The following is a 115,343-nucleotide window of genomic DNA, read 5'->3' as shown; positions in this document are numbered from 1 at the left end:
TCGGAATCGAGCAGGAACTGTGAAAACTTGGTCGCCTCACCGAGGCAAATCGGCAGCATGCCGGTCGCCAGCGGGTCGAGCGCGCCGGTGTGGCCCGCACGATTGGCGTTATAGAGGCGCTTTACTTTTTGCAGGGCGTCGTTGGATGACAGGCCCTGCGGTTTGTCCAGCAACAGGACACCGTGGATATCACGGCCGCGGCGACGAGGGCGACTCATTAAGCCTCCTCGTCATCGCCTGATGCGGAACGGCGTTCGGCGTCATTCTTCACTACGTTGGTCACCAGGTTGGACATGCGCATGCCTTCAACCAGGGAGTTATCGTAAGCGAAGGTCAGCTCAGGTACTACGCGCAGGCGCATGGCTTTACCCAGCAGCGTGCGGATGTAGCCGGAAGCGTCTTCCAGAGCTTTAATGCCTTTAGGCACCAGATCTGGATCGGCGTTTTCGGTCAATACGTTCAGGAAGGTGACGTAAACTTTGGCATAGGCCAAATCACGAGAAACTTCTACACCAGAAACGGTAGCCATGCCGACACGCGGATCTTTGACTTCACGCTGCAGAATGATAGCAATCTCTTTTTGCATCTCTTGTGCCACGCGCTGACCGCGGCTGAATTCTTTTGCCATTTTGTGGATTCTCCAGACAAATCGGGGGGCACAAGGCCCCCCAGAACAGACTTAAGCAGATGTGCTGGCGTTAAGCGATGGTGCGTTGGATCTCGATGATTTCGAATACTTCGATCATGTCGCCGACGCGCACGTCGTTGTAGTTCTTAACGCCGATACCACATTCCATGCCGTTACGGACTTCGTTAACGTCATCTTTGAAGCGGCGCAGGGATTCCAGCTCGCCTTCATAGATAACCACGTTGTCGCGCAGAACGCGGATTGGGTTGTGACGTTTGATGTTCCCTTCGGTAACCATACAACCTGCAATGGCGCCGAATTTAGGTGATTTGAACACGTCACGTACGGCGGCCAGGCCGATAATCTGCTGCTTGTACTCAGGCGCCAACATACCGCTCATCGCCTGCTTCACTTCGTCGATCAGGTTATAGATCACGGAGTAATAACGCAGGTCCAGGCTTTCTGCTTCAATCACGCGGCGCGCAGAAGCGTCGGCACGGACGTTGAAGCCCAGGATGATAGCGTTGGAAGCCGCTGCCAGCGTGGCGTCGGTTTCGGTGATGCCCCCTACGCCAGAGCCAACAATCTTCACTTTCACTTCGTCGGTAGAGAGTTTCAGCAGTGATTCGCAAATCGCTTCACAAGAACCCTGTACGTCGGATTTCAGTACGATGTTCAGCTCAGAAACTTCACCGTCGGTCATGTTCGCAAACATGTTTTCCAGTTTGGATTTCTGCTGACGCGCCAGTTTAACTTCGCGGAACTTGCCTTGACGGTACAGCGCAACTTCACGCGCTTTCTTCTCGTCACGCACTACAGTCACTTCATCACCGGCAGCAGGAACGCTGGACAAGCCCAGGATCTCAACCGGAATAGAAGGACCTGCAGAGGTCACTTCGTGACCCAGTTCATCACGCATCGCACGCACGCGGCCGTATTCGAAGCCACACAGAACGATATCGCCTTTATTCAGCGTACCTTCCTGTACCAGCACGGTAGCAACCGGGCCACGACCTTTATCCAGGAAGGATTCGATAACTACGCCGCTGGCCATGCCGCTGCGTACCGCTTTCAGTTCGAGAACTTCAGAGCGCAGCAGGATAGCTTCCAGCAGTTCGTCGATACCGGTACCGGCTTTCGCAGATACGTGAACGAACTGTGCTTCGCCGCCCCACTCTTCCGGCATAACGCCGTACTGGGACAGTTCCTGTTTAACGCGGTCCGGATCGGCTTCCGGCTTGTCAATTTTGTTTACTGCAACGACCAAAGGTACCTTCGCTGCTTGCGCATGCTGGATAGCTTCGATGGTTTGCGGCATCACGCCGTCGTCGGCAGCAACTACCAGAACAACGATGTCTGTCGCCTGAGCACCACGAGCACGCATTGAAGTAAAGGCTGCGTGGCCTGGGGTATCCAGGAAGGTAATCATGCCGTTTTCGGTTTCTACGTGGTAAGCACCGATATGCTGGGTAATACCACCGGCCTCGCCTGCTGCCACCTTGGTGGAGCGGATGTAGTCCAGCAGAGAAGTTTTACCGTGGTCGACGTGGCCCATGATGGTCACAACTGGCGCACGTGGCTCAGCCGCAGCACCGGTATCACGGTCGCTCATCAGCGCTTCTTCCAGCTCGTTCTCACGACGCAGGATAACTTTGTGGCCCATCTCTTCGGCAACCAGCTGTGCGGTTTCCTGGTCGATGACCTGGTTGATGGTGGCCATTGCGCCCAGTTTCATCATCGCTTTGATGACCTGAGAGCCTTTAACCGCCATCTTGTTAGCCAGTTCGGCTACGGTGATGGTTTCGCCGATCACAACGTCACGGTTAACCACCTGAGCCGGCTTGTTGAAGCCCTGCTGCAGAGTACTTGGCTTACGCTTGCCTTTACCACCACGGGTCACGGCGCGCGCTTCTTCACGGTCTGCTTTAGACTCGGAAAGTTTGTTGCCTTTCTTCTGCTTGGTCGCTTTGCCGCCACGAGTGCGGGTGCGGCGTTCGCCTTCAACTTTAGCGTCGTTTTCGTCTTCGGCAGCACGGGCGTGCTGGGAAGTGGTTACATGATAATCGGCAGTTTCAACCGCTGCGCTGGCTTTCTCAGCAGCAGCCCATTCTTCGCCTTTCTCTTCGGCCATGCGGCGCGCTTCTTCCGCTACGCGTTTGGCGTCTTCTTCAACCTTGCGTCGTACTTCCTCTTCCGCTTTACGTTTCAGTTCAGCGGCTTCGGCTTCACGGCGTGCTTTTTCTGCCTGAGCTGGCTTGGTCATTTCGTCGGTATGTTGATTCGTCACTTTTTCTTTTTCCGCTGAATTACGCTTAGCAATCTCCGCGGCCTCACGTTTGGCTTGCTCTTCGGCTGCGCGCTTTGCTTCTGCTTCGCGTTTCGCCAGCTCTTCTGCTGCGCGCTGTGCCTGCTCTTCCGCTTCACGCTGTGCCTGCTCTGCCGCTTCAGCCTGTTGGGCTTCTGGCGTATCGCGATTTACATAAGTGCGTTTCTTGCGGACCTCGATTTGCACCGATTTACTTTTACCGCCGGTGCTCGGAATATTCAAGGTGCTGCGCGTTTTGCGCTGCAACGTGAGCTTACCCGGCGCGCTACCGTGTTCACGGTTCAGGTGCGCCAGTAAGGCTTCTTTCTCATGTTGGGTTACAGAGTCTGTCTCAGACTTGTTAATCCCTGCATCAGCAAACTGCTGTACCAGGCGATCAACTGGAGTCTGAATCTCTGCTGCCAGTGATTTTACGGTTACATCTGTCGTCATGCTGTTCCTTCCTGCTACAGTTTATTACGCGTTGTCGCCAAACCAACAGATATTACGTGCGGCCATAATCAGCTCGCCGGCTTGCTCATCGCTAAGCCCTTCAATATCAGCCAGATCGTCAACACCCTGCTCGGCAAGATCTTCCAGCGTACAAACCCCACGCGCGGCCAGTTTAAAGGCCATGCTGCGCTCAAGACCCGGCAGGTTGAGCAAATCGTCAGCAGGTTTTTGGTCGCCCAGGCTTTCTTCTTGTGCCAGGGCCAGCGTGGTCAATGCAGCTTTGGCGCGATCGCGCAACGCTTCAACCATATCTTCATCCAGACCGTCGATTTCCAGCAACTCTTTGATTGGCACGTAAGCCAACTCTTCCAGAGTAGAGAAGCCTTCTTCAACCAGTACGGTGGCGAAATCTTCGTCAATATCAAGATGTTTGGTGAAGGTATCAATGGCGGCATGAGCTTCGGCCTGGTGCTTGGCCTGCAGATCGTCCGCCGTCATCACGTTCAGTTCCCAACGGTCATCGTCACGATGCTGTTTTAACAACTGGGATGCCAAACGCACGTTTTGGCCATTACGGCCGATCGCCTGTGCCAGATTGCTGGCTTCAACGGCGATATCCATAGTGCAATTATCTTCATCAACCACGATTGAGGCAACGTCTGCCGGCGCCATGGCGTTGATGACGAACTGCGCAGGGTTATCATCCCACAGGATGATGTCGATACGTTCACCGCCGAGCTCGCTCGAAACAGCCTGAACGCGCGCACCGCGCATACCTACGCAAGCGCCGACCGGGTCGATGCGTTTGTCGTTGGTTTTCACTGCAATTTTTGCACGGGAGCCAGGATCGCGGGCTGCCGCTTTAATTTCGATCACTTCTTCGCCGATTTCCGGTACTTCGATGCGGAACAGTTCTTTCAGCATCTCAGCGCTGGAGCGGCTGACGAACAGCTGCGCGCCACGGGCTTCAGGACGAACGGCGTACAGGATACCGCGGATACGGTCGCCCGGACGGAAGTTTTCGCGTGGCAGCATGTCTTCACGGCCAATGACCGCTTCAGCGTTGCTACCCAGATCCAGCGCAATGCTGTCACGGTTAACTTTCTTCACCACGCCGGTGACGATTTCACCTTCGTGCTGGCGGAAGGCGTCAACAACCATAGCGCGTTCGGCTTCACGTACTTTCTGTACGATAACCTGTTTCGCGGTTTGAGTGGTGATACGGTCGAAGGTCACAGATTCAATCTGATCTTCGATGTAACCGCCCAGCTCAATACCTGGCTCTTCATACTGTGCAGCTTCCAGCGTGATTTCACGCGTTGGCTGAGTCACTTCATCTACAGCGACCCAACGGCGGAAGGTGTCGAAATCGCCAGTTTTGCGGTCAATGCTGACGCGAACTTCGATTTCCTGCTCGTATTTTTTCTTGGTGGCGGTGGCTAATGCGGTTTCCAGCGCTTCGAAAATCTTCTCACGCGGAAGGGATTTTTCATTGGAAACAGCTTCAACAACAGCCAGAATCTCTTTATTCATCCTAGTTGCCTCATCCAAACTTTAAAAGTGGGGTACCAGGTTCGCTTTCTGGATATTGCTCAGCGCGAACACTTCATCTTTCCCTTCCACAGCAACCGTGATCATCTCGCCATCGACAGACTTGATAATGCCCTGCCATTTGCGACGGTTCTGTACGGCCATGCGCAAGACCAGGCTGACTTCGTCACCGAGGAAACGAGTATAGTGCTCGGCGGTGAACATCGGGCGATCAAGGCCAGGAGAGGAGACTTCCAAGTTGTAAGCGACTGTGATTGGCTCTTCAACGTCCAATACAGCGCTGACCTGGTGGCTGACATCAGCACAATCGTCAACATTGATGCCGTTTTCACTATCAATATAGATACGGAGCGTCGATTGGCGCGCACGAATAAATTCGATGCCTACAAGTTCAAAGCCCAACGCTTCTACCGGTGCCGAAAGCATCTCTGTTAATTTTTGCTCTAATGTGGACAAGCCCACCCCCAAGACATAAAAAAAGGGCCTAATAGCCCAGTGATTCTGTTGCCAAATAACAAAAAACCCCGAAAATTCGGGGCTTTATGCAACTGGACCCTGTTTGCCGCTAAGCGGCTTCGGTGCAACTTTCTAGCAAGTGTCATTTTCAAATGTTGATCGAGAAAAGCGGAATTCAATCGAAAAGTGTATTTGAAAATAAACACTTAAAGGAAAGTGGTTGCGGGGGCCGGATTTGAACCGACGACCTTCGGGTTATGAGCCCGACGAGCTACCAGGCTGCTCCACCCCGCGTCCGAAAACGTGGCAAATATTACGCCGATAATCGCAAAATAGCAAGTTATCTCTGGGATTTGGTACCGAGGATGGGACTCGAACCCACAAGCCCGTTAGGGCACTACCACCTCAAGGTAGCGTGTCTACCAATTCCACCACCTCGGTACTGATTCTTACTGCTAACGGCTGTTATTTATATCGAGGTAACAACAACCGTTTTCAAACTCTGTTACTGCTTGCGCTTACTGTGGGATATCGCTGCTCGGCTTGGTTGGTGCTGCCGGCGCGGTAGTCTGCTCAGATTTCACTGGCTGACCCAGGTTTTCCCACTCGCTGCCCTTCTTGGTCTGGTTGGTGCTCAGATTGCCAAGGATCAGACTGATGACGAAGAACAACGTCGCCAGCACAGCCGTCATGCGGGTCATGAAGTTGCCGGAACCACTCGAACCGAACAATGTGCCAGATGCACCTGCTCCGAATGAGGCTCCCATATCAGCGCCTTTACCTTGCTGCAGCATAATCAGAGCTACCAGCCCGATTGAGATCAGCAGGAAAATTACCAGAAGAGCTTCGTACATAGTTGTACCCGTATCCTTGCGGCTTCACCGCGTGCCAAATGCTTCACACCCCATAGGCTTCTTTTCTATCAAGAAGTCGCAGGCGTTATATCAAACTGCCCACTGAAGCGGGTGTGAATACTAACCAAAGGTGCCAAACCACGCAAGGGCAATTTGCAGCCACCGGCGCGTTTGCGGAAAAAAACACCAATAAAATTCGCAGGCTGTGATTTTAGGGGGCAACTGCCGCCCCCGAACTCATCAATGGCCAATTAACCAGCGGATTTCACCGCATCGGCGATGCGATGTGCCAACGCCGTCACCTGCTGCTCATCTTCACCTTCCACCATCACGCGGATCAGCGGTTCGGTACCGGATTTGCGCAGCAGAACGCGGCCGCGACCGGCCAATTCCACCTCAACCTGCTCGGTGATTTTGCGCACTTCTTCGGATTCCAGCGGGTTATGCTCGCCGGCAAAGCGCACGTTAACCAGAATTTGCGGCAACAATTTCATGCCGCTGCACAGGTCGTGCAGGCTCATACTGTTACGAACAATCGCAGTCAGCACCTGCAGGCCAGCAACGATACCGTCACCCGTGGTGGTTTTGTCCAGCAGGATCACGTGGCCGGAGTTTTCCGCACCGATACGCCACCCCAGTTCCTGCAGCTTCTCCAGTACATAGCGGTCGCCGACTTTCGCACGTGCAAATGGGATACCCAACTGCTTGAGCGCCAATTCCAGACCCATGTTGCTCATCAGCGTGCCAACCGCACCACCGCGCAACTGGCCCTGACGCAGCCCTTCACGAGCGATGATATACAGGATTTGGTCGCCATCGACCTTGTTGCCAAGGTGATCAACCATCATCACGCGGTCACCGTCACCGTCAAATGCCAGGCCGACATGGGCTTTTTCCTTCAGTACACGTTCCTGAAGTTGACGAACATCAGTCGCGCCACACTTTTCATTGATATTCATGCCGTCCGGCTCAACGCCGATGGCAATCACCGTGGCGCCCAACTCACGCAGCACGCTTGGCGCAATGTGATAGGTGGCACCGTTGGCGCAGTCCACCACGATTTTCAGGCCCTTCAGGCTCAGTTCACTCGGGAAGGTGCCCTTGCAGAATTCGATATAGCGGCCGGCAGCGTCGATGATTCGGCTGGCTTTACCCAGTTCTGAAGATTCCACACAGGTCAGCGGTTTTTCCATTTCGGCTTCAATGGCTTCTTCAACATGGTCCGGCAGCTTGGCCCCGTCAATAGAGAAGAACTTGATGCCGTTGTCGTAAAATGGGTTATGTGATGCCGAGATCACAATACCGGCTTCAGCACGGAAGGTACGCGTCAAATACGCGACCGCCGGCGTCGGCATTGGGCCGGTAAACGAGGCTGACAGCCCCGCAGCGGCCAACCCGGCTTCCAACGCTGACTCCAGCATGTAGCCGGAGATACGGGTATCTTTACCGATAATGATTTTACGAGAACCGTGACGTGCCAGTACCTTACCCGCCGCCCAGCCAAGTTTCAGAACGAATTCTGGGGTAATAGGACTATCACCGACCTTGCCACGAATGCCGTCGGTACCAAAATATTTGCGCTCGCTCATGTCTCTATCATCCCTTAGCTGAAAGTGTTGCCTCGACGACACGCATCGCCTCGACGGTTTCTTTAACGTCATGCACTCTGACAATCTGTGCGCCCTGCATGGCGGCGATCACCGCACAGGCCACGCTGCCGATAACCCGCTGATCGGGGGGCACGTTCAGCAGTTGTCCAATCATCGACTTACGCGACATCCCCACCAACAACGGCAGGCCGAAGTGATGAAACTCTGACAATCTGGCCAGAAGCTGATAATTGTGCGCTAAATTCTTACCGAAACCGAATCCTGGGTCGAGCAGCAATTTCTGATTTGTAATCCCGGCGGCATTACAGCGTTCAATATGTCGCTGGAAAAAGGCGTTAACATCACCAATAAGGTCATCATAGTGCGGCGCCTGCTGCATGGTGCGCGGTTCGCCCTGCATGTGCATCAGACACACCGGTAGCCCGCTTTCCGCGGCGGCAGCCAGTGCGCCGGGCTCCTGCAGCGAGCGAACGTCATTGATCAAATGCGCCCCGGCCTGAGCCGACTCGCGGATCACACCGGCTTTCGAGGTATCCACCGAAATAAAAACTTCAAAACGCCGGGCAATGGCTTCCACCACAGGCACTACGCGTGCGATCTCTTCGTCTTCACTAACCTCTGCCGCTCCCGGTCTGGTCGACTCGCCACCCACATCAATCATGGTCGCACCGGCCGAAATCAGTGCATGGGCATGCAATAACGCCTGATTTAGAGTGTTGTGCTGGCCGCCGTCAGAAAAAGAATCCGGGGTTACGTTGAGGATCCCCATCACCCGCGGATGGGAAAGATCGAAAGTCGTGTCTCGCACGGTTAACTGCATTACTAATCCACCTTACTGTTGCCTGGTTCACTGCCCGCCGGACAATAAAAAACCCCGGCATGCCGGGGTTCGATGTTATTACACAGCTAAAGTTACTTGTCTAGCTGTTCAGACATGGTATTGCCTGGGTTTGGCGTACGCGGCTCATCTACCGGCGTAGGGGCTTTCGGCGTGCCACCATTGTCGGAGTTGCTGCCTTTGCTCGCATCGTCCCAACCCGCTGGCGGACGCACGTCTTTGCGGTTCATCAGATCGTCGATCTGAGGCGCATCGATGGTTTCATACTTCATCAGTGCATCCTTCATTGAATGCAGGATGTCCATGTTTTCCATCAGCAACGCACGCGCACGGATGTAGTTGCGTTCGATCAGGGATTTAACTTCCTGGTCGATGATGCGCGCGGTTTCGTCCGACATGTGTTTCGCCTTGGCCACGGAACGGCCCAGGAACACTTCGCCCTCTTCTTCCGCATACAGCAATGGCCCCAGCTTCTCGGAGAAGCCCCATTGGGTCACCATGTTGCGGGCAATAGAGGTCGCCACTTTAATGTCGTTCGACGCACCGGTAGAGACTTTCTCTGGCCCGTAGATAATCTCTTCAGCCAGACGACCACCGTACAGAGTAGAGATTTGGCTCTCCAGCTTCTGACGGCTGGCGCTGATTGCATCGCCTTCCGGCAGGAAGAAGGTGACACCCAACGCGCGGCCACGAGGAATAATGGTTACCTTGTGTACCGGATCGTGCTCAGGAACCAGACGGCCGATAATGGCGTGGCCTGCTTCGTGATACGCGGTCGACTCTTTCTGCGCTTCGGTCATCACCATGGAGCGACGTTCCGCACCCATCATGATCTTGTCTTTGGCTTTTTCGAACTCAACCATAGACACAACGCGTTTGTTGCCACGGGCAGCAAACAGTGCCGCTTCGTTGACCAGGTTAGCCAGGTCAGCACCGGAGAAGCCCGGTGTACCACGTGCCAATACTGAAGCATCAACATCCGGCGCCAAAGGCACGCGACGGGAGTGCACTTTCAGGATCTGCTCACGACCACGTACGTCTGGCAGACCGACAACAACCTGACGGTCGAAACGGCCTGGACGCAGCAATGCCGGGTCAAGCACGTCCGGACGGTTGGTCGCAGCGATAACGATAATGCCTTCGTTGCCTTCAAAGCCGTCCATCTCAACCAGCATCTGGTTCAGCGTTTGCTCACGTTCATCGTGACCGCCACCCAGACCGGCGCCACGCTGGCGACCGACGGCGTCGATTTCATCGATAAAGATGATGCACGGTGCCGCTTTCTTGGCCTGTTCGAACATGTCACGCACACGAGAAGCACCAACACCCACGAACATTTCCACGAAGTCGGAACCGGAAATGGTGAAGAACGGCACTTTTGCCTCGCCGGCGATAGCTTTCGCCAACAGCGTTTTACCGGTCCCTGGAGGGCCAACCATCAGCACGCCTTTAGGGATCTTGCCGCCCAACTTCTGGAAACGGCTCGGCTCACGCAGGTATTCCACCAGTTCGCTTACTTCTTCTTTTGCTTCGTCGCAACCAGCAACGTCGGCAAAAGTGGTTTTGATCTGGTCTTCCGTCAGCATGCGGGCCTTGCTCTTGCCGAAGGACATCGCGCCCTTGCCGCCGCCGCCCTGCATTTGCCGCATAAAGAAGATCCAAACCCCGATCAGCAACAGCATTGGGAACCACGAAATAAAGATAGAAGCCAGCAAGCTCGGCTCTTCAGGCGGTTCACCAACAACTTTCACATTCTTGGTTAACAACGTATCCAGCAATTTCGGATCGTTGACAGGGATGTAGGTCGTGTATTTGTTACTGTCTTTCTTGGTAACGTTAATTTCACGTCCGTTGATTCGCGCTTCGCGAACCTGGTCCTGGGTCAGCTCGGACATGAAGGTAGAGTAATCCACCCTACGGCCATTCGACTCGCTGGGCCCAAAGCTCTGGAATACAGACATCAACACTACCGCGATGACTAACCAGAGAATTAGGTTTTTCGCCATGTCACTCAAGGGATTAACCTCATATTACAACTGTGTTAACAAACAGCGTTAGGGTACTACAGCTTGCGCCCTGTCGCTACAATGTACACTTCGCGCGAACGTGCGCGGGAAGCGTCTGGCTTACGAATCTTAACCTTCGTAAACAGGGAGCGAATTTCCCGTAGGTACTCGTCAAAACCATCTCCCTGGAACACCTTCACCAGGAAACTTCCGCCTGGTGCGAGTACATCACGACACATTCCCAGTGCTAATTCCACCAGGTACATCGATCTTGGAATATCGACGGCCGGAGTGCCACTCATATTCGGGGCCATGTCAGACATAACCACCTGAACCTTGCTTTCACCTACACGTTCCAACAGAGCCTTGAGCACCAGTTCATCACGAAAATCGCCCTGAAGGAAATCGACGCCAACGATAGGATCCATTGGCAAAATATCACAGGCGATGATGCGGCCGGAACCGCCGATCTGGGTCACGACATATTGCGACCAACCACCCGGTGCCGCACCTAAGTCCACTACGGTCATGCCGGGTTTAAACAGTTTGTCACTCTGCTGTATTTCATCAAGTTTAAACCAGGCGCGCGAACGCAGCCCTTTTTTCTGCGCCTGTTGAACATATTTATCGCTAAAGTGTTCTTGTAACCAGCGACTGGAGCTAGCAGAACGCTTTTTATTAGCCATCTCGTTTTCCAACTATCATAAAAAGAGTCTTAATGTCAGGTTCGCAGCTCACGTAGACTCACACCGGTGAAGACCGATTTGGTGATATACATGAGATGGCGGTAGAATGTACCGTTTTCAATCCCAACTTAAGCAAAAAAGACAATGAATCTGAATAATAAACAAAAACAGCACCTGAAAGGCCTGGCGCATCCGTTAAAACCGGTTGTCATGCTGGGTAATAACGGTCTCACCGAAGGGGTGCTGGCTGAAATTGAACAGGCTCTGGAGCATCATGAGCTGATCAAGGTAAAAATCGCTGCTGAAGATCGCGAAACCAAAACCCTGATCGCCGACGCTATCGTGCGTGAAACGGGTGCCTGCAACGTGCAAGTCATCGGCAGTACGCTTATTCTTTACCGCCCTTCTAAAGAGCGCAAGATCAGTCTACCGCGTTAATAAGCATTGGGTTAACGAAAAGGTGCCATGCACCTGATTCAGATAAAAGGCCGCGTGCGGCCTTTTTCCTTTCTTTACAAAACCCTGGCGATTTTCTGAACGAATGCAGAGCGATCAGAGATAATCAACCTTCAAGATCTCATAATCGACATCGCCACCCGGGGTTTTTATCACTACCACGTCATCAACTTCTTTACCGATCAAACCGCGAGCCATCGGCGAATTCACCGAAATCAGATTTTTCTTGAAATCGGCCTCGTCGTCGCCAACGATGCGGTAGGTCACTTCTTCTTCGCTATCGAGGTTCATCACCGATACGGTGGAGCCAAAAATCACGCGGCCATTGTTTGGCATCTTGGTGATATCGATCACCTGCGCGTTGGACAACTTGGCTTCAATTTCCTGGATACGCCCTTCGCAGAAACCCTGCTGCTCGCGAGCCGCGTGGTACTCTGCGTTTTCTTTCAAATCGCCGTGTTCACGGGCGTCAGCGATATCCGCAATGATTTTCGGACGGCGCACGCCTTTCAAATATTCGAGTTCTTCGCGCAGTTTTTCAGCGCCAAACAAGGTCATCGGAATCTGTTTCATAAGCTAAATACCTCTAAATCTTTCCTGTTCAAATAACCGTCATCCTGACGTGTTCGAATGAAAAAACGGTGGCTATATGCCCCCCGCCTCCAGGCGACAAACAAAAGAAGCCTGACTCGGAACAGTTGCCCAAGTCAGGATCGATTTTGCATTTTGATACGCATTTTAGCCTAGAGTTCCTTGAGGGTCATCGTTTACTTTTTCCCTGAATGCACCGTAGTATGACGGCACGTTATCCAGCTGTTATCCCGAGATTATGCGTTTTTCACGAATTGTCAGTGCATTGGCTTGCGCATTTGTTCTAAATGCGAATGCGGCCCCGGTTGAAGATTACACACAATATTTGCCTGATGGGGCCAACCTTGCCCTGGTAGTTCAGAAGATCGGCGCAGACGCACCGACCATCGATTATCACTCTCAGCAAATGGCGTTGCCGGCCAGTACCCAGAAAGTGCTGACCGCGCTGGCTGCATTATTGCAGCTAGGCCCCGACTATCGCTTCACCACCACGCTGGAAAGCCAGGGTGATATCAGTGACGGCGTGCTACGCGGCAACCTGATTGCCCGCTTCAGCGGCGATCCGACCTTTAAGCGCCAGAGCCTGCGCAACATGGTGGCGATCCTGAAAAAGCAGGGTGTACGCCAGATCACCGGCGATGTGCTGGTCGATACTTCGGTATTCGCCAGCCATGACAAAGCCCCAGGCTGGCCGTGGAACGACCTGACCCAGTGCTTCAGCGCACCACCGGCGGCAGCGATAGTCGATCGCAACTGCTTCTCGGTTTCGCTGTACAGTGCACCAAAACCGGGTGATATGGCCTTTATTCGCGTAGCCTCGTACTACCCGGTCAATATGTTCAGCCAGGTGCGCACGCTGGCCAAAGGCTCCACAGACGCCCAATATTGCGAGCTGGATGTGGTGCCGGGCGAGTTGAATCGCTTTACCCTGACCGGCTGTCTGACCCAACGCAGCGATCCGCTGCCGCTGGCCTTCGCCATTCAGGATGGTGCCAGCTATGCCGGGGCGATTTTGAAAGATGAGCTGACGCAGGCCGGCATTCAGATCGACGGCCACCTGAAGCGTCAGACCCAACCTGGACTGAAGGGAACGGTGATCGCACAGGCTCAATCAGCGCCGCTGCACGAGTTGCTGAAGATCATGCTGAAGAAATCGGACAACATGATCGCCGATACCGTCTTCCGCACTATCGGTCATGAACGTTTTGGCGTACCGGGCACCTGGCGTGCCGGTGCCGATGCCGTGCGTCAGGTACTTCGTCAGAAAGCCGGTGTCGATTTGGGCAACAGCATCGTGGTGGACGGCTCAGGCCTGTCACGCCATAACCTGTTGGCCCCGGCAACCATGATGCAGGCGTTGCAGTACATCGCGCAGCATGACAGTGAGCTGAACTTTATTTCAATGCTGCCGCTGTCTGGCTATGACGGTACCTTACGTTACCGTGGTGGCCTGCATGAAGCCGGTGTCGACGGGAAGGTTTCCGCTAAAACCGGGGCGCTGCAAGGCGTGTACAACCTGGCCGGGTTTATCACTACCGCTAGCGGTCAACGTTTGGCATTCGTACAGTATCTGTCGGGTTATGCCGTACCGCCGGAAGATCAGAAACAGCGCCGCGCTCCACTGGTGCGTTTCGAAAGCCGTCTGTACCGGGATATTTATCAGAATAACTGAGGGTTACGATGAAACTGCTGATTGTTGAAGACGATGAGCTGCTGCAGCAAGGCCTGGCCCTGGCATTAGCTGGGGAGGGCTATGCCTGCGACTGCGCCGCTACGGCGGCGGAGGCCAATGCTCTGCTCCTCACCAGTCAGTACAGCATGATTATCCTCGATCTGGGCCTGCCTGACATGGACGGCGCCAGCCTGCTTCGGCAGTGGCGCCGTCAGCAAGTCGAGTTGCCGGTGCTGATCCTGACCGCTCGCGACGCGCTTGAAGACCGTGTTGATGGGCTGGATGCCGGTGCCGACGATTACCTGGTGAAACCCTTCGCGTTAGTTGAACTGCAGGCGCGAGTACGCGCGCTGATCCGTCGCTATCAGGGTCACAGTGACAATCTCATGCAGTTGGATGACCTCCAACTCAATCTCTCCAGCCAGCAGGTTTATGTTCAACAGCAGCCGGTGGAAGTCACCCCGAAAGAGTTCGCCATCCTGTCACGTCTGATGATGCGCGCCGGACAAACGGTCAATCGTGAGCTGCTGCAGCAGGATCTCTATACCTGGCAGGACGATTTGGGCTCCAACACGCTGGAAGTGCATATCCATAACCTGCGCCGCAAATTGGGTAAAGATCGCATCCGCACCGTTCGTGGTATCGGCTATCGCCTGGAGTCCTCATCATGATCAGCATGCGCCGTCGTCTGTTGTTGATGCTGGCGCTGATCCTTTTGGTCACCCAGCTTATCAGTGCCTTTTGGTTGTGGCATGAAAGCCAGGAGCAAATCAGCTTCCTGGTGGATGAAACCCTGTCGGCCAAGGTCCGCACCGAGCGTGTCGATACGGAAATCGCCGAAGCGATAGCCTCGTTGCTCGCCCCTTCACTGATCATGATGATCGTGACGCTGCTCGCCTCATTTTGGGCCATCAGCTGGATTATCCGCCCCCTCAATCAGTTGCAACAACGGCTGGAAAAGCGTTCTGCCGATAACCTGACGCCACTGCCGCTCAACAGCGACAGCCTCGAGATAATGGCAGTCACCACTACGCTCAACCAATTGTTCTCGCGGTTGGATAACACCATCCAGCAGGAACGGCTGTTTACTGCCGACGCCGCCCATGAGCTACGCACGCCTCTGGCAGGGATCCGCCTGCACCTGGAATTAATGGAAAAACAGGGGGTTCCACAAAGTGGGCCACTGATTAAGCGCATTGATCAACTGATGCACACCGTCGAACAATTGCTGATGCTTGCACGCGCCGGGCAAGATTTTGCCAGTGGCCATTATCAACGCTTCGATTGGGTGAGCGACGTGATCCAACCGCTGCGGGAAGAGCTCGAGGAGTTGGCCGCACAACGCGGGCAAAACTTGCAATGGCAGCTTCCGGCCGCTGCCCCGGTGCATGGTGACCCGGTACTGTTACGTCTGCTGCTGCGTAATCTGGTGGAAAATGCCCATAGGTATAGCCCTGAGGGCAGCAGGATCCAGGTAGAACTTTCTGCGCAGGAACACGGTTACCGACTACAGGTGATCGATGAAGGTCCGGGCGTCAAAGAGAAAATAGCGGGTGAACTCACTCAGGCCTTCCGCCGTATGGATCAACGCTATGGTGGCAGTGGGTTGGGATTGAATATCGTCACTCGCATTGTGCAGTTGCATCAGGGGCGTTTAACACTGGAAAACCGTCAGGATACCAGCGGGCTCAAGGCACAATGCTGGCTACCGGAAAACGTCCTGAAATAAAAAAAGGGCCCAGTGTTAACTGAGCCCCTCTGTTCACAAGATTACTTCTGGTAAACGATTTCGACGCCTTCGTCGTCCTCTTCATCCCAGTCGTCATCCCAGTCGTCATCCGCTTCAGCTTCCACCTCAGCGATCTGTTCACGGTGGTAATCATCCCACATGAACTCGACTTTCTCCGGCGCGCTTTCTTCAATGGCCATGGCTTTCGGTTGGGTATTGATAAACTTCATCACGTCCCAGCACAGCGCGTTGACGCCTTCGCGATTAACGGCGGAGATCATGTAGTACTTGCCTTCCCAGCCCATGCCCTCTGCAATCGCCTTGGCACGTTCGGCAGCTTCTTCTTCACCAATCACATCAATCTTGTTGAAAACCAGCCAGCGTGGCTTCTGCGACAGATTTTCGCTGTACTGATTCAACTCGTTGATGATGACTTTGGCATTTTCTACCGGATCAGATTCATCGATCGGGGCGATATCCACCAGGTGCAACAGCACGCGGCAACGCTCCAGATGCTTCAGGAAGCGAATACCCAGGCCTGCGCCGTCGGAGGCACCTTCGATCAGCCCCGGGATATCGGCAACCACGAAGCTTTGCTCGTGATCCATACGTACCACACCCAGGCTTGGCACCAGAGTGGTAAACGGATAGTCAGCGACTTTCGGCTTGGCAGCAGACACTGCGCGGATAAAGGTCGACTTGCCGGCGTTCGGCAGGCCTAACATACCCACATCCGCCAGCAGCAACAGCTCCAGCAAGAGGTCACGGGCTTCACCGGCGGTGCCCAGAGTTTTCTGGCGCGGAGCACGGTTAACGGATGATTTAAAACGGGTGTTGCCCAAACCGTGCCAACCGCCCTTCGCCACCATCAGACGCTGCTCATGACGGGTCATGTCGCCGAGGATCTCGCCGGTGCCCTGATCCTGCACGCGGGTACCGACCGGAACCTTGATGGTAATATCTTTGCCACGCTTACCGGTACAGTCACGGCTCTGACCGTTCTGGCCACGTTCGGCGCGGAAAGATTTCTCAAAGCGGTAGTCGATCAGCGTGTTGAGGTTTTCGTCCGCCAACAGATAGACGTCGCCGCCATCGCCGCCGTCACCACCATCAGGCCCGCCGTTCGGGATATATTTTTCGCGACGGAAGCTGACGCAACCATTACCACCGTCACCTGCAACGACCAAGATCGCTGCTTCATCTACAAACTTCATTTACCGTCTCCGTAAATCATTCACCGGGCTGCTTCAAAGGAGCAACCAGGCGGGGTTCTGCCCGTCGCGGCCACCAACGGTGACCAATTGCGGAAAACATGGCGCCCGCTACCACCACGAAAGCACCGACATAGCCGACAACATTTAAGGTCGGGGCGGCGAATACGTGTGGCCAGGCCAGCGCCAATAAATCTGAAAAAAGCAGGGTAAACAGCGGTGTCAGCGTCACTAACGCACTCACCTGTGCCGCCTGCCAGCGCGCCATTGCTTCAGCCAGCGCACCATAACCAATCAGCGTGTTGGCACCACAGAACAGCAAACAGGCCAATTGCCAGCCGCTGAGCTGAAAAATCCCCTCCGGCCTGGCCAGAGGAAATAACGCCACTGCACATAAAGTGTACAACATTACCAGTATTTGCGGCGAGGCCAATCGACGCAGCAACACTTTCTGCGCAACGCCATAAGTGACCCAGACCATTGCCGCACACACACCCAGCAACACCCCAAGGGTGTAATCTGTCAGGCGGGTGAAAATCTCAACCAGGCTGACGTTGAAAAACAACAGCAACCCGCAGATCAGCATCAGCGCGCCAATCACCTGAGTGATACGCATCCGCTCTTTTAAAATCAGCACGCTGGCAAACATCATGCCGACCGGCGATAACTGGCCGATCACCTGTGATGCTGTCGGGCTGAGATACTGCAGCGAAGAGCTGAAGAAAATAAAATTCCCCAGCAGGCCTGCGGTGGCGATGACCAGCATCAACAACCAGCGCGGTTGACGGAACAGGGTCACCGGCGGCAACTTGCCGCGCACGGCCAAAATAAGCCCCAACCCAAGTGCAGCCATGGTAAATCGATACCAAACGATGGTAAACGGATCCATCACTACCAGCACTTCTTTCATCGCAATCGGCAATGCACCCCAGCAAACTGCCGTAGTCACCGCCAGAGAAATGCCAATTCCGACCTGCTGTTTTGTTTCCATCTTACCTTTGCCAGCGCTGACGGGCCGATGCATAAGCAGCCCATAAATGTAAAAAGCCCCGCAACGAATTGCGGGGCTTACATCTATTTAGTAAGGCTCGAAAAATTATTCAGCTTCGATGCTGATAAATTTACGATTGCTCGGGCCTTTAACTTCGAATTTGACTTTACCGTCTTTCAAAGCAAACAGAGTGTGGTCTTTGCCGCAACCCACGTTGGTACCAGCGTGGAATTTAGTGCCGCGCTGACGAACGATGATGCTGCCTGCCAGTACTGCTTCGCCGCCAAAGCGTTTTACGCCCAGACGTTTAGCTTCTGAATCGCGACCGTTACGAGTCGAGCCGCCAGCCTTTTTGTGTGCCATTAATCTGCTCCCCTAACTTAAGCGCTGATGCCGGTGATTTTAACGTCAGTGAACCACTGACGGTGGCCCTGCTGCTTACGATGGTGCTTACGACGACGAAACTTAACGATCTTAATTTTCTCGCCACGACCGTGAGCAACGACTTCAGCTTTGATCTTACCGCCATCGACGTAAGGAACGCCGATTTTGATATCTTCGCCATTAGCGATCATCAGAATCTGGTCAAACTCAACTGCTTCACCAGTTGCGATGTCCAGCTTTTCCAAGCGAATGGTTTGACCTTCGCTTACTCGGTGTTGTTTACCACCACTTTGGAAAACCGCGTACATATAAAACTCCGCTTTCCGCGTGCCCAACTGTTTAGTACAGAGCGCGCTATAAATATTCACAATAGGGCGCGAATTCTACGCAATAATCCAGCGTATGACAAGAGCAGAATAAGACCAGAAGCAGAAAAAAGAAGAAAAAAAGCACAGTTTCTTTCATGGCGTTTATCTGAGCCGTTTTTCAAGTACAATCAGGGGGACAGTTACCGCCATGTACCGATGTGAGCAGCGATCTCAACGCGGTGAAGAGAAACACAGCTGAAAAAAATACAATGAACCTAGAGCAAATTACCGAGTTAACCGCGCAAGATATGGCGGCCGTGAACGCAACAATTCTCGAACAGCTGAATTCCGATGTCACGCTCATCAATCAGCTTGGCTATTACATTATCAGTGGTGGCGGTAAACGCATCCGCCCGATGATCGCCGTTCTGGCGGCGCGGGCGCTGCATTATCAGGGTGATAAACACATTACCGTTGCCGCGCTGATCGAATTCATTCACACCGCTACCCTACTGCATGATGACGTGGTGGATGAATCAGATATGCGCCGCGGCAAGGCCACCGCCAATGCCGCCTTCGGCAATGCCGCCAGCGTCCTGGTCGGCGACTTCATCTATACGCGTGCTTTCCAGATGATGACCAGTCTGGAATCGCTGCGCGTGCTGGCACTGATGTCTGAGGCGGTCAATGTGATTGCCGAAGGTGAAGTTCTGCAGTTAATGAACGTCAACGATCCGGACATTACCGAAGAAAGCTACATGCGGGTTATCTACAGTAAAACCGCACGTCTGTTTGAAGCGGCGGCGCAGTCTTCGGCGATCCTGTCAGACGCAAGCGTTGCAGAAGAAAAAGCACTGCAGGATTACGGTCGCTATCTCGGCACCGCTTTCCAGTTGATCGACGATCTGCTCGATTACAGCGCCGACGGCAGTACCCTGGGTAAAAATACCGGTGACGATCTCAATGAAGGGAAGCCGACATTACCGCTACTACACGCCATGCATAACAGCGAAGGCGAGCAGAAAGCCATGATCCGCGGGGCGATTGAACAGGGTAACGGCCGCCATCTGCTGGAACCGGTGTTGCAAGCCATGCAGCAATGCGGCTCGCTGGAATATACCCGTCAACGGGCTGAGGAAGAGGCTGACAAGGCCATTGCCGCGTTGCAGGTTTTGCCGGAATCGCCACATCGCTCCGCGCTGGAAGGATTGGCGCACCTTGCGGTCCAACGCGATTTTTAAGAAACCATAAGCCTATTATTGTTTCCACAGACCCGCACTGCGGGTCTGATCATTTCTCTGCTGAAATACGCGCCAGCAAGCTACCGATCCCTTCCCGCACCAGGAACGCCAATACCTTCTCACGCTCACTCTCTGTCAGGTGGTAGTAGTACTCAATCCACACGGCCAGCGGATCCTTGCGTTCTGCCTGATAGCTCGCAGGTTCTTCTTTTAATACCAGTAAATTACGCGTGCCCGCAGGCAAGCTGTCAATATGGTATTCCAGCGCTTTCCCCTGCACACCTTTACGCCGACGGCTGATCCAGCCTTCACGACGTGCCATCAAATTTATTCCCTGTGGTGAGGAGGGTAATCCTGCCACGCCTGTCAATTCCTTGGCGGCAAACCACTCTTTTTTCATAGCCATGTTCTCTGGGCAAAGTCGGCAAATATCTTTTTTTGGGAAATTTATGGGATATTTTTTAAGAAATTTAGTGGTATCCTAGTTTCCGTATAAGCGCTTCATGTTGTTCAAACGATTAATCTTGACCTGTTAGTTATACCACTAACAGAACTTTCGCTAATCAAAAAAGGAATGCAAACATGAACTCAAGGAACAAGGACTGGCATCCGGCGGATATCATTGCGGCTTTACGTAAGAAGGGAACAACACTGGCGGCGGTTTCGCGCAAAGCGGGGCTTAGCTCGTCAACGCTGGCGAACGCGCTGTCGCGCCCCTGGCCAAAAGGGGAATGGTTAATTGCCGAGGCACTTAATATCCATCCTGCGGAGATCTGGCCAAGCCGTTATTTCGACCCCTATACCCATAACCTGCTGGATCGAAAAGCCCGCATCCGCACATAGCTACAGGCATAAAAAAACCGCCGGTACGCTGTCCGGCGGCCTATGCATACTCATGCACCACTGAATGATCAGTTATTGATAAACTTTTCGCCCAGTTCGATATCTTTGTGCAGAACATCCAGCATATCTTCCAGCGCTTTCTGCTCGAATGCGCTCAGAGTACCGATGTCTTTGCGTTCTTCAACGCCGTTCTTACCCAGCACCAGAGGCTGTGCGAAGAAGCGGGCATATTTGCCATCGCCTTCCACATAAGCACACTCCACCACGCCTTTTTCGCCCTGCAGCGCACGAACCAGAGACAAGCCGAAACGCGCCGCCGCCTGGCCCATTGACAGAGTTGCAGACCCGCCACCGGCTTTAGCTTCAACCACTTCGGTCCCCGCATTCTGAATGCGCTTGGTCAGATCAGCGACTTCCTGGTCAGTGAAGCTTACGCCCGGGATCTGTGACAGCAGCGGCAAGATAGTCACGCCAGAGTGGCCACCGATAACCGGTACGTTCAACTCTTCCGGCTGCTTGCCTTTCAGCTCGGCCACGAAGGTGTTGGAACGGATAATGTCCAGCGAGGTCACGCCAAACAGTTTGTTTTTGTCATACACGCCGGCTTTCTTCAGCACTTCTGCTGCGATAGCCACGGTGGTGTTAACCGGGTTGGTAATAATGCCGATGCAGGCTTTCGGGCAGGTTGTTGCCACTTGCTGGATCAGATTACGCACAATGCCCGCGTTCACGTTGAACAGGTCTGAACGATCCATGCCAGGCTTACGTGCAACACCGGCAGAGATCAGTACCACGTCTGCACCGTGCAGAGCTGGAGTAGCGTCTTCGCCACTGAAGCCTTTGATTTTAACTGCGGTTGGGATGTGGCTTAAGTCGACGGCAACGCCTGGGGTAACGGGGGCAATGTCGTAGAGAGAGAGTTCAGAACCTGAAGGAAGCTGGGTTTTGAGTAGAAGGGCGAGGGCCTGGCCGATACCGCCAGCAGCACCGAGAACTGCAACTTTCATCCTATACTCCTTTATTATCTTAAATATATAAAGCGCCGTGAATATGTTGGGTACGGACCTTAAATTATTACACCTTTAAAAACAATCTCTTAACAGTCCGTTTGAGAGCTGGTGCAATAAAGCGGCCGATATCGAGCGCATATCTTAGATTAAATCGCTTACTCATGAAGGGCATAGCGCACACTAATCAAAAATACTGCGAGGTTATTCACGAGCAAGTTAACCGGCGGTTACATTACACCCTTACATAACATCAGAACAACATCATTTTAATAACATTTTCTTTACCACCACGGACGGATCCTTCGGTCATGGAAAGGGCATATTCATGGGATACAGATTTTGTTAAAATGTCGCCCTTTCCCCATTGTCCGGCCATTATTATTTTTTCCGGACGTCCTTTTATTGCATAAAAATTCATTTATATGCATAATAATCACTTCTATTGTCAACATTCCACGGTGCAAAATGCGTAATCCCGCAAAGCAGGAAGATCTGATCAAAGCGTTTAAAGCGTTATTGAAAGAAGAAAAATTCAGTTCTCAAGGCGAGATCGTTTTGGCGCTGCAAGAAGAAGGCTTCGAAAACATCAACCAATCCAAAGTATCGCGCATGCTGACCAAGTTCGGCGCGGTGCGGACGCGTAATGCCAAAATGGAAATGGTGTATTGCCTTCCAGCCGAGCTCGGCGTGCCTACCACGACCAGCCCGCTGAAGAACCTGGTGCTGGACGTCGATCATAACGATGCCGTAGTGGTGATCCACACCAGCCCCGGCGCCGCGCAGTTAATTGCCCGCCTGCTGGACTCGCTGGGTAAATCAGAAGGTATTCTCGGCACCATCGCCGGTGACGACACTATTTTCGTTACCCCGGCCAGCAGCTTTAGCGCTCGTCAATTATACGAAGCCATCCTGTCGCTGTTCGAACAAGAGTTATGATGCAGTGCGCTAACAAAATGCGGCTACCGGTCGCGTTTTGTTAGCGCTTCTTTAACCCTATCCTTACCCTTCCCTCATTCCTTGCCACGTTTAAAACCAGAATCTCGTCGTGCTGCAGCACATTTCAATGACATTGGTCCGTAACCAGTGATAGCTACTGTGATCTTCCGCACTTTTGGTCAAAAGCACTTACCTTATTGAAATTACATAAATTTAACATTGAAAGATCGTTTTATAAGCGTTTTTTATTCCATCTGGTTATTAAAAATAAGGAACGCCATAATAAAGTTTCACAAGGAACTGTTAGCTAACTATTAATTTTTAGCGTTACTAGATGTATACTCATTTCCGTGACGTAAATCACAGTTCATCGGAACTGATAAAAGAATACGAAAAGGTGAGAACATGAAAATTAAAGCTACCATCGCAACCATGAGCGTTCTATCCATGCTTTCTTTCGGCGCATTTGCAGCACAATCTGTTGATGCAAATCAGGCTGCAAATATGCAGTCTGCAGGCACTATCACCGTCAGCGGTGTTGCCGGGGCACCTTCAGACATCCGTCAGGCACTGTCTGAAAAAGCCGATGCCAAAGGGGCAACCGCTTACCGTGTGATTGAAGCGCGCAACGAAGGCAACTTCCACGCTACCGCAGAAATTTACAAATAAGTACAAGGCGTTACCCGGCAACGGGCAATAAAACTCTGGAACCCAGTACCCCGATAACGGCCTTCAAGTATAAAAACGCTGAAAAAGCCCTTCCAGGCGGTTATCACAACAGGACTTAATATCATGAGCATGAAAACTACCCTCGCCGCACTTAGCCTGCTGTCAGTCGTTTCCTTCGGGGCTTCTGCCGCTACGTTAATCACTAACGACCAGGCGACCAATCTTCAGTCTGTCGGTACCATTACCGCCAGCGGCATTACCGGCGCACCTTCCGATATTCGTCAGGCGCTGTCTGACAAGGCCGACAAACAAGGTGCTAAAGCCTACCGCGTGATCGAAGCCTACGAAAATGGCAACTGGCACGCGACTGCCGAAATCTACAAATAACAATTCAGAGGGCGTGCTTACCGAACTGATTACCCTCGTCACTGCCACTGCCGAGTTCTGTCGTAAGCATTGATTCTCTGAAGAAATTCGTCGTCCTATCCGACGGACCCCGTTGCCCTCGCTCGCGAGGGCTTTTTTATGGGTGTAAAAAAGGGCCGTTACCGGCCCTTGGATTGCTGACAAAGCAGGAAATCAATAGGTGGCTTTTGGCTCCGGCTTATTGGCCAACGCCTCCAGCAGCCGATCGTGAATCCCCCCAAAGCCGCCGTTACTCATCACCAGAATATGGTCGCCCGGCAGGGCTGTTTTCACAATCATGTCCACCAGCGTATCCAGATCGGCGCTCCAGTGAGCCGGCTGTACGCAGGCTTCCGCCACTTCCGCTACCTGCCAGGGGATATGGTGCGGCTGGAACAGGAAGACTTCATCGGCACGCCCCAGCGACGGAGCCAGATCGTTCTTGCTGATGCCCATTTTCATGGTGTTGGAGCGTGGTTCGAGCACCGCCAGAATGCGGGCTGTGCCGCCCACCTTGCTACGCAACGCGGCCAGGGTCGCCAGAATTGCCGTTGGATGATGGGCAAAATCGTCATATACCGTCACGCCATTGGCTTCACCACGCAACTCCAGACGACGGCGGGCATTGATAAAGTCGCCGAGCGCGCGACAGGCATCCTCAGGCAACACGCCAACATGACGCGTGGCGGCAATGGCCATCAAACCGTTATGCATGTTGTGTTCACCGACCAGCGCCCACTTGACTTCGCCCACCTGCTCACCATTAAGGAATACCGCATAATGGCTGGCGTCCGGCGTCAGCTTCTGTGCACGCCATGCGCCTTCTTCCCCAACCAGCTCCTGCTCACTCCAGCAGCCCATCGCCATCACCTGTTTCAGGTGGCTGTCGTTGTCAGGCAAAATAATTTTGCCCTTGCCGGGCACCAAACGCACCAGATGGTGGAACTGTTTCTGGATCGCTTTCAGATCGTCGAAGATGTCGGCGTGATCAAACTCCAGATTATTCAGGATCAGCGTACGCGGGCTGTAATGCACAAACTTGGAACGCTTGTCGAAGAACGCGCAGTCATATTCATCGGCTTCGATGACAAAGAACGGGCTGCCACCCAGGCGGGCAGAAACGTCAAAGTTGCCCGGCACGCCACCGATAACAAAACCCGGTTGGTAGCCGCAGGCTTCCAGGATCCAGGTTGCCATGCCGGCGGTGGTGGTCTTGCCGTGGGTCCCGGCAACGGCCAGTACCCAGCGATCGCGCAGCACATAATCATGCAGCCACTGTGGGCCGGAAACGTAAGGGATACCCTGCTCCAGTACTGCTTCAACACACGGGTTACCGCGCGTCATGGCGTTACCGATGATCACCAGATCCGGCGCGGGATCCAATTGAGCCGGATCGTAACCCTGGATCAGTTCGATCCCTTCTTTCTCCAACAGCGTGCTCATCGGCGGATAGACATTAGCGTCAGAGCCGGTCACCTCATGCCCTAGCGAACGAGCCAGCACCGCCAGCCCGCCCATAAAGGTGCCACAGATCCCAAGAATGTGAATGCGCATAGTTTTCTCATAGAGTACGTCGAATGTTGGCACATTCTAACGCTCAGAATCGTCCAGAAGAAATGGATTTGCCTATGAATAGCGTTCATCTTTGGGCTACACTGCTCGCGAATACGTTGGCGGTTTGTTAACAAACCGCTACCCATCCGTAGATTCAGGGATTGTGTCATGAAAACGTTAGGCGAATTTATCGTCGAGAAACAGCACGACTTCTCTCACGCCACCGGCGAGCTGACAGCGTTACTTTCTGCAATTAAACTGGGCGCCAAAATCATCCACCGCGATATCAACAAAGCGGGCCTGGTTGATATTCTCGGCACCAGCGGCGTTTCCAACGTACAGGGTGAAGTCCAGATGAAACTGGACCTGTATGCCAATGAAAAGCTGAAAGCGGCATTGAAAGCACGTGGTGAAGTTGCGGGTATCGCTTCTGAAGAAGAAGATGAAATCGTGATATTCGACGGCGAGCGGGCTGAGAATGCCAAGTACGTGGTGCTGATGGATCCGTTGGATGGTTCGTCCAACATTGATGTCAACGTCTCGGTCGGTACGATTTTCTCTATCTATCGTCGCATTACCCCGGTCGGCATTCCTGTGACCGAAGAAGACTTCCTGCAGCCAGGCAGCGCTCAGGTCGCCGCCGGCTATGTAGTTTATGGTTCATCCACCATGCTGGTGTACACCACCGGTTATGGCGTGCATGCCTTTACCTACGATCCTTCTCTGGGTGTGTTCTGCCTTTCCCACGAGAAAGTCCGCTTCCCGGCTACCGGCAATATGTATTCCATCAACGAAGGTAACTACATCAAGTTCCCGCGCGGTGTGAAAAAATACATCAAATATTGTCAGGAACAGGACGAAGCCACTCAGCGCCCTTATACCTCACGCTACATCGGTTCGCTGGTTGCCGACTTCCACCGCAACCTGCTCAAAGGCGGCATCTATATTTATCCAAGCACCGCCAGCCACCCGCAAGGCAAGCTGCGCCTGCTGTATGAATGCAACCCGATGGCGTTCCTGGCGGAACAGGCAGGCGGTAAAGCCAGCGACGGTAAAAACCGTATTCTGGACATTACTCCGGTGAAACTGCACCAGCGTGCACCGTTCTTCGTCGGCACCAAATCCATGGTGGAAGACGCCGAGCGCTTTATCGCCGAGAACCCGGACGAATAACAGGTTCTGTGCGGGGGGCGTCTGTCGCCCCCCTGCATTATAGTTTGAACGCCGCCATACTCTGGGCCAGCAACTGGGCCTGATCCTCCAGCGAGCGCGTTGCCGCCGCAGACTCCTCGACCAGGGCCGCATTTTGCTGCGCCACCTGATCCATCTGCGCCACCGCCAGATTGACCTGTTCAATGCCGCTGCTTTGCTCACGCGTAGCCGCAGAAATTTCCCGCATCAGCGCCGTCACACGCCCTACCTCACCGGTAATGCCATTCATGGTTTTCGCCGCGGACTCGGCCATCTGCTCGCCTTCCTGCACCCGGTTCTGCGACGCTTCGATCAACCCTTTGATCTCCTTGGCCGACTGAGCGCTACGCTGAGCCAGGCTGCGTACCTCACCCGCCACCACGGCAAAGCCACGTCCCTGCTCACCCGCGCGTGCCGCTTCTACCGCCGCATTCAGCGCCAGAATATTGGTCTGGAAGGAAATACCGTCCATCACGCTGATAATATCGGCGATACGCCGTGAGCTATCGGTAATGGCCTGCATCTTGTCCATCACCTGGCTAACCACCTCACTGCCCTGATTGGCAATATCGGAGACGCTGAGCGCCAGCTGATTGGCCTGCTCGCAATTCTCGGCGTTCATTTTCACCGTCGAGGTCAGCTGTTCCATGCTGGCGGCGGTTTCCTCCAGCGAAGCGGCCGACTCTTCGGTGCGCTGCGCCAGATGCAGGTTGCCGGCGGCCAGCTCGCGTGAACCGGTGTCAATCTGGCTGCTGGCATCACGAACCTTGCTGACCGAACTGACCAGCGCCTGCTGCATCCGCTGCATCGCACGTATCAGACGACCCATTTCGGTTTCCCCTTCGCCGGTGATGTCGTGCGTCAGGTCACCCCCGGCGATATGTTCCAGTTGGGCGATAGATTCATCCAGTGGCCGCAGGATAATCACCCGCAACGCAAACCAGGCCAATACCGCCAGCAACACGCTGAGCAGGCCGGCGATCAGGATCAGGGTAATCTTGGTGCTGGCGTTACTTTCCGCTTCATTCACCCGCTGCTGGCCAATCTTCATGGCAAAGCTGCGGAAATCACTGAGGTCTTTTTCGAAAGCGATGCTCAGGGCGGAAATTTTGGTTTCCTGGATGTCGTAATAGTCATCAACTTTGCCGGCCTTGATGGCGTCGGCCATCGGTCTGACGCCCTGTTCCAGATAGGCACGGTAGCTATTTTGCAGGCGAGTGGACAGTTCGCGCCCGCGTTCGGTCACGGTGCCGACGCTGACAAAGCGCGCCATTTCCTGTTTGGACTGAGCAAGGTAGTCATAAATGCGCCCCACAGTGGCGTCGGACACCTCGATCTGGCCGATTTCACGCTGGCGCACCGCCAGTGAGGCGGCCGTTCTGGCGCGTAGCGTCAGGTTGGAGCTACTGGCCAGCGACCCCAGTTCTTCCCCTAAAATCTGGTTCAGGGTGTGTAACGATCGCGACCCTTCGTTAATGGCGTTGACGCCGATGGTGCTGACCATAATCAACAACAGCGTCATCAGGCTCAGCAAGGCAATCAGCCCGGCCTTGACCGTAATCTTTTTTAACATGAGTTCTTCCCGGCTTCAGAAATAGTGAGTTCTAACGTAGAGGAGGTAAAACGCGGAGTCAGACTTCGCCGACTCATTATTATTTGATGAAGTTATCGGCAACCGCGGGGAAAACTTAACGTCGTTGGAGGATTAATCTGGAAATTCAGTGGATGACTGTCTGCCGGGGCTTGGGTGATGAAAAGGGCAGGAAATCGCAAAAGAGTCCGCTATAATAGCCGCCACTCCATTTCTGGTTTGATTAAAGGAAACCGACATGAGCTTGCTTAACGTCCCTGCTGGCAAAGACCTGCCAGAAGACATCTACGTAGTTATCGAAATCCCGGCCAATGCCGATCCGATCAAATATGAAATCGACAAGGACACCGGCGCGCTGTTTGTTGACCGTTTCATGTCCACCGCGATGTTCTATCCGTGCAACTACGGTTACATCAACCACACCCTGTCTCTGGACGGTGACCCGGTTGACGTGCTGGTACCAACGCCATACCCGCTGCAGCCTGGCTCAGTGATCCGCTGCCGTCCGGTAGGCGTACTGAAGATGACCGACGAAGCCGGTGAAGATGCGAAACTGGTTGCCGTTCCGCACAGCAAACTGAGCAAAGAGTACGATCACATCAAAGATGTGAACGACCTGCCAGAACTGCTGAAAGCACAGATCTCTCATTTCTTCGAGCACTACAAAGATCTAGAGAAAGGCAAATGGGTGAAAGTGGAAGGCTGGGCAGACGCTGCCGCTGCCAAAGCTGAAATCGTTGCCTCTTTCGAACGTGCTGCCAAGAAGTAATTCCTGGCCGCCGTCCGATAAAAAAACACCGCTCAGTGAGCGGTGTTTTTTTTACTTTTCGTCGAGACGCCTCAGCCAGTCACCGCTGTTAATCCGCGGAAAACCGTCCACACTGTGTTTATACAGGTAGATCCACGCACTTCCATAAGGCGTCTGAATCAGCTCGCGCTTATAGTCCTTAGTGTTGCTTTTCAGTTCGTCCAGCTCAGCCAAAATCGATGAGTTGATACGGTACACCTCACAATGTACCGAGCCCTCTCCAGGGATCGCCGCCGGGTAATGGCCCAGATTATAAATCTGATAGCCTTCGAGCTCATGCTCGCCTAACCATTGGGCGTTAGTCATCCAATGGCTGTTTCCCTGTTTGCGTCGTAAACTGCCGTAGACAATTATTCGCATCGCTAAAACTCAAACTGATAGAGCAAATCTAATGCCTGGTCGAGACCAGACACCGCTTCAAGATACAATTTAGGCATCAGGCGGTAACGCAACGTCAGTGTGGCCAATGAGTCGAAAATGCCCACCCCATATTTTACTTGTAAGCCTGGGAGAACATAACCGCTGACGACAACCTGGGAACTGTCGCCAACCCCCTGAGTATCCAGGGCCAAGTTGCTTACGCCAAATGCCTCGCCGATTTTACCCACAAGTTGACCACTTTGTGCAACCCCCATCCCAATTAACATTGAGGTCATTGCGTTGCCATCGGCACCGGAACTGCCTAAACCCTGGCCACGCAGCAGATAAGACAGCGCTTCCTGCTGAGATTTGGTCGGATCCGAGAACACTTCCAGCTTCGGTGCATCCGCCAACCCGGTGACGCGTACCCCAGCGGTAACGCCATCTTCGGTCGAGTCCGGATTACGGATCGCCTCAAGATTGAGCAACGGCTGGTCCGGCGGCCCCGAGAACATCAACTGGCCCTTGCGGACAATCAAATCCTGACCATAAGCATGGAAGCGACCGGAAGGGATGTCAATCTGACCGTTCAGGCCCAGGCCGTTCTTATCCTGCACCACTTTCAGATCGCCCTTCAACCGCGCTTTCAGGCCAAAGGCATCCAGCCGCACATCGTTGCCAACGTGGATCATCAGGTTGCTGTTGATCGGGATCCCTGCGGTTTTCGGCTTTATCGGTTTAAGTTGATCATCCAGCATCACTTCGTCGGAAGAGACGCCGACCGCGCTTTCCGGCAGCTCTTGTACCGTAATACGCGCCCACGGAATGTCTACCGAACCGTTGAGTGAGAACAGCTGCGGCGTGGCTTCAAACACCAGATCCGGTGAAACATCGATGCGGATCATCGGCGGCACCGTCACCCGCAATTTATCGCCCTTGGCGGCAATGCGGGCACGCCAGGCATTGATATCACGCCAATCCGCATCACCGGACAGATTAAGCTGACCGTGGGTGGTGCTGACAAGTCCTTCCAGCGTTGAGGTCATGCCGTCGAAGTTCATCACCAGACGACCGTTGGTCATGTCGAACGGCATCCAGTGACCGTCAATATCGACCTTGTCCAACGCCATGCGACCATAAACCAAAGGTTTCTGAGCACTACCGCCCAGACGCAGGTTGGCATTCAGCATACCCGCCGCTTTTTCCCCCTGCATCAACGCCGGGTTAATCATCGCCAGTGAAATATTGGTAATGTTGACGTTACCGCTGATATTGCGGCGCACCTGAGGATCGACAACCTGTATGTTACCGTCAAACTGGCCGTTATTGGTCAGCTTGATCAACCAGTCGGCCTGCGCACGGCCATTGGTCAGCCCGGCGTTAAGGTTTAGCTTGTCGAAGGCGATCGGCAGCGCATTACCCTGCACCTGCTGTACCACCTTCACCCCATTGCCCACCAGTGAGACTTTCGCCTCCGGCAGCGCACCGCCCGGTTTCCAGCTAACGTCCGCCCGCCCGGTGAACACGCCGCTCAGCGCCGTCTCGGGCCCGAGGAAAGGCTTGATCATCGCCAGATCAAAGCGGTTCAGCACCACGCTGGCCTGTCCGCTCTGCCCGGCCTCAATGGTCTTCGGCACGCAGAGTTCGGCATTCGGGTTCTGCCAGCAGTGCGGCCCGATACTGATTTTCTGCGCGGTATTCAGGTAATCGAGCGCGATGGCGCGACTTAACCGCCATTCGCCCACCGGGGTATCGAAGCGAGTATTATTCAGGTTGCCGCGCCAGCGTTGCTGTTGACGATCGAAACTGCCCTGCAGCGCCAACTGACCAGAGACCGGTTTGCCGTCAATTTTCAGCTGCAGCTGATGCTGTTTCTCACTGCCTTTGGCATCCAGTGTCAGCAGGTTGATGTCCAACGCATCTTGCTTCAACTGTTCGACGCGTACCGCCAGTTGTCCCTGGATCTGGTCGCTGGAACGCACGTCGCCGTCAATTTTCACCCGGTTGATATGCAGCGCCTGCCACTGCAGGCCAGATGCCGTCAGGTCTGCCAGTAACTGAGGCGCCTGCAGGTTGCCGCGCAGTTTAAGCAGGCCTTTCGCCGTACCGCCCAGTCCAGGCAAAGCACCGTCGAGGCGCGGGGCGTCGATATTCGCATCCAGATTCCAACTCTTTTCATCCAGTTGGCCTTTGACGTTCAGTTGGTTGCGTCCCAGGGTCAGATCGATACCCGGAATTTTCCACTGCCCGGCAGCGTTGCCGCTGAGCGTACCGCGCGCGGTGACCTTGTTTTGCTTCACGTTACCGTCGAGCTGCAGCACCGGCACCTGTAATTGCCAACTGCCACCATGCAAACTGCCGCGAGTGGTGATCTTGCCGTCCAGCTTCGCCGGCCACTCCGGCCACTGTTTGGCGGTATTGATGCCGCTCAGCGTCAGCTGTGAATTCCAGCTGATGGCCTTGCTCCAGTCCACCAGCGCTGTCAGGTCGGTATTACCCTGCAAGGCCGCCAACCGCAGGCGTTCCAGCTTGAACTGCTCAACGTTGCCTTTGCCGTCCAGCGTCAGCACCGCCGGGGGCAAGTCCTGGCCTTTGATATTGGCGCGGGTCGACAACGCATAGTCGGTTGCCTTGCCATTGAAACGCAGGCGGAAATCGTTGATCTGGTATTGTGACTCACCGCTTAACGGCCATTTCAGCTGTTTGCTTTGCAGCGTCAACGCCAGCGGTAAACCGACTTCGGCCAGTTGGGTTTGCAGATCAAGCTGCGCGCCGACCGGGCCGGACAGGTTGAGCGCTACCTTGAGTTCTTCACGCAGCCCGCCGCCAATGTTCAGCTTAACCTTTTCGCCTTTCAATGGATCGATGTTCAACGTGCTGTTGGCCACCATTTCCACCGGCCAATTACCGGTCAGCGTAGCTTGCCCCTGAGCCGACAGCGTACCCTGCGGAGATTTCACATCGAAATTGTCCAGTTGGATATGCTGATCCAGAGTACTGGCCTGCAGCTGCAGGCTGGTGATCAGCACGTCGGTATCACCAGTCAGTCGCAGCTGTTCACCGCTGATCTCCTTGACGGTGATATCCAGCGGCAGGCGAATATCCGGCAGATCCGGCAGCAGCGGCTTGGCAAACAGTTCTTTCAGGGTTTCGCCCAGCGGCTTCTCTTCCGGCTGAGGAGCCGGTTTCGCGCTCTGATTGGCTTTTTCCTCAACCTTTTTCGCCACCTCAACCACCGGTTGCACTGCCTCCGGCAGTGGGTTCTGCGGCGTTTTCGGCAGGGCTATCAACAAACCGCTGATTTTGGTTGGCAGCAGAGTCAGTGCACGTTCCTGCCACTGTGCACCGGTACGGAACTCGCCAAGAGAGATGGCCGTATCGTCGACGCTGACCTTAACGTTGTTCAGCGCCAGCATGCGCAAAGTGATGGGGTACGGCGTGCTCAGGTTGGTAGTGGGCTCGCTGGTTTCTGCCACCGGTGCGGACGGCGTCATTTCTTTGGTTTTCACCACTACGTCCACGTCCTGCGCAGTCAGGGCGTTGACGCACAGCGAACTGTTTTTAAAACAGGCCAGATCGAGCGACAGGTGGAACTGCCCGGCATTTACCGTCACACCCGGCATCTGGTATTTCACGCCTTTCAGCGTCAGGTCACGCCAGCCGCCGGTGACGCTGGCAATATCCAGCCCCGGCACCCAGCGTGCCGCACTGTTGATAACCAAATGCAGACCACTGGTGGTCCCGAGCAGGTATGCCACACCGCCGATCAGCAACAGCAGGACGATCAGGAAACCCAGGCAAATCTTTTTTATCAGGCTCATAGTTCAGGCCCCAAGCCAATATAGAACTGCACCCCGTGGGTGTCTTTATCCCCAACCGGGGCAGCGATATCGAGCTTCACCGGGCCAACCGGTGACTGCCAGCGCACGCCGAAGCCGGCACCGGTCTTAAAGTCGCTCTGCGTGATATCGTTCACCGCTTCGCCTGAATCGACAAACACCGCGCCCCACCATTTACCGGTCACGTTGTATTGATACTCCAGCGAGCCGGTCAGCATTTTGGAAGCACCGGTCAGCTTACCGTCGTCGTCGCGGGGTGAAATACCCTTGTACTTGTAGCCACGAATGCTGCGATCGCCACCGGCGAAGAATCGCAGGTCCGGCGGCACTCTTTCAAAGTCGTTGGTTTCAATCCAGCCCACCTGCCCACGCGCGACAAAACGGTGCTTGTCGGCCAGGGTGCGGATCCAGACGTTCTGCGCCTGCATCAGCGCAAAGTCCACGTCAGATCCCCAGGTACTGTCGGACACATCAATAGAATAGCGCTGACTGTCACCCCAGGTGGGCATCAGGCCACCGCGTGAACGGGTGCGGTTAACGCTAACGCCGGGATACAGCAGCATGGTGGTGTTGGTGACGTTACCCTGAGTAAAGTGGTCAAGACGCCAGGTCAGGTTGAGTGCCCGCTGCCAGCCACTGGAGAGATCCCAGTTACGGGAAACCACCGCTTTCGAAGTAACAGACTTGGTGTCGTTGAGATCGACGTTTTTGAAACCGCCCTGCAGCAGGTAGTACTGCTCCAGTGGATTCTTCAATAACGGGATTTTATAGGTCAAATCGAGCTGCTGTTCCGGGGCCGAAACGCTGGCGCTGGTTTCCAGGCTGTGACCACGGTCGTTAAGCCAGGGCTTTTTCCAGGTGCCTTTGATTCTGGGACCGACGTCGGTGGAATAACCGACCCCGGTTTCGATAGTGTTACGCGTGCGCGGCGAGACCAACGCATCTAACGGCAAAATCTTGTTCTCTTTGGCATCTTGGAAATCAGGGGACACCACCACCGAGTTAAACCAGTTAGTGGCGGACAAACGGCGGTTCAGCTCGGCCAGGTCTTCCGAACTGTAATAATCCCCCTGATGAAAGGGCACCAGATTTTGCAGATAGTCTTCACGAATTTGCGAGCCGGTGAATTTCACCTGGCCGAAGCGGTAACGCTGCCCACTGTTAAAGTCGATGTCCCAATAGGCCTTGTGCAGATCTTCGGCCACGCCGAGCTGGCTTTTGGTCATATCGGCATCGAAATAGCCCTTACGCAGCGCCAGGCCGGTCAGCGAACCTTTAAAACTGTCGTATTTGCCGTGATTGAGGATCTCGCCTATCGTGGGCTTGCCTTTTTTGACTAACGACAGATAGTCCTCATCGGTTTTCGCACCGCCTTCCAGCACGATATTGGCACCGGCAATTCGTACCGGTTCGCCGGGGTTAACCTTGGCGTGCAACACCGGACGAGCCAGCCCTGGCCGGTCATCCAGCGTAAAGTCTATGGTCGGCTGATAATAGCCGAGTGCTCGCAGCCCCTGGCGGACCGCTTCATCTACACGTGCGCGAAAACGGCCATCCGTACTGACCTCTTCCGGCGTGATGGACGACAAACGCACCCGGACGTTCTTTTCCAGTTCCCCACTAAGTCCTTCAACCTGCAGCCGCACATTCGCCGAATAGGCCGCAGGCGTGGCGAGCAGCGCGCACAAAAAGCACAGGGCACGGTATCGTGGCACGTGTTCTCCTTAATTTATTTTACTTTCCTGTAATAACACTCGCTCTGGGGCCAGGGCCTACTCCGCGCTATCAGGACGGCGGCCCTTTTCAGCATTATTCCAGACGCTGCATGTTACGGTTTTACTACCGTAGTAAACTGGCGCATTCTTATCTTTTGGCGTTCTAAATACTGCGTTAAGCTGATACATAATCTCAACATTTAGCTTATTGTGCGCAAAGATGCGGTTAGATACAACTTAACTGCCGTCTCTTGGGCCAATTCTTACTGTGACAACAGGAGTCAACCGTGGTGCCATTTTTTGATAAAACACAAACCGTCGACCAGGCAAACGCATTGCCTGGCCGCACCAATCCCATGCCGGTTGCCACGCTTAACGTGGTCACCGATCACTCAATGACCCAGGTGCCGGACGGCATGCAGGTAGCGATCTTCGCGATGGGATGTTTCTGGGGAGTGGAACGCCTGTTCTGGCAGCAGCAAGGGGTTTATAGCACCGCAGCAGGCTACAGCGGTGGCTATACGCCAAACCCGACCTACCGCGAAGTGTGCAGCGGCCAAACTGGCCACACTGAAGTAGTACGCGTGGTATTCGATCCGAAAATCATCAGCTATAAGCAGTTGCTGCAGGTATTTTGGGAGAACCACGACCCGGCGCAAGGCATGCGTCAGGGCGGCGACGTCGGTACCCAGTACCGCTCGGCGATTTATACGCTGACGCCAGAGCAGCAGACCGAAGCGGAAAGCAGCCTGCAGCGTTTCCAACAGGCGATGAACCAGGCCGGCGATAAACGCGCCATCACCACCGAAGTCGCACCGGCACTGCCATTTTACTATGCCGAGGACGACCACCAGCAGTACCTGTATAAGAATCCTGAAGGATACTGTGGTCTGGGTGGCATAGGTGTTTGTTTACCCCCACAGGGCTAAGCCGCAGGTTGGCGGTAATTTTTTAACCACTGGCGGCCCCGGTAGGGCTGCTGCTATACTGTGCGGGCCGCAGATGCGGCCTGATAGCCTCCTTTCTGGTTGTTATCGCTACTTTTTTTACAATGTACTACCCTTCCTCAAGAGCGCCGTCATCCCGTCGGCACGTATGGATAGATTATGTTAAACAGTATTTTACTGATTCTTTTTCTGATCGCAGTGAGTGCGTTCTTCTCACTGTCGGAAATATCTCTGGCCGCGTCACGCAAGATTAAACTGAAAATGATGGCTGACGAAGGTAACGTCAATGCCGCCAAAGTCCTCAAACTGCAGGAAACCCCGGGGCTGTATTTTACCGTGGTGCAGATTGGCCTGAACGCCGTAGCCATTCTCGGCGGTATCGTCGGCGATGCAGCCTTTTCTCCTACCTTCCAACCGTTGTTCGATCGCTTTCTGTCACCTGAACTGGCAGAGCAGGCCAGCTTCGTCTGTTCATTCGTGCTGGTCACCAGCCTGTTTATCCTGTTTGCAGATTTGACCCCGAAGCGCATCGGTATGATTGCACCAGAGACGTTTGCCGTCCGGATCATCAACCCGATGCGTTTCTCGATCATGATTTTCCGGCCGCTGGTGTGGTTCTTCAACGGCATGGCAAACCTGATCTTCCGCCTGTTCAAACTGCCGATGGTGCGCAAAGACGACATCACCTCCGACGATATCTATGCGGTGGTTGAAGCCGGTGCCCTGGCGGGCGTGCTGCGCAAACAGGAACATGAGCTGATCGAAAACGTCTTCGAACTGGAGTCTCGCACCGTACCTTCGTCGATGACCTCACGTGAAAGCGTGGTTTACTTCGACCTGCGTGAGACCGAAGAAAGCATTATCGAGAAGGTCTCGACCCATCCGCACTCCAAATTCCTGGTGTGTGATGGCAATATCGATCAAGTCGTCGGCTACGTAGACTCCAAAGACCTGTTGAATCGCGTGCTGGGCAATCAGAGCCTGGTGCTGAGCAGCGGCGTGCAGATCCGCTCGGCGCTGATCGTGCCGGATACCCTGACGCTGTCCGAAGCGCTGGAAAGCTTTAAAACCGCCGGTGAAGACTTTGCGGTTATTCTCAATGAATATGCGTTGGTCGTGGGTATCATCACACTCAATGACGTGATGACCACGCTGATGGGCGATCTGGTAGGCCAGGGTCAGGAAGAGCAGATCGTGGCGCGTGATGAAAGCTCGTGGCTGATTGAGGGCGGTACGCCGATTGAAGATGTAATGCGCGTACTGCACATTGATGAGTTCCCGCAGGCGGGCAACTACGAAACCATCGGCGGCTTTATGATGTATATGCTGCGCAAGATCCCGAAACGGACCGACTTCGTCAAATACGCCGGTTATAAGTTTGAAGTGGTGGATATCGACAGCTACAAGATTGACCAGCTGTTGGTAACCCGGCTGAGCGACAAACCGGCATCGGTACTGCCGAAGGCGCCGGAAGAAACCTCCGCGGCCTGATCTCAAGCGGTAAAAACGTCAGCGGCCCCAAACGGGGCCGCAATTATTTTAGCTTTTGCAGGTGCTCTAACTATTACCCTATGAATTTCGAGTTGCAGCTAGGCGGCCAGCTCACTCATCCCCAGGCGCTTACTAAAGTTAAGTAACTGGGGTGGGTGAGTGCAGGTAACAACGCTGCGGCTTGAAAGGCGACGGGTAATCTATCAACCCATCTCGGTCTGCAATAACAACACCTGACGGTTAACCTCTGACATCACGCTGAAGTGACGCCGGTCGCGAATTTTCGGCAGCAGAATTTTCCCTTCATCGAATTCGAACGCGCCCACATCTTTGATATACAGCCGGCCACGAAACAGGGTCTTAACGTACTTCGCCACTTTCAACGGATTATAACGCTGGAAGATTCTCATTCTATTACTTTCCTCCGTTTGGTCCATGCGCTCAGCGAGCCGCCAAGGTGGCAGCCTCTAAAGTAAGAACGCAACTTGATTGCCATGTAGTAGACCTAGTAAAGACCATAACGTTCATTTCCGCCCGGAGATCTTCACTGGATTTACACTTTTTGACAGAATTGTATATGATTATATATAACTTTTTCAGTATATCCCTTCAAAAACCGGGTATTAGCGGTCAGAAGGAAGAACTGAGATCCGGCTAACAGGACAGACCTCCGATCACCACCTATGCTTTAGGCTTCGGGTGCTGTCGGCACCATTCCCCCTTCAAGGAGAAGGCATGAAAAAAAGTCACATGCTCATTGCATCCCTGCTGTTTGCACCCCTTTTTGCCTCTGCGCATAACTTCCAACTCCAGCAACGCGTAGCGCCAATTGGCGTCAGCGATAAAGGGGAGTTGAACTACGCTAATGATAAGTTTAGCTATCAAAACTGGAATAGCGCGCAGCTCAGTGGAAAAGTGCGAGTCATCCAGCATATTGCCGGCCGCAGCTCAGCCAAAGACATGAACGACCCACTGATTGAAGCGATTAAGAAAGCCAAGCTACCGCACGATCGTTACCAAACGACGACAATAGTGAATACCGATGATGCTCTGCTCGGCACGGCGATGTTTGTCCGCAGCAGTATTGAAGACAGCAAGAAAGAGTTCCCCTGGTCGCAGTTTGTGGTCGACAGCAACGGCAACGTGCTCAAAGCCTGGGATTTGCAGCCGAAGGGGTCAGCCATTGTGGTGCTGGATAAGCAAGGCAGGATCCAGTTTGCCAAAGACGGCGCTCTGACGCCGGAAGAGGTGCAGCAGGTCATGAGCCAACTGCACCAACTCCTGGCAAACTGATTTAGAACAGCGAAACCCGGAAACCGGGGTTGAGGAAAGACTCTCGCGGCGTATAGAGCAGCGGCCTGCCCTGCCAGTCGTGGATCTGCGCTCCGGCCGCCACCGCGACCGCGTGTCCGGCGGCGGTATCCCAAATATTGGTCGGCCCAAAACGTGGGTAAAGCTGCGCTTTACCTTCTGCCACCAGGCAGAACTTCAGCGAGGAACCGACGGATACGGTCTGATGCTCACCTAACTGATTCAGGTAATCCTTCAACTCTTCGTCACTGTGCGAGCGACTAACCACCACCAACGGCGGATTGGCATTACTGACGCCAATCGCCTGGCGTTGGCCCTTTTCTTCTTTCCAGGCTTTGCCGCGTTCGGCCAGGTACAACACGTCGATCGCCGGGGCGTAAACCACGCCCATTACCGCCTGCCCATCTTCAATCAACGCGATATTTACCGTGAATTCGCCGTTACGATTGAGGAATTCCTTGGTGCCATCCAGCGGATCGACCAGCCAGTAACGCGTCCAGTTCTGTCGCACTTCCCAGCTCGGTGGATCTTCCTCTGACAGTAAAGGGATTTCCGGCGTTAGCGCCGCCAGGCCACGTTGGATAATATGGTGCGCCGCCAGATCGGCCGCCGTCACCGGGGAATCATCTTTTTTCTGTGCGACATCAAGCGGTTGTTTACCGTCATATACCGCCATGATCGCTGCGCCCGCCTCGCGGGACAGTTGGCAAATTTGCTCTAACATCATTCACCTCAGATATGCAGTTCCATGGGTCATTTCCCCTTTCTCATTGCTAGCAGCCTAGTTTTTTTTGCATCGAATATCCATCACAACGATTTAACCCGCGGTAATTGCTCAAGTCTTTACCGTCACAACTGTGACATTTACTGCCCTGTCTCGGTTGATTTTCTGCCACACTTCACAGTTTGGTGAGACAACCAATGTTAATTACATGTTCCTCTGCGATAAAACTCGAAAAATGGAATGGAGAAAACTAAAAATGAAGAAGCGTCCGCTGACGTTGTCTGCCCTCGCTATGCTGGTGTGCGCCTCGGCGCAGGCGGCAACGGTCGATCTGCGCGTGCTGGAAACGACCGACCTGCACAGCAACATGATGGACTTCGATTACTACAAGGATAAACCGACCGATAAATTCGGTCTGGTCCGTACCGCCAGCCTGATTGAACAAGCCCGCCAGCAGGCAGCCAATACGGTGCTGGTGGACAACGGCGACATTATTCAGGGCAGCCCGCTCGGCGATTATATGGCGGCCAAGGGCCTGAAACCCGGTGATGTGCACCCGGTGTATAAGGCGATGAATACCCTGAATTATGTGGTCGGCAATATCGGCAACCATGAGTTCAACTACGGGCTCGACTACCTGAAGAACGCCATTGCCGGTGCCAAATTCCCGTATATCAACGCCAACGTGATCGACGCTAAAACGCAGAAACCCCTGTTCACTCCTTACATTATCGTCGATACGCCGGTAAAAGACCGTGACGGCAAAGAACATAGTTTGCGCATCGGTTATATCGGCTTTGTGCCGCCGCAAATCCTGGTTTGGGACAAAGCCAATCTGCAGGGCAAGGTCACCGTCAACGACATCACCGAAACGGCTAAACGCTACGTGCCGGAAATGCGCAAACAGGGCGCCGATCTGGTGGTGGCTATCCCACACTCCGGCCTGTCCAGCGAGCCGTACAAGGCCATGGCAGAAAACTCGGTGTACTATCTCAGCCAGGTACCGGGCATCGACGCCATCATGTTCGGCCATGCTCACGCCGTGTTCCCAAGCAAAGACTTCGCCAATATCAAAGGGGCTGACATCGCACAGGGTACGCTAAACGGCATTCCGGCAGTGATGCCGGGCCAGTGGGGCGATCATCTCGGCGTGGTCGATCTGCAATTGAATAACGACAGCGGTAGCTGGAAAGTCACAGCGGCCAAGGCACAAGCTCGGCCGATTTACGACAAAGAGAACAAAAAGTCGCTAGCGGCGGAAGACGCCAACCTGCTGAAGGTACTGGCAGAAGATCACAAAGGCACGCGAGACTTTGTCAGCAAGCCCGTCGGCAAGGCCGACGACAACATGTACAGCTATCTGGCGCTGGTTCAGGATGATCCGACGGTGCAGATCGTCAATAACGCGCAAAAGGCCTACGTCGAGCACTATATTCAGGGCGATCCGGATTTGGCTGACCTGCCGGTGCTGTCAGCGGCGGCACCGTTCAAGGTGGGCGGACGCAAAAACGATCCGGCCAGTTTCGTCGAAGTGGAAAAAGGCCAACTCACCTTTCGGAACGCTTCAGACCTCTACCTTTATCCCAACACGCTGGTGGTGGTAAAAGCCAGCGGCAAAGAAGTGAAGGAATGGCTGGAATGTTCCGCCGGGCAGTTCAACCAGATCGACGTCAACAGCAGCAAACCACAGGGCCTGATCAACTGGGACGGTTTCCGCACTTATAACTTTGATGTGATTGACGGGGTTAATTATCAGGTCGACGTCAGCCAGCCGGCGCGTTACGACGGCGAATGCCAGCTAATTAACGACAAGGCGGAGCGCATCAAGGATCTGACGTTCAAAGGCAAACCGATCGATCCGAAAGCCACCTTCCTGGTTGCCACCAATAACTACCGCGCCTACGGCGGCAAGTTTGCCGGTACCGGCGATCAACACATTGCCTTCGCCTCACCGGATGAGAACCGTTCGGTGCTGGCGGCTTATATCAGCGCTGAGACCAAACAACACGGCGCGGTGAAGCCACAGGTGGATAATAACTGGCGCCTGGCCACATTCAGCAGCCCGCAGCCGTTGGATATCCGCTTCGAAACCTCACCGAGTGACAAAGCCACTGCGTTTATCAAAGCGCACGCCCAGTACCCGATGAAAGCTGAAGGAACAGACAGCATCGGCTTTGCGGTTTATCAGATTGATTTGCAGAAGAAATAAACAATAAGGGCGCCGTTAAGGCGCCCTTGAAAAACTCTGCGGTGACTTACAGAATTTCCAGCAGTTCTACGTCAAACACCAGCGCGCTGAATGGCGGGATGGATGCGCCTGCACCACGCTCGCCGTAGGCCAGGTCGTGTGGGATGTACAGCTGCCATTTGGAGCCGACCGGCATCAGAGTCAGCGCTTCGATCCAGCCTGGGATCACGCCGCTGACCGGGAATTCTGCCGGCTGGCCGCGCTCTACGGAGCTGTCGAACACGTCGCCGTTAATCAGACGACCGGTGTAATGCACACGCACGCGATCCTGACGGGACGGGATTGGGCCATCGCCCTGCTCCAGCACGGAGAACTGCAGACCGGATTCGGTCAGCGTCACTTCGTCACGCTTGGCGTTGTCTTCCAGGAATTTCTGACCTTCAACGGCCATCGCCTGCTGACGATCGCGACGTACAGCATCGGCACGTTCGTGAATTTCACGCAGCGCACGGTGAACCACGTCTACCGGAACCGCCGGGGCATTCCCTTCCAGCGCGTCACGCAAACCTGCCAGCAAAGCTTCCGGTTGTAAACCTTCCAGACCGGACTCTTGCAACTGCTGGCCGACCTGTAAACCAATCCCGTAACTCGCTTGAGCTTCAACGCTGTCAAAAGAAGGGGTTGTCATGGGGTTTTCCTTTAGTCTTTAAAAAGTCGAAAGCGCAGCATAACAGCGCCGTAAAGCCGGGTAAAATCTTGTGTGGAGAATGATGACTTTTGTCGTAGAAAAAGAAACAATAACCTCCTGTTAACGCCCGCTCCCGCGCCCCAGGCGAAAAGCCTGCCGCAACAGGCATGGGTTTGCTGCTGCCTTTCACTTCAATCAGTTAGCGGACTATACTGAAACAAGAGCATCGGGACGTCGGTACAGACTTTTGTACCCTGATATTTTACGCCGTTGAAGAGAGGTCACCATGGGCAGAATCTCGCCCAGGAGAAGGAAAACCACCCGTGTCTACCAGCCATTGCTGCGCACCTGGCTGAACTTCAGCCAGCGCCTGAAACCAGGCTCCGCGCCAGAGGCGGTAGAAGATCCGGATTCAGAACAACCACCGGGAAACGGTATGGGGCAAAGTATCAAAGCATTGCTGCTGAAGATCTGGCACCTGCCGGACGGTTTCAATTGGATGGAGCCATTACCCTATTTTCACCGCCGCTGGACCCTGATTTTCGGCATCATCCTGCTGCTGGCGTTGCTATGGCCTTATTCCTCACAGAACAGCGGGCAACCTTTCCCGGTTACCCAGCAGGATAACAGCGTGCCATTGCGGGCCGATCTGCAAAACGATGCTCAGCAACAGCACGCTGCCGAACCTGAACCGGCGGGCAACTGGCAACGCTTCCAGATCCAGCCGGGACAGACGCTGGCGCAGCTGTTCCGCGACAACAGCCTGCCGGTGAACGAAGTCTTCGCCATGGCGCAGGTGGAAGGTAATGACAAGCCGCTCAGTAACATGAAAGCCGGCCAGGAAGTGCGGATTGAACGTGATACTAACGGCGTGATCACCGCGCTCTCGGTCACCGCCGCTGATAATACGCAGGTGTTGTTCCGCCGCCAGGCCGACGGCAGCTATCGCCGCGAGCGTTAATCCGCTAACTGCTCCAACAGAAAGTCGCGCAGCACGACGCCCTGGTTGTGCTGTGCGTCTTTACTGCCATAAAGCAGGGTCAGGGGCTGACCTTGCCGTAATAATGCCACCAACGGCTGCCAGGCATCATTTTCCGCCAGTTGCCATCGATAGCGGCTTTCAAACTCTTCCCACTGCTCAAGGTGCTGATGAAACCACTGCCGCAGTGCGTTATCCGGCGCCACCTGCTTTAACCACTGCACGCCCTGCAGCCTTTCCTTGCTGACGCCTCGCGGCCACAGTCGATCAATCAGATAGCAGTTCACCGGCACCGGGCCAGTAAAGTCATACACACGCTGTAAGTTAATCTCTGCCATTTGCCGCTGCTCCTCACTCAAGGTGATAACAGGGTAACGCGATTTAGCGGACGCAGAAAAGCAAAACGCCAGCACGAGGCTGGCGTTTTAACTTGGCGAGCAGCAGCGATTAAGCTTCTGCTACCACAACTACATTCAGCTGTGCGAATACGTCGCTGTGTACCTGGAACTGAACTTCGTGTTCACCAGTGGTACGCAGAACGCCATTCGGCAGACGAACTTCGCTCTTGGCAACTTCAACGCCTGCCGCAGTAACTGCGTCAGCGATGTCGCGGGTGCCGATAGAGCCGAACAGTTTACCTTCGTCGCCTGATTTAGACGCGATGGTGACTGAACCCAGTTCGTTGATCTTGGTTGCGCGAGCTTCAGCAGCAGTCAGAATTTCAGCCAGTTTGGCTTCCAGTTCTGCACGGCGAACTTCGAAGAACTCTACGTTTTTCTTGGTAGCAGGAACAGCTTTGCCCTGTGGTACCAGGAAGTTACGGGCGTAGCCCGCTTTAACGTTAACTTGATCACCCAGGCTGCCCAGGTTTGCTACTTTATCAAGCAGAATAACTTGCATTACCTTATCCTCTTAAAGTCGTTAATAGACGGCGGCCGATTACTGATGACGATCAGTGTATGGCAGCAGGGACAGGTAGCGAGCGCGCTTGATGCAGCGAGCCAGCTGACGCTGGTATTTTGCACGAGTACCGGTAATACGGCTCGGGACAATTTTACCGCTTTCGGTAATGTAGTTTTTCAACGTTGCGATATCTTTGTAATCGATCTCAACAACGCCTTCCGCTGTGAAACGGCAGAACTTGCGACGACGGAAATAACGTGCCATTAGGCTAGTCTCCAGAATCTATCAATTCAATCTGCTCGGCATGCAACACCATTTTGTTCAGTCCATTGCGCCCTTGATGGCTGCTAATGAAACCGGAAACGGTGAGAGGCGTGCCGACCGTTATACTTTGAGTAATGGCCTGATGGGCCTTGCCGCTGATAATCACCGGCATACGACACCAGGCTTGCCGGGTAAAACCGGCTTCCACTTGCACTGAACGGTGCTCAAGCACGAACTGGCAATGTGGAATACCTGACGGGCTCACTTTACGCGTCGGCGTCTTGCACACGGTGCCAGACAACGTCAGCCGATTAGCCGTCACGGTAAATTACTCTTCAGAATCCCCAGCATCAGCATCATCTGCGGTTTCGTTAGCGAAGTCTTCGCGGCGATCGCCACGACGTTCGTCTTTCGCTTTAACCATCGGAGATGCTTCAGTTACCGCGTGCTTAACGCGCATAACCATGCTACGGATAACGGCGTCGTTGAAGCGGAAGTTTGTTTCCAGCTCATCGATCGCTTCCTGCGGAGCTTCAACGTTCAGCAGAACGTAGTGGGCTTTGTGCAGTTTGTTGATCGGGTAAGCCAGTTGACGGCGGCCCCAGTCTTCCAGACGGTGAATCTGACCAGCAGCGTTAGTGATGGTAGCACTGTAACGCTCGATCATGCCCGGAACCTGTTCGCTTTGGTCAGGGTGGACCATAAAAACGATTTCGTAATGACGCATCGAATTGCTCCTTACGGATTATTCAGCCTCCTGTCAGGGTCAACCGCGGCCCATGGAAGCAAGGAACGTGTATGTGTGTGCGGCTGAAAAAATGACGCGTAATCATACTTGCGCAGGCTGAAAAACTCAAGGGTCGAAGGGGGCTTATTATCGGTAATGCGAAGCGGATGCGTAAATAGCACGATTTGCTGTCAGTAAAACCTATGTACACAAATCCATCAGTTCAAAAAATCTCTCAATAAAATCATCACTGACGCGTGAATTTCATTCATTTTTTTTGAAAGAGGCTATCAAAATGACGGCCTTTTTAATCCTGCCGGAAGGTCTAAAATTGTAGTTATCCGCCGCAGACAGCGCGACGAAAAAGATTTGAGGTTATTCAATACATATAAATAACTTTTTGCTGCACTGGCACCCGCTGTCAGGCCGTTGAAGCAAACAGTTAAGAGAGGTACTTATGAAACACATCACCATCGCTACCGCCATTGCTTTACTGTTTTCTGCCAACGTCATGGCTGCGACAGAAATCACCTCACACCAGGCAGATCAACGTCAGAGCGTTGGATTCGTCACGCTAAACCAGAATGTGGTCTCCCCGGATGACGCCACCAGCCAGGTGAGCAAGATAGCCGACCAGCGCGGTGCTACCGCCTATCGGATCATTGCCCTGCATGAGCCTGAAAACAACAGCACCATCCACGTCAGCGCCGAACTGTATCGCTAAGTGAAAATGCAGTACCAGGGAAGCAACTCGCGCCTAAAACAGTAAATCAAACTGCGAAAGTCACTATCAGCCCCCTGCCTGCAGGGGGCTTTTTTTACAGCGTTCTCGCAAAGAAATCAGCGGTGGCACTGAGCGCCTGTGGCGTAATGCGGTGCTTGACTCCCGGCTCAGTGAGTAACGTCAATTGCCGGTCCCAGCCACTCTGGCGCAGCTCGGTCGCCAGCCGCAGGCTTTCCGCCGCCGGCACCAGGTCATCTGCCTCACCGTGCCAAAGCAGCAACGGGCGATCGGCAATTTTCTCCAACTGCTGCTCCAGGCCGTAATCCGCCAGCATGGCAATCCGCGCATCAAAATCCTCGCTCGACAAAGGATTGCCCCGTTCATCCAGCGGCGGGAACAGCGTTTGTGCCAGCGAGGTGTAGTAACCGGCCCCCATCAGGCTGGCCGCCGCTTTCACCCACGGATAGCGGGCAAAGCCGCCCAATGTCGTCATGCCGCCCATTGACGCGCCCCCCACGCCGATGCGCCCCTCGGCAATCAGACCGAGCTGTTCAAAGTGCGCCTTCAGCGCCGGTAACTCGTCAATATTGCCTCGAAGGATCTCCCAAAAGCTGGCCAACCGCTTTGCTTCATTGCCATCAAAACGTTCGCCGTGCAGATCGGCATCCGGGAGTACTACACGAAACCCTGCCCGGGCTAATGCGTAGGCAAAGTACGCATACACTTCTTTCGACGAGGTATAGCCATGGTAGAAAAATACCGTCGGCAATGGTTGGTGATATTGCCCCGCAGGCACTGCGTGGATCACCGCAGTATCTCCTACCCGCTCGTCATAGATTTCAATCATCCGTTTTTCTCCGCGTCGCTGTTTGCCTTCATAATGGCAAACTTGAGCTTAATAGCATTAGTCCAATCTGTTCCAATTTATAATGGGTTACACTCAAATCATGCCATCCGCTCTGTCGAGGTCCCTATGAAACTTTCCCACCTGCTGCTGCCCCTGACACTGGTCACGTTGCTTAGTGCCTGTGGCATGATGACCACGACGCCGAAAGCCCCGCCGGCACCCACTGGCCAGGCGCAAGAGATAACCCGGGCACAAACCGGCAGTCTGGTGAAAATGGGCACCACCAGCGCCCTGGTCCGCGGCAGTCCGATGGATGTGGAAGCGGAAATTCAGAAGAAAGCCAACGCCAGCGGCGCACGCTATTACATGATCATGATGAACAGTGAAACCGTGGTGCCCGGCCAGTGGTATTCGCAGGCGATCCTGTACCGGTAAACTCTGGAGTTTTAATAAGATTTACATTGGCTTTGCACAGACTGAAGTTGGCTGTTGCACACTGGCGGTCAGCGCGCCGCAGCCTGCGGGCGTGAGTCCAGGATCCAACCAAGGGGAACGCCATGACACGCTCCGCCGCACTCACCGCCCTCCTGCTTTCGATGGGGTTACTCAGCACCAGCGCCCAGTCCGCTGAATTGGCCCCCGCAGACCGCGTTACGCCCCTCAGCGAAATTGCACAAATCACTCTGAATAATCTGTCCGGCTCACCTCAGGATGTAGAACAATTGATTGCCCGCAAGGCAGATGAGCATGGGGCGAGTTATTACCGGATCTTGCGGATGGAAGAACAGGCGCATCAGCCCGGCTGGCGCGCCTTTGCAATACTCTATCTTTAGTAGGTCATGCAGGCCGCATTCAGTATGCCGCCACTGATTGACACGCCCCCCAGGAAAATCCCGGCGGCGACGTGATTGGACTCAATCTTGTCGCTGATGCGCGGCATATAGATTTTCACCGCCGTAAACAGCAGCAGTTGTACCACCAACGCCACCACGCCCCATAGCAGGTAATCCAGCAGGCTGACCGAATTGATCGCCGCGCTGGCCAGCGGGATGACATACCCCAGGCAGGCGCCGACGAATCCAAAAGCGGCTGACTGATTGTCGGCCTTGATCAACGCCCATTCGTCATGCGGCGTAATGCGGGTATAGACAAACAAGAACACCAGAACCATGGCAAAGCCACTGAAGAAATAAGAGGCGAATGCCGCCAACGCGCTGAGAATATCCATGTCATGTTTCCTGGTCAGAGGTCAGTATCCCTTACGGGCCAAGTGCTGAATTAAAAAGCTTTTCCCGCTGCAGCGCCACTGTTTTCCCTAGCCTCCCATCGCTCGGGCAAACAACGTCTCGCACAGACGGTCTGGTAATGTTCGCTCACCACGGGTATCGAGCATCATTTGGCACCAGGCTTCCGCTAACGGCGGTGAACTGTAGCGCAGAAGCTGCGCCGCAGCGAACAGATTGAATAACGCGCCGGTGACTGCCCGTCCCTGCTCCTCCTGGGGCTTGCGCATCAACTGGAGCAACTGCCGCCACTGGCGATCAAAGTGGCGGTTCTGTCCCCTGACCTCACCAAATTCAAGCTCCAGGGCCTCCTGTACCACCGGCAGCTTTCCCCAGGCCCGCATCACGTCCAGACACATGATATTGCCGGAACCTTCCCAAATGCTGTTCACCGGCATTTCACGGTACAGCCGCGGCAGTTCACTCTCTTCGCAGTAGCCGATGCCGCCCAGCGCCTCCATCGCTTCACCGATAAAAGGAATCCCCTGTCGGCAGACTTCAAACTTCGCCGCCGGAGTTACTACCCGACACAGCGCCTGCTCCAGTGGTGCCCCGGTCCCCGTGCTGTCATAGGCACGCGCCAGACGCATCAAGGCCGCCGTTTGTCCCTCCAGCCGCAGCGCCATCCGTGCCAACACCTGACGCATCATCGGTTGTTCGATCAAGGGTTTGCCGAATGCCTGCCGTTGCAGAGCGTGGTACAACGCCACCGATAGACCACGTCGCATCAATCCGTGGCTGCCCAACGCACAGTCAAAGCGCGTCAGGCCGCCCATTTTCAGGATATGCCGCACGCCATCCCCTTCCTCGCCCACCAGCCAGACGCTGGCGTCCTGAAACTCAACCTCACCGCTGGCGTTGGAACGATTGCCCAGTTTATCCTTCAGCCGCTCCAGGCGTATGGCATTACGGGTGCCATCCGGCAAAATGCGCGGCAGGAAGAAGCACGACAGCCCTCCTTCGGCCTGTGCCAGCACCAGATGCGCATCGCTTTGCGGCACCGAGAAGAACCATTTATGCCCCACCAGTCGGTATGCCTCCCCCGGGCCACGGGCAGCCAGCGGGGTTGCCGTGGTGGTATTACTCAACACGTCGGAACCGCCCTGCTTTTCGGTCATGCCCATGCCAATCAGCAAGCCGCGCTTTTGTCCGCCGGGCAGCACATGCGCATCGTAACGATCGGATAACAGCGGCGTTAACCAGGATTGGAATTCTGCCGGCAGAGAACGTTGCAGCAGTGGGATAGCGCCAAAGGTCATGGTCACCGGGCACAAGGTGCCGGCTTCGACCTGAGCATGCAGCACAAAACGCGCGGCGCGCGCCACAAACGAGCCAATGCGGGCATCTTCCTGCCACGGCAGGTTATGCACACGGTTGGCGATCAAGCCTTGCATTAAAATATGCCAGGCGGGATGGAAACGGACGTCGTCCAACCGCTGGCCGGTGGCATCATAACGCAGCAGCTCCGGCGGGTTGGCATTGGCCAATCGCCCCAGCTCCAGCGATTCCTGGGTACCCAATTGCTGCCCCAACGAGGCCAGCACTTCCACATCCCAACCGGCCTGCTCGCGCTGTATCGCCTCATGCAGTGGCGTATCGGACAGGAAAAGATTGCTGTTCCCCAGCGGCTTCGGCTGATTAAAAACGGTGTGTGTATTCCAGACCATCGGCTTGCTCCCTGATAAAAGCGTCAGGAGTAAGTATGGTCGTCAGGGGGATTTCTGCCGCAGGTGAGATCACAAGGTGGGAATTGAGAAAATAACAAGGGCGCAAAATTCTGCGCCCTTACCAGTAAATCAACTGCGCTGACGTACTGCTTCAAACAGGCAAATGCCGGTGGCGACTGAAACGTTCAGTGAAGACACCGTCCCGGCCATTGGGATGCTGATCAGTTCGTCACAGTGCTCACGAGTCAGACGACGCATACCTTCACCTTCTGCCCCCATCACCAGCGCCATTGGGCCAGTCATTTTGCTCTGGAACAAAGTGTGATCGGCTTCGCCGGCCGTGCCGACGACCCAGACGTTCATTTCCTGCAACAAACGCAGGGTGCGCGCCAGGTTGGTGACGCGAATCAACGGAACGTTTTCCGCCGCGCCGCAGGCCACTTTCTTGGCAGTCGCATTCAACTGGGCAGAGCGATCGCGCGGGACGATCACCGCATGTACACCGGCCGCATCGGCACTGCGAAGGCAGGCGCCGAGGTTGTGCGGGTCGGTCACGCCGTCCAACACCAACAGGAATGGTGTATCCACGCTTTCCAGCAGCGCCGGCAAATCGTTTTCCTGATACTGACGCCCTTCGCGCACCCGGGCGATAATCCCCTGATGCACCGCGCCCTCGACCTTCTCATCCAGCCACTGGCGGTTAGCCACCTGGATAACAATGCCGGTCGCTTCCAGCTCCGCGATCAGCGGCTGCAAGCGGCGATCGTCACGCCCTTTGAGGATAAACACTTCAAGGAAGCGTTGCGGATCGTTATCTAACAGGGCCTTGACGGCATGAATACCGTAAATAATTTCGCTCATGATGCTCTTTTAACTGTGCGGCTGGCGTATGCCAGCCGGTGATAATGACGTGTGGCAGCTTAAGCCTGCTCAGCACCTTTCTTCTTGCCGGCGCGTTTGGCCTTGGTCGCCGACGCTATTTTCCGGGTTTTGTCGGACACTTTCTTGGCTTTCGCCTTTTTGTCTTTCTTCACCTTGTCAGCGGGTTTGGCTTCGTCTTTACGGAAGGCGCTGTCAGGCTCAAAATTGGCGGGCGCTTTGCCACCACGACGTTTGCGTGGCGCAGAAGTGCGGCCTGCGCCAGCCCCACCACGCAGGGTGCGTTGGCCACCATTCTTGGCTCGATCGCGTTCGGTTTTGCCTTCACCACGCGGTTTGCGAGTGCTGGAGACCAGAGCGAAGTCGATTTTACGCTCGTCCATATGCACCGCTTCAACGCGGATCTCCACCGTATCACCCAGGCGATAAACCACGCCGGAGGATTCGCCAATCAGACGCTGACCGATATTATCGTAGCGATAATAGTCATTATCCAGCGATGATACGTGCACCAGACCGTCGATAAACAGATCGTTCAGGCGGACGAAGAAACCAAAGCCGGTCACGCTGGCAATAATACCGCTGAACACTTCCCCGACGTGATCCTGCATAAAGTCGCATTTCAGCCAGTCGGCAACGTTACGCGTCGCTTCATCAGCACGGCGCTCGGCCATCGAACAGTGCTCGCCCAGCTGCAGCATTTCTTCAAACTCGCTGTGCCAGCCACCGGTCGGCGTCCAGCGCTCTTTCGGCTCACCGTGCTCTTTAGCCAACTGATATTTGATCGCGCGGTGCATCGCCAGATCCGGATAACGACGGATCGGTGAGGTGAAGTGGCCGTAAGAAGCCAGCGCCAGACCAAAGTGGCCCCGGTTTTCCGGATCGTAGACCGCCTGTTTCATGGAACGCAGCAGCATGGTTTGCAGCATTTCATGGTCAGGACGTTCGGACACTTCATCCATCAAGGTGGCGTAGTCCTTCGGCTGCGGCTTGTTACCGCCGCCCAGCGTCAGACCCAGCTCGCCCAACACGCTGCGCAAGGCAGTAATATGATCGTCACTTGGACGGTCATGCACGCGGAACAGCGCCGGCTCGTTATTCTTCTCAACGAAGCGTGCCGCGGCAACGTTCGCCATGATCATGCACTCTTCGATCAGTTTGTGGGCGTCGTTACGCACCGTTGGCTCAACACGTTCAATACGGCGTTCGGCGTTGAAGATAAACTTGGCTTCTTCGGTTTCGAAAGCAATACCGCCACGTTCGGCGCGCGCCTGATCCAACACCTTGTACATGGTGTGCAGCTCTTCCAGGTGCTTGACCAGCGGGTGATAATGCTCACGCAGCTCCTGATCGCCCTGCAAGATGTGCCAGACTTTGTTGTAGGTTAAACGGGCATGAGAGCTCATTACCGCTTCATAGAATTTGGCCGTCGACAGACGCCCCTGGGCGGAGATAGTCATCTCGCACACCATACAGAGGCGGTCAACCTGCGGATTAAGCGAACACAGGCCGTTGGACAGTACTTCCGGCAGCATCGGGATAACCTCCGAAGGGAAGTACACCGAGGTAGCACGGTTGCGCGCTTCGTCATCCAGCGCAGTACGCGGACGCACATAGTAACTGACGTCGGCAATAGCTACCCACAGGCGCCAACCGCCGCCGCGTTTTTTCTCACAGTAAACCGCGTCATCGAAATCGCGCGCATCTTCGCCGTCAATAGTCACCAAAGGCAACTGGCGCAGATCGACACGGCCTTTCTTGGCGGCTTCCGGTACCTGTTCGCTGAGATCGGCAACCTGCTTTTCCACCTGTGGCGGCCAAACATGCGGGATCTCATGGGTGCGCAGAGCGATATCCACCGCCATGCTGGTTCCCATTTTATCGCCGAGGATCTCAACGATCTTGCCCACTGCCTTGGTACGGCGGGTCGGACGCTGGGTCAGCTCAACCACCACCATAAAGCCCATGCGCGCGCCGCTGGCGGCTTCGGCCGGGATCAGGATATCGAAGCTCAGGCGGCTGTCGTCCGGCACCACAAAGCCGGTACCGGCATCCATAAAGAAACGACCGACGATTTGGCTGGTTTTCGGTACCAGCACACGGACGATACGCGCTTCACGGCGGCCCTTGCGATCTGCAGCCATTGCCTGTGCCAGCACCACATCACCGTGGATTGCCATTTTCATCTGCTCGGCTGACAGATACAGGTCGTCTTTACTGCCTTCAATACGCAGGAAACCAAAGCCATCACGGTGGCCGATAACGGTACCGCGCAGCAAATCAAGACGTTCCGGCAGCGCATAGCACTGGCGGCGGGTAAATATTAACTGACCGTCGCGTTCCATCGCACGCAGACGGCGACGCAACGCTTCTAACGGCTCTTCACCGGTTAAATTCAGCTCTTTGGCCAGCTCTTCGCGGCTGGCCGGCGTTTCTCTTTTCGCCAGATGGGCCAGAATGAATTCACGGCTCGGGATTGGGGATTCATATTTTTCTGCTTCTCGTTCCAGGAATGGATCTTGTGACATTGCGGTTCCTCCGTTGTCATCAGCAGGGTGCCGCTGAGCCTTGTCTTCTCAGCGACGCTTTATTCGACAAGCAATAGCTTGTAGAGCGATGGATTGTCTTCGACCATATCGGCCAACGTGTGGCTGTCCAGCTCTTCAAGGAAATTCTGTACGCCCTGTTGCAGCACCTGTTTCAGGCGGCACGCAGGGGTTATGTGGCAGAAATTACTGTTGCAGTTAACCAGTGAAAGCGGCTCTAACGCCCTGACTACATCGCCGAGGCGAATGGTTTCGGCCGGTTTGCCTAAACGGATGCCGCCGTTCTTACCGCGCACGGCGGTCACAAACCCAACCCGGCTTAACTGATTGATGATCTTTACCATATGGTTTCTGGACACGCCGTAGACCTCGGTAACTTCCGAGATACTGGTCATTTTGTCCGGCGGCAGCGAGGCCATGTAGATCAACGCCCGCAGGCCGTAATCAGTAAAACTTGTTAACTGCACATCTACCTCTGGGTATCATTTTACCCGTCTGATACGCCGATTTTCGGCATTATTCAAAAGATTACTTATTGGATAATAAACCAGCCAGAGAGTTCGCCGCTAATTATTTAGCGCATCTCGGACTCTGGACAGGTTAAAGAAAGGATTTTTTGAAGTGAAATCGCAACCGGGGAGAATAATGATAAAAACAAACCGGGACAATGCCCGGTTTGTTCTACTGCAGCAAGGCCAGATTATGCGTCGAACGGGTCGCGCAGGATCATGGTTTCGCTACGGTCTGGACCTGTAGAGATAATGTCTACCGGCACGCCAGTCAGCTCTTCAATGCGCTTGATGTAGTTCAGCGCCGCCTGTGGCAGTTTGCTGTGCTCTTTCACGCCAAAAGTGGTGTCGCTCCAGCCCGGCATGGTTTCGTAGATTGGCTCAATACCTTCCCAACCTTCAGCCGCCAGCGGAGTGGTGGTCATTTCGCGGCCGTCAGGCATGCGGTAACCCACGCAGATCTTCACTTCTTTCAAGCCGTCCAACACGTCCAGCTTGGTCAGGCAGAAGCCAGACAGGGAGTTGATCTGTACAGAACGGCGAACGGCTACCGCGTCCAGCCAGCCGGTACGACGACGACGGCCGGTAGTGGCGCCGAACTCGTTACCCTGCTTGCACAGGAATTCACCGGTTTCATCGAACAGTTCAGTTGGGAACGGACCTGCACCCACACGGGTAGAGTAGGCTTTAACAATGCCCAGTACGTAATCCACGTAACGCGGACCAATACCTGAACCGGTAGCAACGCCGCCAGCAGTGGTATTGGAAGAGGTCACATACGGATAGGTACCGTGGTCGATATCCAGCAGGGTGCCCTGTGCGCCTTCGAACATGATCAGGTCGCCACGCTTGCGCGCGCCGTCCAGCAGTTCGGAAACGTCAACAACCATGGCAGTCAGGATGTCGGCGATAGACAGCACATAATCCAGAGTTGCCTGGTAATCAACGGCTTCAACTTTGTAGTAGTTGACCAACTGGAAGTTATGATAATCAACGATTTCCTTCAGCTTAACGGCGAAGGTTTCTTTATTGAACAAGTCGCTAACGCGCAGACCGCGACGAGCCACTTTATCTTCATAAGCCGGGCCGATACCGCGACCGGTAGTACCGATAGCTTTCGCGCCGCGTGCTTTCTCGCGCGCGTTATCCAGCGCAACGTGATAAGGCAGGATCAGCGGACAGGCTTCGGAAAGTAACAGACGTTCGCGTACCGGGATGCCGCGCGCTTCGAGTTCACCCATTTCTTTCATCAATGCGTCTGGAGCCAGAACCACACCGTTGCCGATGATGCTGGTCACGTTTGCACGCAGAATGCCTGAAGGAATCAAATGAAGGACGGTTTTTTCACCGTTAATAACCAGAGTGTGGCCAGCGTTATGGCCCCCTTGGTAGCGCACTACATATTGAGCCCGTTCGGTCAGCAGGTCTACGACCTTGCCCTTACCTTCGTCACCCCATTGAGTGCCCAGTACGACGACGTTCTTACCCATTTTAAAAATCACCGGTTGCTTAAAAATGGATTCTACCACCGTAATTCGCGAGTTTCAGCACTTTTAGCATAGGGTTGCATATTTTTTAGGCTAAACTTTAAACCCCTGCGTGCGTACGCAACATGTAGTAGATCACACAGCCTGCAACCACTATTCCACCGCCAAATCGACGCAGTGTCGCGTCAGGAAACTGGGTCATCGCCAGTATCATTTTGCGCCAGGCCTGCGGGAACAGCATCGGGCCCAAGCCTTCCAGCACCAAAACCAGCCCAAGCGCCAGCCAGATCGTTGAATTCATCAGTGACTCCCAAAAAGAAAGGGCCCGCGTTTAAACGGGCCCTCTATCATTAACCGATCGTGGTTACTTGCGTACGGAATCAGGCGACTTCATGTAGCGGAAGAAATCGCTGTCCGGGCTCAGTACCATCACGTCCTGGTTATTGCTGCTGAAGCTGGTTTCATAAGCACGCAGGCTACGGATAAAGGCGTAGAAGTCTGGATCCTGGCTGAATGCGTTAGCAAACAGTTTGGCCGCTTCGGCATTACCTTCACCACGAGTGATACGCGCTGTACGTTCGGCTTCCGCCAGGGTACGAGTCACTTCGTAGTCTGCGGTAGCGCGCAGCTTCTCAGCCTCTTCCTGACCCTGTGAACGGTGGCGACGGGCTACCGCTTCACGCTCGGCGCGCATACGCTGGTAGATTGCATCAGACACTTCTGCCGGCAAGTTGATCTGCTTGATACGCACGTCGATCACTTCGATACCCAACGCCGCCATGCTGTTCGGGTTAACCTTCGGCAGTTTGCCGGTGGTTTCCTTTTCAACACGCGCCGCTGCAGAAGCAATAGCGTCATCGGCTTCGGTGGTCGCCACTTCCTGGTCATCACCCACGGTACCGGTGTTCAGCGCGTCACGCACGTCGGACATCAGTTTGCCACGCGAGTCGGTCACGATGTCTTTAACATCCAGACGACCAATTTCGGAACGCAGACGGTCACTGAACTTACGTTTCAGCAACACTTCGGCCTGTGAAACATCACCGCCGCCGGTTGCCAGGTAGTAACGGCTGAAATCGCTGATACGCCATTTCAGGTATGAGTCGACGATCAGGTCTTTCTTCTCGCTGGTAACAAAGCGGTCAGCCTGGTTGTCCATGGTCTGGATACGCGCATCCAGCGTTTTCACTGATTCAATGAACGGGATCTTGAAGTGCAGGCCCGGCGCATAAACCAGCGGCTTGTTGTCGCTGTCACGCAGTACCTTGCCGAAACGCAGCACGATGCCGCGCTGACCTTCCTGAACCACGAACAAAGAGGCATACAACGCCACCAGCACCGCGAGGATAATTACTATAAAAGACTTACGCATTGATTATTCTCTCCCTACGCGAGTGGTGTCGTCACGCTGCGCATTCGCCCGGCGCTGGTCCATGACCGAGCCGTTGCTGGTGCGCTGGCTGCTGGAGCTGGCGCCGCTGTTGGCAGACGGAGCGGGGTTGAGACGAATCAGGCTGGTGTCTTTATTGCCTTCAGCCGCCGCGCCGGTTTGGCCACGCAGCATTTGATCCAGCGGTAACACCATAAGATTGTTGCCTTTGTCATTCACCAACACCTTACGAGTGTGGCTCAGGACTTTTTCCATGGTTTCGATATACAGACGCTCGCGGGTGATTTGCGGTGCAGACTTGTATTCCGGCAACAGCTTGGCAAAGCCCGCAACCTCACCCTGTGCTTCCAGGACGGTACGGTCTTTATAGGCTTTGGCATCTTCCAACAAACGCTGTGCCTGACCATTGGCGCGTGGCTGAACTTCGTTGGCGTAAGCTTCTGCCTCACGGATGTACTGCTGCTCGTTCTCACGTGCGGCAATCGCATCATCAAATGCGGCTTTCACCTCTTCCGGCGGACGAGCGGCCTGGAAGTTGACGTCCAGCAGCGTGATGCCCATGTGGTACGGACGAATAGTCTCTTCCAGTACGCGTTGGGTATCGCTACGCACGATAGTACGGCCTTCGGTCAAGATCTTGTCCATGGTGTACTTGCCGATAACGCCACGCAGGGCGCTGTCAGTAGCCTGGCTCAGGCTGTCGTCGGCGTTGGTCACGCTGAACAGATAGGCTTCCGGGTTGGTCACGCGGTACTGCACGTTCATTTCTACGCGCACCACGTTCTCATCGGAGGTCAGCATCACGCCAGAAGCGGCCAGTTCACGCACCGACTCCACGTTGACCGGACGTACTTCATCGATGAAGGTCGGCTTCCAGTTCAGACCCGGTTGCACCAGGTGGCTGAACTTGCCGAAACGAGTCACGACACCGCGCTCGGCTTCCTTGATGGTGTAGAAACCGCTGGCGGCCCAAATCACCACCACCGCAACCGCAGCGATACCGATAATACGACCGCTAAGGCCCGGTCCCGAAGAGCCAGTACCGCCGTCGTTATTGTTGTTGGAGCCTTTGCCCCCGCCCAAGCCGCTCAGTTTTTTGCTCAGCTTGCGGAAGATATCGTCCAAATCAGGTGGCCCTTGATCGCGACCGCCTTTGTTATTACCGCCAGAGTTGCCGCCATTGTTATTGCTGCTCCCCCACGGGTCGCGGTCCTGTCCGTTATTACCGGGCTGATTCCACGCCATGTTTTAGCTCCATATTCTGTGATTGGGTACTTCAGGCTTACGCGAAGCTCAAATGTAACAGGATATGATCATACTATAAAGTTAATCAGATCCAGTTCCTGTTTGCAGAGGCGACGCCATTCGACGATGGGCATACGAACCACCACGCCAATGCTGCCGTCTTCTTCGTTCCACTCTTTTTCAATTGCCTGAAGCTGGTAAAAACGGCTACGAAGACGGCCTGCCTCTGGCGGTAAGCGCAGCTCATAATGCGCGATTTCCCCCGATAAGCGCTCCGTCAACGCCTGATACAGCAACGGGATACCTTCACCGCTGGCGGCGGACAGCCACACCCGGATCGGTAAGTTTTCATCGTTGCGGTCGATACGCGGAACAAAATCATCCAGCATATCTATTTTGTTCATCACTAACAGTGTAGGGATCTCATCCGAGTCGATCTCTGCCAGCACGGTATTTACCGCTTCAATGTTCTCATCGACACGGGTATCCGCGGCGTCGATTACATGTAACAGCAAAGATGCCTGACGCGTTTCTTGCAGCGTTGCCTTAAAGGCGGCCACCAGATCGTGCGGCAGGTGCCGGATAAAACCTACGGTATCCGCCAACACGGTATCGCCCACATCGGCCACGTCGATACGCCGCAGGGTAGGATCCAGGGTGGCAAATAGCTGGTCGGCCGCATACACATCGGCAGACGTTATTCGATTAAACAGGGTAGATTTACCGGCGTTGGTGTATCCCACCAGCGATACGGTTGGCACTTCAGCACGGGTACGCGCACGTCGGCCCTGTTCACGCTGCTTAGCTACCCGCTCCAGGCGGCGTAGAATCAGGCTAATGCGATCGCGTAACAGACGACGGTCGGTCTCTAATTGGGTTTCCCCCGGCCCGCGCAGGCCAATCCCCCCTTTTTGGCGCTCAAGGTGCGTCCAGCCACGAACTAAACGCGTGGCAATATGACGCAACTGCGCCAGCTCTACCTGCAGCTTACCTTCATGGGTACGGGCACGCTGGGCAAAGATGTCTAGAATCAACCCGGTGCGATCGATCACCCGGCATTCGCACAGGCGTTCAAGGTTTCTCTCTTGCGCCGCGGAAAGGGAGTGATCAAACAGGACAACAGATGCGCCACTGGCTTTTACCGCATCTGCAATTTCTTCGGCCTTTCCTTCACCGACAAAGTACTTGGGATGTGGGGCTTTGCGGCTACCAGTCACCACTTGCAAAGCTTCGACACCCGCTGAGGACACCAGGGATTCGAACTCACTGAGATCTTCGGTATCTTTGTCTTGCGAGAAATAGATATGAACCAGGACGGCCTGCTCACCGGCTTCATAACGGTCAAACAAGCGTGCAACCTCTCAAACGGGAATCCGTGAGTTTGGGGGACATAAACAGCCCACGGCTGCTTATGCTCCCCGTCATGGTTGACTCGCAACGCGCTTTATTCAGCGTCATCGCTTTCCTGCTGCGGCTGTTGCGGCGCAGACGGGTTGTTACCATGGTGATAGTTACTGGTGCCGCCGCTCGGAGTATTGCTATGGTGCGATACCGGGCGTGACGGGACAACGGTAGAGATAGCGTGCTTATAAACCATCTGGCTCACCGTGTTTTTCAACAGGATGACAAACTGGTCAAAAGACTCAATCTGGCCTTGCAGCTTAATACCATTCACCAAATAAATAGAAACCGGAACACGTTCACGACGCAATGCGTTCAGGAACGGATCTTGCAAAGATTGCCCCTTAGCCATTCTATCTTTTCCTTATTTGCTTGTTGTTTTTAACTAAGAACCTGTCGGCTCTAAAATAAACGACCTAAAAAATTTGCGCGCTGAATACTCATCAATTGTACACAATCACTCAACCTATGCACTAACAACCTGTATTACCGAGTCCAAAGCCTCTCCCGGCTTCTCGCTGTCCAGCCAATGTACCGAGTCCCAGCCTCGTAACCAGGTCATTTGGCGCTTGGCCAATTGACGCGTTGCGCAAATACCACGATAAACCATCTCATCGTAACTAATCTCGCAAGACAAATATGACCACATCTGGCGATAACCGACACAGCGAATGGAAGGCAAATCCGTATGCAAATCACCCCGTGCAAAAAGTGCACGCGCTTCCGTCTCAAAACCTGCCGCCAACATTTGATGGTACCGCAGCTCTATGCGTTGATGGATCAACTCACGGCTGGTCGGCGCTATCGCAAATTGGTGCACATGATACGGCAACGATTCACCCGAAATTTTAGTCAGTTCCGTTAAAGTTTTACCCGAAATAAAAAAAACTTCCAGTGCTCTGGACAGTCTCTGCGGATCATTCGGATGAATTCTCAATGCCGCAACCGGGTCAATCTCTTGCAACTGACGGTGTAAAACGTCCCAACCCTGCTCCGCCGCCTGCTGTTCGATGCGTTCGCGCACCGCCGGATCGGCAGGTGGCAACGGCGATAATCCTTCCAGCAACGCTTTGAAATAAAGCATGGTGCCCCCCACCAGCAGCGGGATACGCCCGGCGGCGGTAATGGCGGCCATCTCTTTCAGTGCGTCGGCGCGAAAGTCCGCTGCGGAGTAGACTTCGGCAGGGTCACGAATATCAATCAGCCGATGCGGTGCCTGCGCCAGTTCTTCAGCGCTCGGTTTGGCCGTGCCGATATCCATGCCGCGATAAATCAGCGCAGAATCCACGCTGATCAATTCCACAGGCAGGTGTTCACGCAGCGCGATCGCCAATGCGGTTTTGCCCGAGGCGGTCGGCCCCATGATAAAAATAGCCGGGGGACGTGGTGTCATTTCAGTTTCAATCATGCCTAAGTGCTGTCAGTGCAGCCTGTAAATCAACAGGTTGTAAAAGTCCGCTGGGTGGTGATTTGACCAGCTGCGGGCAAAGTCGTTCAACGTCGGTCAGCAATTGTATCGCTTGCGAGGTGTTCCACTGTTCATGCTCGCTACCTAAATGGCGGGCAAACCAGGTGGCCAATACCGCGGGCGACATCTCCTGATGCTCGGCCAGATAGCCTAACAGCTCGGGTATCAGTTTTTGTAAATTTTGTTGGCGTAATGGTAAAGGTACTGCGCGCAGCGTCACACGCCCGTGATCAACTTGCAGATCCAGACCCATGGTTACCAATAGCGGCTGATGATGTACGCAGGCAGCCGCCTCTTGTTTGTTCAACGTCAGCTTGATCGGGATCAGCAGCGGCTGTGGCCGCAGGCCTTCTTGCGAAGGATTGAGTTGCGCCTGACGTAACCAGCGTTCGGCCACCGACAGGTTAAGCAACATCAACTGCTGCCGGTTTTCAATCAGTGCGTAACATGGCGGGTGGATCATCAGCACACGACCGAAACTGTGCTGACTACCGGCCAGTGGCGTTTCCTGCCCGATTTTTACCGGTGGAAACAGCGGTTGCTTCGGTGCTTCTTGCCGTGGCTCAGCCACTGGCGTGGCCTGTAACAGCTTGCCGTACAGTTCGCCTTCTCGCTTCTGATAATCACTGCCCGAATGATAGGCCGGTTGCGGTGCACGTTCACGCGCGACGGCAGGCTCGGTCGATGGGGTTTCGCGGCGCGGTGCAGGCTGAGAAAAATGGTTGCCGCCAGCGGCGACACGATTTTCCGGCTGCCAGACCGGCACCGGTTGCTGCTCGGTTTCATCGGTCAACGGCAACGGCGCATTGCCGACCTGCTGCAACACGGTGGTTACCGCCTGATAGATAAAGTCGTGCACCAGCCGAGCCTGATGGAAACGCACCTCGTGCTTGGCTGGGTGAACATTCACATCCACCTGATGCGGGTCAACCTCGAGATACAGCACATAGGCAGGCTGCTGGTCGTCTTTCAGTTGATCCTGATAGGCCTGGCGGATGGCGTGATTGATCAAACGATCGCGCATCATGCGGCTGTTGACGTAGCAATACTGCATTTCGCCCAGTTGCCGGGCACCGGCGGGATCGGCTACCCAGCCGCGAATGGTCAGGTCACCGTGCTGCCAGGAGATATTCAGCGCATGCTGCAAAAAGGCCGGGCCGCAAATACTGCCCAGGCGGCGCTCATACTGGCTCTCGTCCTTCGCTGCGCGATATTGGCGCATCAGCTTGCCATTGTGACTAAGGTTGATTGCCACATCGAAACGCGCCAGTGCAATGCGTCGCACCACTTCATCGATATGACCGAATTCGGTTTTCTCGGTGCGCATAAATTTGCGCCGCGCCGGGGTGTTGTAGAACAGATCCAGCACTTCCAGCGTGCTGCCTATCGGGTGTGCCGCCGGCTTGACCGTCACCGCCTGATCGCGACCTTCGGCATAAGCCTGCCAGGCTTCGTTTTGCTCTGCGGTGCGTGAGGTGAGGGTCAAGCGAGAAACCGAGCTGATGCTGGCCAGCGCCTCACCGCGAAAACCGAGGCTGACAATGGCTTCCAAATCGTCGAGCGTGCTGATTTTACTGGTGGCATGACGGGCCAACGCCAGAGCCAGGTCGTCCTTGCCAATACCACTGCCGTTATCACGGATGCGGATCAGCTTGGCGCCACCGCGCTCGATATCAATATCAATGCGCGTCGCCCCGGCATCCAGACTGTTTTCCACCAGTTCCTTGACCACAGACGCGGGCCGCTCGACCACTTCACCGGCGGCAATCTGGTTGGCAAGCTGGGGCGGTAACACCTGGATGGGCATGCTGACTCCTGTATTGTGGGCGCTAGGCCTGCGGAATGGTCAGCGTCCGATCCAGCGGCGCGACGTCCGACTTCAGTTTATTCACGCGTTTCAGGTCGCTGACGCTGACACCATAACGGCTGGCAATAGATGTCAAAGTATCACCGCGGGCCACTTTATGCTTCGACGGCTTCTTCACGCTGGGTTTCGCCTTGGCGACCGTGCTGACAGTAGCGGCGGATTTACCCGCCGGTACCTTGAGGCGCTGGCCGACCCATACGCCATCCTTCTTCAGCTTGTTCAGGTCACGCAACGCCGCCATGGTCGTGCCATAGCTGTCGGCAATGCCGGAGAGCGTTTCCGCCCGCTTCACTACGTGAATCTGCGTTTTACCGCTAACTCGGCTGCTGCCGGCCGAACTGACGATCGGTGCAGGCTGACTGACGTCTGGTGTTGAGGAGTTAACCGCCGCTGCGACGTCCAGCGGTCGGTTTTCCACCTTTGGGTCGGCTTGTAGCGGATGCGCCAGGAAATAACTACGCAGGCCGTTGTGGATCGCCCTGGCAATTTTTTCCTGATACGCGCTACTGCCGAGCAGCCGCTCCTCCGTGCTATTACTGATAAATCCTGTTTCCACCAGCAATGATGGAATATCCGGCGAACGCAGCACGCCAAGGCTGGCGTGTTCCGGACGACGTTTATGCAATGAACCGACGCTCTGCAACTGCTGCAAGACTTTGACCGCCACATCGTAACCTACACGTTGCGAGTGACCGAACTGCAGATCCAGCACTGCCTGGCTCAGGTAAGGATCCGCCTGGCTGTTGGCCAGCAAATCACCCGCACCGCCCAGCAATTCCGACTGTTTCTCATGCTGTTCCAGCCAGCCCGCCATTTCACTGTTGGCACGGCGGTTGGACAGAACCCAAACCGAGGCCCCATTGGCACTGCGGTTTGGCGCCGCATCAGCGTGAATGGAGATCAGCACGTTGGCGCCCTGCTTGCGCGCTACGTCGGAACGCCCCATCACCGAGATGAAGTAATCGCCATTGCGTGTTAAGACCGGTTTGAACTGAGGATCGGCATCCAGCAACGCCTGCAGGCGACGAGCAATGGCAATGGTGACATTCTTCTCTTTCAGACCGTTCGGCCCGATAGCGCCCGGATCCTGTCCGCCGTGACCGGCGTCAATGGCTACCACCACCCGATCGCCGGAACCTGCGGAAACGCGGCTGCTGCGCGGCGTAATTTCCGATGCGGTCCCCGCAACTACGGTTGTCTTGTTGCTGAACGGATTCGAACCGCTTGGTGCTTTACGCACCGGTGCAGGTTCATCAGGCTCACTCACCACGACCGGCGCTTTACGCGTTGGCTGGCTCACGACCACCGGCGCAGGCACCGATACCGGAGCTTTACGCACTATATTGGTATTTGCGCTGCCCTCGGCGGCAATGGTAAACACCACGGTATAGATACTGCCGCTTTGGCGTGTGGCCACCCGGGTCTTCGAGCGCTGGGTCAGGTCAAACACCAGCCGCACGCTCTGGGCGTCTTTCGGCGTACTGGAGCGGATGCTTTTCACCAGGTTTTGACCGCTAAAATTCAGCGGCAGACCACCGACCTTGCCTTTCTGGTTAACGTCCAGGACCACGCGGTCCGGGCCATGCAGTGGGAAAAAGGCATAATCCGGCGGGCCGTTGAAACTCACCGAGACGGTGGCTTCGCGTTGGGCATTGGTGACTTTAATATCAGACAGCGACGATGCGGCCAGCGCACTGGCCGCACCCAAAGGCCCCAATACGGCGATCAGGGCGATTACGAATAGTTTTCTCAACGCATACGTCATTGCGGCGTCATTCCTGTGGCCCGTGAATACGGTCTAAAAGCTGGCTGCCGTAGGCGGAAACCGCCTGAATTTTTGCTTCTCGCCCCTGATCCTGATAGCTGAGATGCAGCTCCAGATCCGGCTCCGGCAATACGCCCGTGCCCTGCTGTGGCCATTCCACCAGGCAAATAGCATCCTGCGCAAAATAATCGCGAATGCCCATAAATTCGAGTTCTTCCGGATCGGCCAGGCGGTACAGATCAAAATGGTATACCGCCAGCGGCTGCAGCGCATAAGGCTCAACCAGCGTGTAGGTGGGGCTTTTAACGTTGCCCTGATGACCCAATGCCTGCAGGAAACCACGGCTGAAGGTGGTTTTACCGGCGCCCAGGTCACCGTAAAGGTAAATTACGCTGGCACGATCGCACGCCTTAGCCAAGACGGCACCCAGTGCGACAGTTGCTGCCTCATCCGGCAGAGGTAAAACGAGTTCTTTCATTCGATAGTTTCTATTTATGCCAACTCAGGATTAACGTAATAAGGAATTTCCGGCAGTAAGTCGCTTGCCAGCATCCCCCTGATTCCTTGTCTTGCCGCCACGCGATCGGCGGCTGCGCCATGGGCCACACATCCGGCACAGGCTGCATCATACAGCGAGAGCTTTTGCCCCAGCAAACCGCCGATGATACCCGACAGAACATCGCCCATTCCGCCGGAGGCCATGCCGGCATTGCCGACGTCGGCGATCGCCATCTGGCCGTACTGGTCGGCGATCAGCGTACCTGCACCTTTCAGCACGGCTACGCCACCGTATTGCGCCACCAGATTACGCACTGCAAGTAAGCGATCACTCTCAATCTCGGCGGTACGGCACCCCAGCAGGCGTGCCGCTTCCCCAGGATGCGGGGTAATCACACGATTCTGACGCTTCTCGGGATTTAATGCCAGCAAGTTCAACGCATCCGCGTCCCATAACGCCGGTTTATCACTGGCTTGCAATACTTTCAGCGCATTCCTACCCCATTCGCCCTGGCCCAGTCCCGGCCCCACTACCAGGACATCTGCCCAGTCGAGCGCCTGCTGCAATGCCTCGTCACTCAAAGGCTGTACCATCAGTTCGGGTCTGGCGGTCAATAACGGCCCCACATGTTCAATGTGAGTAAGTACTCGCACCAACCCGGCGCCGCTGCGTAGTGCCGCCTCTGCCGCCATGCGTATCGCCCCGCCAAAACCATGATCGCCGCCAACCACCAACAAACGCCCTTGTTCACCTTTATGCGAGCAGGGACGACGCGGTTTCAGCCACAGAGGCAGGGACTCGACAGTAAGCCGCTGAATCTGTGCCGGTTGCTTCGCCAGCCAACCCGATAATCCTAGCGTACTCTGGTGAAGTTGCCCGACCCAATCACGGGCCTGACCGGTCAACAAGCCCGGTTTGAGGGCAATAAACGTCATGGTGTGCGTAGCGCGGATCGCCACGCCAGGCACAGCACCGCTTTCAGCCAGCAAGCCCGAGGGAATATCGAGTGCGATAACCGGTGCGCAGTTGCGATTAGCGGCTTCAATCAGCGCATCGTATGGCGCACGCGGTGCACTACTCAGCCCGGTACCAAGCAGGCCGTCGATTATCAGATCAATATCTTCCGGCCAACGACTGTCAGCCGGATGAATTTCCCCCCCGGCGTCCAACCAGGCCTGTCGCGCTTCTTCAGCCTCTGGCGGCAGTGGGCGTGTGCCTTCGCAGGCGATCAGACTGACCTTAACGCCGGCCGCCGCTGCCAGCCGAGCGACCACATAACCGTCACCGCCATTGTTGCCATGGCCGCACAGCACCAGCCAGTGGTGAGCGGCCGGATATTGGTCGCATGCCAGGGTGTAAGCTGCCTCACCGGCACGTTGCATCAGTTGGTAGAGTGAAATGCCTTGCGAGGCAGCGGCGCTGGCTTCAGCCCGTCGGATCCAGTCTGCAGACCAGACAGAGTGTGATAAACTGTCGGAGTATTGTTTTTCACTGTGGCCCGTCATGACTCACCCCCTCGATCTCAATCAACTCGCCCAACATATCAAGCAATGGGGCCAATCGCTAGGATTCCAGCAGGTAGGCATCTGCGACACCGATCTCAGCGCGGAAGAGCCCAAATTGCAGGCCTGGCTGGACAAACAATATCACGGCGAAATGGAGTGGATGGCGCGCCACGGCATGCTGCGCGCCCGGCCTCATGAGCTACTGCCCGGCACGCTGCGGGTGATCAGCGTGCGCATGAACTACCTGCCGGCCAAAGCGGCCTTTGCCAGCACGCTGCAGAACCCCGAATTGGGCTATGTCAGCCGCTATGCGTTGGGGCGTGATTATCACAAACTGCTGCGCCAACGGCTGAAAAAGCTCGGCGATCAGATCCAGGCCTACTGCGGCGAGCTGAATTTCCGCCCTTTTGTCGACTCCGCGCCGGTGATGGAACGCGCATTGGCCTCCAAGGCCGGGATTGGCTGGGTTGGTAAACACTCACTTATTCTCAATCGCGAAGCCGGTTCCTGGTTCTTTCTCGGCGAACTGCTGATCGATCTGCCCTTGCCGGTAGATGAACCGCAGCAGGAACAATGCGGCCGATGCGTCGCCTGTATCACCACTTGCCCGACCGGAGCCATCGTCGCACCCTATACCGTGGACGCCCGGCGCTGTATCTCCTATCTCACCATCGAGCTGGAAGGTGCCATTCCTGAAGAATTTCGGCCATTGTTGGGCAACCGTATCTACGGCTGTGATGATTGCCAGCTTATTTGCCCCTGGAACCGTTTTTCGCAGCTCACTGACGAAGATGATTTCAGCCCGCGTGCTGCACTGCATGCACCGCAACTGATTGAACTGTTCGGTTGGGCGGAAGAGAAATTCCTGCGAATCACCGAAGGTTCTGCCATCCGGCGCATCGGCCATTTGCGTTGGTTGCGTAATATTGCCGTGGCACTGGGTAATGCCCCCTATCAGGATGCCATAGTGATGGCGCTGCGCTCCCGGCTGGAACAGGACGCTATGCTGGATGAACATATCCACTGGGCACTGAAGCAGCAATTGGGGCGGCGTGAGGAGCAAGGGATAGAAGTGCAGACAATGCAGAAAAAACGATTGATACGGGCTGTGGAAAAAGGATTACCGAGGGATGCCTAAAACCTTCTGTTCAGGTCCAATAGTCACTCTGTGGATTTGTGCATAAAAATAAAAATGCTTTGTCTTTCAACTGCAACAAAAAGAGCAAGTGATCGGCATAACGTTTTCCGATAAATAAATATCTTTGTAAATCAAATAGATAAATATTTCATTTGTGTGGCGTTGATTTTTTGAGCTGAGGGTATTATGTACGGTGCCTGTGGATAAGTCTGTTCACAACATTTCGACAGGGTATGTACAACGAGACAAGAAGCCGCGCCGGTAAAGGCGTTGGACTAAGTTAAACCGAAGATAAAATTGGAGCGGGAAACGAGACTCGAACTCGCGACCCCGACCTTGGCAAGGTCGTGCTCTACCAACTGAGCTATTCCCGCATTGAGATGCTTTGGGCATCCGGCCATCAAACAACAACATGGCCTTTGAATTTTTTTGGAGCGGGAAACGAGACTCGAACTCGCGACCCCGACCTTGGCAAGGTCGTGCTCTACCAACTGAGCTATTCCCGCGTCGCATGGGCACTACCTGATACTTTTTTTATTCATCACGCTACCTAAGCAGCATTGTTGAATTTGGAGCGGGAAACGAGACTCGAACTCGCGACCCCGACCTTGGCAAGGTCGTGCTCTACCAACTGAGCTATTCCCGCCCGGCGTAACGATGTCGGAACTAAACGAAATTCTTCATCGGTACGGGGTGCGCATTATACGAGAAATCCTTTCTGCCGCAAGCCCCTGAAAGCAAAAAAACGCGTTTTTTGTTTGTTTGCCGATTAAAGCGCCAAACTGGTTAATTAAGCGGCGGAATTGGCCGCTTGTACTAATCAGGCCCCTGTTCTGGGGCCGTGCAACCGTTATAACTGGATGAAATGTTCACGGTAATAGGCCAGTTCGCCCACCGACTCGCGGATATCATCCATCGCCTGGTGGGTGCCCTGCTTTTTGAAACCACTGAGGATTTGCGGTTTCCAACGGCGCGCCAGCTCTTTCAAAGTGCTGACATCCAGATAGCGGTAATGGAAGTAGGCTTCCAGTTCCGGCATATAGCGGAACAGGAAGCGGCGGTCCTGGCCCACACTGTTGCCGCAGATCGGTGATTTACCCGCAGGCACCCACTGTTGCAGGAAGGCAATAGTGGCCAACTCGGCGGCATGGTCGTCGAACTGACTGGCCTTCACCCTTTCCACCAGCCCGCTGCCGGTATGAGTCCGCACGTTCCAGTCATCCATCAGGCCAAGCTGCTCATCGGATTGATGTACGGCGATCACTGGCCCTTCCGCGAGGATATTCAGATTGGCGTCGGTGACCAGGGTAGCGATCTCGATAATGCGATCGCGTTCTGGATCCAACCCGGTCATCTCCAGATCGATCCAAATCAGGTTATTTTCGTTTCCTGTCATGATATTTCCTGCGTAAAAGCCAAAAGATAAACAAACTATAGGCAAGGCGGCGAGCGACGCTGGCTGTTTGCCAACGGAAGTCCGCGGCACGTGGCGGCTAACAACGGTTATTTAATATAAAATAGCGTGTATCATAGTCTTTTTGGTCGCCATGAGCGATAAAGCGGATTCAAGTGAGGCGCAGTGAGCAAGAACAAACTGTCCAAAGGTCAAGAACGCCGCGTGCAGGCGAACCATCAACGTCGCCTGAAGCGCACTGACAACAAACCGGAACTGGATGATTCCCAACTGGGTGAGCCGCAGGACGGCATCGTCATCAGCCGTTTCGGCATGCACGCCGACGTTGAAGCAGCGGATGGCACTCAGCACCGCTGTAATATCCGCCGTACGTTACGTTCGCTGGTGACAGGCGATCGTGTGGTATGGCGTCCTGGCGTCGGCACCCATGCAGGGGTGAAAGGTATCGTAGAAGCCGTGCATGAACGCACTTCCGTACTGAACCGCCCCGACATCTATGACGGCGTGAAACCCATCGCCGCCAATATCGATCAGATCGTCATCGTTTCCGCGATCCTGCCAGAGCTGTCGCTGAATATGATCGACCGCTACCTGGTGGCCTGTGAAACGCTGGAAGTCGAACCGTTGATCGTACTGAACAAAATCGATTTGCTGGATGCCGAAGCACGCAAGACCGTAGACGGGATGATGGATATCTACCGCCATATCGGTTACCGAGTGCTTGAGGTCTCCAGCCAGACGCGTGAAGGCATGGAGGCATTTGAACAGGCGCTGGTCGATCGTATCAGTATCTTTGCCGGCCAGTCCGGGGTGGGTAAATCCAGCCTGCTGAACGCCCTGCTGCCACCGAGCGATAAGCAAATTCTGGTAAATCAGGTTTCCGATGTCTCAGGCCTCGGGCAACATACCACCACCGCCGCGCGGCTGTACCATTTCCAGCACGGCGGCGATGTGATCGATTCACCGGGTGTGCGTGAGTTTGGTCTGTGGCATCTGGAGCCGGAACAAGTGACTCAAGCCTATGTCGAATTCCGTGACTATTTGGGCGGTTGCAAATTCCGCGACTGCCGTCACGATACTGACCCAGGCTGCGCCATCCGCGGGGCGATGGAGAAAGGCGATATCGCCAAAGAGCGTTTTGAAAACTACCATCGCATTCTGGAAAGCATGGCCTCAGTGAAGGTTCGCAAGAACTTCACCGACGCCGCAGGCTGATAATACCGGGTGGCATTGACTGTGGCGGAGCCACGGTTACAATGCGCGCCCTTTACCCCGATTCACGAGGTTAATGTGCTGGATAGCATCAAAATTAAATTGCAGTATTGGTTACCCAAGCTGGCGCTGACGCGCCTGGCCGGCTGGGGCGCAGATAAACAAGCCGGCTGGCTGACCCAGTTGGTGGTGAAGACCTTCGCCCGCTATTACCGCGTGGATATGCAGGAAGCACAAAATCCTGACCTGACCTCTTATGCGACCTTCAACGATTTCTTTGTTCGCCCCCTGCGTGACGGCGCACGTCCGATCGTCGAAGGTACCCACTGGCTGGCGCTGCCTGCCGATGGCGCGATAAGCCAACTCGGCCCGATCAACGACGACCAGATTTTCCAGGCTAAAGGCCATTACTACAGCCTGGAGGCGCTGCTGGCCGGCAACTACATACTGGCCGAGCCGTTCCGCAACGGCCTGTTCGCCACCACTTACCTGGCACCTCGTGATTATCACCGTGTGCATATGCCATGCGATGGCGTACTGCGCGAAATGATTTATGTTCCGGGCGACCTGTTTTCTGTTAACCCGCTGACCGCGGCCAACGTGCCAAACCTGTTTGCCCGTAATGAGCGTGTGATCTGCGTATTCGATACCGCTATCGGGCCTATGGTGCAGATCCTGGTGGGTGCCACCATCGTCGGCAGCATCGAAACCGTCTGGGCCGGCACCGTTACGCCACCGCGCGAAGGCGTCATCAAGCGCTGGACCTATCCGGCAGAAGGGAGTGAAGGCGCTATCGCACTGGAGAAAGGGGCAGAAATGGGCCGCTTCAAGCTCGGCTCGACGGTCATCAACCTGTTTACCCCAGGCAGCGTGCAGTTTGCCCCGCAGTTGAACAACGGCACCGTGACCCGTATGGGCGAAGCCTTCGCAGAAATCCCGGCTGCCTCTGCCGCCGCTGAAACAACGCAGATCTAAGGGAATTGATACTGTGCGCCTGATTATCACGCTATTGCTCGGTTGTTTACTGTCTCAACCGGTGCTGGCCGCCACGGTGCCTACCGAAACACAGCTCAAACAAGAGCTGAAGCAGGCGGAAGGCAACAAGAACGCGCCTAATCAGGCGGAAACCACTGAGGCGCTGCAAAGCGCTCTCAACTGGTTATCGGAGCGCAAAGAATCGCTGACGCGCGTTGAACAATATCAACGTGTGATCGACGATTTCCCAAAGATGACGCAGGAACTGCGCCGTCAACTGGTGATTGAAGACAGTAAGATCCTGCCGAATGGCGATAACCTGCCGGCCAGCGATCTGGAGCAGCAGATCCTGCAGACCAGCAGCCTGCTGCTGGAACAGGCCCGGCTGTTGCAGCAAGAACAGGAACGCACGCGGGAAATCAGCGACTCCCTCGGCCAGTTGCCACAGCAGCAAACCGATGCTCGCCGGGCGCTGACCGAAGTGCAGCGCCGCCTGCAGGCACAGCCCGCCAACCCGACCACGCCACATGCTCAGGCCGCGCTGGCGTTATTACAAACCGAGGCCGCTGCGCGCAAAGCCAAGGTCGATGAACTCGAGCTGGCGCAGTTGTCAGCCAACAATCGCCAGGAACTGGCGCGGATGCGCGCTGAGGTCTACAAAAAGCGCCACGAGAAAGTCGACATCCAGCTGCAGGCGCTGCGCAATAACCTCAATGCCCAGCGGCAACGTGAAGCCGAACTGGCACTGGAAAAAACCGAGCAGTTGGCCGAACAGAACGGCGACCTGCCAAAAAGCATCAGCCAGCAGCTACAGATCAACCGTGAGCTTTCCGCCGCGTTGAACAATCAGGCCCAGCGCATGGATCTGATCTCATCCCAACAACGCCAGGCCGCCGCGCAAACGCTGCAGGTGCGCCAGGCATTAAGCACCATCATCGAACAGGCCCAATGGCTTGGCTCCTCGTCCGCGCTGGGGGAAACCCTGCGTGCCCAGGTGGCTACGCTGCCGGAAATGCCCAAGCCGCAGCAGTTGGACGGCGATATGGCCCAACTGCGCGTACAGCGGCTGCAGTTTGAAAGCCAACTGGAGAAGCTGCCACAGCGGGAGTTTAAACGCGACGACGGCAGTGAACTGACCAGCGCGGAACGGCGTATCGTCGACGCCCAGTTGCGTACCCAGCGCGAACTGCTCAATTCACTGCTTTCCGGCTGCGATACCCAAATCCTCGAGCTGACCAAGCTGAAAGTGGCCAACACCCAGCTGATTGAGGCGCTGAACGAAATCCGGGACGCCACCCACCGCTATCTGTTCTGGGTGCCGGACATTAATCCGATCAATCTGTCCTACCCGATTAACGTGGCGCACGATCTCACTCTGTTGCTGTCACTCGATACGCTGTCACAACTCGGCGGCGCCTTTATGATGATGGTGACCAGCAAGGAAACGCTGATCCCGATTTTCGGCGCCCTGCTGCTGGTGATTTTCAGCATCAGCTCCCGCAAGCATTACCACGCCTTCCTGACACGGGCCAGCAGCCGGGTCGGTAAAGTCACCCAGGACGAGTTCTTTCTGACGGTACGCACCGTGTTCTGGTCGATTCTGGTGGCGCTGCCGCTGCCGGTGTTGTGGGCGGCACTCGGTTTTGGCCTGCAAAGTGCCTGGAACTATCCGGTGGCCGAAGCCATCGGCAAGGGCGTCACCGCCACGCTGCCGATCTTGTGGGTGTGTATGATCTGCGCCGCCTTTGCCCATCCACAGGGGCTGTTTATCGTGCATTTCCGCTGGCCGGCGAAGCAGGTTTCACGCGCCATGCGTTACTACAAAATGTCGATCTGGCTGATCGTGCCGCTGATCATGGCGCTGATTACCTTCGACAGCCTGAAAGAGCGCGAATTTGCCAACACCCTCGGCCGGCTGTGCTTTATCTTGCTGTGTCTGGCATTGGCCCTGGTGACCAACAGTCTGAAACGTGCCGGCATCCCGCTGTATCTGGATAAGAAAGGCTCCGGCGAGAACATGGTCAACACCGCGCTGTGGGGGCTGCTGCTGTCGGCACCGGTGCTGGCGGCGCTGGCCTCGGCCGTTGGCTATCTGACCACTTCACAGGCGCTGCTGGCGCGTCTGGAAACCTCGGTCGCCATCTGGTTCTTCCTGCTGGTGATTTACCATATTATCCGTCGCTGGATGCTGATCCAGCGCCGCCGCATTGCCTTTGACCGTGCCAAGCAGCGCCGCGCCGATATCCTGGCCCAGCGTGCACGCGGTGAAGAAGAAACTTCACATGCCCCTAACAGTACCGAAGGCTCGACGGATCTCGATGATTCCGAGATCGATCTTGATACCATAAGCGCCCAGTCGTTAAGGTTGGTGCGTTCGATCCTTACCATGATCGCCCTGGTGTCGGTGATCGTACTGTGGTCAGAGATCCATTCCGCCTTTAGCTTCCTGGAAAATATCACCCTGTGGAATGTCAGCTCGACGGTTAACGGGGTTGATACCGCGCATCCGATCACTCTGGGCGCGGTATTGATCGCCATTCTGGTGCTGATCGTTACCATGCAGTTGGTACGTAACCTGCCGGCACTGCTGGAACTGGCGGTGTTGCAACACCTGGATCTGACACCAGGTACCGGCTATGCCATCACCACCATCACCAAGTATCTGCTGCTGCTGTTCGGTGCGCTGCTCAGCTTCTCGTGGATTGGTATTGAATGGTCGAAACTGCAGTGGGTCGTGACCGCGCTCAGCGTGGGGTTGGGCTTTGGTATGCAGGAGATCTTCTCCAACTTTATCTCCGGCCTGATCATTTTGTTCGAAAAACCGATCCGCATTGGCGATACCGTGACGATCCGCAATCTGACCGGCAGCGTCACCAAGATCAACACCCGCGCCACCACCATTTCGGACTGGGACCGCAAAGAGATCATTGTGCCGAACAAGGCGTTCATCACCGAGCAATTCATTAACTGGTCACTGTCCGACAACGTGACCCGTGTGGTGCTGACCGTACCTGCACCGGCGGATGCCAACAGTGAAGAAGTGACCAAGATCCTGACCAACGCTGCCGAGCGCTGCTCGCTGGTGCTGGATAACCCGGTGCCAGAGGTGTATTTGGTCGATCTGCAGCAAGGTATCCAAATCTTTGAGATGCGTATCTATGCCGCCGAAATGGGCCACCGTATGCCGCTGCGTCATGAAATCCATCAGTTGATTCTGGCCGGCTACCGCGAGCACGGTATTACACTGCCATACCCACCATTCCAGGTGCGCAGTGAGACATTATCGCGCCTGACCAGCAACGGCCGCACTCCGCCGTCCACACCGGCACCGAACACCAAACGCGACTCGGGCGGACTGTAAGCGCAGAATGCAAAAAGGGTTCGGCGATGGCCGAACCCTTTTCTTATGGTGATAATGCCGAGTAGAGAGTTAGGCTCGATCGACCGGGAAGGAAATCACCTCACTCAGACTCTCGGCGCCCAACGCCAGCATCACCAAGCGGTCAACCCCTAACGCCACGCCTGAGCATTCAGGCATACCGTGCTGCAAAGCATCCAGCAGGTTGTTATCAATCGGATGCTGTGGCAAACCACGTTCCGCGCGCTTGCGGTTGTCCTGAGCAAAACGCTGCCCTTGTTCGCGACTGTCAGTCAGTTCACGGAAGCCATTCGCCAGCTCAATGCCTTTGAAGTAGACCTCGAAACGCTCCGCCACCCGGTGATCCTCGGTACTGATCTCCGCCAACGACGCCTGGCTGGCCGGGAAGTGATAAACGAACGCCGGTTTGTCACGGCCAATGTGCGGCTCCACGCCGACGGTGAACAGCAACTGCAACAGCGTATCGCGATCTTCTTCCGTATCGGCAATGTTGCTCAGATCCAGCTTGGCCGACGCTTCACGCAGTTGTGCTTTCTCTGCTGAAAGTGGATCGATATCCAGATGGCGCAGGAAAGCCTGCTGATAGGACAACGTTTCCGCGCTGTCGCAATCCAGCACCTGCTGCAGCAGATCGTCCACCTCATTCATCAGCCGGTACATGTCGTAGTGCGGGCGGTACCACTCCAGCATGGTGAATTCCGGGTTGTGGTGACGGCCGGCTTCTTCATTACGGAAGCTACGCCCCATTTGATAGATCGGGCCGCTACCCGCCGCCAGCAACCGCTTCATGTGGTATTCCGGGCTGGTCATCATGTACAGCGTCAGGCCATCCGCTGCGCCGGGCCCGACGAAACGCGTCTGGAACGGGAACAGGTGGATATCGGTGACCGTCGCCTGGCTCATGGTTGGCGTCTCAACTTCCAATACGCCACGATCGGCGAAGAAACGCCGGATCTCAGTCAGGATCGCTGCGCGCTTCAACAAATTGGCGATGGGTGCACTTGGCTGCCAGCTTGCCGTTTCGCTCATGGTAATTACTCCGAAATCAAACAGGGGATGCAGTCTACTCGTATCCCGGCATGCAAACAAATTCTTAACAGGCCCAGGACTTTTAACCGCGACATTACCTGATAAATAGTTAGTAATAAGGTTAATAAAAGGTGAATAAACGTTAAATCCTGCCTGCGGTAAATTATCCTCCCGGCCGGCGGTTAAAAGGCAAAACAATCGATCACATCAAATTTCTTCTACTTAACTTTAGGTATAGTTAATTCCACATTATTGGTGGGAGATATCTATCCTTAGTATTAATGCAACGACAATAAACTCAGTTAGTTAGCACCCGAAGTTTTTTTATAAATATTAAGCATAGATATTTAATTTGCCGTTCTTAACAAGAATATTGGAGGAATGCAGTGCAAACCTTTAACGCCGATCTTGCCATTATTGGGGCCGGGGGTGCTGGTTTACGTGCAGCAATAGCCGCAGCGGAAGCCAACCCCCAACTGAAAATCGCGCTAATCTCAAAAGTCTACCCGATGCGCAGCCATACGGTGGCCGCTGAAGGGGGCTCCGCCGCCGTCACTCAGGATCACGATAGCTTCGACTACCACTTCAACGACACCGTTGCCGGTGGCGATTGGCTGTGTGAACAGGACGTGGTCGACCATTTCGTCCACAACTGCCCGCGCGAAATGACCCAGCTTGAACAGTGGGGTTGTCCATGGAGCCGTAAAGAGGACGGGTCAGTCAACGTGCGTCGCTTCGGCGGCATGAAGATTGAACGCACCTGGTTTGCCGCCGACAAGACCGGCTTCCACATGCTGCACACCCTGTTCCAGACCTCGCTCAAATACCCGCAAATCCAGCGTTTCGATGAACACTTTGTGCTGGATATTCTGGTGGATGACGGCCAGGCCCGTGGCCTGGTGGCGATGAACATGATGGAAGGCACCCGCGTGCAGATCCGTGCCAATGCGGTGGTCATGGCTACCGGCGGTGCCGGGCGCGTGTACCGCTACAACACCAACGGCGGTATCGTCACCGGTGATGGCATGGGCATGGCATTCCACCATGGCGTACCCCTGCGTGATATGGAGTTCGTCCAATATCACCCTACCGGCCTGCCGGGCTCCGGTATCCTGATGACCGAAGGCTGCCGTGGTGAAGGCGGTATTCTGGTCAACAAAGACGGTTACCGCTACCTGCAGGACTACGGCATGGGGCCGGAAACCCCGCTGGGCGAGCCCAAGAACAAATACATGGAACTGGGCCCACGCGACAAGGTTTCGCAGGCTTTCTGGCATGAGTGGCGTGCCGGCCGTACCGTTCCTACCCCACGCGGTGACGTGGTTTATCTCGACCTGCGCCACCTGGGGGAGAAGAAACTGCTGGAACGCCTGCCGTTCATCTGTGAACTGGCCAAGGCCTACGTCGGCGTCGACCCGGTGAAAGAACCGATCCCGGTGCGTCCAACTGCGCACTACACCATGGGCGGCATTGAAACCGATCAAAACTGTGAAACCCGTATTAAAGGGCTGTTTGCCGTCGGTGAATGTTCCTCCGTCGGCCTGCACGGCGCCAACCGTCTGGGTTCCAATTCGCTGGCGGAACTGGTGGTTTTCGGCCGGGTGGCCGGTGAGCAAGCCGCTCGCCGCGCGCTGGAAACCGGCCCGGCTAACGGCAGCGCTCTGGATGCACAGGGGCGCGACGTCGAAACCCGCTTGAGCAACCTGATGAAACAGGAAGGCAACGAGAACTGGGCCAAAATCCGCGACGAGATGGGCATGTCGATGGAAGAAGGCTGCGGTATCTACCGTACCCCTGAACTGATGCAGAAAACCGTCGATAAACTGGCCGAGCTGAAAGAACGCTTCAAGCGCGTCAAAATTACCGACAGCTCCAGCGTGTTCAATACCGATCTGCTGTACACCATCGAGCTGGGTTACGGGCTGGACGTGGCCGAGTGCATGGCGCACTCCGCCCTCAACCGTAAAGAATCCCGCGGTGCCCACCAGCGTCTGGACGAAGGCTGTACCGAACGTGACGACGTGAACTTCCTCAAACATACGCTGGCGTTCCATAACCCGAACGGCGCACCACGCCTGGAATACAGCGACGTGAAGATCACCAAACTGCCACCGGCCAAACGTGTGTACGGCGCTGAAGCCGAAGCGCAGGATAAAAAGGACAAGGAGCAGGCAAATGGCTGAGATGAACACCCTGAAAATCGAGGTCATGCGCTATAACCCGGAACGCGACTCTGAGCCGCATTTCGAGACCTTCGCGGTGCCTTATGATGAGCAAACCTCGTTGCTCGACGCCCTGGGCTACATCAAGGATAACCTGGCGCCCGATCTTTCCTACCGCTGGTCATGCCGTATGGCGATCTGCGGCTCGTGCGGCATGATGGTCAACCGGGTACCAAAGCTGGCCTGTAAAACTTTCCTGCGCGAGTACACCGGCGGCATGAAGGTAGAAGCACTGGGCAATTTCCCGATCGAGCGCGATCTGGTGGTCGATATGACCCACTTTATCGAAAGTCTGGAGGCGATTAAGCCTTACATCATCGGCAATAACCGCAAACCGGAAGATGGCCCTAACGTGCAGACTCCGGCGCAGATGGCCAAGTATCACCAGTTCTCGGGCTGTATTAACTGCGGCCTGTGTTATGCCGCTTGCCCGCAGTTCGGCCTGAACCCAGAGTTTATCGGCCCGGCGGCGATCACCCTGGCACACCGCTATAACCTGGATAACCGCGACCACGGTCAGAAACAGCGTATGGCGCAGCTCAACGGTGAAAACGGCGTCTGGAGCTGTACCTTTGTCGGCTACTGCTCTGAAGTTTGTCCGAAGCACGTCGACCCGGCCGCTGCCATCCAGCAGGGCAAGGTGGAAAGTGCCAAAGACTTCATGATCGCCATGCTGAAGCCGCAATAAGGGAGATAAACAGCAATGACAACACAACGTAAGCCCTATGTGCGCACCATGACGCCGACCTGGTGGCAAAAGCTCGGCTTCTACCGTTTCTATATGCTGCGCGAAAGCACCTCGGTGCCGGCAGTCTGGTTCAGTATTGTGCTGATCTACGGCGTCTTTGCGCTAAAAGGCGGGGTAGATAGCTGGGCGGGTTTCGTCGGTTTTCTGCAAAACCCACTGGTGCTGCTGATTAACGTCGTCGCACTGCTGGCCGCACTGCTGCATACCAAGACCTGGTTCGATTTGGCGCCGAAAGCCGCCAACATTGTGGTCAACAGCGAGAAAATGGGGCCGGGGCCAATAGTGAAAACGCTGTGGGCGGTGACAGTGATAGCCAGCGTGGTCATCCTGGCCGTGGCTTTGGTGTAATCCGGAGGAAACATGATAAATCAAGCACCTAAACGCTCAGACGAACCGGTTTTCTGGGGATTATTCGGCGCTGGCGGCATGTGGGGAGCCATCATCGCCCCCGCCATAGTGCTGCTGGTTGGCATTCTACTGCCATTGGGGTTATTCCCAGGCGATGCACTGGGCTATGACCGCGTACTGGCCTTCTGCCAGAGCCTGATTGGCCGCCTGTTCCTGCTGCTGATGATTATCCTGCCGCTGTGGTGCGGTCTGCACCGTATCCACCATGCGATGCACGATTTGAAAATCCATGTGCCGGCCGGCAAATGGGTTTTCTACGGTTTGGCTGCCATCCTCAGCGTAGTGACCGTGATCGGCGTAGTCACCCTGTAACCCCTTCGGCGGCCACTTCGGTTGGTCGCCAGTTCTGCCTTTGGGCTACACTGTTTAACTCAATCAGGTAAACAGGAGTCGCCCATGCATTTCTGGTCAAAACTTTGTGTGATGCTTTCCGCCGTGCTCTCTGTCGCTTGTAGCGTTTCCCCGCCGAAGGACGTCAAAGTAGTGAGTCATTTCGACAGCCAGCGCTATCTTGGCACCTGGTACGAAATCGCTCGCCTTGACCACCGCTTCGAACGAGGCCTGGTACAGGTCACTGCCAATTACAGCCCGCGGGAAGATGGCGGCCTGAAAGTGATTAACCGTGGCTTTAATCCGCAAAAACAACAGTGGCAGGAAAGCACCGGCAAAGCCTATTTTATCGGCTCACCGCAGGTGGCCGCGCTAAAAGTGTCGTTCTTTGGGCCTTTCTATGGTGGGTATAACGTGATTGAGTTGGATGCAGATTACCGCTACGCGCTGGTCTGTGGCCCGAACCGGGATTACTTGTGGATCCTGTCGCGAACGCCAGAGCTGGACGCTGCCACTCGCGACAGGTTATTACAAACCGCGAAGAACAACGGCTTTGATATCGATAAGCTGATTTGGGTAAAACAGTCTCAGAATCAGTGACTGCTGAACTTCAGCCCCAATATGCCGACTACAATCAGGCACAGGCTGAGAATACGCGCGATATTGGTTGATTCGCCCAGTAACACCATCCCCATAATCGCTGCACCTACCGCACCAATACCGGTCCATACCGCGTAGGCCGTGCCGGCGGGCAGCGTTTTCATGGCATGCGCCAGCAACAGCATACTGACTACCATGGCGGCAATAGTGATAAGGCTGGGGGTCAGGCGGGTAAAGCCGTGGGTGTATTTCAAACCGATAGCCCACACCACTTCAAGCAAACCGGCAATAAGCAGAATAATCCAAGCCATGAAACAGGCTCCATTACTATGGGGTCGTCCCCGAATACAGATGCGTAAACAGGTCGTCCCGTTTAGCGTTGTGATATGCCCGGAGATTATACCTGCAGCCTGGGAGGATAACAGCACAAAGGTGCCTGCCGGAAAAGGCTCAGCAGAGAAAGCGGTATCCCACGACGATGCCCTTTGGCGGCCGTTCGCGGAATACCGCAGAAATCAGCAAGGTGGGTTATTGCGCGCTACGCTGGATGGCCTTACCACCAGCCTGAATATCTTCGCCCACGCCTTGAGTGGTATTGCATGCGGTCAATGAGGCCAAGAACATCAAAGAGAAAATCGCGATAATACTTTTCTTCAGCATATGAAAGCCCTTATTTGTCAGTGATGAAAAAGTACGGCTTTCTAAGCTTAGTAAATATCAGCGAGAGTTGCTGTTTAGAATGGTCTTATTTCGCACTAACACATTAGTGCATTTGATACTTATTAACTGGCCGTACGCGAGATAGCGCCGCCAAGGTGCTGAACGTCTTCACCGAATCCGCGGAAAGTATTACATCCGCTAAGGGACATCAGTAACAACAGGGAGATAACGGCCAACAGAGTTTTCTTCATTATGCAGAGTCTGCCAACAATATGCGGGAAGGGATAAAACAAAGGAGCCACGCTGGGCTCCTTTGTATTGAAGCTTATTTTACGCGTGATACGTATTCGCCAGAGCGGGTGTCAACGCGGACAACTTCGCCAATCTGTACGAACAATGGAACCTTGACCACGGCGCCGGTGCTCAGGGTCGCAGGCTTGCCGCCGGTACCGGCAGTATCGCCTTTCAGGCCTGGATCGGTATCAGTGATTTCAGCTTCGATGAAGTTCGGTGGCTGAACCGCGATAGGACGACCGTCCCACAGGGTAACGATACATTCTGCGTTATCTTGCAGCCATTTTGCCGCGTCAGATACGGTTTTTTCTTCAACACCGTGCTGCTCGAAAGTCTCAGGGTGCATGAAGTGGTAGAACTCACCGTCGTTGTACAGGTAGTTCATGTTGGTATCTACAACGTCTGCACCTTCGCAAGAGTCGGTAGATTTAAAGGTTTTCTCTACACGGCTGCCGGTCAGCAGGCGACGCATTTTAACGCGCGCAAACGCCTGGCCCTTGCCCGGCTTAACGAACTCACTGGATTCGATAGCGTAAGGCTCGCCCTCGAACATGATTTTAAGACCCGGACGGAAATCGTTGCTAGAATAAGTCGCCATGATGGCCCTCTGAATATTTGAACTGGTAGCTTAGCCAAAAAAATGGCACACATTATAACCCAAAATACGGCATATAGAGAAGATTGGTTGCATCAACTCGCCGATGTTATTACCGATCCCGATGAATTACTGCAGCTTTTATCACTGAATACGCATCCGGAATTGCCGCAGGGCCGTGAAGCACGCAAGTTGTTTGCGCTGCGCGTCCCCCGCTCTTTCGTAGCCCGCATGCAGCCTGGCGATGCCAATGACCCACTGCTGCGCCAGGTACTGACTGCCAGCGAAGAATTCATCAATGCACCTGGCTTCACCACCGATCCGCTGGATGAACAGCGTAGCGTAGTGCCGGGGCTGCTGCATAAATACCGAAATCGTGCTTTGCTGCTGGTTAAGGGCGGCTGTGCGGTCAACTGCCGCTACTGCTTCCGCCGCCATTTTCCGTATCAGGACAACCAGGGCAATAAGGCCAACTGGCGTCAGGCGTTGGATTATATCCGCCAACACCCGGAACTCGATGAGATTATTTTCTCGGGTGGCGATCCGCTGATGGCAAAAGACCACGAGCTGGACTGGCTAATCAGTGAACTGGAAGCCATTGAGCATCTAAAACGTCTGCGTATTCACACCCGCTTGCCGGTCGTGATCCCAGCGCGAATTACGCCGGAGCTGTGCCAACGGCTGTCGGCATCTCGCCTGCAGGTACTGATGGTCACGCACATCAACCATGCCAATGAAATTGACCGCGAACTGCAGGCCAGCATGGCGCAATTGCGTTTGGCTGGCGTCACCTTGCTCAATCAAAGCGTGCTGCTGCGCGGTATCAATGACGATGCCGATACGCTGGCGGCACTGAGCAACGCGTTGTTTGACGCAGGCATTCTGCCTTACTACATCCACGTACTGGATAAGGTGCAGGGGGCCGCACACTTTATGGTGAGCGACGAAGAAGCCCGTACCATCATGCAGGCGTTGCTGGGCAAGATCTCCGGGTATATGGTGCCACGCTTGACCCGTGAGGTCGGTGGTAAACCAAGCAAGACCCCTCTCGATCTGCATCTGATGCAAGACTGAGTACGGGTATATTGCAGATACAAAAAGAGGCATGCCTCGGCATGCCTCTTTTTTATGTTACGCGTTGTTCATTAGGCCGTTACGGGCACTTATAAACCTGACCGGCCATTTTGCTGTCCAGCGGGGCAAAGCTTGAAAGCAGGTTCTGACTTGGACTGGTGGCACCGTAAATGACATTGCCGCCCATCGCCGCTGCCTTGTTACGCAGATCGTTTGCCGCGCCGCGCATGGAGCTGCCTTCACCACCGTTACCGGACAACCAGTTGCTCTGGGTGCCAGTCACTTCACCCACCAGCTGGCATTCCGCAGCCGGTTTGGTGTCGGTAAATTTAACCTGCTGACCTGCGGCGGACAGTTCATTGGTGCTGCTGCAACCTGCCAGCAGCACGGCTGCCGAAAGACCCAGTAAGGCTTTAATCCGCATCTTGTTCCCCATATGATATTGAGAATTCCGCAAAAGCTTATCAGAAAGCGATGCCATCTCTTAAGCATCCGTTGCCACTGGTGCCTGGCCAACGTCTTGAGCGACGGCTAATGAACAGTCAGTTTACCAGCTAAATCAGCCTGGTCTGCAAAAATATCATCAAATACCGTGCCGCTAAGCACGCAAATCCCCACCGCCAGCTGTTTATCACCTGTCCGGCCAAGTATAGCTTCCGTTATTAGATCATCCCAGCGACGAAATTTTCAGGGTAAATAAATATCCAAGACCTTAAAAAACCTTATATTCATCGAATTTGAGACTGCCCTATCTCAATTTTGTGCCACCTTGACGCCAAAGATCCATTTTCTTTTTCATTCTGTTTTATGGACTCATCGTCGAGAGATATTTTTAATATGAACAGACAAAAAAACAAAGGCTTACTTCTACTTACCGGCAGCGTGATGCTGACGCTCAGCGGCGCGGCCTGCGCTGAAGGCGGAACTGCGGAAAAGGGCATGGGGCAATTCAATGTTGAATGCCTATTGTCCCATACCCTGGCGGATGACCCGATGATGGCATTTGGCCGCCCAGGGGAATCCATGGTGCACGACTTCTTTGGTAACAAAGAGTCCAATGCCTACAGTACGGTAGATTCGCTGATGGCCAAGCCGGATAACACCTGTACATCGGCCGCAGACGGCACCTCATACTGGGCACCGCAGCTGTTGGATACCACCAACGGTGAAATCATTAAACCTGACCATATGAAAACCTATTACCGAAATGCCGATACCCGCTACCCGGTTGTCGCCTTCCCCAGAGGCCTGCAGTTAATGGTCGGGCAACATGAAAGCAGCAGTGCCAAACAGGGGGTTCTTTATTTTTGCAAAACGGATAATGGCGGTCATTACACTCCGGATCCACTCGAAACTTGCCCAACCTATGGTGATGGCCGCACCCAATTTAACCTGGCGTTTTCCTTCCCTAACTGCTGGGACGGTAAAAACCTGGCCCCCCCACATCATGGGCCGCGCAATGCGGTATATGATGTAGATGGCGTCTGCCCATCCGACTACCCGGTTAAAATCCCGCTGCTGCAGATGAACATTGCCTACGTGATCCCTAACGGCACCAAATTATCCACCCTGCGGCTGTCGATGAACCCCACCATTACCGGCGGTCGTATCGAGCCAAAATGGGGCAGTCTGTATACCGCCCACGCCGACTTTTTTAATGGCTGGCGGGAAGATACCCTCAAATATGCGGTCAACTACTGTCTGAATCGTGGTGTCTTGTGTGATAAAAGGCTACCGAGTGTCTTTGAACCCGCGATCGCCGATAGTTATACCCGCGGTGGCGAGTATGCCAATGCCAACTACGGCAGCGAACCCGGCATGCTGGCACAAAATGGAACGAGCAGCCCACAGGAACAGCGTCAGACCGCCTATTTCAAATTTAATCTGCCCGACAAAAAAGAACTGGACGGGGTGCCTTATAACGGTATTTTCCTGCGTTTCCACAGCGCCAATACCCTCAGTGGCTCGAGCCACATGCTCCATTTCTTTGAAACCAGCGCCAACTGGGATGAAGAGACACTGACCCAACATAATGCCCCGGTCTGCGGCGGGAGACAGGTCACACGAGCCTGGGTCGCCTCAAGTGGCAACTATCGCAACTCAGATGATATCAGCAGCGCCGTTAAAGCCGCCTGGGCCAGAGGTGCCCGTGAGATCTCCTTCTGTGTCACCACGGATTACGGTATCGAGACCGTTTTTGGCACCCACGAAAGCGAAAACCCGGCATTCCTGTTCTTCAATAGCCAGCAAAAAGCCACCGCTCCCGCAGAAGACTGAATCTACAAACCATAAAAAAACCCCGGCCAATTGGCCGGGGTTCTTAGCACACAAACGTGTGGGGGATGATTACATCATGCCGCCCATGCCGCCCATGCCACCCATGCCGCCAGCGCCACCTAAATCAGGTGCATCGCCTTTTGGCAGGTCGGTCACCATGCATTCGGTGGTGATCATCAGGCCAGCCACAGAAGCCGCGTACTGCAGAGCAGAACGGGTCACTTTGGTTGGATCCAGGATACCCATCGCGATCATGTCGCCGTATTCTTCAGTTGCTGCGTTGTAACCGTAGTTACCTTCGCCCGCTTTCACGGTGTTGGCAACAACAGATGGCTCTTCGCCGCAGTTCAGAACGATCTGACGCAGTGGTGATTCCATTGCGCGCAGCGCAACTTTGATACCCACGTTCTGATCTTCGTTCACGCCACGCAGTTCGCTCAGCTTGGACGCTGCACGGATCAGTGCAACACCACCACCAGCCACTACGCCTTCTTCTACTGCAGCACGGGTTGCGTGCAGAGCATCTTCAACGCGAGCTTTCTTCTCTTTCATTTCAACTTCGGTAGCAGCACCGACTTTGATTACTGCAACGCCGCCAGCCAGTTTAGCTACGCGCTCTTGCAGTTTTTCACGGTCGTAATCAGAAGTAGCTTCTTCGATCTGCTGACGAATTTGGGACACACGGCCCTGAATCGCAGGTTCGTCACCATTACCATCGATGATGATAGTGGTGTCTTTGTTGATAACGATACGTTTAGCCGTACCCAGATCTTCCAGGGTAGTTTTTTCCAGCTCCAGGCCGATCTCTTCAGAGATAACGGTACCGCCAGTCAGGGTAGCGATGTCCTGCAGCATGGCTTTACGACGGTCGCCGAAACCAGGTGCTTTAACCGCAGCCACTTTCACGATGCCGCGCATGGTGTTAACCACCAGGGTAGCCAGCGCTTCGCCTTCAACATCTTCAGCAATGATCAGCAGTGGTTTGCCGGCTTTCGCCACGGCTTCCAGTACTGGCAGCATTTCACGGATGTTGGAGATTTTTTTGTCAGCCAGCAGGATGAACGGGCTTTCCAGCTCGATAGAACCGGTTTCTGGTTTGTTGATGAAGTACGGAGACAGGTAACCGCGGTCGAACTGCATCCCTTCAACAACGTCCAGCTCGTCTTGCAGGCCAGTGCCTTCTTCAACGGTGATAACGCCTTCTTTGCCCACTTTTTCCATCGCTTCTGCAATCAGTTTACCCACGGTTTCGTCGGAGTTTGCAGAGATGGTACCAACCTGAGCGATAGCTTTGGAGTCGGAGCAAGGTACGGACAGTTTTTTCAGTTCTTCAACAGCGGCGATAACCGCTTTGTCGATACCGCGCTTCAGATCCATCGGGTTCATGCCGGCAGCTACTGCTTTCAGGCCTTCGGTGATGATGGATTGAGCCAGTACGGTTGCAGTGGTGGTACCGTCGCCCGCAGCGTCGTTCGCTTTAGAGGCAACTTCTTTCACCATCTGCGCACCCATGTTTTCGAACTTGTCTTCCAGTTCGATCTCACGAGCAACAGATACGCCATCTTTAGTGATGGTAGGAGCGCCGAAGGATTTATCCAGCACTACGTTACGGCCTTTCGGGCCCAGGGTCACTTTTACTGCATCAGCGAGAACATTCACACCGCGGAGCATTTTCACGCGAGCGTCATTGCCGAATTTTACGTCTTTAGCTGCCATTGGTATTTCCCTTCAACTCGTTCAGTTCAGAAGATAAAGCGTTATTACGCTTCAACAATTGCCAGAATGTCGCTTTCGGACATGATCAACACTTCTTCATTGTCGATCTTCTCTGCTTTCACGCCGTAACCGTCGTTGAAAATAACGATATCGCCAACTTTCACATCCAGTGGTTGGACGTTACCGTTTTCCAGCACACGGCCTTTACCCACTGCCACTACTTCACCACGAGTAGATTTACCCGCTGCAGAGCCAGTCAGAACGATGCCGCCAGCAGATTTTGATTCAACTTCTTTGCGCTTGACGATAACGCGGTCATGCAATGGACGAATACTCATTGAACGCTCTCCTGTAAGAAGGTCTCTATCAGATTTAGGGTTGTCACCGGATTATGATTACCGGCCTCGTGGGATTTGAAATGGGGGCATTCCATCCCCCTTCAAGGGGTCAGCCAAAAAAATTTTCGCTTTTGGCGGCAATACTGAGCTACGGATGCAAAAAACGCGGCCTGGGCCGCGTTTCTTTATCTGTCGTTAGGTTTGTCGCGGTCGTCAGGCTGGTGATCCAGGGTGTAACGATCGTCGTTTTTACGTTGAAACTCACCGTCGAAGGTGTTGCCGTTGGCAGCATCGCCACCCGTTCCCCAACCGCCAGGACGGTAGACGGAAAGATGCGGCATCAGCTTCAGCGTCAGCGACTTCTGCACCGGCGGCAACAGCAGCAACAGGCCAAGGAAGTCGGTAAAGAAACCTGGCACCAGCAGCAAGAAACCCGCCAATACCAGTGAAACGCTCTTCACCATTTCCGCCGCCGGGCTTTCACCCGCGGCCAGCTTCTGTTGCATCTGCAGGAAAGTTTTCATGCCCTGATTGCGCACCAGCGAAATGCCGACGCAGGAGGTAAATACCACCAACAGCAGGGTGATCGCCACGCCCATGACGGCGGCGACCTTGATAAATAGCGATATCTCTATGTAAGCCAATAAAAATATCAGCAGTAACGGTAACCAGCGCACCTGGTTCTCCTCTGGCAGATCTACGTTGCCGCAAAGTGGCGACAACGCGAAAAAGGGGCCGGTAAACGGCCGACCTAAATACAATGGGGTCAGCCTAGGGGCATTTCAACCAAAGGCCCTTTTTTATTGCTAAAGTTAGTAAACGTGAATGAGATCACAGAACGGGAAACACGTGATTTTAGAAGGCTCAGAAGGTGATCTGGATTCAGTCATTTATTACTAACCAGCATATGATCTGGGCAGCAACGGGCACGGTGGTTAATCGTTTCACGCCTGAAGCCTTCGGCAACATAATTTGGTTACCTGACAATTAATTAATTCGGCAGCAATTCAAAGAAGGTTCACATGTCAAATAACATTCGTATCGAAGAAGACCTGTTAGGAACACGTGAAGTCCCCGCAGAAGCCTATTACGGTGTTCACACTCTGCGTGCGATTGAAAATTTTTATATCAGTAATAGCAAAATCAGTGACGTGCCCGAGTTTGTCCGTGGCATGGTGATGGTAAAAAAAGCCGCTGCGCTGGCGAATAAAGAACTAAAAACCATCCCACGCAAAATCGCCGATGTCATCATCCAGGCCTGTGATGAAGTGCTGGATAAAGGCAAATGCATGGACCAGTTCCCGGTGGACGTGTTCCAGGGCGGTGCAGGCACTTCGCTGAACATGAACACCAACGAAGTGCTGGCAAATATCGGTCTGGAGCTGATGGGTCATCAGAAAGGCGAATACCAATATCTGAACCCTAACGATCACCTCAATAAATGCCAGTCCACCAACGACGCCTACCCTACCGGCTTCCGTATTGCGGTTTACGCTTCCAACCAAAAGCTGATCGATGCCATCAACCAACTGCGCGAAGGCTTTGACCACAAGGCCAAAGAGTTCGAAACCATCCTGAAAATGGGTCGTACCCAGTTGCAGGATGCGGTGCCTATGACACTGGGCCAGGAATTCCATGCATTCAGCGTGCTGCTGAAAGAAGAAACCCGCAACCTGCATCGCACCGCCGAGCTGCTGCTGGAAGTGAACCTGGGCGCCACCGCTATCGGTACTGCCCTGAACACGCCAGAAGGCTACTCGCAGCTGGCGGTACAGAAACTGGCCGAAGTCAGCAACCTGCCGGTCGTGCCGGCCGAAGATTTGATCGAAGCCACCTCCGACTGCGGCGCCTACGTCATGGTGCACAGCGCACTGAAACGTTTGGCGGTCAAACTTTCCAAGATCTGTAACGACCTGCGCCTGCTGTCTTCAGGCCCGCGCGCCGGTCTGAACGAGATCAACCTGCCGGAACTGCAGGCGGGTTCTTCCATCATGCCAGCCAAGGTCAACCCGGTGATCCCGGAAGTGGTCAATCAGGTGTGTTTCAAGGTGATTGGCAACGATACTTGCGTTACCATGGCGGCCGAAGCAGGCCAGCTGCAGTTGAACGTGATGGAGCCGGTGATTGGCCAGGCGATGTTTGAGTCAATCCATATCCTGACCAACGCCTGCTATAACCTGTTGGAAAAATGCATTAACGGCATCACCGCGAACAAAGAAGTGTGTGAACACTACGTGTTCAACTCCATCGGTATCGTCACCTATCTGAACCCGTTCATTGGCCACCACAATGGTGACATCGTCGGGAAGATCTGTGCTGAAACCGGCAAGAGTGTACGCGAAGTAGTGCTGGAACGCGGTCTGCTGACCGAAGCCGAGCTGGATGATATCTTCTCCGTGGAGAACCTGATGCATCCTGCCTATAAAGCCAAACGCTATACGGATGAAAATGAACAATAACAGATACACCCGGTAGCCCAAAAAGGCACGCTAAGTCCCCTGGATAGCGTGCCTTTTTACTTTCCATCGCCCACAAAATTTTAACTTTTTATTTTCAAATAATCTTATTTTAAGGAGTAGACACTATGTTAGCCGTAGAATTGGTTATCGTTCTGCTGGCCATTTTTTTAGGGGCCAGATTGGGCGGTATCGGAATTGGATTTGCAGGAGGGCTGGGGGTGCTGGTCCTGGCGCTGATTGGCGTGAAGCCGGGCAGCATTCCGTTCGACGTGATCTCCATCATCATGGCGGTGATTGCCGCGATCTCAGCGATGCAGGTCGCCGGCGGCATGGACTATCTGGTCCAGCAAACGGAAAAACTGCTGCGCAAGAACCCTAAACACATCACCATTCTGGCACCGATCGTCACCTATTTTCTGACTATCTTCGCCGGTACTGGCAACATTTCGCTTTCCGCACTGCCCGTGATTGCCGAAGTGGCGAAAGAACAGGGCATCAAGCCTTGCCGCCCGCTGTCTACCGCCGTGGTATCCGCCCAGATTGCCATCACCGCCTCGCCGATTTCCGCCGCGGTGGTCTACATGTCCTCAGTGATGGAAGGTCACGGCGTCAGCTATCTGCACCTGCTGATGGTGGTCATGCCTTCTACCTTCTGCGCCGTGGTCCTGATGTCGCTGTTGGTGAGCTGGATGTTCGACTCCAAACTGTCTGACGATCCGGTTTACCAGAAACGCCTTGAAGAAGGCCTGGTCACCCTGCGCGGCAACAAGACTGTGGAAATCAAACCCCGCGCCAAAGTCTCGGTGCTGTTATTCCTGCTGGGGGTGCTGTGCGTGGTGGCCTACGCCATCATCAACAGCCCGGGTCTGGGCCTGGTGGCAAAACCCTTGATGAACACCACCAACGCGATTTTGATCATCATGCTGAGCGTCGCCACCCTGACCACCCTGCTGTGCAAAGTCGATACCGATATGGTACTCAACTCCAGCACCTTTAAGGCCGGTATGAGCGCCTGTATCTGTATTTTGGGCGTGGCCTGGCTGGGCGACACCTTTGTACAGGCCAATATCGACTGGATCAAAGAGACTGCGGGTACCGTGATCCAATCACATCCGTGGCTGCTGGCGGTGATCTTCTTCTTCTGCTCGGCGCTGCTATATTCTCAGGCCGCAACCGCCAAGGCGCTGATGCCAATGGCGCTGGCGCTGAACGTCTCGCCATTGACCGCCGTCGCGTCCTTTGCCGCCGTCTCCGGCCTGTTCATCCTGCCGACCTACCCTACGCTGGTCGCCGCGGTACAGATGGATGACACCGGCACCACGCGCATCGGGCGTTTTGTGTTTAACCATCCGTTCTTTATTCCCGGCACCATCGGGGTGGTATTGGCGGTGCTGTTCGGCTTCCTGCTGGGCAGCGTGATGCTGTAATGCTTTCGCCGGGGCTGCGGCCCCGGTTTCCCTACCCCGCCCCATTGGCGATAAACTCGCCTTCTAGCCGACCGCCCTTCAAGGTATAGTGCCCACTGATAATCTCGATGAGAGGGCTGAAGATGTCTGATTGCGAAGCTGTCGTCATACTCTGCACCGCACCCGATGAAGCCACGGCTCAAGACCTGGCGGCCCGGGTTTTGGGGGAAAAGCTGGCGGCCTGCGTCACGCTGCTGCCCGGCGCATCATCGTTATACTACTGGGAAGGGAAACTGGAACAGGAGTACGAAGTGCAAATGCTGTTTAAAAGCGAACGCCGCCATCAAGATGCCCTGCTCAACTACCTGAAACAACATCACCCGTATCAGACGCCCGAGCTGCTGGTGCTGCCGGTGATGGCTGGAGATAAAGACTACCTGTTATGGATCAACGCCTCATTAAATTGATATTCCTGCTATGCGGCCTGTTTTTTTTGCCACAGGCGGCTCAGGCATCGCTGTTCGCCCCTAACGGCGGCAATCAATTCGTGCCGGTCGATCAGGCTTTTGCCTTCGATTTTAAGCAGCAGGACCACCAGCTGACGCTGAACTGGCAAATTCGCCCCGGTTATTACCTCTATCGCCAGCAAATCAAACTGGTGCCGCAGCAGGCAAAGTTAGGCTCCTTTGAGCTGCCGGCCGGGCTGAGTCACAAAGATGAGTTCTTCGGCGAAGTCTCTATTTTCAAACAACAGCTGAATCTGCCAATCCCACTGCAGCAGGCCACCAGCGGCGCCAGCCTGAGCGTGACTTATCAGGGCTGCGCCGAAGCAGGTTTCTGCTATCCGCCGGAAACGCGGGTGATCCCGCTGGATGCAGTAAGTGCCACAACCGCACTGCCAGTCAGCGCCCCCGAAGAACCGGTGCCGGCCAGCCTGCCATTCTCCCCGCTATGGGCACTGCTGATTGGCATTGGTATTGCTTTCACCCCCTGCGTATTGCCGATGTATCCGCTGATTTCCGGCATCATTCTTGGACGTGAAAAGCCGCACAGCAGCGGGCGTATACTGGCACTGGCGGTGGTTTATGTGCAGGGCATGGCGCTGACCTACACCTTGCTGGGTTTGGTGGTTGCCGCCGCCGGCTTGCAATTCCAGGCAGCGCTGCAACATCCGTATGTGCTCATCGGCCTGTCGGTGCTGTTTATCGCCCTGGCGCTGTCGATGTTCGGTCTGTATTCGCTGCAGTTACCTTCTTCGCTGCAAACCCGCCTGGCGGGCTGGAGCAACACTCAACAAGGCGGTTCGCTGCCTGGTGTGTTCCTGATGGGCGCACTGGCCGGCCTTATTTGCTCCCCTTGCACCACCGCGCCGCTTAGCGCCATCCTGTTGTACATTGCCCAAAGCGGCAATATGTGGGCCGGCGGCGGCACCTTGTATCTGTATGCGCTGGGGATGGGCATCCCGCTGGTGCTGGTGACCCTGTTCGGTAACCGTCTGTTGCCACGCAGTGGCCCATGGATGCAGTATGTCAAAGAGGCTTTCGGCTTTGTGATCCTGGCGCTGCCGGTATTTCTGCTGGAGCGAGTGATTGGTGATGTGTGGGGACTACGGTTGTGGAGCCTGCTCGGCCTGACGTTCTTCGGCTGGGCCTTCGCGCTGAGCCTGAAGACCTCCCGCGGCTGGGTACGGGCATTGCAATTACTGTTGCTGGCGGCTGCCGTCATTGCTGCGCGACCGCTGCAAGACTGGGCTTTTGGCACCAGCAGCGCACAGCAGGCAACGGTACAGCACCTGAACTTCACACGTGTCAGTAATGTCGATCAACTCAATGCCGCTCTACAGCAGGCACAGGGGAGGCCGGTGATGCTTGATCTGTACGCCGACTGGTGCGTCGCCTGTAAGGAATTCGAGAAGTATACCTTCAGCGATGCACGCGTTCAGGCAGCGCTTGCCAACACGGTGCTGCTGCAGGCGGATGTCACGGCCAACAATAGCGAGCAGGTTGCGCTCCTTAAGCACCTGAAAGTCCTGGGATTGCCTACTATTTTGTTCTTTAACGGCACGGGGCAAGAGTTAACCAGCCAACGGGTTACCGGATTTATGGATGCAGTGGCATTCAACGCGCATTTGCAGAAAACGGTGCAATAAATAACACTGAGGATCGGAACCGAATTTGGAGGAAGCACAAGTGCAACGTGAACACGTCCTTGATACGGCACTGGGGCTGTTGGAACAACAGGGCCTGGCGACCACCACATTGGAAATGCTGGCGGAGAAACTCGATGTACAGCCGGGCGACCTGAAACGGTTCTGGCCGGATCGTGAAGCGCTGCTGTATGACTGCCTGCGCTATCATGGTCAGCAAATTGACACCTGGCGTCGCCAGTTGCTGCTGGACGAAAACCTGAGCCCGCAACAAAAGCTGCTGGCGCGCTATGACGTTTTGGAAGAATACGTCAAACACGACCGCTATCCCGGCTGTTTGTTTATCGCTGCCTGCAGCTTCTTTCCTGAAGTGGATCACCCGATCCACCAACTGGCTGAGCAACAGAAGCTGACGTCACTGGATCTGACGCGCGATTTACTGCGTGAAATGGATGCCGACGACGCCGATATGGTGGCACAACAGATGGAGCTGATTCAGGAGGGTTGCCTGAGCAAACTGCTGGTAAAACGTCAGCTACAGGACGTTTCCGTGGCCAAGCGGCTGGCAGAAGACATCTTGCAGGTAGCTCAGTGCCGCAGAAACGGGGCATTAAGCTAATTCAGTGTGCGACGGTATAGCGCCGTCGCAGAATTTAGGCCAACCCGGCGCAATTTTTGCGCCCTTTGACCGAAAAGCCAGCAACCAGACGCGTTTTACCTAATTTCATTCATAAAGCCGTTGACTGCCTTCGGCCAATACGGTTTAATGCTGCGCGTTGCCCGGATAGCTCAGTCGGTAGAGCAGGGGATTGAAAATCCCCGTGTCCTTGGTTCGATTCCGAGTCCGGGCACCATATTTAGAAGAACCCGCCTATGGCGGGTTTTTTGCTTTCAGGGATAGGACTCTTCATCGAACAGGTTCGATTATTCGGCCAAAGACCTCACCCTGCGGGCCAACGCTAAAGCGTTGTTCAACTCGGCGTAAACGCCGGTTGTCCGAGTCCGGGCACCCTATTTAGAAGAACCCGCCTATGGCGGGTTTTTTGCTTTCTGCCAGATGCGCGTCACTTATCGGCGTCCGGGATTGCCGGCGTCGCGCGCAATTGCACACGCAGCGTGAATCGAACCAGCGGTACGGTCAGCGCCGTCGTCACCAGCGCGAACACCACGAGGATCGTATAGACCTTTGGCGGAAGGATCTGCATCTGCAGACCGATTGACAGGACGATGAGCTCCATCAAGCCGCGCGTATTCATCAGCGAGCTCACCAACATCGCATCGCGTGGCTCAAGCCCGGTGGCACGCGCGCCCAGATAACTGCCGCCGAACTTGCCGATGAATCCGCCCGCGAGGAATACGCCGAACCACATCCACGATGCCGCGTCGTCGATCGTGCCTATTGACGCATGCAGCCCCGCATACGCGAAAAACACCGGCATCAGCACCAGCCTGACAAAACCTTCGACGTTCTCCCGCCACTCATTTGCAATACCGGGCACGCGCCGCACGAACAGCGCCGCCGCAAGTGCGCCAAATGCGCTATGAAATCCGATGAGCGACGTCGCGAGTGCCGACGCCATGACGAAACATAACAACACGGCCAAGCGGTCGCGCGCCGCATGCGCAGTCGATGCGAGCCGCACAAGCATCGGTCGAACCACGAAGCGCACCAGGAACGCGCACAACACCAGATACGCGAGCAGGCTGACGAGCATGCGCGCAAATGCCCAACCAGGCCCGCTCGATAGCGAAGCAATAGTTGCAAGCAGTATCCATCCGAGCGCATCCGTCAGCATCGCGGCAGACATGGCGTGCCGTGCGCCCACCATGGCGTTGAGCCCCAGGTCGTCGACGATGCGCGCCATCACCGGTACCGCTGATATCGCAAGCGCGACACCGCAGAAGAGTATATAGGGCAGCGCCGGCGCATCGCTGGCGAGCATGTCTTTCGAGACAGTGGCGACGATCATGCCGATCGCGGCCGGTACGACGAGCCCACCCACGGCGATCGCGACGGGCATATGCCAACGCCTGTCGCGCAGCGTCTCGCCCAACTCCATATGCAGACCCACCTGAAACATCAGCAGTATCAGGCCGACTTCACCGACTTGCCCCATCGCCGACAGCCTGTGTGGGCCGAACAACCCATCGTAAAAATTCGGTGCGATCACGCCCAACAGCGAAGGACCCAACAGCAAACCGGCTGCGATCTCGCCGACGACCGCGCACTGGCCGAGCCGTTCGGCAATGCGGCCGCAGACGTTGCAGAGCGCGATCACCAGCACCAGTTGCAACAGCCAGACAGTCACGAATGCCTCGGAAAAAGCGGCACCGACTTACGCATCACCGCTCACTCGCAACGCGGTCGACCCAGCCCCGGTAGAACGCACGGTACTTGAGCACGAGCTTATCGTACTTGCTGTACGCGCCGCCGCCGTCCGGCTTCATCCCGTTCCAGATTTTAACGTCGAACTTTGCCGCCTGTCGGGTCTGCAGCCCGAACAGCACGTAGTCGGTCGCGCGGCGCAAGACGCCCCCCACCTTCTTGATCGAGATGAGCATGTGCATGACATTCTTGCCGTCGCTCACCGGCGTCACACACTGGAGCAGCTTGTATTTGAAGTCTCCGTCCAGGGAGACGGTCATGACGCACCCGCCGGGGTAGCCATCGAAGTGCAGGTTCATCTGCGACATATTCAGGCCGAGCACACGTGCCAGCATGCCGGAGGCCCCGAAATACCGGTCCACGGTGAAGTCGATCCCGGCACCGAACCACGCGCCCGCCTGTGCCAGAGACTCAACCTCCGGCCACGGGTGCCAATCATCGAACAGCTTGAGTTCGAAGGCCGAGATCGGGAGCTCGTGCACGGGGGACGCGTGTTGCGCGTCGTAGAAGTTCTCTACGATCCGCAAGACAGCCGTCGTCGTATCGAATGCGAAGTGCAGGTGCATAAAGTCGCCGTTGTCGACGTCGGCTGCGGCGATTTCGGGCAGCGGGTGCAGCGGCTCTGAGGAGCCGTACCAGACCCACACGTAGCCGTATCGCTCGGCGGTGACCCACGTCGGCTGGCGCACCGAGCGCGGCACGGGCTCCAGCCGGCGCACCGTCTGGTTGTGACCGGGGATATGAACGCACTGGCCCTGCTCGTCGTACCGCCAGTGATGAAACGGGCACTGGATGCACCCGTCCTTGACCTGCCCGTCGGCCAGGTTCGCGCCGAGGTGCGAGCAGTGGCGATCCATCACCACGGCCTGCCCCGTCGCGCCACGCCACGCCACGCACGGACGGCCGAAGAGCATCAACTCCGTCGGCTTATCCTTGAGGTCGTCCGAACGCATCGCGACGTACCAACTCGCGGCCACGCTCGTGGTCGCGTCGTACAGCCTCGAAGGATGCTCCTCGACGCTCGTTTGAACCCATTGAATGTCGCTCATCATTTTTGTGTCCTCGACGGCCGATTACTTCTTACGAGTCAAGCTGATACGGGTCGTAATGTACGCCTTGAGCAGCGCGAACATCGGGTTGTAGTCGAAGTACTTTTTCACCTCTGCCGGCGCGCTGGTTTGTGTCCAGTGCATCAGCTTCATCGCCGGCAGTAGACTGTACTTCGAGTTGTTGAGCTGCGGCTTGTCCCCGGTGATGCAGTACCCGAAACCGAACATCTGCTTGGCGAAGTCTCGTTCGTCGATGAGGGCGTGGATCCGCGCCGCGGCCTCCCCGGTCGGTTTGAGCCCGGCGCTTACCGCCTCGATCTCGGCTTTGGCGTCGTTGAACAACTGGTAGTACCCCTCCATGTCTGCGCACAGGTACCCGAGGTACGGGGGGTCGTTGTCGAGATGATCGAGGTCACCCTCGTCGCGCGAAGCACGGAACCTCGCGTGGGCTTGCACGAGCCGGAACTGCCCGAGGATCGTGCCGACTGCCCACAGCCTGTGGAACGCGTCCCACAAGCGGAAGTCGGTGAACGCCGTGTAGCAGCAGCTGACGAAGTCGTCGTTGTGGTCCAAAAGCTTTTGCTGCAGGCGTTCGATGTACTCGAAGCGATCAGGGGAAAAGTCATCGTCGCGCAGCGCCTTGATGAGGCGCGCCGCGAGCGCGTGGATGGTCACCGCAGTGTTCTCGAGCCCCCGGGAGAAGAGCGGATCGATAAACCCGTTCGCGTGCAGCATCAGGCAGTAGCGATCGCCGATGCAGGTGGTCGACGAGAACTGCAGGCGGTCGGTCTTGACCCAGTCACGCACCGGCATAGCGTCGCGGAATTGCGCCCCGATGCTCGGGAACCGCGCGAGGAACTCGTCGAACTCTTGCTGCGCGGAGATGTCCGTTTTCGGGTAGACACGCGGATCAAGCTGCAGGCCGACGCTCACCAGGTTGTTGGTCGACCGTGGGTGGTTGTTGAACGGGATCACCCAGAGCCAGCCGCCCTCGAACATGTGGTGCAAGGTCCCCTCGTGCCAGCGCCAGCGCTGCCCCTTGACCTTGAAAATATCGTCGAACGGCTTGACCCCGAGCATGTGCGTGTAGAGGCTGCGCGAGTGCGTCTTGAAGCGACACGGCTCTTCGCGGAGATTGAACTTGGTCGCGAGCGGCGCGCGCGGGCCCCCACAGTCGATCATGTACCGCCCGGTGAACCGTTCGCCCTCGGCGGTGGTCACCGCGACGCCGTCTTTATCGGCGTGGTATTCGGTCACTTTAGTCTTCTGGTGGACCGTGCAGCCGTATTTAATGGCGGCTTGCAACAGGTAGGCGTCGACGTCTTGCCGGTAATAATGGCTCTCCGGTCCCCAGGGCAACTCGGGGATGACGCACTGTGTGAACTCCTTCGGGTCGTGCTCCTGGCCGGGTTTGTGGAACACGAAGCCGAAGTTGCGCTTAATGCCCGTGCTCGACGAGACGTAACGCTGCGTCGAGTAGAACGACGTAATGTGGTCGAGCTCCGGAATGCCGTAGCGATCGGCGATGATACGGTTCATTAGAGACGTCTCGGGAATCGACGATTCGCCGATGGTGAACCGCGGGTGCGACGACTCCTCGATGATCAGCACGCGAAACTGCTGTTTGGCCAGGATAGCCCCCATCTGGGTGCCGGACATGCCCGAGCCGAGGATGATCACGTCGAAGTGGTTGTTATCGCGCCCGTTCGCTGGGCTGTTCTGAGTCATGAGGGCAAATCTCCTTAATGAGATGGAACAGATGGCCGTACGCGTCAGAACTCGTTGAGAGCGGTGCGAATGCGGGAGCGCGCGGCAAGCGTGAGCGTGACCAGATCGCCGAGCATGCTGGGCGCGTACCCTCCACTGCCGATTGCCGGGCCGCTTCGCCCGGCTTCGTACACCCGCTCCGCCAATTGAACATGAGGTGCCCGGAAGCGCAGCAGGATCACGAAGATCCGGTTGAGGGCCGCCAGCCCGGCCCGCACGGGTTCGCCCTGCGCACCTACTCGCGCCTCGCCGATCGCACGGTCGACGAGCGACGGCTTCCCGGCGAACCGAGCGTAGACCGCCCTGTACGCGGGAAGTACATAGGGCAGGTACGTCTCTTTGAATTCTTGATAAGCCTGGTGGTCCGATTGCGAGCCCCACAGGACGTGATCCAGCACGAAGAGGGGCATTTCTACGGCACCGGGGCCAAGGTAGCTCTGGCCCCCGACGCGGATCGGTTCATAGAAGGGGCGGAGCTCATCGTAGAAGACCTGCGGCGAGATGAAGCGGTACGCGTAGACAATCGATTCGACCATTTTTTGCAGATAGGCTGCCAGGTCGTCGCACCCTTGCGCGAACGCGGGCGACCTCAAGGGGACGTCGTGCAGCTCGACGGTCACCGTGATGGCCGCCTCGAGGGCCGCCATCGAGATGCGCACGCTCTCGAGCAGGTGCGCTTCGTCGCTGAGCCCGGTGTAGCTCCGTTGCGCGTCGGCCGCCGCGGGGTTCCAGACTGTCACATGCAGGAGCGTCTCACGCGGCGGCAGGTCGGTCATCCGCGCCAGATCGAGCAGCACCGGCTCGAGCCCGGGCACCATGTCCACGGGCTCGTGTCCGTGCCGCTTGAGCGACCCCAGGAAGAACCCAATGTCCCGCATCGCGGCGGCGGCTTCAACGAAGCCCCAACCGGAAGGCACGCCGCGCACCGGGAGGAACTCACACAACAGACCGACGATACCGGGCACGTCCTTGTTACGGTTCAGGCCCGGCAGTTGCAAAACGAGCGAGCGAGCCTGCAGCGGATCGCAGGCTGCCACGGCAGCGTGCGTGGCGGCGAATACGCATGCCCGGTCCAGGGCGCGCTCCACTACCGGCTCTCCGGCGACGCGGGCGTCGGCCCGGGTCGAGACAGCCCCGCTCCGCGCTCGCGCAGCGACCGCAGGTAGTCATAGTTCGTCGGCAGGCTCGCCCGCAGACGTTCGGCCTCACGCTGAATACGGGCGAACATCACCTCGGCCTTTTCGATCGACTCCGGTCGCAATTGCAAGAGCGGCAGCGACCGGTCGGGCAGCATGCCCAGGCCGGCAAAGATGCAGTAGTAGTTTCCGTTCAACCAGAAGTTCTTGAATTCGAAGTCGAAGGTCTCATAGTAGGTGGAATCGTCGAACGACGTGGTGGTCAACGGCAGCCCCGCCTTGTAGCGTTCAACCTTCTCTTTGATGGAGTCGGAGAGCCGCAGGTCGTGCCGGTTCGCAAGCCAGAACGGCGTGTCTTCACGTGACGAAGTGAAATAGTGCGCTTGGACAAAGTCTCGGCAGTCGTCGAACATGTAGGTGATCTCGGCGTTGAACGCGTCGGCCAACCGCGGATCGAACGAGGTGTCGGGGAAGTGCTTCACGAGTTGGTACAGCGCCGCGTAGATGAAGTAGATCCCCGTCGATTCCAGGGGCTCCAAAAAGCACGACGCCAGCCCGATAGAGACGCAGTTGTTGACCCACGACCGCTTGTTACGCCCGACCCGGAACTTGATCTGATTGAGCGGCTGATTGTCCGAGAGGCCCCAGAGGTTGAGAAAGTCGGTGGTGGCCTGGTCGCGGGAGGTGAACTTGCTCGAGAAGACGTAGCCACTGCCGAACCGACCCAGCATCGGAATCTTCCAGGTCCACCCCGAGTTCATGGCGATCGAGGAGGTATAGGGTTCGACCCCCACTTGCTCGTCGTCGTTGGGTACGGCAGTGGCGACCGCGCTGTCGCACAACAAGTAGTCGGACATGTCAATGAAGGGCTCTTTCAGAGCCTGGTTGATCAACAGCCCCCGCATGCCTGAGCAGTCGATGAACAGATCCGCCTCCAGCTTCCGGCCCTCTTTGGTGAACAGGCTGGAGATGAAGCCGTTCTCGTTCAGGTTAACCTCCACGACTTCGTCGACCACTCGGTTCACCCCGCGATCGACGGCCCAGCGCTTCAAGAAATCGGCCACCAAGTGCGCGTCGAAGTGCCACGCGTGGGACATCTGACGGGTGCCGTCATGCAGGCACGGTGCCAGATTGCCATCGAGCGCCCCAGGCTGCGGGTAGCAGGCGTACGCCATCGACTGCTGAAAACCCTGTTCGCGCTTGCGCAGCCAGTAGTGGGTAAGCGGCACACCGTCGCAGCTCGGCACATTGCCGAACAAATGGTAGAAGTAATCGTTGTGCGAGCGGTCGGGAGACGTTCTCCAATTCACGAACTTGATGCCGGCCTTGAACGCGCCGTTCACCTGAGGCATCCACTCCTGTTCCGGTATCCCGAGGAAGTCGAAGAACACCTTCTGCAAACTCGGGATGGTCGCCTCGCCCACACCGATCCGGGGGATCGTCGCAGATTCGATGAGCGTAATGTTCGCCTGCTGCTGGAGCGCCCGGACGAGATAAGAAGCGGACATCCAGCCCGCAGTGCCGCCGCCCACGATGACGATATTCTTGATCGGTTTGCTCATGACACTCTCCCATAGGAAGTAGTGGAGATGTTAAATTAGGTTCTAATTCAGACTAGAATCTAATTTAAAAAGTGCAAATTCCGTTTTAGAATTAACTCAGTGATATATCCTCACGCGAACCACCCCCTCACAACCCTAATTCACCACTACCTCATCACCGGTTATAAATATTATTTTCAACCAGTTAGAATTACGGGAAAAGCAGGAAAAACAAGATCACCTCATTGTTCACAATAATAAAATCAAGCCTTGTAACGCCCCGACCACCCACAAACAACTCACGCACAACACACTATTTTTACTGTATTTTTACAATAAAAAAGCAACGTATCTTATCCAAAATTTCATGTTCTATGTTTTCAATCACCGCCAGTTAAGATTTTTCACATTCCTTAAATAAACACCCTATCAATTGGATATTAATGGATCCTGAATTGTTAGCACGCTTACAATATTATGAATTAAACACCCAGCTAGTTATAGGTGGTGCATTATCAACTTGCCAGCCAACAAAAATAATCGATACCGATGCATACGTTACTTATGTATAAAAACATCCGTAGAATAATATTATTTGCACAATCAAGCATTCAGTCTAAAAACAATTATCCATCTAATTTTCATACGAATACTCAACGATATTCGGAAATTTTTTCTGCCTCAAAAACCCATCCATTGGCATATCGTCGAGGGCAGTCTGGTGAGCTATAACCGTTGGGGTTCAGCTTCGCCCCGCCATCGCCGTCAACTAAAGTACTTAACAATCAACATAGCGCCAGAAGCCAACAAGATCACATTGATGAGCTTGAGGAATTGCTCACGCGACATTTTCAGCGTGAAGTAACGGCCCAACGTAATCCCCACCAGCATGCCCGGCACCAGCGCTAGCGCCAACAGTAATAAATCAACGTCCAGATAAACACCAGCCACAGCAAAAATGACCACCCGAGTCAGGGTACTCATGCCAATCAACGTGGTTTGGGTGATGCGGAAAGCTTCTTTTTTCTCGATCCGGCCGCTGAGATAGATGGCATAAATAAAGCCGCCGCTGCCAAATAGTGCGCTGAATATCCCCCCAACCAAACCAAAAGGCACCGCCGCCCTGGGTGAAAATTGCCGAGCGGGCTTTAAACCACTGAGTGAATAGAGCGCGTAGAACACTACAAAAATCCCCAGCGCCAGCAACAGAATTTCGGGTCGAGTCTTCAGCAGGATCGCCGCCCCCAACAGGCTGCCGATAATCATCAATGGGACCAGCCTTCTTAATTCAGGCCATTGAGCGTTCCGCCCGTCGCGACTGACGTTAACAATAGCCGCGCACATATCCAGCAGGGCCAGCAACGGGACGATTTTTGCCACCGGCATATAAAGCGCCATTATCGGACTGGCGACTAACGCAGAACCAAAACCGGCGATGCCGAAGATCACATAAGCCACTAATAGCGTGGCTGCCAGTACCAGATAACCGGAGAGCGTTAAGGTTTCTTGCATATTAGCTGTTCCCAATCCATGAACATTATTGAGCCGAACGGCAAAACCTGCTGCTTTAGCCCGGCAGAATTTAGTCCATGGCGGCGTTTTTGACCACCTGACCGTTGATGTTACTATAGGCAGATCACAATAGAGCGCGACGACGTTTAAGGACGATATTTGAGTATGGGAAGCACATTCGCTGTATGGCGGCTGATTGCCGTGTGCGTAATCAGTTTGGGATTACTGGGGTGCGGCTCCGGAAAGAAATCGAACAGCTATGACCGTGATTATGATCGGTTGGCCAGAGGCAGCTATAACGGCAACACCTATACCGTCAAACGTGGCGATACTCTGTTCTATATTGCCTGGATCACCAACAGTGAAGTCAGCGAGTTGGCGCGGCGCAATAAAATCCCCAAACCCTACAACCTCGAGATTGGCCAAAAGCTGGCGTTAAATAACGCGACGGCAAAGAAAGGCAAGACCCGCAAAACACAGTCAACCAGCCAGATTGCAGCCGTTGCACCGCCGATCCGCAGCAGTATCAAATGCTGGCGCTGGCCAACCCAGGGCAACATTATCAGCAAGTATTCGACGGCCGACGGGGGCAATAAAGGCATCGATATCGCCGGTAACCGCGGGCAACCAGTATTTGCCGCAGCCAAAGGACGGGTGGTGTATGTCGGTAACCAACTGCGGGGTTATGGCAATCTGATTATGATCAAACACAATGATGAGTACATCAGTGCCTATGCCCACAACAATACCCTGTTGGTTCGCAATGCCCAGGAAGTGAAAGCCGGACAGAAAATTGCCACCATGGGCAGCACAGGTACCGACAAGGTGATGCTGCACTTCCAGATCCGTTATCGTGCCACCGCATTGGATCCGCTGCGCTTCCTGCCGGCTCAGGGTTCTGCACCTTCCTGCTGATCCTGAGGTAGATGATAAAAAAACCCGTCTGATAACGGGTTTTTTATCATCTCGATCTCGCCCAAAAGCGATTAAGAGTCTGTTATCTGCCTGGCCTTACCGGAGAAGAATTCTTTCTCGAAGGCCAACGCCTTTTTACTGTCGAACTGGTGTTCCCATTTTGCTACCACCAGCACCGCCAGCGCATTGCCCACCACGTTGAGTGCGGTCCGCGCCATATCCAGAATTCGATCTACGCCGGCGATAAACGCCAGACCCTCTAACGGGATCCCCACGCTTCCCAACGTCGCCAACAGCACCACAAAGGAAACCCCCGGCACGCCGGCAATCCCCTTGGAGGTAAGCATCAGCGTCACCACCAGCACAATCTCCTGGCCCAGAGACAGCTCAATCCCATACAGCTGTGCAATAAAGATGGCGGCAATGCTCTGATACAGCGTTGAACCGTCCAGATTGAAGGAGTAACCGGTCGGTACCACAAAGCTGGTGATCGCCTTCGGCGCGCCGTAAGCCTCCATCTTTTCAATGATACGCGGCAACACCGTTTCCGAACTGGCGGTGGAAAAGGCCAGGATCAGTTCATCCTTCAGGATACGGATCAGCGTCCAGATACGCAGGTTACAGAAACGGGCGACCGCCCCCAGTACCACCAATGCAAAGAAGACAATCGCGAAGTACACCAGCAGTACCAGTTTGGCCAGGGGTAACAACGAGGCGAAGCCAAAGTTGGCCACCGTCACTGCAATCAGACCAAACACCCCAATCGGCGCATAACGCATAATCATATGCGTAACTTTAAACATGCTTTCGGAAACCGCTTTAAACACCTTCAGCAATGGCTCTTTGGTTTCTTTTGGCAGTGACGACAGACCCAGGCCAAACAGCACCGAGAAGAAGATAATCGGCAGCATGTCGCCTTTCGCCATCGAGGCGAAGATATTTGACGGGATCAACGACAGAATGGTGGCAACCAGGCTGTGCGAGCCACTTTGCACCTGCTCGGTGGTTTTTTCATACTGCGAGATATCCACCGCAGTCAGCGTCGACATGTCGATGCCATGACCGGGTTGAAAAACATTGGCCAACGTCAGACCCACCACGATAGCGATAGTGGTGATCACCTCGAAGTAAATAATGGTTTTCAACCCGAGCCGGCCTAACTTTTTCGCATCCCCGACCCCGGCAATACCCACCACCAGCGTAGAAATAACGATCGGCACCACAATCATCTTAATCAGGCGGATAAATATATCACCGGCCGGGCTTAGAATATTACTGACTAACCACTCTCGTGATTCAGTTTGATTATGGAGCACCGCCCCAACAATAATGCCCAACGCCAATGCCATCATAATTTGCCAGGCAAGACTGATTTTTACACTCTTCATACCCAAAAAGTCCTCAAAGACTCTTTTCGGCACATTTATAATAACGCGCCGAAAAGAATACTTAATCATTTAATACAGGCTTATGTTAATAACCAGGAGGCGATCACCTGCCCTCAGTGTGCCGCTGTCTAAATCTGTACCATTTGGACCGCATGCTCTGCAAGCCTTGTTTTAGCTGGTTTTTATGTTAATCACGGCCCATTCGGAATCTGATTTCCAATCTTAACAGGCATAATTTACTGTTATTAAAAGCATAATTTTATGTGAGACACATCACAAAACCACCCGAGGCCAGACGTTTTAAGCCAAATGAAAGTGCGTTAACTTTCGCTAATCCTGCATATTTAGTCCGATGGTAATGTAAATATTATGTTGCACGTGGGTTTTTAAAATGAAAAATAATGATAGTGACAGCCTAATGCAGCAACATTCTATTTAATTAAAAAAATGCCCAGGAGCTTTACTTATAGCAATGCAGCCAAACTATATTCCTAAATAGTTTAACAACGATTTAATGCGGTTTTTTAATTAGCTATTATCTTTAAAAGTACCTTCATGTACCGAATTGGTTATTCTTTTTAGTTCTTTAGATAGCGTTTTCTGACTAAAACTTCCTATCTAACCGTTTTCTCCCGCCAAGCTGGCAGATGCCCCACACAAATGAGGCAGAACTATTACAAATCAATATCTTCGTTGCGTGATCTGCCGCCCAAAAAAGAAACAAAGAATCGGAGCAAACTATACTTAACCTTCAGTTGACATATCATTAACAACTTCAAGGAGAAAAGCCATGAGCCAAGTGCATAAACACGCTATTCCTTCTGCAATTGCAGAACACGCCCTGATTAATCCGACGCAATATCAACAATATTATCAACAATCTGTGCAAGACCCAGAAACGTTCTGGGGTGAGCAGGGAAAAATCCTCGACTGGATAAAACCTTATACCCGGGTAAAAAACACCTCATTCGATCCGGGCCATATCAGCATTCGCTGGTTTGAAGACGGCACCCTGAACCTGGCAGCCAACTGCCTCGATCGCCACCTGGCCGAACGCGGCGACCAAACCGCCATTATCTGGGAAGGTGACGATCCCACCCAGTCAAAACAGGTGACCTATAAACAGCTGCACCATGATGTCTGCCAATTCGCCAACGTACTGAAAAAACTGGGCGTCAAGAAAGGCGACGTCGTGGCTATCTATATGCCAATGGTGCCGGAAGCCGCGGTCGCCATGCTGGCCTGCGCCCGCATCGGGGCCGTACATTCGGTGATCTTTGGCGGTTTCTCGCCGGAAGCCGTGGCCGGGCGCATTATCGACTCCAACTCCAAACTGGTTATCACCGCCGACGAAGGCCTGCGTGCCGGGCGCGCTGTTCCGCTGAAGAAAAATGTCGATGACGCGCTGAAAAACCCAGGCGTGAAAAGCGTCACCAACGTCGTCGTGTTCCAGCGTACCGGCAAACCGGGTTACTGGCAGGAAGGCCGCGATCTGTGGTGGCATGAACTGACCCAGGGTGTTTCCGCCGACTGTCCACCGGAAGAGATGAATGCGGAAGACCCGCTGTTTATCCTTTATACCTCCGGCTCAACCGGTAAACCCAAGGGCGTGTTGCACACCACCGGCGGTTATCTGGTGTATGCCGCCATGACCTTTAAATATGTCTTCGATTACCACGACGGTGACGTGTACTGGTGTACCGCCGACGTCGGTTGGGTCACCGGCCACAGCTATCTGCTGTACGGCCCATTGGCCTGCGGTGCCATTACCCTGATGTTTGAAGGGGTGCCTAACTACCCTGGCGTTAACCGTCTGTCACAGGTGATAGACAAACACCAGGTCAATATCCTGTATACCGCCCCTACCGCCATTCGTGCCCTGATGGCCGAAGGTGACAAAGCTATCGAAGGCACCCAACGCGACTCACTGCGCATCATGGGGTCGGTCGGCGAGCCGATCAACCCGGAAGCCTGGGAGTGGTATTACAATAAAATCGGCAACGGCAAATGCCCGATCGTCGACACCTGGTGGCAGACCGAAACCGGCGGCTTTATGATCACCCCACTGCCCGGTGCCACCGAGTTGAAAGCCGGTTCCGCGACGCGACCGTTCTTTGGTGTTCAACCGGCGCTGGTCGATAATATCGGCACTGTGCAGGAGGGCGCCTGTGAAGGCAACCTGGTGATCACCGACTCCTGGCCAGGCCAGGCTCGCACGCTGTTCGGCGACCACGATCGTTTCGAACAAACCTACTTCTCCACCTTTAAAGGCATGTATTTCAGCGGTGATGGCGCACGCCGTGACGAAGACGGCTATTACTGGATCACTGGCCGTGTCGATGACGTACTTAACGTGTCTGGCCACCGTCTGGGGACCGCCGAGATCGAGTCGGCCCTAGTCTCCCACCCGAAAATTGCCGAAGCGGCGGTGGTCGGTATTCCACATAACATCAAGGGCCAGGCGATTTACGCCTATATCACGCTGAATCACGGTGAAGAACCGACGCCTGAGCTATATACCGAAGTACGTAACTGGGTACGTAAAGAAATAGGACCGATCGCCACGCCGGACGTGCTGCACTGGACAGACTCTCTGCCAAAAACGCGCTCCGGCAAGATCATGCGCCGCATCCTGCGCAAAATTGCCGCCGGTGATACCAGCAATTTGGGTGATACCTCAACGCTGGCGGATCCGGCCGTAGTCGACAAGCTGTTGGAAGAAAAACAATCAATGAAAGTTCCGTCGTAATTTCCGCCGCCTCAGGCCGATCCGCGGGAAAATAACCCGGTGATCGGCGTCAAGCGCGGCGTACTCTATCAATACCTACTGGAGATGCTCTGATGAATGACACCATTTATCAAGGGATTGAGGAAAACCCGCGCTTTATAGAACTGGTGCGAAAACGTAGCCGATTCGCCTGGCTGCTTTCACTGATTACACTGGCGCTGTACGTCAGCTTTATTTTATTGATCGCTTTCGATCCACAGTGGCTGGGCACACCGATCGCTGAAGGATCGACCATTACCCGCGGGATCCCGGTAGGTGTCGGCCTGATCGTGATCTCTTTCGTGTTGACCGGGATCTACGTCTTCCGTGCCAACGGCGAGTTCGATCGCCTGACTGCAGAAATTTTGCGTGAGGTGAAGAAATGAAGCCTTTATTGTCTGTCGCCGCCCTGCTGATGCTGCCGGGCCTGGCTTTTGCCGATGCCATTAGTGGCGAAGTACATCGCCAGCCGTTGAACATTCAGGCGATCGTGATGTTCGTGCTGTTTGTCGGCGCCACGCTGTACATCACTTACTGGGCTTCCAAACGGACTCGTTCACGCCAGGACTACTACACCGCCGGCGGCAAAATCACTGGCCTGCAGAACGGTCTGGCGATTGCCGGCGACTTTATGTCAGCCGCTTCTTTCCTGGGTATTTCCGCACTGGTGTATACCTCCGGTTATGACGGACTGATTTATTCAATCGGCTTCCTGATAGGTTGGCCGATCATTTTGTTCCTGATTGCGGAACGCCTGCGCAACCTTGGCCGTTATACCTTTGCCGATGTGGCCTCTTACCGCCTGAAGCAAAAACCCATCCGCACGCTCTCGGCCTGCGGTTCACTGGTGGTGGTCGCGCTGTATCTGATTGCACAGATGGTGGGGGCCGGTAAGCTCATTCAGTTGTTGTTCGGTCTCAACTACCATGTGGCGGTGATCCTGGTCGGGATCCTGATGGTGTTGTACGTCTTGTTCGGCGGCATGCTGGCAACCACCTGGGTACAGATTATCAAAGCGGTGCTGTTACTGGCCGGTGCCAGCTTTATGGCGCTGATGGTGATGAGGTCGGTCAATTTTGACTTCAATACCCTGTTTGCCGAAGCCGTGAAGGTACATCCGAAAGGCATAGCTATCATGAGCCCGGGCGGCCTGGTCTCTGACCCTATTTCTGCGCTTTCGCTGGGGTTGGCACTGATGTTTGGTACCGCCGGCCTGCCGCATATTCTGATGCGTTTCTTTACCGTCAGCGACGCCAAAGAAGCCCGCAAAAGTGTGTTCTATGCCACCGGTTTTATCGGTTACTTCTATATCCTGACCTTTATTATCGGCTTCGGCGCAATTTTGTTAGTCGGCCCTAATCCGGCGTTCAAAGACGCTACCGGAGCGCTGTTGGGTGGCACCAATATGGCAGCGGTGCATTTGGCCAACGCCGTCGGCGGTAACTTCTTCCTGGGCTTTATCTCGGCGGTCGCCTTCGCCACTATTCTGGCGGTGGTTGCCGGCCTGACGCTGGCAGGGGCTTCTGCGGTATCTCACGATTTGTACGCCAGCGTGATTAAAAATGGTAAGGCAACTGAACGCGATGAACTGCGGGTGTCCAAAATTACCGTGGTGATCCTGGGCGTCGTGGCAATTGCGCTGGGGATTTTGTTTGAGAAACAGAACATCGCCTTTATGGTCGGGCTGGCGTTCTCTATCGCTGCCAGTTGTAACTTCCCGATTATCATTCTTTCGATGTACTGGTCACGCCTGACCACTCGCGGCGCCATGATTGGAGGTTGGTTAGGCCTGCTGACGGCGGTGATCCTGATGATCCTTGGCCCGACGATTTGGGTGCAAATCCTTGGGCATGAAAAAGCCATTTACCCTTATGAATATCCGGCGTTGTTCTCAATGCTGGTCGCCTTTGTCGGCACCTGGCTGTTCTCGGTTACCGACAGTTCATTGGCCGGGCAGCAGGAGCGTGAACGCTTCCGTGCCCAGTTTGTTCGTTCGCAAACCGGGCTGGGAATTTCCCAGGGCAGCTCGCATTAAAAATAAATCAGTGGGTTCAGCATGCTGAACCCACTGTTACTGCACCTAAGCCAATAGGTTCTTCACTGCCGCTGGCATTATTCTTTTTCCATCAAGCCAATGGCGGCAATACCTCGCTTAATCGCCTCATTGCGCATATACAGCCGCCAAATGATGCCAGTACGATAGTTTTCAAGCATAACGATGCTAATCCCTTTCTCCAATCCGTTAACCGAAGAGGCATACCAATACGGCGTAACATCCAGGTTATACCCACTGTTAAATCCATACTTACCCCAGGTATAGGGGTGATTTCTGTAATAGTTTTGCATCGCGGCCAGTGATTCTTTTGGCGTAAATACCACCGCACCTACCGCGCCGGAGAGCACCATGGTGCCATCGGTATTAGCCGCAGTTGCCGGTGGCGCACCAAAGTTGCCATGATAGTCGCCATCCGGCCCCTGGCCCGCAGATAAGCCCCATGAATCAGGACCAAAGGTCTTGAAGCTGTCCTGTTCATCAATGCTGTATTGGCGACTGATTTGCGAATTGAGTACCGCGTCGTTAAACCAGTCATCGCCCACCTTATCAACCTTGCCGCGGAAATCGATCCAGGCATTTGAGAACTGATTGGTAAAACTGGAGCCAAAGTACGTATCAAATACCGGTTTACTGCCGCGATAAGAACGCTTGTCACGACCGATGCTGTAGAACATATCACCGCTAACCGGATGCGTCGGCGAACCCGCCGCCAGCACATACATACTGGCCTGCTCAACCGGACCCGCCCATAGATATCTCTCATTGAACCCGCCGCCATTTTCCGGTTTCCAGGCCATATAAAACCGATTGGTTTTCGCATCACGGAACCATGGCCACTCAACCTTGTGATAAATCTGGTCGGCCATTTGTTTTATTTCGCCACCGAAGTATTCCCCGGCAACAATCACCCCATTCAGCGCCAGCGTAGTATCAATGGTCGAAAGCTCAGAAGTCCAGACGCGTTTCGCGGTCAGCTTATCCAGGAAGTGGTAGAAGAAGCCTTTATGCTGCTCAGCATTGTTCAGCAGCATATTCAGCGTCCCCAGAGTGCGGGCAGCACCTTGTTCTCTGGTGATCCAACCGTTATCAACACCCACCGTAATTGCCGACAGGGCGAAACCAACCTGCGCCACATTGCAAACCTGCAATTTACTGGAATCGTTGACCAGACCGTAGCCTGGGCTGGCAGGATCGCTATTTGCCCTCTCCCAGAAGAAATCGAAACTTTTTCTGGCTTCCAGCTCAATCAGTGCTGCATCGCCTATCTCTCGAACCGGCGGCTTTTCAGTATCAAAAATTTGCAGCTCGTAGATGGAAGGTAAGTCACTCGCCGCGCTAATATTCAGCCGAACTTGCGATGCTCTAACGCGCGGGAAATAAAGTTTGGCATTCTGGCCGAGGGTCGTTCCCTGATAAACCGATAACCACTGCCCATTTTGCAAGACTTCAAGGGTGAAGGCGCTAACCCGAGATTCATACTCCTTGATCTGCACCAGATCGAAATTAATCTCATCCCCAAAATCCACAACAAGCCATGCTGGAAGCGGAACGTTATGAGAAGCCCAGCGGCTCCCGGCATCACCATCAATGGTTTTATCGGCCGTATACTGTGGCTGCTTAAACCATATGCTGCTGGCACTGGCCTTGGCGTCAATATCCCACAGCAGGTTATAGCTTGGTCGCACCTCAAACTGGTGTTTCACTCCTTTGATGCCATGCGGATAACGTTCCTGGATATAAAGTTGGGAATGTTCCAGCAATGGCGGTAACTCAAGCTTGAAACGCCCATCATCAGCCACCAAACCGCTCATCGATGCCCCATTGTCAGTGGTGACCTCAAGCGTACTGCCCGGCGTTGCCGCACCCAGTAACCAACGGCTCTTGTCGGTGAACCCCTGATTATCCAAGCTGAAAGCCGCGACCACCGTCACGTCACAATAGGCAGAATAGGCACCATCAGCACTGGTGACCGTAATTTTCGTCAGGCCAGGATGAAGCGCTTTAACAGCGCATGACGTTTCATTGACTTGCAGGTCGGCGACATTTTTATCCGCATTTTCCCAGTTCAACTTGCCTGGGCTCACCGCCTTAATCGCGGCAACCAAGGTAAACTCTTGACCGACTTCCAGCGTAACTCTCTCCTGGTTCAGCGTGATACCTGAGGGATCCTCTTGCGACAGTGTCTGTTCTGTCAATTTCGGCAGGATCTCACGCCCTTGCGGGGTGGCAAGCATCGCATCCTTGATATGGAGCCCTTGCTGGGGCGAATGCCTGCGCGTCTTGAAGGTAAATAATGTCTGCCCGGCGGGCAAAGGCTGTTCAGCGATAAACACCAAACGCAAGGTTTCTGCGGTAATCTCCTGGCGCAATAAGGTAATACCAGCCAACTGAGGAGTAACCTGTTCCAGCAGAGTATTGTTCAACTCAATGGTCACATCACCGGCACAGAGATCTTTGCCGCTATTTTTCAGTGCCAACTGATAGCTACCCACGCTGTGAGAAGGCGTACTCACCACTTTGGTCATCACCCATTCAGGCAGGCTGGTATCTGATAGCTGCTCCTGTGCCACGAACATATTGCGTAACCCAGCCTCATTGCGGGCGTAGGGAATATTCAAAGCATGGAATACCATCCCTGCAATATCTTTGGTCGAGCCCCCCGACACAATTTTCTCACCTACGGGTTCTCTGGCAACGGTTCGGCCATTCGCCGAGATAAAGATGGTGCGTGCCATGGCAGAGTTCTGTCCGTGACCAAAGTTCTGAGTTTGGCGTCCATCGGCTTGCTCAGTGCCGCCACCGTGATCGGGTGAGACAATCACCAGGGTGTCTTCACGTAACCCCTGTCGATCCAACTCGGCTAGCAAGGGGGCTATTTGTCTATCCGCAGCGGTCAATGCCTGATAGTACTTAGGACCATAATAACCATTAACATGCCCTGCCAGGTCGATATTGCTCAGATGAACCATCATAAAGGCGGTATCTTTCAACTTACCGCTGGCGATATAAGCTACGGCCTTGTTCACTATGGCCTCGTCATAATCTTTGACGCACTCCACCCCGAGAGAGGGTTCAATCAGACTATTGGCAATGGCATCCCAGGAAACGTAAGCCGCAAGCCGGCGGTTTGGCATCGCCTGGCGCAGCCGTTTAAACAAGGTAGGGTAGCTACTGTTCTCCGGGTAATAACTCTCGGCCGCAACGCCATTGGTTACCCCGTGCTTTTGGGTTTCCACGCCAGTCAGTATTGCCCCCCAGTTTGGCCCCGAATCGGATGGCATCACTGATTGGGCCGTGTAAGTCACCGCTCCTTGCTCGATCATTTGTCGTAAACACGGAATCTGCAGTCGGTCACCGACCGTTTCTTTTGTCGCCGTTACTGAAGGCCAATAAGGCGCCTGGGTACTCACACTGGCACCAGCACCATCCATGCCAATAAACAACACGCGTTTATAGGGCATAAAAGCAAGTTGCTGCGCAATGTGTGCCTGTTGCTCAATCGGTGCACCAATAATATCAGCCAAGGTGATTACACCATCTCGGTTACGATCAAGGGAAGACGCCGCATTAATAGCCACACGATGCGTTGCCGTATCCAGCGAACCAATCTGATATAAGCGACCATTTTCATAAAACTGGCTGTTTAACAAAGAGAATTCGCCAGCACCTGACGCCGCTGTGGTTTTAAAGCGTAACTCCCCCATTTTTGTTTTTTGCCAGTCGAGGGGAGCAATGTTATTGAAGGTCTGGCCGCCATAGCCGGTGATTTTCAAGACTCCGTCCGCCGCACCCTGCACCGAGATATCTCTACCGATAGCTTCAATAAATGCAAATGATGACGGGTCGTAATGAAGCTCGCTGACAAACTCATCAATCACATTAATCATATTTTCGGTACGTAAATGTAAGTTCAGCGAGAACGCAGAGTCTGGAACCGTTTGTTGTGCACCGACAAGCTTCAGACTACCGTTAAATTTCTCTGTTAGCGGTTTTACGACCAGATCGCGGTATTCCTCATAGAATGCCAACGCCTCTTGCGCACTGACAGCCCGATTGATAATCCTCAATTCATCAATCTGTGTTTTATCGCTTAGGCGATATTGCCCTTTAGCATCTGCGCCGATAGAGATATCCAATGCGGTTGTCGTATCACCCGAAGAGCGAATATCAATCTGTTGTTGCAATACACCGTCTTTATAAAAATAAGCATTGCCGGTACGATCGTGGCTCACCGTGATCTGGTGCCACCGGCCATCTGCCATATGGATCGGACGTTCTGTGCCAAGATCATAGCGGCCCGCATTGCTACCCTTCCAGTTCCAGCTCAGCGTATTTTCATGGATCCCCACCTGCCAGCCTGGGTTACCACCACTGTTCCAGTCTTTATTCGCAATAATCGTTTGTTCTTGATTCACCGCAGGGGTGTTGATCCAAAAACACAGGCTGAAATCACCGGCTAAATCATTTTGTAATTCTGCATTGGGAACGGTGATGAAAGTTTTACCGTCGAACGAAAATGCGCTGCCTGCAAAACTGGCAGCGTACGTCTCTTTGCCATGAGCTACTGCGTGGTATTCTTTATCTGTGCTTTCATTCAAAGAACCATCGAACGAGTAGTGAAGGGTTTTAAGCGTTGGAACAAGCTGTTGGTAATAGGTTTCATATTCCCGTTGAACTTGCTGAGGGGGGATAATATTGTTGGATATCTGAACACGGTCGAGTAAAGCATTTTCCAGGCTATACTTACCCAGTCCGTCGGCACCGATATTAAAGTCCAGATGAGTATTGGTGTGACCACGACCCGCGATAGAAACCCGTTTTTGCTCCTTGCCATCCAGATAAAAAATCGCGTCTCCACGTCTATCCTGTGTAATGGCAATATGGTGCCATTTAAAGTCAGCGACTGGAATATCACTTACGTCTAGCCGGCTGCCATAGGCTCCTTTCCAGTTCCAATGCAGGTTCTTGCCACTAATGCCGATGACCCAACCGATGTTGGCGCCAACACTCCAATCTTTGTTCGAAAATATAACGCCTTCATACTGCGCATTCGTCTTAATCCAGAATGAAACACTGAAGTCACCGTCTAACGCCGGTAACAAATCACTTTGTGGCAGGGTAATATAGGACTTGGCCAGCCTGAGCGCTTGCCCATCAAAGCCGCGAACGAAGCTAATATTCCCGGTTGCAATTCCATCACTACCGGTACCTGAACTATCTTTCAGGTCCCCTTCAAAATTCATTAATAGTGCCAATGGCTTCTGTAACTTGTCTTTTAAATCATGAAATTTTTGTCTGATTACTTCATGAGATAATACCTTATCATAGATTTCAAACTCATCCAGATGGCAGCCATTCAAAGGATATTGACCTAAAGCATCAGCACCAATGACCGTTGCATAGCCACTATCAATATCACCTGCATTGGAAATATCAATGGCATAAACTTGCTCTCCATCCTTATAGAATGTAGCATCGCCCCTGCGTTCAAAAGTGACCGCAATATGGTGCCACTGATTATCAGCAACCTTGATGTTTTGTTCAGCACCGATATCCTGGCGTGACCTGGATTCGTCTTTCCAGTTGCAGACCAAATAGTCTTTATTCACCCCAATCAACCAACCAATATTCGAACCATTCCGCCAGTCTTTATTAGATATAATAACTCCATCATTAGCGGTACCGGTTTTAATCCAGAATGACAGGCTAAAATCACGCGAGTCAGAAAAAAGAAAACTATCTTTCACCAAAGAAATAGTGCCACTTTCAAAATAACCGTCCTGCCCAATATTATTTTTAGTCAGAAAAACATTATCTGAAACTTTATCAATATTGCTATTTCCCGATATATCTTTAATTTCCGTGTTGAAGTCTATTTTTGCCAATAAGGAACTTACTTCCCCAGTAGCATAACCTTCAAAACCTGTTTCTTTATGTTTATTACTCATGTTATTTCACCTACTTTTTGAATGGTTTCTAAAGTGAACGAACCATAACATGAGAGAAATAAGGCGAAAATGCATCCAGATAGTGTGAGAAATCACACAACGGATTAATTTTTAAACGGGGGACCTTAATTACGCTTGGACAGGAATTATTACGTGATCTTTGCGATGCGCATTGAGGACTGATATGAAAATTGGGTGGAATAGCAGCAATTTATTTATAGCATGCAAAGCAAAAAGCCCCATGCTTTCGCATGAGGCTTTCG

The 115,343-nt window shown here is 54.5% G+C and carries 105 protein-coding genes and 6 tRNA genes (1 of these 111 running past the window's edge); 40 read left to right on the top strand and 71 right to left on the bottom strand.

The genetic code is table 11. From position 1 onward, the window contains the following. The 12 genes from truB to rlmE form a co-directional block, all read right to left on the bottom strand. Positions 1-218: the 5' end (the start) of a tRNA pseudouridine(55) synthase TruB gene (gene truB / locus FCL49_RS14085; protein WP_174354059.1), read on the bottom strand. The gene continues 727 nt to the left of window position 1, outside the view; 218 of the gene's 945 nt are visible here — the first part of the coding sequence; it begins with the start codon at positions 216-218; its stop codon lies off the left edge, out of view. Further along, a complete protein-coding gene (gene rbfA / locus FCL49_RS14080) occupies positions 218-628 on the bottom strand; it encodes a 30S ribosome-binding factor RbfA (RefSeq protein ID WP_085119479.1) in 411 nt (136 codons plus the stop codon). The genes truB and rbfA overlap by 1 nt, the downstream gene beginning before the upstream one ends. A 70-nt stretch (positions 629-698) precedes the next feature. After that, the gene (gene infB, locus FCL49_RS14075; protein WP_174354058.1) at positions 699-3,386 is read right to left on the bottom strand and encodes a translation initiation factor IF-2; all 2,688 of its coding nucleotides are present in this window, start codon (positions 3,384-3,386) and stop codon (positions 699-701) included. A 24-nt stretch (positions 3,387-3,410) separates the two neighbouring features. Then, complete coding sequence (gene nusA, locus FCL49_RS14070) at positions 3,411-4,919, bottom strand: transcription termination factor NusA (protein ID WP_012004946.1); 1,509 nt, start codon at positions 4,917-4,919, stop codon at positions 3,411-3,413. Positions 4,920-4,940: 21 nt separating this feature from the next. Further along, entirely contained in the window at positions 4,941-5,393 is a 453-nt protein-coding gene (gene rimP / locus FCL49_RS14065; RefSeq protein ID WP_012004945.1) for a ribosome maturation factor RimP, read from the bottom strand. A gap of 217 nt (positions 5,394-5,610) precedes the next feature. Beyond that, positions 5,611-5,687: transfer RNA gene (locus FCL49_RS14060), tRNA-Met, on the bottom strand. A 60-nt stretch (positions 5,688-5,747) separates the two neighbouring features. Beyond that, positions 5,748-5,834, bottom strand: a tRNA-Leu gene (locus FCL49_RS14055). A 77-nt stretch (positions 5,835-5,911) separates the two neighbouring features. Then, on the bottom strand, positions 5,912-6,247 hold the full coding sequence (gene secG, locus FCL49_RS14050; RefSeq protein WP_012004944.1) for a preprotein translocase subunit SecG: 336 nt from the start codon (positions 6,245-6,247) through the stop codon (positions 5,912-5,914). A 251-nt stretch (positions 6,248-6,498) separates the two neighbouring features. After that, positions 6,499-7,836: a phosphoglucosamine mutase gene (glmM, locus tag FCL49_RS14045; RefSeq protein ID WP_174354057.1), complete on the bottom strand. Its 1,338-nt coding sequence runs from the start codon at positions 7,834-7,836 to the stop codon at positions 6,499-6,501. Between the two features lie 7 nt (positions 7,837-7,843). Beyond that, the gene (gene folP / locus FCL49_RS14040) at positions 7,844-8,677 is read right to left on the bottom strand and encodes a dihydropteroate synthase (protein WP_017891382.1); all 834 of its coding nucleotides are present in this window, start codon (positions 8,675-8,677) and stop codon (positions 7,844-7,846) included. A 92-nt stretch (positions 8,678-8,769) separates the two neighbouring features. Continuing rightward, positions 8,770-10,701, bottom strand: coding sequence for an ATP-dependent zinc metalloprotease FtsH (ftsH, locus tag FCL49_RS14035; protein WP_012004941.1), 1,932 nt, complete (start codon positions 10,699-10,701; stop codon positions 8,770-8,772). 56 nt (positions 10,702-10,757) lie between these two features. Beyond that, positions 10,758-11,387 (bottom strand): 23S rRNA (uridine(2552)-2'-O)-methyltransferase RlmE, encoded by a 630-nt coding sequence (rlmE, locus tag FCL49_RS14030; RefSeq protein ID WP_012004940.1) that lies wholly within the window; start codon positions 11,385-11,387, stop codon positions 10,758-10,760. A 144-nt stretch (positions 11,388-11,531) separates the two neighbouring features. On the opposite strand from rlmE, the gene yhbY reads away from it, so the two are divergent. Then, positions 11,532-11,825 carry a ribosome assembly RNA-binding protein YhbY gene (gene yhbY, locus FCL49_RS14025; RefSeq protein WP_004933536.1) on the top strand — a complete coding sequence of 98 codons (294 nt, stop codon included), beginning with the start codon at positions 11,532-11,534 and terminating at the stop codon, positions 11,823-11,825. A gap of 114 nt (positions 11,826-11,939) precedes the next feature. Here the strand turns inward: yhbY and greA are convergent, their stop codons facing one another. Beyond that, complete coding sequence (gene greA / locus FCL49_RS14020; RefSeq protein ID WP_012004939.1) at positions 11,940-12,416, bottom strand: transcription elongation factor GreA; 477 nt, start codon at positions 12,414-12,416, stop codon at positions 11,940-11,942. Positions 12,417-12,672: 256 nt separating this feature from the next. Between greA and dacB the strand changes: the two genes are divergently transcribed. The 3 genes from dacB to pmrB are packed head-to-tail and all read left to right on the top strand — an operon-like array spanning position 12,673 to position 15,835. Further along, a complete protein-coding gene (dacB, locus tag FCL49_RS14015; RefSeq protein ID WP_174354056.1) occupies positions 12,673-14,106 on the top strand; it encodes a serine-type D-Ala-D-Ala carboxypeptidase in 1,434 nt (477 codons plus the stop codon). Positions 14,107-14,114: 8 nt separating this feature from the next. Beyond that, on the top strand, positions 14,115-14,777 hold the full coding sequence (gene pmrA, locus FCL49_RS14010) for a two-component system response regulator PmrA (protein ID WP_012004937.1): 663 nt from the start codon (positions 14,115-14,117) through the stop codon (positions 14,775-14,777). Next, positions 14,774-15,835 (top strand): two-component system sensor histidine kinase PmrB, encoded by a 1,062-nt coding sequence (pmrB, locus tag FCL49_RS14005; RefSeq protein WP_174354055.1) that lies wholly within the window; start codon positions 14,774-14,776, stop codon positions 15,833-15,835. Before pmrA ends, pmrB begins: the two co-directional genes overlap by 4 nt. Before the next feature lie 41 nt (positions 15,836-15,876). On the opposite strand, the gene cgtA is transcribed toward pmrB, so the two are convergent. The 4 genes from cgtA to rplU all read right to left on the bottom strand — a co-directional run bounded on the left by cgtA (position 15,877) and on the right by rplU (position 18,729). Beyond that, complete coding sequence (gene cgtA / locus FCL49_RS14000; RefSeq protein ID WP_174354054.1) at positions 15,877-17,049, bottom strand: Obg family GTPase CgtA; 1,173 nt, start codon at positions 17,047-17,049, stop codon at positions 15,877-15,879. Between the two features lie 16 nt (positions 17,050-17,065). Continuing rightward, positions 17,066-18,037 carry a DMT family transporter gene (locus FCL49_RS13995; protein ID WP_174354053.1) on the bottom strand — a complete coding sequence of 324 codons (972 nt, stop codon included), beginning with the start codon at positions 18,035-18,037 and terminating at the stop codon, positions 17,066-17,068. 105 nt (positions 18,038-18,142) lie between these two features. After that, positions 18,143-18,400, bottom strand: coding sequence for a 50S ribosomal protein L27 (gene rpmA, locus FCL49_RS13990; protein WP_004933559.1), 258 nt, complete (start codon positions 18,398-18,400; stop codon positions 18,143-18,145). 17 nt (positions 18,401-18,417) lie between these two features. Continuing rightward, complete coding sequence (gene rplU, locus FCL49_RS13985; protein WP_012004933.1) at positions 18,418-18,729, bottom strand: 50S ribosomal protein L21; 312 nt, start codon at positions 18,727-18,729, stop codon at positions 18,418-18,420. 269 nt (positions 18,730-18,998) lie between these two features. On the opposite strand from rplU, the gene ispB reads away from it, so the two are divergent. Next, positions 18,999-19,970, top strand: a complete 972-nt coding sequence (ispB, locus tag FCL49_RS13980) for an octaprenyl diphosphate synthase (RefSeq protein WP_012004932.1) — start codon at positions 18,999-19,001, stop codon at positions 19,968-19,970. Positions 19,971-20,019: 49 nt separating this feature from the next. Here ispB and FCL49_RS13975 read toward each other — a convergent pair whose 3' ends face one another. Further along, entirely contained in the window at positions 20,020-20,370 is a 351-nt protein-coding gene (locus FCL49_RS13975) for a DNA-binding protein (protein WP_174354052.1), read from the bottom strand. Between the two features lie 182 nt (positions 20,371-20,552). On the opposite strand from FCL49_RS13975, the gene FCL49_RS13970 reads away from it, so the two are divergent. Further along, positions 20,553-20,813 carry a helix-turn-helix domain-containing protein gene (locus FCL49_RS13970; RefSeq protein ID WP_153858274.1) on the top strand — a complete coding sequence of 87 codons (261 nt, stop codon included), beginning with the start codon at positions 20,553-20,555 and terminating at the stop codon, positions 20,811-20,813. Positions 20,814-20,881: 68 nt separating this feature from the next. Here FCL49_RS13970 and mdh read toward each other — a convergent pair whose 3' ends face one another. Together mdh and FCL49_RS24780 are read right to left on the bottom strand one after the other, a co-directional pair. After that, positions 20,882-21,820, bottom strand: a complete 939-nt coding sequence (gene mdh, locus FCL49_RS13965; protein ID WP_174354051.1) for a malate dehydrogenase — start codon at positions 21,818-21,820, stop codon at positions 20,882-20,884. Positions 21,821-22,073: 253 nt separating this feature from the next. After that, on the bottom strand, positions 22,074-22,199 hold the full coding sequence (locus FCL49_RS24780) for a hypothetical protein (RefSeq protein WP_261096718.1): 126 nt from the start codon (positions 22,197-22,199) through the stop codon (positions 22,074-22,076). An 89-nt stretch (positions 22,200-22,288) separates the two neighbouring features. On the opposite strand from FCL49_RS24780, the gene argR reads away from it, so the two are divergent. The 3 genes from argR to yhcN (FCL49_RS13950) all read left to right on the top strand — a co-directional run bounded on the left by argR (position 22,289) and on the right by yhcN (FCL49_RS13950) (position 23,815). Then, on the top strand, positions 22,289-22,759 hold the full coding sequence (gene argR, locus FCL49_RS13960; RefSeq protein ID WP_174354050.1) for a transcriptional regulator ArgR: 471 nt from the start codon (positions 22,289-22,291) through the stop codon (positions 22,757-22,759). A 405-nt stretch (positions 22,760-23,164) separates the two neighbouring features. Next, on the top strand, positions 23,165-23,428 hold the full coding sequence (gene yhcN / locus FCL49_RS13955; RefSeq protein ID WP_012004928.1) for a peroxide/acid stress response protein YhcN: 264 nt from the start codon (positions 23,165-23,167) through the stop codon (positions 23,426-23,428). 123 nt (positions 23,429-23,551) lie between these two features. Continuing rightward, entirely contained in the window at positions 23,552-23,815 is a 264-nt protein-coding gene (gene yhcN, locus FCL49_RS13950; RefSeq protein ID WP_174354049.1) for a peroxide/acid stress response protein YhcN, read from the top strand. A gap of 192 nt (positions 23,816-24,007) precedes the next feature. Here the strand turns inward: yhcN (FCL49_RS13950) and mpl are convergent, their stop codons facing one another. Continuing rightward, complete coding sequence (mpl, locus tag FCL49_RS13945) at positions 24,008-25,387, bottom strand: UDP-N-acetylmuramate:L-alanyl-gamma-D-glutamyl-meso-diaminopimelate ligase (RefSeq protein ID WP_174354048.1); 1,380 nt, start codon at positions 25,385-25,387, stop codon at positions 24,008-24,010. A 168-nt stretch (positions 25,388-25,555) separates the two neighbouring features. On the opposite strand from mpl, the gene fbp reads away from it, so the two are divergent. Then, positions 25,556-26,560, top strand: a complete 1,005-nt coding sequence (gene fbp / locus FCL49_RS13940; RefSeq protein ID WP_012004925.1) for a class 1 fructose-bisphosphatase — start codon at positions 25,556-25,558, stop codon at positions 26,558-26,560. 37 nt (positions 26,561-26,597) lie between these two features. On the opposite strand, the gene FCL49_RS13935 is transcribed toward fbp, so the two are convergent. Continuing rightward, a complete protein-coding gene (locus FCL49_RS13935) occupies positions 26,598-28,151 on the bottom strand; it encodes a methyl-accepting chemotaxis protein (protein WP_174354047.1) in 1,554 nt (517 codons plus the stop codon). Positions 28,152-28,407: 256 nt separating this feature from the next. On the opposite strand from FCL49_RS13935, the gene ppa reads away from it, so the two are divergent. Continuing rightward, positions 28,408-28,938, top strand: coding sequence for an inorganic diphosphatase (gene ppa / locus FCL49_RS13930; protein ID WP_153858279.1), 531 nt, complete (start codon positions 28,408-28,410; stop codon positions 28,936-28,938). 51 nt (positions 28,939-28,989) lie between these two features. On the opposite strand, the gene FCL49_RS13925 is transcribed toward ppa, so the two are convergent. Genes FCL49_RS13925 through tamA form a run of 3 tightly spaced genes read right to left on the bottom strand, consistent with a single transcriptional unit; the run spans position 28,990 to position 34,891 of the window. Then, the gene (locus FCL49_RS13925; RefSeq protein WP_174354046.1) at positions 28,990-29,337 is read right to left on the bottom strand and encodes a gamma-glutamylcyclotransferase family protein; all 348 of its coding nucleotides are present in this window, start codon (positions 29,335-29,337) and stop codon (positions 28,990-28,992) included. A gap of 2 nt (positions 29,338-29,339) precedes the next feature. Then, on the bottom strand, positions 29,340-33,158 hold the full coding sequence (tamB, locus tag FCL49_RS13920) for an autotransporter assembly complex protein TamB (protein WP_174354045.1): 3,819 nt from the start codon (positions 33,156-33,158) through the stop codon (positions 29,340-29,342). Next, entirely contained in the window at positions 33,155-34,891 is a 1,737-nt protein-coding gene (gene tamA, locus FCL49_RS13915; RefSeq protein ID WP_174354044.1) for an autotransporter assembly complex protein TamA, read from the bottom strand. The genes tamB and tamA overlap by 4 nt, the downstream gene beginning before the upstream one ends. A 287-nt stretch (positions 34,892-35,178) precedes the next feature. Here tamA and msrA point away from each other — a divergent pair, with 287 nt between their 5' ends. Both msrA and FCL49_RS13905 read left to right on the top strand, forming a co-directional pair. Next, positions 35,179-35,820, top strand: a complete 642-nt coding sequence (msrA, locus tag FCL49_RS13910) for a peptide-methionine (S)-S-oxide reductase MsrA (protein WP_438827231.1) — start codon at positions 35,179-35,181, stop codon at positions 35,818-35,820. Between the two features lie 177 nt (positions 35,821-35,997). Next, positions 35,998-37,329, top strand: coding sequence for a hemolysin family protein (locus FCL49_RS13905; protein ID WP_174354043.1), 1,332 nt, complete (start codon positions 35,998-36,000; stop codon positions 37,327-37,329). Between the two features lie 203 nt (positions 37,330-37,532). Here the strand turns inward: FCL49_RS13905 and FCL49_RS13900 are convergent, their stop codons facing one another. After that, positions 37,533-37,739, bottom strand: a complete 207-nt coding sequence (locus FCL49_RS13900) for a DUF1107 domain-containing protein (RefSeq protein WP_012004917.1) — start codon at positions 37,737-37,739, stop codon at positions 37,533-37,535. 325 nt (positions 37,740-38,064) lie between these two features. Here FCL49_RS13900 and FCL49_RS13895 point away from each other — a divergent pair, with 325 nt between their 5' ends. Next, a complete protein-coding gene (locus FCL49_RS13895; protein WP_174354042.1) occupies positions 38,065-38,622 on the top strand; it encodes a YtfJ family protein in 558 nt (185 codons plus the stop codon). A 1-nt stretch (position 38,623) separates the two neighbouring features. Here FCL49_RS13895 and cysQ read toward each other — a convergent pair whose 3' ends face one another. Beyond that, entirely contained in the window at positions 38,624-39,364 is a 741-nt protein-coding gene (cysQ, locus tag FCL49_RS13890; protein WP_167470758.1) for a 3'(2'),5'-bisphosphate nucleotidase CysQ, read from the bottom strand. Positions 39,365-39,620: 256 nt separating this feature from the next. Here cysQ and FCL49_RS13885 point away from each other — a divergent pair, with 256 nt between their 5' ends. Next, positions 39,621-41,573, top strand: a complete 1,953-nt coding sequence (locus tag FCL49_RS13885) for a bifunctional 2',3'-cyclic-nucleotide 2'-phosphodiesterase/3'-nucleotidase (RefSeq protein ID WP_174354041.1) — start codon at positions 39,621-39,623, stop codon at positions 41,571-41,573. Between the two features lie 46 nt (positions 41,574-41,619). On the opposite strand, the gene fklB is transcribed toward FCL49_RS13885, so the two are convergent. Beyond that, a complete protein-coding gene (gene fklB, locus FCL49_RS13880; protein ID WP_012004913.1) occupies positions 41,620-42,240 on the bottom strand; it encodes an FKBP-type peptidyl-prolyl cis-trans isomerase in 621 nt (206 codons plus the stop codon). A gap of 286 nt (positions 42,241-42,526) precedes the next feature. Here fklB and FCL49_RS13875 point away from each other — a divergent pair, with 286 nt between their 5' ends. Then, positions 42,527-43,201, top strand: a complete 675-nt coding sequence (locus FCL49_RS13875; RefSeq protein WP_174354040.1) for an OapA family protein — start codon at positions 42,527-42,529, stop codon at positions 43,199-43,201. On the opposite strand, the gene FCL49_RS13870 is transcribed toward FCL49_RS13875, so the two are convergent. The 5 genes from FCL49_RS13870 to rpsF form a co-directional block, all read right to left on the bottom strand. Then, a complete protein-coding gene (locus FCL49_RS13870; protein WP_174354039.1) occupies positions 43,198-43,557 on the bottom strand; it encodes a DUF488 domain-containing protein in 360 nt (119 codons plus the stop codon). The two genes, FCL49_RS13875 and FCL49_RS13870, sit on opposite strands and share 4 nt — an antisense overlap. Before the next feature lie 109 nt (positions 43,558-43,666). Then, positions 43,667-44,119, bottom strand: a complete 453-nt coding sequence (gene rplI / locus FCL49_RS13865) for a 50S ribosomal protein L9 (RefSeq protein ID WP_012004910.1) — start codon at positions 44,117-44,119, stop codon at positions 43,667-43,669. Between the two features lie 39 nt (positions 44,120-44,158). Next, a complete protein-coding gene (gene rpsR / locus FCL49_RS13860) occupies positions 44,159-44,386 on the bottom strand; it encodes a 30S ribosomal protein S18 (RefSeq protein WP_002210155.1) in 228 nt (75 codons plus the stop codon). 4 nt (positions 44,387-44,390) lie between these two features. After that, on the bottom strand, positions 44,391-44,708 hold the full coding sequence (gene priB, locus FCL49_RS13855; RefSeq protein WP_012004909.1) for a primosomal replication protein N: 318 nt from the start codon (positions 44,706-44,708) through the stop codon (positions 44,391-44,393). A 6-nt stretch (positions 44,709-44,714) separates the two neighbouring features. After that, on the bottom strand, positions 44,715-45,113 hold the full coding sequence (gene rpsF / locus FCL49_RS13850; RefSeq protein WP_006317459.1) for a 30S ribosomal protein S6: 399 nt from the start codon (positions 45,111-45,113) through the stop codon (positions 44,715-44,717). Between the two features lie 457 nt (positions 45,114-45,570). Between rpsF and FCL49_RS13845 the strand changes: the two genes are divergently transcribed. Next, on the top strand, positions 45,571-45,837 hold the full coding sequence (locus tag FCL49_RS13845) for a DUF1471 domain-containing protein (RefSeq protein WP_012004908.1): 267 nt from the start codon (positions 45,571-45,573) through the stop codon (positions 45,835-45,837). Positions 45,838-45,931: 94 nt separating this feature from the next. Here FCL49_RS13845 and yjfP read toward each other — a convergent pair whose 3' ends face one another. Further along, entirely contained in the window at positions 45,932-46,684 is a 753-nt protein-coding gene (gene yjfP / locus FCL49_RS13840) for an esterase (RefSeq protein ID WP_174354038.1), read from the bottom strand. 126 nt (positions 46,685-46,810) lie between these two features. Between yjfP and bsmA the strand changes: the two genes are divergently transcribed. Then, positions 46,811-47,119: a biofilm peroxide resistance protein BsmA gene (bsmA, locus tag FCL49_RS13835; protein ID WP_174354037.1), complete on the top strand. Its 309-nt coding sequence runs from the start codon at positions 46,811-46,813 to the stop codon at positions 47,117-47,119. A 122-nt stretch (positions 47,120-47,241) separates the two neighbouring features. After that, on the top strand, positions 47,242-47,517 hold the full coding sequence (locus FCL49_RS13830) for a DUF1471 domain-containing protein (protein ID WP_174354036.1): 276 nt from the start codon (positions 47,242-47,244) through the stop codon (positions 47,515-47,517). Here FCL49_RS13830 and FCL49_RS13825 read toward each other — a convergent pair. The 16 genes from FCL49_RS13825 to nnr all read right to left on the bottom strand — a co-directional run bounded on the left by FCL49_RS13825 (position 47,514) and on the right by nnr (position 66,195). Continuing rightward, a complete protein-coding gene (locus tag FCL49_RS13825) occupies positions 47,514-47,912 on the bottom strand; it encodes a DUF350 domain-containing protein (protein ID WP_174354035.1) in 399 nt (132 codons plus the stop codon). The genes FCL49_RS13830 and FCL49_RS13825 overlap by 4 nt on opposite strands. 87 nt (positions 47,913-47,999) lie before the next feature. Then, positions 48,000-49,634 (bottom strand): isovaleryl-CoA dehydrogenase, encoded by a 1,635-nt coding sequence (locus FCL49_RS13820; RefSeq protein WP_174354034.1) that lies wholly within the window; start codon positions 49,632-49,634, stop codon positions 48,000-48,002. A 129-nt stretch (positions 49,635-49,763) separates the two neighbouring features. Continuing rightward, positions 49,764-50,495 (bottom strand): 23S rRNA (guanosine(2251)-2'-O)-methyltransferase RlmB, encoded by a 732-nt coding sequence (rlmB, locus tag FCL49_RS13815; RefSeq protein WP_012004902.1) that lies wholly within the window; start codon positions 50,493-50,495, stop codon positions 49,764-49,766. 59 nt (positions 50,496-50,554) lie between these two features. Beyond that, the gene (rnr, locus tag FCL49_RS13810) at positions 50,555-53,041 is read right to left on the bottom strand and encodes a ribonuclease R (RefSeq protein WP_017891362.1); all 2,487 of its coding nucleotides are present in this window, start codon (positions 53,039-53,041) and stop codon (positions 50,555-50,557) included. 59 nt (positions 53,042-53,100) lie between these two features. Next, positions 53,101-53,526 (bottom strand): nitric oxide-sensing transcriptional repressor NsrR, encoded by a 426-nt coding sequence (gene nsrR / locus FCL49_RS13805; RefSeq protein WP_135314830.1) that lies wholly within the window; start codon positions 53,524-53,526, stop codon positions 53,101-53,103. A gap of 233 nt (positions 53,527-53,759) precedes the next feature. Further along, complete coding sequence (locus FCL49_RS13800; RefSeq protein ID WP_135314829.1) at positions 53,760-55,058, bottom strand: adenylosuccinate synthase; 1,299 nt, start codon at positions 55,056-55,058, stop codon at positions 53,760-53,762. A gap of 97 nt (positions 55,059-55,155) precedes the next feature. Next, complete coding sequence (locus FCL49_RS13795) at positions 55,156-55,356, bottom strand: DUF2065 domain-containing protein (RefSeq protein ID WP_017891360.1); 201 nt, start codon at positions 55,354-55,356, stop codon at positions 55,156-55,158. Between the two features lie 63 nt (positions 55,357-55,419). Beyond that, a complete protein-coding gene (gene hflC, locus FCL49_RS13790; RefSeq protein ID WP_135314827.1) occupies positions 55,420-56,427 on the bottom strand; it encodes a protease modulator HflC in 1,008 nt (335 codons plus the stop codon). A 3-nt stretch (positions 56,428-56,430) separates the two neighbouring features. Then, the gene (gene hflK, locus FCL49_RS13785; protein ID WP_135314826.1) at positions 56,431-57,690 is read right to left on the bottom strand and encodes an FtsH protease activity modulator HflK; all 1,260 of its coding nucleotides are present in this window, start codon (positions 57,688-57,690) and stop codon (positions 56,431-56,433) included. 68 nt (positions 57,691-57,758) lie between these two features. Then, complete coding sequence (gene hflX / locus FCL49_RS13780) at positions 57,759-59,039, bottom strand: ribosome rescue GTPase HflX (RefSeq protein ID WP_174354033.1); 1,281 nt, start codon at positions 59,037-59,039, stop codon at positions 57,759-57,761. 95 nt (positions 59,040-59,134) lie between these two features. Then, on the bottom strand, positions 59,135-59,443 hold the full coding sequence (hfq, locus tag FCL49_RS13775) for an RNA chaperone Hfq (RefSeq protein ID WP_012004894.1): 309 nt from the start codon (positions 59,441-59,443) through the stop codon (positions 59,135-59,137). A 114-nt stretch (positions 59,444-59,557) separates the two neighbouring features. After that, complete coding sequence (gene miaA, locus FCL49_RS13770; RefSeq protein ID WP_174354032.1) at positions 59,558-60,499, bottom strand: tRNA (adenosine(37)-N6)-dimethylallyltransferase MiaA; 942 nt, start codon at positions 60,497-60,499, stop codon at positions 59,558-59,560. After that, complete coding sequence (mutL, locus tag FCL49_RS13765; RefSeq protein ID WP_174354031.1) at positions 60,492-62,366, bottom strand: DNA mismatch repair endonuclease MutL; 1,875 nt, start codon at positions 62,364-62,366, stop codon at positions 60,492-60,494. The genes miaA and mutL overlap by 8 nt, the downstream gene beginning before the upstream one ends. Positions 62,367-62,388: 22 nt before the next feature. Then, the gene (amiB, locus tag FCL49_RS13760) at positions 62,389-64,191 is read right to left on the bottom strand and encodes an N-acetylmuramoyl-L-alanine amidase AmiB (RefSeq protein ID WP_174354030.1); all 1,803 of its coding nucleotides are present in this window, start codon (positions 64,189-64,191) and stop codon (positions 62,389-62,391) included. Between the two features lie 7 nt (positions 64,192-64,198). Then, a complete protein-coding gene (gene tsaE / locus FCL49_RS13755; RefSeq protein WP_012004890.1) occupies positions 64,199-64,669 on the bottom strand; it encodes a tRNA (adenosine(37)-N6)-threonylcarbamoyltransferase complex ATPase subunit type 1 TsaE in 471 nt (156 codons plus the stop codon). A 14-nt stretch (positions 64,670-64,683) separates the two neighbouring features. Next, entirely contained in the window at positions 64,684-66,195 is a 1,512-nt protein-coding gene (nnr, locus tag FCL49_RS13750) for a bifunctional ADP-dependent NAD(P)H-hydrate dehydratase/NAD(P)H-hydrate epimerase (RefSeq protein ID WP_174354029.1), read from the bottom strand. Between nnr and queG the strand changes: the two genes are divergently transcribed. Beyond that, positions 66,194-67,333, top strand: a complete 1,140-nt coding sequence (gene queG, locus FCL49_RS13745; RefSeq protein ID WP_174354028.1) for a tRNA epoxyqueuosine(34) reductase QueG — start codon at positions 66,194-66,196, stop codon at positions 67,331-67,333. The genes nnr and queG overlap by 2 nt on opposite strands. A gap of 298 nt (positions 67,334-67,631) precedes the next feature. On the opposite strand, the gene FCL49_RS13740 is transcribed toward queG, so the two are convergent. The 4 genes from FCL49_RS13740 to orn all read right to left on the bottom strand — a co-directional run bounded on the left by FCL49_RS13740 (position 67,632) and on the right by orn (position 68,729). Beyond that, positions 67,632-67,707: transfer RNA gene (locus FCL49_RS13740), tRNA-Gly, on the bottom strand. Positions 67,708-67,763: 56 nt separating this feature from the next. Next, a tRNA-Gly gene (locus FCL49_RS13735) sits at positions 67,764-67,839 on the bottom strand. A gap of 64 nt (positions 67,840-67,903) precedes the next feature. Then, positions 67,904-67,979, bottom strand: a tRNA-Gly gene (locus FCL49_RS13730). Positions 67,980-68,183: 204 nt separating this feature from the next. Further along, positions 68,184-68,729: an oligoribonuclease gene (gene orn, locus FCL49_RS13725; protein WP_135314820.1), complete on the bottom strand. Its 546-nt coding sequence runs from the start codon at positions 68,727-68,729 to the stop codon at positions 68,184-68,186. A gap of 183 nt (positions 68,730-68,912) precedes the next feature. On the opposite strand from orn, the gene rsgA reads away from it, so the two are divergent. The 3 genes from rsgA (at position 68,913) to mscM (ending at position 74,295) form a co-directional block, all read left to right on the top strand. Next, positions 68,913-69,962, top strand: a complete 1,050-nt coding sequence (gene rsgA / locus FCL49_RS13720; protein ID WP_174354027.1) for a small ribosomal subunit biogenesis GTPase RsgA — start codon at positions 68,913-68,915, stop codon at positions 69,960-69,962. A 75-nt stretch (positions 69,963-70,037) separates the two neighbouring features. Next, positions 70,038-70,934 (top strand): archaetidylserine decarboxylase, encoded by an 897-nt coding sequence (gene asd, locus FCL49_RS13715; protein WP_174354026.1) that lies wholly within the window; start codon positions 70,038-70,040, stop codon positions 70,932-70,934. 13 nt (positions 70,935-70,947) lie between these two features. Next, positions 70,948-74,295 (top strand): miniconductance mechanosensitive channel MscM, encoded by a 3,348-nt coding sequence (gene mscM / locus FCL49_RS13710; RefSeq protein ID WP_174354025.1) that lies wholly within the window; start codon positions 70,948-70,950, stop codon positions 74,293-74,295. A gap of 69 nt (positions 74,296-74,364) precedes the next feature. On the opposite strand, the gene epmA is transcribed toward mscM, so the two are convergent. Then, positions 74,365-75,342, bottom strand: a complete 978-nt coding sequence (gene epmA / locus FCL49_RS13705; protein ID WP_174354024.1) for an elongation factor P--(R)-beta-lysine ligase — start codon at positions 75,340-75,342, stop codon at positions 74,365-74,367. A gap of 386 nt (positions 75,343-75,728) precedes the next feature. Here epmA and frdA point away from each other — a divergent pair, with 386 nt between their 5' ends. The 5 genes from frdA (at position 75,729) to blc (ending at position 79,650) form a co-directional block, all read left to right on the top strand. Beyond that, the gene (gene frdA / locus FCL49_RS13700) at positions 75,729-77,525 is read left to right on the top strand and encodes a fumarate reductase (quinol) flavoprotein subunit (RefSeq protein WP_174354023.1); all 1,797 of its coding nucleotides are present in this window, start codon (positions 75,729-75,731) and stop codon (positions 77,523-77,525) included. Beyond that, complete coding sequence (locus FCL49_RS13695) at positions 77,518-78,252, top strand: succinate dehydrogenase/fumarate reductase iron-sulfur subunit (protein ID WP_085119384.1); 735 nt, start codon at positions 77,518-77,520, stop codon at positions 78,250-78,252. Before frdA ends, FCL49_RS13695 begins: the two co-directional genes overlap by 8 nt. A 15-nt stretch (positions 78,253-78,267) precedes the next feature. Next, the gene (frdC, locus tag FCL49_RS13690; RefSeq protein ID WP_174354022.1) at positions 78,268-78,660 is read left to right on the top strand and encodes a fumarate reductase subunit FrdC; all 393 of its coding nucleotides are present in this window, start codon (positions 78,268-78,270) and stop codon (positions 78,658-78,660) included. Positions 78,661-78,672: 12 nt separating this feature from the next. Continuing rightward, positions 78,673-79,032, top strand: coding sequence for a fumarate reductase subunit FrdD (gene frdD, locus FCL49_RS13685; protein ID WP_085119381.1), 360 nt, complete (start codon positions 78,673-78,675; stop codon positions 79,030-79,032). Between the two features lie 84 nt (positions 79,033-79,116). Further along, positions 79,117-79,650, top strand: coding sequence for an outer membrane lipoprotein Blc (blc, locus tag FCL49_RS13680; protein ID WP_174354021.1), 534 nt, complete (start codon positions 79,117-79,119; stop codon positions 79,648-79,650). Here the strand turns inward: blc and sugE are convergent. The 4 genes from sugE to efp all read right to left on the bottom strand — a co-directional run bounded on the left by sugE (position 79,644) and on the right by efp (position 81,202). Continuing rightward, the gene (gene sugE / locus FCL49_RS13675) at positions 79,644-79,961 is read right to left on the bottom strand and encodes a quaternary ammonium compound efflux SMR transporter SugE (RefSeq protein WP_017891350.1); all 318 of its coding nucleotides are present in this window, start codon (positions 79,959-79,961) and stop codon (positions 79,644-79,646) included. The two genes, blc and sugE, sit on opposite strands and share 7 nt — an antisense overlap. Positions 79,962-80,178: 217 nt before the next feature. Beyond that, positions 80,179-80,310 carry an entericidin A/B family lipoprotein gene (locus FCL49_RS13670; protein WP_135314814.1) on the bottom strand — a complete coding sequence of 44 codons (132 nt, stop codon included), beginning with the start codon at positions 80,308-80,310 and terminating at the stop codon, positions 80,179-80,181. A gap of 122 nt (positions 80,311-80,432) precedes the next feature. Next, entirely contained in the window at positions 80,433-80,561 is a 129-nt protein-coding gene (locus FCL49_RS13665; RefSeq protein WP_012004876.1) for an entericidin A/B family lipoprotein, read from the bottom strand. 74 nt (positions 80,562-80,635) lie between these two features. Next, positions 80,636-81,202, bottom strand: coding sequence for an elongation factor P (gene efp, locus FCL49_RS13660; RefSeq protein WP_004952647.1), 567 nt, complete (start codon positions 81,200-81,202; stop codon positions 80,636-80,638). 42 nt (positions 81,203-81,244) lie between these two features. Here efp and epmB point away from each other — a divergent pair, with 42 nt between their 5' ends. After that, positions 81,245-82,273 (top strand): EF-P beta-lysylation protein EpmB, encoded by a 1,029-nt coding sequence (epmB, locus tag FCL49_RS13655; RefSeq protein WP_174354020.1) that lies wholly within the window; start codon positions 81,245-81,247, stop codon positions 82,271-82,273. Between the two features lie 79 nt (positions 82,274-82,352). On the opposite strand, the gene FCL49_RS13650 is transcribed toward epmB, so the two are convergent. Beyond that, the gene (locus FCL49_RS13650; protein ID WP_012004874.1) at positions 82,353-82,697 is read right to left on the bottom strand and encodes a DUF4156 domain-containing protein; all 345 of its coding nucleotides are present in this window, start codon (positions 82,695-82,697) and stop codon (positions 82,353-82,355) included. Positions 82,698-83,110: 413 nt separating this feature from the next. Between FCL49_RS13650 and FCL49_RS13645 the strand changes: the two genes are divergently transcribed. Further along, positions 83,111-84,550, top strand: a complete 1,440-nt coding sequence (locus FCL49_RS13645) for a DUF1996 domain-containing protein (RefSeq protein ID WP_254611090.1) — start codon at positions 83,111-83,113, stop codon at positions 84,548-84,550. Between the two features lie 69 nt (positions 84,551-84,619). On the opposite strand, the gene groL is transcribed toward FCL49_RS13645, so the two are convergent. The 3 genes from groL to FCL49_RS13630 all read right to left on the bottom strand — a co-directional run bounded on the left by groL (position 84,620) and on the right by FCL49_RS13630 (position 87,281). After that, the gene (gene groL / locus FCL49_RS13640) at positions 84,620-86,266 is read right to left on the bottom strand and encodes a chaperonin GroEL (protein WP_135314812.1); all 1,647 of its coding nucleotides are present in this window, start codon (positions 86,264-86,266) and stop codon (positions 84,620-84,622) included. Between the two features lie 44 nt (positions 86,267-86,310). Continuing rightward, entirely contained in the window at positions 86,311-86,604 is a 294-nt protein-coding gene (locus FCL49_RS13635; protein ID WP_012004872.1) for a co-chaperone GroES, read from the bottom strand. Positions 86,605-86,789: 185 nt separating this feature from the next. Further along, on the bottom strand, positions 86,790-87,281 hold the full coding sequence (locus FCL49_RS13630) for an FxsA family protein (RefSeq protein ID WP_174354019.1): 492 nt from the start codon (positions 87,279-87,281) through the stop codon (positions 86,790-86,792). A 345-nt stretch (positions 87,282-87,626) separates the two neighbouring features. On the opposite strand from FCL49_RS13630, the gene aspA reads away from it, so the two are divergent. From aspA to FCL49_RS13600, 6 genes are all read left to right on the top strand, one after another. Then, complete coding sequence (gene aspA, locus FCL49_RS13625) at positions 87,627-89,063, top strand: aspartate ammonia-lyase (RefSeq protein ID WP_017891347.1); 1,437 nt, start codon at positions 87,627-87,629, stop codon at positions 89,061-89,063. Positions 89,064-89,188: 125 nt separating this feature from the next. Continuing rightward, entirely contained in the window at positions 89,189-90,490 is a 1,302-nt protein-coding gene (locus FCL49_RS13620) for an anaerobic C4-dicarboxylate transporter (RefSeq protein ID WP_174354018.1), read from the top strand. A 122-nt stretch (positions 90,491-90,612) separates the two neighbouring features. Beyond that, positions 90,613-90,936, top strand: coding sequence for a divalent cation tolerance protein CutA (gene cutA, locus FCL49_RS13615; RefSeq protein WP_174354017.1), 324 nt, complete (start codon positions 90,613-90,615; stop codon positions 90,934-90,936). Continuing rightward, the gene (locus FCL49_RS13610) at positions 90,912-92,618 is read left to right on the top strand and encodes a protein-disulfide reductase DsbD (protein ID WP_174354016.1); all 1,707 of its coding nucleotides are present in this window, start codon (positions 90,912-90,914) and stop codon (positions 92,616-92,618) included. Before cutA ends, FCL49_RS13610 begins: the two co-directional genes overlap by 25 nt. Positions 92,619-92,658: 40 nt before the next feature. Continuing rightward, the gene (gene dicD, locus FCL49_RS13605) at positions 92,659-93,234 is read left to right on the top strand and encodes a division control transcriptional repressor DicD (protein WP_174354015.1); all 576 of its coding nucleotides are present in this window, start codon (positions 92,659-92,661) and stop codon (positions 93,232-93,234) included. A 159-nt stretch (positions 93,235-93,393) separates the two neighbouring features. Beyond that, positions 93,394-93,469, top strand: a tRNA-Phe gene (locus FCL49_RS13600). Positions 93,470-93,679: 210 nt separating this feature from the next. Here FCL49_RS13600 and FCL49_RS13595 read toward each other — a convergent pair. The 6 genes from FCL49_RS13595 to FCL49_RS13570 form a co-directional block, all read right to left on the bottom strand. Continuing rightward, positions 93,680-94,924 (bottom strand): cation:proton antiporter, encoded by a 1,245-nt coding sequence (locus tag FCL49_RS13595; protein ID WP_174354014.1) that lies wholly within the window; start codon positions 94,922-94,924, stop codon positions 93,680-93,682. 34 nt (positions 94,925-94,958) lie between these two features. Beyond that, positions 94,959-96,053: a Rieske 2Fe-2S domain-containing protein gene (locus tag FCL49_RS13590; protein ID WP_217434437.1), complete on the bottom strand. Its 1,095-nt coding sequence runs from the start codon at positions 96,051-96,053 to the stop codon at positions 94,959-94,961. Positions 96,054-96,074: 21 nt separating this feature from the next. Continuing rightward, positions 96,075-97,778, bottom strand: a complete 1,704-nt coding sequence (locus FCL49_RS13585; protein ID WP_174354013.1) for an NAD(P)/FAD-dependent oxidoreductase — start codon at positions 97,776-97,778, stop codon at positions 96,075-96,077. A gap of 44 nt (positions 97,779-97,822) precedes the next feature. Then, on the bottom strand, positions 97,823-98,905 hold the full coding sequence (locus FCL49_RS13580) for a monodechloroaminopyrrolnitrin synthase PrnB family protein (RefSeq protein ID WP_174354012.1): 1,083 nt from the start codon (positions 98,903-98,905) through the stop codon (positions 97,823-97,825). Then, positions 98,905-100,515: a tryptophan halogenase family protein gene (locus tag FCL49_RS13575; protein ID WP_174354011.1), complete on the bottom strand. Its 1,611-nt coding sequence runs from the start codon at positions 100,513-100,515 to the stop codon at positions 98,905-98,907. The genes FCL49_RS13580 and FCL49_RS13575 overlap by 1 nt, the downstream gene beginning before the upstream one ends. A 744-nt stretch (positions 100,516-101,259) precedes the next feature. After that, positions 101,260-102,006: a sulfite exporter TauE/SafE family protein gene (locus FCL49_RS13570; RefSeq protein ID WP_174354010.1), complete on the bottom strand. Its 747-nt coding sequence runs from the start codon at positions 102,004-102,006 to the stop codon at positions 101,260-101,262. Positions 102,007-102,171: 165 nt separating this feature from the next. Between FCL49_RS13570 and actS the strand changes: the two genes are divergently transcribed. Then, a complete protein-coding gene (gene actS, locus FCL49_RS13565; RefSeq protein ID WP_012004766.1) occupies positions 102,172-102,921 on the top strand; it encodes an amidase activator ActS in 750 nt (249 codons plus the stop codon). Between the two features lie 71 nt (positions 102,922-102,992). On the opposite strand, the gene gltP is transcribed toward actS, so the two are convergent. Continuing rightward, the gene (gene gltP, locus FCL49_RS13560; protein WP_174354009.1) at positions 102,993-104,309 is read right to left on the bottom strand and encodes a glutamate/aspartate:proton symporter GltP; all 1,317 of its coding nucleotides are present in this window, start codon (positions 104,307-104,309) and stop codon (positions 102,993-102,995) included. A 790-nt stretch (positions 104,310-105,099) separates the two neighbouring features. Here gltP and acs point away from each other — a divergent pair. The 3 genes from acs to actP all read left to right on the top strand — a co-directional run bounded on the left by acs (position 105,100) and on the right by actP (position 109,111). After that, positions 105,100-107,058 (top strand): acetate--CoA ligase, encoded by a 1,959-nt coding sequence (gene acs / locus FCL49_RS13555; RefSeq protein WP_174354008.1) that lies wholly within the window; start codon positions 105,100-105,102, stop codon positions 107,056-107,058. Between the two features lie 92 nt (positions 107,059-107,150). Beyond that, the gene (locus FCL49_RS13550; RefSeq protein WP_112347862.1) at positions 107,151-107,462 is read left to right on the top strand and encodes a DUF485 domain-containing protein; all 312 of its coding nucleotides are present in this window, start codon (positions 107,151-107,153) and stop codon (positions 107,460-107,462) included. Continuing rightward, positions 107,459-109,111: a cation/acetate symporter ActP gene (gene actP / locus FCL49_RS13545; protein WP_174354007.1), complete on the top strand. Its 1,653-nt coding sequence runs from the start codon at positions 107,459-107,461 to the stop codon at positions 109,109-109,111. The genes FCL49_RS13550 and actP overlap by 4 nt, the downstream gene beginning before the upstream one ends. A gap of 77 nt (positions 109,112-109,188) precedes the next feature. On the opposite strand, the gene FCL49_RS13540 is transcribed toward actP, so the two are convergent. Then, a complete protein-coding gene (locus tag FCL49_RS13540) occupies positions 109,189-115,080 on the bottom strand; it encodes a LamG-like jellyroll fold domain-containing protein (RefSeq protein WP_174354006.1) in 5,892 nt (1,963 codons plus the stop codon). Between the last annotated feature and the right edge of the window lie 263 nt (positions 115,081-115,343).

The sequence above is a fragment of the Serratia proteamaculans genome (assembly GCF_013337185.1).
GTDB classification, from domain to species: Bacteria; Pseudomonadota; Gammaproteobacteria; order Enterobacterales; family Enterobacteriaceae; genus Serratia; species Serratia proteamaculans_D.
The sequence above is the reverse complement of the archived record's forward strand: the minus strand, read 5'-3'. Positions and strand labels throughout refer to the sequence as shown.

Bases quoted from the DNA above. Each gene is read 5' to 3' on its own strand.
- rpmA (WP_004933559.1), bottom strand. From the start codon at position 18,400: ATGGCACACAAAAAGGCTGGCGGCTCGACTCGTAACGGTCGCGATTCA.
- FCL49_RS13635 (WP_012004872.1), bottom strand. From the start codon at position 86,604: ATGAGTATTCGTCCATTGCATGACCGCGTTATCGTCAAGCGCAAAGAA.
- cgtA (WP_174354054.1), bottom strand. From the start codon at position 17,049: ATGAAGTTTGTAGATGAAGCAGCGATCTTGGTCGTTGCAGGTGACGGT.
- fbp (WP_012004925.1), top strand. From the start codon at position 25,556: ATGAAAACGTTAGGCGAATTTATCGTCGAGAAACAGCACGACTTCTCT.
- cysQ (WP_167470758.1), bottom strand. From the start codon at position 39,364: ATGTTAGAGCAAATTTGCCAACTGTCCCGCGAGGCGGGCGCAGCGATC.
- FCL49_RS13695 (WP_085119384.1), top strand. From the start codon at position 77,518: ATGGCTGAGATGAACACCCTGAAAATCGAGGTCATGCGCTATAACCCG.
- FCL49_RS13650 (WP_012004874.1), bottom strand. From the start codon at position 82,697: ATGCGGATTAAAGCCTTACTGGGTCTTTCGGCAGCCGTGCTGCTGGCA.
- rplI (WP_012004910.1), bottom strand. From the start codon at position 44,119: ATGCAAGTTATTCTGCTTGATAAAGTAGCAAACCTGGGCAGCCTGGGT.
- hfq (WP_012004894.1), bottom strand. From the start codon at position 59,443: ATGGCTAAGGGGCAATCTTTGCAAGATCCGTTCCTGAACGCATTGCGT.
- ispB (WP_012004932.1), top strand. From the start codon at position 18,999: ATGAACCTAGAGCAAATTACCGAGTTAACCGCGCAAGATATGGCGGCC.
- rlmB (WP_012004902.1), bottom strand. From the start codon at position 50,495: ATGAGCGAAATTATTTACGGTATTCATGCCGTCAAGGCCCTGTTAGAT.
- FCL49_RS13935 (WP_174354047.1), bottom strand. From the start codon at position 28,151: ATGTTAAAAAAGATTACGGTCAAGGCCGGGCTGATTGCCTTGCTGAGC.
- mutL (WP_174354031.1), bottom strand. From the start codon at position 62,366: ATGCCCATCCAGGTGTTACCGCCCCAGCTTGCCAACCAGATTGCCGCC.
- yhcN (WP_012004928.1), top strand. From the start codon at position 23,165: ATGAAAATTAAAGCTACCATCGCAACCATGAGCGTTCTATCCATGCTT.
- rbfA (WP_085119479.1), bottom strand. From the start codon at position 628: ATGGCAAAAGAATTCAGCCGCGGTCAGCGCGTGGCACAAGAGATGCAA.
- amiB (WP_174354030.1), bottom strand. From the start codon at position 64,191: ATGACGTATGCGTTGAGAAAACTATTCGTAATCGCCCTGATCGCCGTA.
- FCL49_RS13925 (WP_174354046.1), bottom strand. From the start codon at position 29,337: ATGCGAATAATTGTCTACGGCAGTTTACGACGCAAACAGGGAAACAGC.
- actS (WP_012004766.1), top strand. From the start codon at position 102,172: ATGGGAAGCACATTCGCTGTATGGCGGCTGATTGCCGTGTGCGTAATC.
- rpsR (WP_002210155.1), bottom strand. From the start codon at position 44,386: ATGGCACGTTATTTCCGTCGTCGCAAGTTCTGCCGTTTCACAGCGGAA.
- rnr (WP_017891362.1), bottom strand. From the start codon at position 53,041: ATGTCACAAGATCCATTCCTGGAACGAGAAGCAGAAAAATATGAATCC.
- FCL49_RS13575 (WP_174354011.1), bottom strand. From the start codon at position 100,515: ATGAGCAAACCGATCAAGAATATCGTCATCGTGGGCGGCGGCACTGCG.
- FCL49_RS13645 (WP_254611090.1), top strand. From the start codon at position 83,111: ATGAACAGACAAAAAAACAAAGGCTTACTTCTACTTACCGGCAGCGTG.
- FCL49_RS13550 (WP_112347862.1), top strand. From the start codon at position 107,151: ATGAATGACACCATTTATCAAGGGATTGAGGAAAACCCGCGCTTTATA.
- blc (WP_174354021.1), top strand. From the start codon at position 79,117: ATGCATTTCTGGTCAAAACTTTGTGTGATGCTTTCCGCCGTGCTCTCT.
- greA (WP_012004939.1), bottom strand. From the start codon at position 12,416: ATGAAACAGATTCCGATGACCTTGTTTGGCGCTGAAAAACTGCGCGAA.
- frdC (WP_174354022.1), top strand. From the start codon at position 78,268: ATGACAACACAACGTAAGCCCTATGTGCGCACCATGACGCCGACCTGG.
- aspA (WP_017891347.1), top strand. From the start codon at position 87,627: ATGTCAAATAACATTCGTATCGAAGAAGACCTGTTAGGAACACGTGAA.
- FCL49_RS13830 (WP_174354036.1), top strand. From the start codon at position 47,242: ATGACACGCTCCGCCGCACTCACCGCCCTCCTGCTTTCGATGGGGTTA.
- bsmA (WP_174354037.1), top strand. From the start codon at position 46,811: ATGAAACTTTCCCACCTGCTGCTGCCCCTGACACTGGTCACGTTGCTT.
- yjfP (WP_174354038.1), bottom strand. From the start codon at position 46,684: ATGATTGAAATCTATGACGAGCGGGTAGGAGATACTGCGGTGATCCAC.
- FCL49_RS13895 (WP_174354042.1), top strand. From the start codon at position 38,065: ATGAAAAAAAGTCACATGCTCATTGCATCCCTGCTGTTTGCACCCCTT.
- FCL49_RS13885 (WP_174354041.1), top strand. From the start codon at position 39,621: ATGAAGAAGCGTCCGCTGACGTTGTCTGCCCTCGCTATGCTGGTGTGC.
- FCL49_RS13795 (WP_017891360.1), bottom strand. From the start codon at position 55,356: ATGAATTCAACGATCTGGCTGGCGCTTGGGCTGGTTTTGGTGCTGGAA.
- epmB (WP_174354020.1), top strand. From the start codon at position 81,245: ATGGCACACATTATAACCCAAAATACGGCATATAGAGAAGATTGGTTG.
- nnr (WP_174354029.1), bottom strand. From the start codon at position 66,195: ATGACGGGCCACAGTGAAAAACAATACTCCGACAGTTTATCACACTCT.
- orn (WP_135314820.1), bottom strand. From the start codon at position 68,729: ATGACAGGAAACGAAAATAACCTGATTTGGATCGATCTGGAGATGACC.
- ppa (WP_153858279.1), top strand. From the start codon at position 28,408: ATGAGCTTGCTTAACGTCCCTGCTGGCAAAGACCTGCCAGAAGACATC.
- rlmE (WP_012004940.1), bottom strand. From the start codon at position 11,387: ATGGCTAATAAAAAGCGTTCTGCTAGCTCCAGTCGCTGGTTACAAGAA.
- glmM (WP_174354057.1), bottom strand. From the start codon at position 7,836: ATGAGCGAGCGCAAATATTTTGGTACCGACGGCATTCGTGGCAAGGTC.
- miaA (WP_174354032.1), bottom strand. From the start codon at position 60,499: ATGATTGAAACTGAAATGACACCACGTCCCCCGGCTATTTTTATCATG.
- groL (WP_135314812.1), bottom strand. From the start codon at position 86,266: ATGGCAGCTAAAGACGTAAAATTCGGCAATGACGCTCGCGTGAAAATG.
- tsaE (WP_012004890.1), bottom strand. From the start codon at position 64,669: ATGAAAGAACTCGTTTTACCTCTGCCGGATGAGGCAGCAACTGTCGCA.
- FCL49_RS13820 (WP_174354034.1), bottom strand. From the start codon at position 49,634: ATGGTCTGGAATACACACACCGTTTTTAATCAGCCGAAGCCGCTGGGG.
- hflC (WP_135314827.1), bottom strand. From the start codon at position 56,427: ATGCGTAAGTCTTTTATAGTAATTATCCTCGCGGTGCTGGTGGCGTTG.
- FCL49_RS13590 (WP_217434437.1), bottom strand. From the start codon at position 96,053: ATGATGAGCGACATTCAATGGGTTCAAACGAGCGTCGAGGAGCATCCT.
- sugE (WP_017891350.1), bottom strand. From the start codon at position 79,961: ATGGCTTGGATTATTCTGCTTATTGCCGGTTTGCTTGAAGTGGTGTGG.
- gltP (WP_174354009.1), bottom strand. From the start codon at position 104,309: ATGAAGAGTGTAAAAATCAGTCTTGCCTGGCAAATTATGATGGCATTG.
- FCL49_RS13970 (WP_153858274.1), top strand. From the start codon at position 20,553: ATGAACTCAAGGAACAAGGACTGGCATCCGGCGGATATCATTGCGGCT.
- yhcN (WP_174354049.1), top strand. From the start codon at position 23,552: ATGAGCATGAAAACTACCCTCGCCGCACTTAGCCTGCTGTCAGTCGTT.
- pmrA (WP_012004937.1), top strand. From the start codon at position 14,115: ATGAAACTGCTGATTGTTGAAGACGATGAGCTGCTGCAGCAAGGCCTG.
- fklB (WP_012004913.1), bottom strand. From the start codon at position 42,240: ATGACAACCCCTTCTTTTGACAGCGTTGAAGCTCAAGCGAGTTACGGG.
- FCL49_RS13665 (WP_012004876.1), bottom strand. From the start codon at position 80,561: ATGAAGAAAACTCTGTTGGCCGTTATCTCCCTGTTGTTACTGATGTCC.
- tamB (WP_174354045.1), bottom strand. From the start codon at position 33,158: ATGAGCCTGATAAAAAAGATTTGCCTGGGTTTCCTGATCGTCCTGCTG.
- folP (WP_017891382.1), bottom strand. From the start codon at position 8,677: ATGCAGTTAACCGTGCGAGACACGACTTTCGATCTTTCCCATCCGCGG.
- FCL49_RS24780 (WP_261096718.1), bottom strand. From the start codon at position 22,199: ATGGCCGGACAATGGGGAAAGGGCGACATTTTAACAAAATCTGTATCC.
- pmrB (WP_174354055.1), top strand. From the start codon at position 14,774: ATGATCAGCATGCGCCGTCGTCTGTTGTTGATGCTGGCGCTGATCCTT.
- FCL49_RS13620 (WP_174354018.1), top strand. From the start codon at position 89,189: ATGTTAGCCGTAGAATTGGTTATCGTTCTGCTGGCCATTTTTTTAGGG.
- nusA (WP_012004946.1), bottom strand. From the start codon at position 4,919: ATGAATAAAGAGATTCTGGCTGTTGTTGAAGCTGTTTCCAATGAAAAA.
- actP (WP_174354007.1), top strand. From the start codon at position 107,459: ATGAAGCCTTTATTGTCTGTCGCCGCCCTGCTGATGCTGCCGGGCCTG.
- FCL49_RS13670 (WP_135314814.1), bottom strand. From the start codon at position 80,310: ATGCTGAAGAAAAGTATTATCGCGATTTTCTCTTTGATGTTCTTGGCC.
- FCL49_RS13875 (WP_174354040.1), top strand. From the start codon at position 42,527: ATGGGCAGAATCTCGCCCAGGAGAAGGAAAACCACCCGTGTCTACCAG.
- FCL49_RS13800 (WP_135314829.1), bottom strand. From the start codon at position 55,058: ATGGGTAAGAACGTCGTCGTACTGGGCACTCAATGGGGTGACGAAGGT.
- queG (WP_174354028.1), top strand. From the start codon at position 66,194: ATGACTCACCCCCTCGATCTCAATCAACTCGCCCAACATATCAAGCAA.
- mpl (WP_174354048.1), bottom strand. From the start codon at position 25,387: ATGCGCATTCACATTCTTGGGATCTGTGGCACCTTTATGGGCGGGCTG.
- efp (WP_004952647.1), bottom strand. From the start codon at position 81,202: ATGGCGACTTATTCTAGCAACGATTTCCGTCCGGGTCTTAAAATCATG.
- FCL49_RS13585 (WP_174354013.1), bottom strand. From the start codon at position 97,778: ATGACTCAGAACAGCCCAGCGAACGGGCGCGATAACAACCACTTCGAC.
- frdD (WP_085119381.1), top strand. From the start codon at position 78,673: ATGATAAATCAAGCACCTAAACGCTCAGACGAACCGGTTTTCTGGGGA.
- FCL49_RS13905 (WP_174354043.1), top strand. From the start codon at position 35,998: ATGTTAAACAGTATTTTACTGATTCTTTTTCTGATCGCAGTGAGTGCG.
- acs (WP_174354008.1), top strand. From the start codon at position 105,100: ATGAGCCAAGTGCATAAACACGCTATTCCTTCTGCAATTGCAGAACAC.
- secG (WP_012004944.1), bottom strand. From the start codon at position 6,247: ATGTACGAAGCTCTTCTGGTAATTTTCCTGCTGATCTCAATCGGGCTG.
- FCL49_RS13845 (WP_012004908.1), top strand. From the start codon at position 45,571: ATGAAACACATCACCATCGCTACCGCCATTGCTTTACTGTTTTCTGCC.
- FCL49_RS13540 (WP_174354006.1), bottom strand. From the start codon at position 115,080: ATGAGTAATAAACATAAAGAAACAGGTTTTGAAGGTTATGCTACTGGG.
- FCL49_RS13995 (WP_174354053.1), bottom strand. From the start codon at position 18,037: ATGGAAACAAAACAGCAGGTCGGAATTGGCATTTCTCTGGCGGTGACT.
- FCL49_RS13825 (WP_174354035.1), bottom strand. From the start codon at position 47,912: ATGGATATTCTCAGCGCGTTGGCGGCATTCGCCTCTTATTTCTTCAGT.
- infB (WP_174354058.1), bottom strand. From the start codon at position 3,386: ATGACGACAGATGTAACCGTAAAATCACTGGCAGCAGAGATTCAGACT.
- FCL49_RS13610 (WP_174354016.1), top strand. From the start codon at position 90,912: ATGGATCAACGCCTCATTAAATTGATATTCCTGCTATGCGGCCTGTTT.
- yhbY (WP_004933536.1), top strand. From the start codon at position 11,532: ATGAATCTGAATAATAAACAAAAACAGCACCTGAAAGGCCTGGCGCAT.
- FCL49_RS13900 (WP_012004917.1), bottom strand. From the start codon at position 37,739: ATGAGAATCTTCCAGCGTTATAATCCGTTGAAAGTGGCGAAGTACGTT.
- cutA (WP_174354017.1), top strand. From the start codon at position 90,613: ATGTCTGATTGCGAAGCTGTCGTCATACTCTGCACCGCACCCGATGAA.
- hflK (WP_135314826.1), bottom strand. From the start codon at position 57,690: ATGGCGTGGAATCAGCCCGGTAATAACGGACAGGACCGCGACCCGTGG.
- mdh (WP_174354051.1), bottom strand. From the start codon at position 21,820: ATGAAAGTTGCAGTTCTCGGTGCTGCTGGCGGTATCGGCCAGGCCCTC.
- dacB (WP_174354056.1), top strand. From the start codon at position 12,673: ATGCGTTTTTCACGAATTGTCAGTGCATTGGCTTGCGCATTTGTTCTA.
- ftsH (WP_012004941.1), bottom strand. From the start codon at position 10,701: ATGGCGAAAAACCTAATTCTCTGGTTAGTCATCGCGGTAGTGTTGATG.
- argR (WP_174354050.1), top strand. From the start codon at position 22,289: ATGCGTAATCCCGCAAAGCAGGAAGATCTGATCAAAGCGTTTAAAGCG.
- epmA (WP_174354024.1), bottom strand. From the start codon at position 75,342: ATGAGCGAAACGGCAAGCTGGCAGCCAAGTGCACCCATCGCCAATTTG.
- rpsF (WP_006317459.1), bottom strand. From the start codon at position 45,113: ATGCGTCATTACGAAATCGTTTTTATGGTCCACCCTGACCAAAGCGAA.
- FCL49_RS13975 (WP_174354052.1), bottom strand. From the start codon at position 20,370: ATGAAAAAAGAGTGGTTTGCCGCCAAGGAATTGACAGGCGTGGCAGGA.
- rplU (WP_012004933.1), bottom strand. From the start codon at position 18,729: ATGTACGCGGTTTTCCAAAGTGGTGGTAAACAACACCGAGTAAGCGAA.
- FCL49_RS13570 (WP_174354010.1), bottom strand. From the start codon at position 102,006: ATGCAAGAAACCTTAACGCTCTCCGGTTATCTGGTACTGGCAGCCACG.
- FCL49_RS13870 (WP_174354039.1), bottom strand. From the start codon at position 43,557: ATGGCAGAGATTAACTTACAGCGTGTGTATGACTTTACTGGCCCGGTG.